Genomic DNA, 104,869 nt, shown 5'->3' on the forward strand with positions numbered 1-104,869 from the left:
TCAGGAAGCGTTCGCCACGATGCTCTCCGGCGAAAGCGGCAAGGTGATTCTCGACTGGACGGCCGCATGAGTTAACACGCGCCGACGCGCGACCACGCTTGCAGTCTCAGCGTGCAGCAAAAAAACGCTTGGACCAACGCCCGCACCGCGCTCACCCGCCTGCGGGCGTTTTAACGAACTCGGCCTGAATGCGCACATGAATATCGTCGCCGACGGCCGGATACCACGTCGCCAGGCCGAACTTCGCACGACTGAAATGACCCTCGGCAGAAAAGCCGAGCGTGTCTTTCTTCGTGAGCGGATCGGGGGCAAAACCATTGAAGGTGACGTCGAGCGAGACCGGTTGTGTGACACCATGAATCGTCAGATCGCCGGTCAACGTGCCGCGCGATTCGCCCGTGCGCTCAAAACGCGTGCTGACGAAGCGAATCTCCGGATAGCGCTCCACGTCGAGCATGTTGGCGCTCTTCACCATTTTGTCGAGCAAAGGCACATTCGTATCGATGCTCGCGGCGTCGATCGTCACCGACGTCGTGCTCTTGTCCAGACCGCCTTCGTTCCAGTCGAGTTCGCCCTTCTTGCGATCGAAGCGCGCCGTGAAGCGCGAATACTTGAAATGATCGATGTCGAAGGTAATGCTGCAATGATCCGGATCGATTTCGTAGCGGCCGGGCGGCACGCGTGTTTCGTTCTGGCTGACCGTATGCGTGAGCACTTGCACGGGCGTGCAGGCCACCGCCGTCAGTAGTGTTGCGCTGAGCAGGGCGCGCATGAAGGTGGCGCGGAGAGTCAGTGTACTCATGAAGTTCGTTCCCGTTGACCGATCGTGCTCAAGATAACAGTTCGCGCACCCAACCTGCAAAAACGCAAAAGACTTGACGAGGGAGAATGATCGTTCTACCCTTCGTCCATGGCTACCGAAACTCACACTGAATCAGTCGCACCCGGCAGCGCGCGCGAGCGGCTGCTGGACGCGGCTGAAGCGTTGATCTACGCCGGCGGCATTCACGCAACCGGCGTGGACGCGATCGTCAAGCAGTCCGGCGCGGCGCGCAAAAGCTTTTACACGCATTTCGAATCGAAAGATGCGCTCGTGGCCGCCGCGCTCGACCGGCGCGACGAACGCTGGATGAACTGGTTTATCGCGGGCACGCAACGGCATGGCAAGACGGCGCGCAAACGCCTGCTCGGCATGTTCGAGGTGCTGCGCGAATGGTTTGCATCGGAGGATTTTCACGGTTGCGCATTTCTGAACGCATCCGGTGAAATTGCCTCCGCGGACGACCCGATCCGGATCGTCGCGCGCCATCACAAGGAACGCCTGCTGGCGTTCGTGCAAACCGAATGTGATGCATTCGCGGCGGAGTCGGACATCGACGCCCGTCGCACGGCGCGCTTGTCGCGTCAATGGCTGATCTTGCTCGACGGCGCCATTGCCGTGGCACTGGTGAGCGGCGAGCCCGATGCCGCCCTCGACGCGCAAGCTGCAGCCCAAGTCCTGCTCGACGCGGAGTGCGCGGGCGAGCCAGGCATCCCGCCAAGCAAACGACCGCCATCCCGGCGAACCGCAACCTGACTGAGGAATTACCATGGCCGACTCGATTGAAACCCGCCCGCCGCTGCCGCCCTTCACACGCGAAACCGCAATCCAGAAAGTGCGCGCCGCGGAAGACGGCTGGAATACCCGCGACCCCGAGCGCGTGTCGCTCGCCTACACGGTGGATAGCGTGTGGCGCAACCGCGCCGAGTTCACGCATGGTCGCGCGGAGATCGTCGGCCTGTTGCGCCGCAAATGGGCGAGAGAACTCGACTACCGTTTGATCAAGGAACTGTGGGCGTTTACGGATAACCGCATCGCCGTGCGCTTTGCCTATGAATGGCACGACGATTCGAACAACTGGTTCCGCTCGTACGGCAACGAGAACTGGGAATTCGACGAGCACGGACTGATGGCGCACCGTCACGCCAGCATCAACGATATGCCGATTCGCGAAGCGGACCGTCTTTACCACTGGCCGCTCGGCCGCCGCCCCGACGACCATCCCAGTCTGTCCGATCTCGGTCTCTGACCTTGCGCGGGTGAACGCGCGATGCGCGTTCACCGCTCTGCCATCGGTTCTCCGTTACTGTTATGTCTGCGCGTCCGGGCACGTGTTGTGCCCACGCGTCCGAGCGTGTCCTCAACATCGCCTGTGCGGCTTGAGGTACAGTGCGCGACGGACGGCATGCAAGCATACCCGGAACATAGATGACGCCGGCGCTCGACCGGTGGCGGAGAGGACATGCATTTTCGGCAGATCAACAAGAATATCCGACGTACCGCAGTGGCGCTCGTTGCCAGCCTCGCCGCTGCGTCGGCCGCCCATGCGGGCAATTGGTGCGAGGGCGGCGTATGGGTCGACGCCATGCTGGGTTCGTATCACATCAACCCTGATCCGAACACGCATTTCGAGCAGTTCAATCCGGGTCTCGGCGTCGAATGCTGGCTCAATAACCAATGGGCGTTGACTGCCGGTGGCTTTCGCAACTCGCTGCGCCGGCCTTCCTACTATGGCGGCGGGGTGTGGGCGCCGGAGTTCGCGCACTGGGGCATCGTGCGGATCGCGGCGATCGGCGGGATCATCTCGGGCTATAACTACGGCAACTGGGGCTTGGGCCGCGACCATACGATCGGGCCGGTGGTCGCGCCGATCGTCATGGTCGAATACAAGCGTGTGGGCGCGAACTTCATCGTGATTCCGCCGATCCCTTCCGATAATCTTCCGTTCACCATTGGGTTTCAATTCAAGGTGAAGTTCTAAGCAAACTATCGATGTCCAGATAGCTTCCCAATCATCCGAAGGCACCGGGCAACCAGCAGCCCGAATTACATTTTCGGTCGATTACTGCTTGCAGCAATACGTGCAACTATCGGCACCAAACGAGGGTTGAACGCCGGGATCGAGCTACCACGACATTCAGCTCGAGCGACGATTGCATCAATGGTGACCCGTGCCACTGCGCGGTGTGCTCGCTTCGCGAAGTGCTTCAGACGGCGATCGCTCACGGGATGCCGCGCCCAGATCAGCGCTGCAAACCAACCGATCACCGTCCATCCGAGCAAGACGTTCACCATGGTCACCGCAAAGGCGTCTTTGCGTTCTCTGGCGTCCGCAATCATTGCGGGCGCCAGATACAGCATCAGCGCACCCAGAACCACCGCACCTTCGATAATCTTCAACATTTCAACACCTCGCTACAGCCTCGGTACGCGCACGACTTTCAGATTAGTGACCGGAGTACAAGCGACCAAGAGACTGGTCAGGTTGACGGCTGCCGGATTCCGAAGACGACCCAACTACGCCACCGTACGAATCATTGACCGAACCGACCGCATTGCTGCGTTCGACTGCGACCGTTTGTGCGCTCTGGCCGCGCTGCGACGCCGGGGCGCCAACCGACGGGCGATACGAAGGTGCCGGACCATACCCACTGGCAAATGCGGGAGCAGCGAAAGCGGTAGTAGCTGCGACGAGCAAGGCTGCAAGAAGTTTGCTTTTCATGATGAATCTCCAATGCGATTTTTTAGAAGCACCGCGAGTCGAGTGAGACCCGCGCCGTTGACAAGTTGTACTTTAGACGGCGCCTATCTTTTTTCTATGCCAATAGCGTGAAATCACAGTTGCTGCAAACCAAACAATGAAGCGGAGTGCGGCCCATGGCGGGTTTCCGGGCATCACCGTGCTGAGAAAGGCCGATTACGAACAGCCTGCGGATGAAAAAAACTTGCGTTCAGGTCGAACCAAAGGGCGAAAACATGGATTCGCCCGCGGTGCTAGCATCGTTGACGGACAAGTTGTGACAACCGCGCAGTGCAGGCCCGACCTGCGAGTGGAGATCCGAAATGTCATCACGTATCGACAAGTCTTCGCTGGTGTTCGACAGCATCGAAAACGATGAGCACAACCGATGCGTGGACCTGTTCCTACGTTCGGACGGCACGTACGGATTCGAAGAATTTCGTCGCGATGTCGAAGACGGCGGAGCCTGGACGCCGGTCCAATACTATTCGGGCGCTGTGTTTCCTTCGAAGGAGGAAGCGCTCGGCGCGGCAATCAAAGCAGTCGTCTGGCTTGCCGATAGGGTGGCTCGTTGAGGTGAGCCGTTCCAGGATGGTGAGGAATTCCAGGAGATAGCGCCGCACCGATAAATGGTGAGGAATTCCAGGAGATGACGCGCATCACGATCAACGGTGAAGCTTTCCAGGAGACAGACAGGTCAAACTTGCCGAGAGGTGAGCCGTCCCAGGAGCCGGAACAGCACCTTAACCACAAACAAGAGACGCAAGGTGAGCCGTTCCAGGAGATCGCCCGGCAAAGGTGAGCGATTCCAGGAGGTGAGTCAACGCCGCGCTGAATCCGCACCTGAGATAAGGTGAGGATTTCCAGGGAGTTCTATTCGTAGCGCCAACGGTGAAGCATCGAGCGCTCAAACACCTCACCTTGAAGCGTATCGGCGTAGCGCCGATGCTGCCCATCTGCTTACATCCTCTTCCATATGCAAACAAAGCGTGAACGCGCCAGCTTGCCCGCGCAACGCTGCGAAAAACCACGTGACCCACGCTATAAGGCGTCACACACACTCACGCGTTTCGCGGCAACGGCCATTCATCGCCGAGCTTGTAACCGCTTCGTAAAACATGATCTTTCGCCGGTTGATAAGTTGCGCATGACACGCAACGTCGCCACTCCAAACACGAGCGACGACGTGGCGTGACCATAGACTCATCGAAGGAGAAAGCATGAAGAAGTTATTGGCAATCGCGGCACTGGCCGCCTTGAGCGCAACCTTGAGCGGATGCTGGTGGGGACCGCCTCCGGGTTGGGGCGGCGGCGGTCCGGGTCACGGTGGCCCCGGCGGCGGCCAAGATGGCGGCGGTCCCGGTGGAGGCGATGGGCCTCATGGTGCGATCTTCGTTCCTGGCAACGCGGCCCAAGCTTGATCGATACACACTGGCCACGCTCAAAGGTGAGGGAATTCGGGAGCAAAAGTCCGAGTTCTTATCGAGCGCGTCTCTGCATGAATTTGACATCGATTTCTTGGGAAACTAGCATTCGCTCAACGCATTTTGATGCCTCCCGCGAATAGACGTCCAACCTTGCTAGAAATCACCATGCACGCCAAGCTCGATAAAGCCGGCCGTCGCGCTGCCGAAGACCGCGCGCAGTGCTCGCACAACGGCACGATCGACTTCGGCTCCGCGGTGCGCGCGCTCGGTGAGGTCGGCATCGAATCGTACTTCACCGATTACCGACGCGGCGAAGTTCATGTCGAGCGCTTACCTCAATGACACCCAACGCCTTCGCCAAGGAAATCAAGGCGGCGCTCGCCCCGCACGCCGACGCAGACCGCGCGCTCGCCATGCGCGCCTATATGCGTCACCAGTTCGACTTCATCGGTGTGCCGACGCCGCTGCGGCGGCAAGCGGTAACGCCGGTTTTCAAGCGGCTGCCGGTGGAGAACGCCGATCACTTGCTGGCGTGCGCCAATCGCTTATGGACGATGCCGGCGCGCGAATACCAGTACGTCGCGACAGATCTGCTGGCGCGCAACTGGAAGACGCTTGCGACCACCGACATCGCGCATTTGCTGGCCATCGCGCAGCATGCTTCGTGGTGGGATTCGATCGATCCGCTCGCGGCCGTGGTCGGCGACGTGCTGAGAGCGGCGCGAGTCGGGACGCCGCAGGCGCAGGCGGTAATGGATGCCGCGCTTCAGCACGAATCGCTGTGGGTGCGACGTATCGCGATGATTCATCAACTCGGCTGGCGCGGGCATACCGACGAAGATCGCCTCTTCGGCTACGCACGGGCGCTCGCCGCGGAAAATGACTTCTTTATCCGTAAGGCGATCGGCTGGGCGTTGCGCGACTACGCGCGGCACGCGCCCGACGTGGTGAGCGGTTTTCTATCGGCCTCGCGAGACCTTATCTCGCCGCTCACCTTGCGCGAGGCGTCGAAGCATCTTCCGCCGATTCGCTGACGCTTCGATCGCGTAACGTTCGCCCGCGTGCGGTCTAATCACCGCCGTGCGCGAGCGCAACACGCGCTTTGTCTTCCGGACTGTCCGCAACGAAATACTTCTTCGCCCACGAGCCATCCGGCGCCAGCATCAAACGCTCATGCGTGCCGTCGTTCTTTTGCCGTATCGCCAACGCACGCGCCCGATAGTGCTCGTAGAGCCGCAGAAATTCCGCGAGATACGTGCCGGCGATGCGGCGGTCGCGAATCTCCAGCAGGTTCTCGTCGTTGAAATGTTCCGAGTTGTTGCTCATATTCGCCGAGCCCGTGTAGACAATCGGATTGGCGCCCTCTGCGTCGATCACCAGGAACTTGTGGTGAATGATGACTGGCGCGTAGCTCGGCGCGCGTTCGCCTGGAAAAAGGCGCAACTCGGGTTCGAAGCCTGCCGGCACGGTCGCCGGTGAAAAATACTCCGCGTCGATCACGTCGTGCTTGTCCCGGCCGCGGTGATATAGCTCCATGTTGGCGAGCGCGGTCGTCGAGACGATCTGCCCGTTTTTCTCCGCCTCCTCTGCTGCCTCCGCCGACTTCGGGCTGATGTGGTTGACGAGGCCGAACATCATCCGGCCTTTGTCGCCAGCCGCGAAACAGGCATCGCGCAGTGGCGCGTCGGTCGGCATGAAGAGGCAGAACACCACGGAGTGCTTCGCCTTGTTGATCGCGTCGACGATCGTGTCGATCTGCAAACGCGAGTCCTTCGCTTCCGGCGAAAAACAGACCCGCACTTTCGCGCTGCCGATCTGAATCGACTCGGACCAACCCGGCGTGAGCTTCGCCGTCGCCGCAATGCTCGGATTGCCGGCGAGCGCCTTGGCGCGTTCGCTGTACAGCGTGGCCAGTTCCGGCGAATCGAACAGATGGAGCACGTTCGCCTGCTCGGTGATGCCTTCGGTGGTGAAGTTGGCCGAGCCCGTCAGTACGCGCGCCGGTGACGCCTCGCCATTGCCGTTGTCCACCACGATGAACTTGTCGTGCATGATGTGCGTCTTGTCGCGCGGCGCGAACGTGGCGACATCGGCGAGCTCGTCGACGGCGGGTTGGTTCGGCGACGGTGCCGGTGGCTTGCCCTTCTGCGACACCTTGTGCGAGTCGTAAACGATGGCAAGCGATGCTTTGCCCTGCTTCTTGCCGAAAGCCTCGAAGGCAGGAATCGCCCAGAGCGGATCGGTCAGGTGGTACACCGCCGATGCCGCGCGATGCGCATGATCGAGCGTCAGCGTGAAGACTTCCTGCAAGTCGTTTGCAAGCCATTTGCGCAGGCGCAATGCCTGTTCCGCCGAAGGCGCTGCGTTCGGCGCGAGATGCAGCGCCTTGACTTTACGCGCGAACGCCTGCGAACTGACCACGGCGCGGTTGAACCACGAGCCGATGTTCGCCTCCATATGCGCGGGCAAAGTCAGCTTGCATTCGCCTTTTTGCGCGTCGAGCAATTGCGGCGCTGCCGGCGTGCCGACCACTGGATAGACGAGATAGGTGAACGACTTTTCCCGATCCGCCTCATCGATCCGCGCATCCCACCACATGAATTTCTGAATGGGCGCCTCATTCGTCGGCGCGTCTTTCTGCGTATCCGGCACCACGCCTTTGAACGTCAACCGGTTGGGCAGCCAGCTGCTGGCTTCGCGTTCGTGGCCATCGGCGGCGAGAAAACCCGGCGTCCGTTTGATGGCGAAACCGAGGAAGTCTTCGCGCTTGCCGCCTTCGGGCCAATCGAAAGCGAGTAGGACGAGTGTCGGGGACAGATAGCTGCGCACGCTTACATTCATCATTTGGCTCCATGATGTCGAATGGAGCTTTAGTCTGGATGCGCAGTTTGTTGAAATGGTGACAAGACGCGAAATCAAAAAAAGGTATTAATTAACGGCGTTTTATTCGGAAACTTTAGCAATATATTTAACGCGTTGAATGCGCTCTAAAAGTCTGCGGTCATCGCTTAGTAACATGCGTGCGCAATACTCCGCAGCGCTGCAAGTCAGACCAAATTTCGCATAAAACGCGCTGCTCCCAACGAGGGCTGACGCGAAGGCCAGACCCCGGGGGGTTCACATGACTATTCGTCATCGCATCACGCTATTGGTTGTTTTGATGTTCGTCGCCTTATCGGCGATCGGCGGCTACGCCGTCTACCAGACGCGCGGCAGCGCCGCCGAGGTGCGCAAGGTCACGGAAGGCGTCGTGCCCAGCGCGCTCGCTTCCGCCGACCTCGTGTCGCAAGTCAAGGATGTGCAGCTCGCCACCATGACGCTGGTCTACGCGCCCGACGCCAACATGGTTGCCCAGGCGCAGGACGACCTGACGAAGAAGCGGGCCTCGTTGCAACAGGCGCTCGCCTTGCAAGCGAAAGATGCCGCGAGCCACGCCCAGAAGGGTCTCGTCTCGCAGGCCAACGACAGCCTCGAAAACTATTTCTCCGCGATCGCCGAGACGGCCAAAATGAAGGCCGACGGTAAGAACGAACTCGCGCAGGCGTATCTGTTCGCTAATGTCGCGCAGTATCGCGACGAACTCGAAGGGATCGTCGAGACCTTGCGCGTCGAGAAGAATCGCGAGAAAGACGAGGCGATCAGCACGCTGAACACCACGCTCTCGACCACGACCACGGCAATCGCTGTTGTCACGGGCATCGCGATCATTCTGCTGACCTCCATCGGCTCGCTGCTCTACCGTCAGATCACGCGCCCGCTCAGCCGGATGCAAGCGATGATGAGCGAGATCGCCTCGAGCCAGGACTTTACGCGGCGTGTGCCGGTGGGCCGCCTGGATGAGATCGGCCATTCGATCGTCGCCTTCAACGGCATGATCGAGAAGATTCAGGAAAGCTCGGCGCAACTCAAGCAGAAAACCGCCGACATTCAGGCGATGTTGCAGAACATGCAGCAAGGCATTCTGACCGTGATCGACGGCGCGGTGATTCACACGGAGTACTCGGCGTATCTGGAAGACATCTTCGAAACGAAGGATATTGCCGGGCGCGGTTTGATGGATCTGGTGTTCGCGGATACCGATCTCGGTTCGGACGCGCTCTCGCAAGTGGATGCGGCCGCGCATGCGTGTCTTGGCGAAGACTGCATCAACTTCGTGTTCAATCAGCATCTGTTGGTCGGCGAGATTTCCAAACGCATGCCCGACGGCCGTGTGAAGATTCTCGATCTGAGCTGGTCAGCGATTACCGATGAAAACGACGTGATCGTGCGCCTGATGCTCTGCGTGCGTGACGTGACCGAATTGCGCAAGCTCGCGGCGGAAGCCAGCGAACAACGCCGCCGCCTCGACATGATCGGCGAAATTCTCGCGGTCAGCGAGGAGAAGTTCCACCACTTCATCGAAAGCTCGGCGGGCTTCATCAGCGAGAACGAGCGGATCATCCGCAAGCATTCGGAGGCGGATCACGCGGCGATTGCCGAACTGTTCCGCAACATGCACACCATCAAGGGCAATGCGCGGACCTACAACCTGCAGCATCTGACCAACGTCGTGCACGAAACCGAGCAGAGCTATCACGAGCTGCGCCAACCGGACGCGGATCGTTCGTGGGATCAGGAGCATTTGATGCGCGAACTGACGCGCGTGCGCGAAGCTATCGACAGCTACGCGAAGATCAATGAACAGAGCCTCGGCCGCAAGAACAAGAATCAGCCGAACGACGCCGGCAACTCCGGCCACTACGTGATGGTCGCGAAGGAACATATCCAGCACACACTGAGCATGCTGGACCAGACCAACGCCGGCGAACTGCATGAACTCCAGTCGATGCGCGATGCGCTGCGGCGCACGCTGAGCGCGCTGGGCAGCGAAAGCGTGCGCGACGCGCTCTCCGGCGTGCTGGACTCGCTGCCGTCGCTCGCGAGCGAATTGGGCAAGCCCGCGCCGACCGTGCGTATCGACGACAACGGCTACCGTCTGCGTGGCCAGGCGAGCGGCACGCTGAACAACGTGTTCATGCATCTGCTGCGCAATTCGATGGACCACGGCATTGAAACCGCCGAGGCGCGCAGCGCCCACGGCAAAGCACCAGCCGGCACGATCACTGTCGAAGTCGGCGTGGACAATGGCGCGCTGCAGATCACGCTCAGCGACGACGGCCGCGGCCTCGCGCTCGAACGCATTCGCGGCATCGCGATGGAGCGCGGCTGGATCGGCCGCGACGACACGCTGAGCGACGAAGCCATCGCCGATTTCATTTTCCGGCCAGGCTTCTCGACCGCGGAAACGGTCACGGAGTTGTCGGGCCGCGGTGTCGGTATGGACGCCGTGCGCGACTTCCTCAAGCGCGCGAACGGCAGCATCGAACTGCGCTTCACCGACGATCACAAGGGCGCGGCGTTCCGTCAGTTCCAGACCATCGTCTGTCTGCCGGATAGCCTCGCCGTCGATACGCTCGGCTTGGAAGCGCGCGGCGAAGCCGCGGCACTGCAACTCGACGCGATGGCGGACTGAGCGCCGCATCGGCGTACGTCGCGACGGAATTCGAAGGGAACGGTTGTGATTCAACAGTATGTATTGGCGATGGCTGCAGGCAGCGCGGTGACCGCGCTGCTGGCATTTGCCGCGCACAAGCTGCACAGCGCGAAGCTGACGGCACGGCTGCGCGCCGAAGCGCAAGCCAGCATTTCCAGGCTCGAGGCTGAGCGGGCCGATCATGGCACAGCCATTCGCGCGCGAGAGCAGGTCGAGCAGGAACTCCTCGCTTTGACCACGCAGTTGCGCGAGGACCTGATGCAGCAATCGGCAAGCGCCGACGAACTGCGCGCCTCATTGAAAGCGGCCGCCGAGGACAAAGATCAATTGGCGCATCAGGCGCGGCAGATCGCTGGCGAAGCCGAGCGTCTGAAGAGTCTCGGTGCGACGTTCGAGCGCTGGCACGAACAGATGATTTCGCTGATGACGCAAAACCACGACATGCACGCGAAGAATCAGGAGCTGTCGTCGATTGTGCGGCACGTGGTGATCGTGTCGCTGAACGCGTCGATCGAAGCTGCACGCGCGGGGCCTGCCGGACGCGGCTTCGCGGTGGTGGCGAGCGAAGTGCGCGCGCTCGCCGCGCGTTCCGAGGAATTGTCGAAGAGCTATCGCGACAGTTTGCACCGCAACGACCTGACCACGACGTCCACGTTTCAGGACATTCAGGCGGGCGGCAAGATGATCGCGGCATCGCTCGCGAGCGTCGAGTCGCTGGCCCATCAGTTTCATTCGAAGCTGCACGAGGTGGCGGTGTGATCTCGGCCCACGCCAAGGACAGCTTCGACCGCATTTTCCGCAAGGCTGCGCAGGCGCGTTTGCCGCTGGATTCAGGCGAGCTGTGCGAGATCGCGCCGATAGCGGACGCCAGCGTCGGCGTATCCAAAGATACGCAAGTGGTCGTGCTGACCATTTCGTCGATCGTATTCAGGCTGCTGCTGATTCTTCATTTCGACGAAGACGACACCACACGCGGCTACTACCTGAAAGACACGGCGGACGAGCGCCCCTTCCAGGAAGTCTTTCTGGAAATCTGCAACCTGTGTTGCGGGGCGATGAATCAGGAATTGCTGCGCTACTTCCCCGACCTCGGCATGTCGACGCCTTATGTGCTGAACGCGCGTTGCCTGCCGCATCTGCATGAATTGAAGCCGGCTCTGTTGTCGTCGTATGCGATCACGCTCGACGGCAGCGTGCGGCTTGCCGCGACGGTGTGCGTGTGCGCGCATGCGTCGCTCGACTTCGTCGCCGATACGAGCGTTGTCGAAGAAACCAGCGGCGAGCTGGAGTTGTTCTGATCGTGAAATGGATAGCCGCTGTGAGCAGGAACGCGACATGAACATGAACAAGCCCGTCAGCAAAGTGCTGGTGCTGGACGACTGCCCGGCGCACAAAGAGGCGCTGAAGCGCTTTTGCGACGAGAACAATCTGGTCGGCGTGAAAGTCGGCAAGAACCGCTTGCAGTCGGTGCTGCGCTCGAATATCGATCTGGGCGCGGTGCTGTTCGCCGAGAGTTACGGCGGCTCGCCGGAAGCGAGCGCCGAGATCGCGATCAGGATCAACGCGGTGCGCCCCGAGTTGCCGATCATCATGCGCCGGGATAACGACCCAGGCATGGACGGCTTGCCGGAGAGCCTGCGGCGCGTAGTCTGCGCCGCGTACGTCGCGCACGATATGGCGCCGCTGCGCCAGGTGATCGACGACTACATCTTCAGCCTGGATTATCCGAACGCACTAGTGCGCGGCATCGCCGACATGACGCAGGCCATTCTCGGCGACGTGTTCAAGGACCTGACCATCACGTGCGACACGCCGTATATCGTGCGCGACCGCATCATCTTCGGCGAGGTGTTCAGCCTGATTCCGCTGGAAAGCGCCTGGTGCCGCGGCTACATGATGATGCAGGCCGAAGAGACGCCGATCCTCGAACTGCTCGATCGTTATCAGATGATCGACAACGCGCGGCACGGCGAAGCGGATTTCCGCGACCTGAACAGCGTGCTCGGCGAAGTGACGAATCTGATCTGGGGTTCCTTCAAGAACCGCTATGTCGGCGATGCGGACGCCTGGGCGCGCAGCCAGGTGCAGGTGCCGCTGCTGGTGAATCACAAGCACAAGTACATCTCGTTCGGCAGCGGCAATCCGCAACTGTGCTTCACGTACTGGCTGAAGGATCCGCAGTCGAGCCGTGCGGTCAAGTTGCATCAACGTTTTGTGTTCAGCCTGAGCTGGTCGCCGGAAGACTTCAAGGAAGTCACGGACGACGTCGGCGCAATGGTCGAGGCAGGCGAACTGGATCTGTTCTGAGTGTTGTCATAGGAAAAAACATGTCGAAAATTCTGGTGGTGGATGACTCGAGCACGGTGCGCGACGAAGTGGCCGGCTTTCTGAAGAAGAACGGTCTGGACGTCGACACGGCCGTGGACGGCAAGGACGGCCTCGCCAAGCTGAAGGCCAGCCCCGGTATCAAGCTGGTGATCAGCGACGTCAACATGCCGAATATGGACGGTCTGACGATGGTCGAGAAGATTCGCGGCGAGCTCGCCAACAAGACCGTCAACGTCATCATGCTCACAACCGAGAGCAGCCCGGCAATGAAGGAGCGCGGCAAGGCGGCCGGCGTGAAAGGCTGGATCGTCAAGCCGTTCAAGGGCGACGCGGTGCTGGAAACGTTCCGCAAACTGGCAAGCTAAGCGCTTGTTTCGCTGCAAGCGAGCGCAAAGGTGAGGTTTTTCGGGAGCTTCGCGCAGGCCGGTGTTTGAGTCTGTTTCGCAGTCGCGGCGACTGTCGAAATACGGGAAAAACGCTAGTAAACCGGCTGGCGCAGTGATCGAGGCGATGCTTCCGGATGCCTCCGCTTGATCAAAGGTGAGACTATTCGGGACCATCCGGGTATTCGCACAAGGCTCGCCACAAAGCCTGGTTTATTGCGACATGCGCTGACCATGCCGCTTTTTCTGCTCATAAAGCCTCATCGCGCCTCGGATCGAAAACGGTGAGCGGCAAATTCGATCGGCACTCACCACGATGCTTTGTTTCAGCACGATGGTGTTGCTGGCCAGCATATATCGATCACAGCACCCATCCCCCGCGCGAATCGCGCATCTCCATCACGTGCGAAGCCCTGCACGTACACGGCTGCTTACCTGGGTATGCAAATTACTCCATCGGCTTTAAAGGTGAGAGTTTGCGGGAGTGGCCTGTTCTGGAGTAGTCGAACCACGCCCAGCATGCCTTTGCGGCCTGCCCCCAAGCTCGAAAGGTGAGGGTTTTCGGGAGCAATTCGACGCCTGCCTTGCCCCGAACCCCAAGCGCTCCGTGTCAAAGGTGAGGTTTTTCGGGAGCCCACCCGCAAATCGTACGGTGCGCCACACGCGCGGACTCATATCACGTTTCGCGTTGAAAGAGTTGGGAAGAAATTGGCAACCTAGGGGGCTGTTCCGCGTTTTGAGAACAGCCGCATGCGGGGAAGATGGCGACGCGGACGACAGGGTGCGCGGATCGGCTATATCCGCATGCCAGATGCCTGTCTCTGAAAAACGATCGTCTCCTGGAATCAGTTGGATGAGTCAGCATATTCTTTTCGTGGGTGCCGACGCCGGCTTGACTGCCGTGGTGGGCGAATCATTGCGCGGTCAGGGCTGCGGCGTGTCAGCACGTCCGCCTGCTGCCGGGCTCAAGCATGTGGTCGAGATGGAGCGGCCTTCGTTGCTGGTGCTCGACATCTCGGCGCCGCACGGCGACGGCCTCGCCGTGTTGCGTGACTTGCGCATGAGCGGCAACGACGTGCCCGTGATTCTGCTATCGGCAAGCAGTAAAGCGATTGATCGCGTGATCGGTCTCGAACTCGGCGCCGACGACTTCATGAGCAAGCCCGCCGACCCGGCCGAACTGCTCGCGCGCATTCGCGTCTTGCTGCGACGGCGCGGCTCACTCGCGCCTGGCGCGCCGGAGACTCGACCGCCGTATCGCTTCGGCCGCTGCGAGCTGAACTTCTCCGCGCGCGAATTGCGCCGCGACAACGAGCACTTCGCGTTGCGCAGTTCGGAGTTCGCGTTGCTCAAGATCTTCGTCAATCACGCGATGACCGTGCTCACGCGCGTGCAACTCAACGAGAAACTGCGCGGCAATAGCGTGTTGCATCAAGGGCGCAGCCTGGACGTGTCGATCTGGCGGCTGCGTCGGCTGATCGAAATCGATCCCTCGGAGCCGCGCTATGTGCAAACGGTGTGGGGACGCGGCTATGTGTTCGTGCCGCACGGCGAACTCGGTGCGGCCGAGCGCGATGTGATGGTCGCGCCCGGCGTGTAAATCGGCGGGGAGTCAGGCGAAAGGTGAGGGTTTTCGGGAGCGCTCGATGCGCCCCGTTATCAGCGCATTAAGCCGGCTTCGCGATCTCGCGAATATCCGCGACCGGCGTTTGGCCAAATGCATCGCTCAATGCGTAATCGAGCAACTGGGTGGCGCATTGCTCGGGCGTCGACAGTTGGCCGTTGCGCTTGAGGTCTTCGAATCTTTCGCGCATGGGGAACTGTTCGACGCCGCTGCCGCGAATCTCCGCCTGCATATTCGTATCGATCACACCGGGCGCCAGACTGCAGATACGCAACGCACGATTCACGTCGAGTGCGACAGCGCGAGCGTGATGATCGAGCGCGGCCTTCGTCGCGCAGTAGATGCTCCAGCCGGGATACGCATTGCGCGCCGCGCCGCTGGAAATGTGCACGATGCGCCGGTCGGTTGCGTCGACGGCGGCCGCGGCGAGCGCGCTGGCCAGCATCAACGGCGTGGCGACGTTGAGGCTCACGGCGGTCGCGATGGATGTCGCGTCTTGTCCTTCAATCGGGCCGATGGGCTGCACCATCCCCGCGTTGTTGATCAGCAGAACCGTTTGCGCGCCGCTGACGAAGCCACGCAGCGCATCGCTCGCGATCCATTGCGCGACGCGTGCGGTGTCGGCCAGTTCCAGTTCGATTTCTTCGAGCAGCGTCGGGAAGCGCGCTTTGAGCGCGGCATGACGCGAGCGGGACAAGCCCAGCACCGCGATCCCGCGAGCCAGAAGTTGTTCGGCGAGCGCCTCGCCCAGACCGCGCGTGTGGCCGGTGACGATCGCACGGATCGGGGAAGAAGTGGTCATGTCGGTCCTTGGGATCGTTGGCTTGGAAAGGCCGCTATTTTCTCACGCGACATTTTTCCGCGTGCGGCGGCCCTCACTGCGAGCGCGTGCGTTTCACGTCAAGCCGAGCGAAAACGCTCGCGATACTGCATCGGCGTCGCGCCGATTCGCTTGGCGAAGACAATGCGCATGCGGTCCGCCGTGCCGAAGCCGCAGTCGTACGCAATCGCCTTGAGCGCCGCGCCGCTGCTTTCGAGCAGCTTGCGCGCCGCATCCACGCGGGCGCGCTCGACGAATTCATGCGGCGTCACGCCGGTCTCCTGCACGAACACGCGCGCGAAGTTGCGCGCGCTCATGCCCGCGACGTCCGCCAGTTGCTTCACCGTGAAGCTCTCGCGAATCCGTTCCATGACGTGCGCCTGGACTTTGGCGACTGGCGAGGTGTCGTCGGCGGGCGCGGTCAGGTAGGGGCTGAATTGCGACTGGCCGCCTTGCCGCTGCGCGAATACCACCAGACGTTTGGCGACGGCGAGCGCCGTGTGCGGACCGTGATCCTCGGCGACTAAAGCGAGCGACAGATCGATGCCCGCAGTCACGCCGGCCGATGTGACGAGTTGCCCATCGCGCAGATAGATGCGGTCGAAGTCGACGCGCGCCTTTGGAAATTGTGCCGCCAGTTGCGCTGCGTGCTGCCAATGCGTCGTGACGTTGCGGTCGTCGAGCAGGCCCGCGTGACCGAGCGCGAACGCGCCGGTGCAGATCGAACCGTAGCGGCCGCACTGGGGGGCGACGTTCGCCAGCCAGTCCAGCAGGGGCGCATCAGGCGTGGTGTCCGGCAGTTCGGGGCCGCCCGCGACCAACGCAAGATCGAACGGACCGCGTGCCTTGTCGAAGGTAGCGTCGGCGACCAGCATCATGCCGTTGGATGCTCGCAGCGGTGCGGCTTGGGCGCTGAGCAACCTCACCTCGTAAGCATCCGCGGACGCGACGAACCGGTTGGCTTCGGAAAACACGTCGACCGGGCCGGCGACGTCGAGCGCCTGCACGCCGGGAAAGATCGCGATCGCGACGGTGGGCATCGGAAGACTTCCTTTGACGAGGGACGGGATCCGCGAGGCACGGCACCTATTTTCTGCATCTGGCGTCAGAATAGGCGGATCGCACAACAACGCGGCGTCTCGCCATGGTAATCAAAAACCTTCTCCGAAGGCTCGACCTCACCACGCTGCAACTCTTCCTCGCGGTTTACGAAGAAGGCACCCTCACGCGTGCCGCCGAGCGCGAGGCGATCGCCGTCTCCGCCGCGAGCAAGCGTCTGCTCGAACTCGAACAGGCGGTCGGCGCCACGCTGTTCCAGCGCAACGCGCGCGGCATGACGCTCACGCCGGCAGGCGAAACGCTGCTGCATCACGCGCGCCGCGTGATGCGCGACATCGAGAATATCGGCATCGAACTGGCCGGTCATGCGAGCGGCGTGCGCGGCTATGTGCGCATGATGGCGAACCTGTCGGCGATCGTCGAATTCCTGCCGGAAGATTTGCGCGCGTTCCAGTTGCAGCATGAGCGCGTCAAGCTCGATCTGGAAGAGCGGCCGAGCGGCGGCGTGGTCGAAGCCGTCGACGACAGCCTCGTCGACGTCGGCATCTGTTCCGGCGACGCCGACACGCGCGACCTGCACGTCGAACACTACCGGCGCGATTCACTGGTCCTCGTGATGCGCGACGATCATCCGTTGGCGGCGCGCGAAAGCGTCGCCTTCGTCGAAACGCTGGACGGCGATCACGTTGGCCTGCACGCCGCGAGTTCCATCAATGCCCGCACGCATCTCGCCGCGCGTCAGGCGGGCAAGCCGCTGCGACTGCGCATCCACGTGCCCGGCTTTGACGCGGTCTGCCGGATGGTGCAGGCCGGCATGGGCGTCGGCGTGTTGCCGCTGAAGGTGTATCAACTCATGGGCCGTCCGCTGGGTCTGGTCGGCGCACCGCTCGAAGACGACTGGTCGGAACGCAGCCTCGTGCTGGTGGTGCGCGACGTCGACGCATTGTCGCCGGTGAGCCGCCTGCTGTTCGACCATCTACGCTCGATCGAAGCCTCGGAAGCCCCGCCCACCACTGCTTGACGAAGAGCGTTCGCCGTTCGCGAACGGTCGTTGGCGAATTGCGGTTGGACGCCGCAGCCGCGCCGCTCATAAGCTGTCTCTCAACACGAAACCAGCTTCGGAGACAGCATTATGGGTGGACCCCTTCAGGGTATCCGCGTCATCGAGATCGGAACCCTCATCGCCGCGCCGTTTGCCGCGCGCCTCATGGCCGAGTTCGGCGCCGACGTCATCAAGATCGAAGCGCCCGAGACCGGCGATCCCCTTCGCAAATGGCGCAAGCTGCATGAGGGCACCTCGCTCTGGTGGTATCTGCAGTCGCGCAACAAGAAGTCCATCTGCGTGAATCTGAAGTCGGCGGACGGTGTCGAGATCGTCAAACGGCTCGCGGCCGATGCCGATGTCGTGATCGAAAACCTTCGCCCCGGCGCGCTGGAAAAGCTCGGCCTCGGCTGGGACGTGCTGCACGCAATCAATCCGAAACTGACGATGGTCCGCATCTCCGGCTATGGCCAGAGCGGCCCATACCGCGATCGGCCGGGCTTCGGCGCGATCGGCGAAGCAATGGGCGGCATCCGTTACACGACCGGTGATGTGGACGGCGCGCCGGCGCGCGTCGGCGTGAGTCTCGGCGATTCGCTCGCGTCGCTGCATGGCGTGATCGGCGCGTTGATGTCGCTGCTGCGCGTGAAGACGGGGCAGGGCGAAGGCCAGGTGGTCGATGTCTCGCTGGTCGAGAGCGTGTTCAACCTGATGGAAAGCCTCGTGCCCGAATACGATCTGCTTGGCCATGTGCGCGAGCGCAGCGGCGGCGCGCTGCCGGGCATCGCGCCGTCGAACACGTATCGCACCGAAGACGAGGGCTTCGTCGTGATCGCCGGCAACAGCGATCCGATTTTCAAGCGCCTGATGCAGGTGATCGGCCGTCCCGATCTCGCCGACGATCCCGCCTTGGCGCGTAACGACGGCCGCGTTCAACACTGCGCAATGCTCGATCAGGCGATCACCGAATGGACCTCGCACCACTCCACCAACGACGTGCTGGCGGCGCTCGAACGCGCTGAAGTGCCGTCTGGGCGCATCTATTCGGTGGCCGACATCGTCGCCGATCCGCACTACCAGGCGCGCGACATGTTATTGCAGGCGCAACTGCCGGGCGGCGCGTCGGTGAAGATGCCGGGCATCGTGCCGAAGCTCTCGGACACGCCTGGCGAAGTGCGCTGGCAAGGGCCGACGCTCGGCGAGCATACCGGCAGCGTGCTCAGCGAACTCGGATTCGCCAACGAAGATATCGAGCGGCTCCGCCGCGAAGGAGCCGTGCAATGAATCGCGTTTTGAACACCCCGCACTACGACAAACTGATCGTGCAGGAAGTGGCGCCGCGCGACGGCTTGCAGATCGAACCCACCTGGGTCGACACGCCGGACAAGATCGCGCTGATCAACGCGCTATCCACTGCGGGCTTCACGCGCATCGAGGCCGGCTCGTTCGTTTCACCGAAAGCGATTCCCGCGCTGCGTGACGGCGAGGCCGTGTTCCAGCAGATCGAGCGGCAACCGGGCGTGATTTACGTCGCGCTGATTCCGAATCTGAAGGGCGCCGAACGCGCGCTGGCTTCGCGAGCGGATGAACTGAACCTGGTGATGTCCGCGAGTCAGACGCACAACCGCGCCAACATGCGGATGAGCTGCGAGTCGTCGCTGGTGGCGTTCGGCGATATCGTGCAGCACGTGAAGGGCTCGGGCGTGCCGTTGAACGCGTCGGTGGCGACCACGTTCGGCTGTCCGTTCGAAGGCAAGATCGACGAAGACCGCGTGATCAGCATTGTCGATACGTATCGCGAGATGGGGATCGAGGGCATCACGCTCGCCGACACGACCGGCATGGCGAACCCGCGGCAGGTGACGCGACTGGTCACGCGCGTGCTCGAACGACTGCCGGCCGCCGCACTCACGCTGCACTTTCACAACACGCGCGGGCTGGGTCTTGCGAATGTGCTGGCGGCATACGAAGCCGGCGCGCGCCGCTTCGACGCCGCGTTGGGCGGCCTCGGCGGCTGCCCGTTCGCACCGGGCGCGTCCGGCAACATCTGCACAGAAGACCTCGTGAACATGTGCGACGAAATGGGCATTCCCACCGGGATCGATCTGGAAAAGCTGATCGCGCTGTCGCGCGGCTTGCCCGCGTTGCTCGGCCACGACGTGCCGGGGCAACTGGCAAAGGCGGGTCGTAACTGCGACCTGCATCCCGTACCCGAATACGTTCTACAAATCTAACCCTCCCCTAATCGATTAAACGACCGGACGGCTTCGCCGAATCCGGCATTGGAGACGAACATGAGTGAACTGGGCGCAGTCGCAACCGGCAACCGCGAGCACAGCGCGAACGATGCTTCGGCCATCATCCGCAAAGTGGCGTGGCGGTTGATGCCGCTGATCATGATCTGCTATCTGTTTGCATTTTTTGACCGCATCAACATCAGCTTCGCGAAGTTCCAGTTGCAGAGCGACCTCGGCTTGTCCGATACCGCATACGGTCTCGGTGCGAGCCTGTTCGTGATCGGTTACGTGCTGTTCGAAGTCCCGAGCAATCTGTTTCTGTACAAGGTCGGCGCGCGGCGCTGGATCGCGCGGATCATGATCTCGTGGGGACTGGCGACGGCCGCAATGGTGTTCGTCAACAACGAGTGGCAGTTCTACGGGTTGCGTTTCGTGATCGGCGCAATGGAAGCGGGCTTCGCGCCGGGCGTGCTGTACTACCTGACGCTGTGGTTTCCGCCGAGCTATCGCGGGCGTATCACGTCGATGCTGTTTCTCGCGTCCGCGTTTTCCGGCCTGGTCGGCGCGCCGCTCGCGGGGCTCGTGATCGGACACATGAACGGCGTGCTGGGCATGCCTGGCTGGCACTGGCTGTTTCTGCTCGGCGGGTTGCCGTGCATCGTGCTCGGCTATCTGGTGCTGAAGCTGCTGAAGGATCGTATCGAAGACGCGGGTTGGCTGTCGCCGGCAGAAAAGTCCTTTCTGTCCGGGCAGATTGCGCAGCAGAGCCGTCATCCGGACACCGGGCATTCGTTGATGGGTGCCATCAGAACGCCGGGCTTTCTCACGCTTGGGCTGGTGTATTTCCTGATTCAGGTGGCGTCGTACGGCTTGAATTTCTGGGCGCCGCATCTGATCCACGTGGCGGGCACGAACAACCCGACGGTGATCGGTTTGTTGACGGCGGTGCCTTATATTGCCGGCGCAATCTGCATGGTAGTGGTCGGGCGCTTGTCCGATGCGAGCGGCGAACGGCGCAAGTTCGTGTTCGGCTTGCTGGTGATGTCGGCGATCGGCTTCTTTGCAGCGGGGTTCTTCGACAAGCAGACGGCGTTGCTGGTCGTCGCGCTGGCTGTGATGGGCGCGGGCGTGGTCGCTTCGATTCCGGCGTTCTGGGCGTTGCCGCCGAAGCTCGTCACGGGCGCCGGCGCCGCCGGTGGGATCGCCTTGATCAATACGCTCGGGCAGCTCGGCGGCATTGTGAGCCCGATCATGGTGGGGCGCGTGCGAGACCTGACCGGTAGTACGACGCCGGCCTTGTACGTGATCGGCGCGATGAGCCTGGTGTGCGCGCTGATCGTGTTGTACGGATTGCCTGACTCATTGCGACGCAAGGAAGCCGCGCGGTAAAGGCTGACCTGACGCGATCGGTCAGCCCCTGCCATGCAACGCGGCGATTTCCTGCAGGTCCAGATCGTGTTCGAGAACGGTCAGCAGTTCATCGTGAAGCAAGCCCGTTCGATGCAGCTGCAATAGCTCGACGCGTGCCGCCGAAACGGCGGCCAGCACCACGTCGTAGTGCGCGGCGCGTTCTTTCGCAGGAAAGGTGGCTTCGTCCTGATGGGCCTCGGTAATGCGCGCACGATAGCTGTACTGTTCCAGCAAGCGTGGATGAATCACGCTGCCATCCGCCCCATGCACGAGCGGCTGAATGGCGGCGAGCTGCGCGGCTTCGAGCCGTGCCCACGCCTGCGGCTCGGTCAGATGCTGTTCGTTTCGTTCTGCTGCGTGGTCCGGATTAATCCAGCGAATCAGCGCTCCGATCGTCGTGCCTTGACCGAGCACCGTCACCAGAATCACGGCAAATGAGGCGACCAGGATCAGATCGCGGCCGGGCATCTCCTCAGGCAAGGAGAGCGCGATAGCCAGCGTGACCACGCCTCGCATGCCGGCCCAGCTCGTGACGGTGGCCGAGCGCCAGTCGGGTGTGCCGCCCGTGCGGCGCGCCAATTTGCACACCAGCGCCTTCAACCATTCCACCGCGAAGACCCACACGAATCGCGACAGCACGACCACCGCGAGCACCGCGCCGACGGCGGGGGCGAACGCGGCCAACACGTCGCCGACGCCGCCTAGCCGCACGATCACGCCGCGCAGCGACAGTCCGATCAGAATGAACACCAGCGCTTCCATCAGGAAGATCACGACCTGCCAGAAGGCCGTGCCGCGCATGCGTACCGCCGCCGAAAAGACTTCGTGCTGATGCCAGCCGAGCACCATCCCGCAACTCACGGTCGCGATCACGCCCGACACATCCAGCGTGTCGCCGACGATGTAGCTGGTCCACGCGGACAGGGTCGATGCGGTGATGATGAGGTATGCGTCGTCGAGATAACGCAGAAGCTTGACGACCACGAAACCGATCGCCACGCCCACCGCTATGCCGCCCAGTGCGAGCACGGCGAAGCGTCCGATCGCATGCTGCGCGCTGAAGGTGCCGGTTAGCGCGGCTGCGACGGCGAAGCGGAACAGCACGAGGCCGGCGGCGTCGTTGAGGAGGCTCTCGCCTTCGAGCAGCACCATCAGGCGGCGCGGCAGCGCGACGCGTTCGAGCACCGCCTTCGCGGCGACGGCGTCGGGCGGCGAGACGATCGCACCTAGGGCGAAGCACGCGCCCCACGGCAGAGCGGGCACGACCCAATGCACGACCAGACCGACCGTGAGCGTGGTGAACGCGACGGCGCCGATCGCGAGCAGCAGGATGCCGCCAAGATTGCCCTTGAACTCGTCCCACACGGAGAAGTACGCGCCGTCCATGAGGAGCGGCGGCAGGAACACGATCAGGACCAGTTCGGGATCGAGATTGAAGCGTGGCAGTCCGGGCACGAAGGCCATTGCGGCGCCGCCGACCAGCAGCGCGGCGGCTGGCGGCAGACGCAGCCGCTTGGCAAGTAGTTCGAGACCGATGATCGCGACGAGCGACAGCAGGACGACTTTGAAGCCCATGACGGACGACATGTTCGGCCTCGGCAAATGGCTGGGGAACTACTTTTTATCACACCGCGGGTGGGGTGCCTTTGGAGACTTTCATGAACGTGCAGAAACTGATGGCGATGGGAATCGCCCTGGGGCGACAGGACGCCCCCTACCGAAAGCGATGACGAAACGCCTGTCCCCCCAGCAGCTCAGACAGCTCGTGAACCTGATCGTGCTGCTGCGCCAGCAGCGCCAGTTCAACCGGTCAGGTCAGGTGCCCGTGACGCCGGAGCTGCAGCAGCAGGCGAAAACGCTGGCCGCGTTCGGTGGAGCTGCCCGCAGCCACGCAGCTTACTCGGTAGCCGCTAGTTTCGGCGGCCTAAGCCTGTATCGAACACCCTTTCCGCTGTGCGAATGATAAAGGACGATGTAGAGATAACCGTCGGTCATCATTTTCACTGAATCTTCGTCCTGGTCGCACATGCCAATCCATTGCGCACCGGGCTCGAAGGGTAGGATCAGGAGGCAATCATGAACCAGTGGACTTCGGGGTGCGGTCGTATCGTGCTGTCCATGTCGCTGGAGCAGGCTTGCGGTGCGTACCATCCTGGGCGCTGCGATGACGAAGTGCGCGCACTGTCAGAAGTTGACGAGGTCAGTCGCCAGCTCACGGCGCTCGACCCGGCGCTTGTACGTGAGGAACTGAAGCAGTACGGCGCCTGGGACGAGGCCGAACTTGCCGACCATGAGCAGAATCTCCAGCGCCTGCTATGGCTGGCAGCGGGCAGCGTGACCGAGGGAGATCCTGATGCATAACTGTCATCCATTCCGTCGCGCCGTGCGCAGGCACGGTCGCCGCAAGGACGACACCGACCGGTGTCTGAAGGAGAGAGCCATGTACACGATGACGCTACGCGAGCAGGCGGACGTGCTCGCACGTATTTCGGCTACCGCGCCGCATGACACGGCGCGCAGTGCTGCCATCACGGCCGTGCGCGAGGACCGTGCAACCGCATTGCAGGTGCTGGAAATTCACCATTGCCTGCAACGCTGGGCCGAACTCGGCAAGGGCATTGCCCGCGACGAGGCACGGCGTGCGCTCGCCCAGGTGGAGGGCGACACGCCGGGAGTGCGGTGGTACGAGACGGGAGGTGGAAGCAGGGGATAGCACAACAAGTGACTTGCAGACGCGAAGTGCATGAGTTTATCGGGACAACACATCGCACTACTATTCGAATGCGGCACTTCCCCAGTGTCGTAACTCTCGACACAGGGGCGTCCTTAGTTGCGCTTCGTTTGGGGTGGCCACCACGGCACCCCGTTTTTTTGGGAGGTCCTGTCGCTTGATCTCCGCAAGCGATCTCCCTTGGTCCACCTGTTTCCTTTTCTCATTCATGTTCCGATGGATCCTGACAGGGGCACGTGTAGTTTCCCAAGCATTTCGTCAGCGCCGATAAAGCGATGTTTGTGCCGGCACAAAAAGGCCGCAATTTTAGGAGTTGTCGGATATGTGCACGCTCCGATCTCATGAAGAGTTGTGACGCTCTTGGCCAAACGAAAAAAACGAAGGAGAAAAATGAAACCATGGAAATTCACTAGTAGCGTGTCGGGCGGGATCGTTCGCCTGATTGTTGCAACCGGGCTGCTGATGTCTGTTGCTCACGCTAACGCGGCGACAGAGGACGAATGCTTTAGTCTGTACAGAAAGTCATTGGGGGTCCCGGGTACGCCGATGTGCACGCTGCAGGTGCCGGGCACTATGCCGGCGACGAACGGACCGGAGGATCCCCACAACGCAATGTATTACTACAATTGCGGGACTGCTTCCTATGTATCGGACTACTGCGGAGGCGCTGGTGGCGGTACGCCTGACGATAGCTGCCCGGTGGCGGACCCGGTGTTTCCGGCAAATGGGATTGTCACGCTCTCTGAAACTGACTTTGCAAGCGGCGACACCTTGCCATTTGTGTTTAGCCGTAGCTATGTTTCGAAGCCGTTCGACAAAGCGCAGACAGCGATGGGTGGGTTCTGGATCAGTAACTGGCAGCGAAGGCTTGACCTGAGCGCAGTCAATGCGAGCACGCCGAAAATCACAGCGTTTCGAGGTAACGGACAGCCCCTGATATTCAGATCGATTGGCGGAGCGTGGGCCGTACCTGGAACTTCAGGCCTTTCCCTGTCAAAAGCTGGCGACGGATACTTCTACCTGAAAGACGAACGGCTTGGTACGACGGAAACATACGCCGACAGCACGGGCCTGTTTCACTCGGAGACAAACCGCACGGGTATGTACCGTGAGGTTGGGTACGTTGGGCAACGGCTTGATTCAATTGCGCAGTGGCCCGTCGATCGGATTGGGCAGCCGGCATCGCGGCTGACACTTAGCCTGACATACGACAGTAATGGTCGCATCCTGAGCGTGGTGCCCCCTTCGGGCAATGCCACGCACTATGCGTACGACGCGAACGGTAATCTAGCTTCGGCAACCGCTCCAATTGGAAACGTTCGTCAGTATCTATATGAGGATGCTCGCTTCCCCAATGCGTTGACAGGGATAAAGGACGAATCCGGTTCACGGATTGCAACATGGGCCTACGATTCCAGCGGACGTGCGATCTCCGTCACCCATCCCGACACGACACATAATGTGTCGCTAAGTTACGGCTCCGGCACGACTACCCTCAGCGACATGTCCGGCAGCAGCACGTACTCCTTTAATACTGGAGACACTTCGCGCCCTGGCTCAATTGCCACGCCTGGCGGCACGGTATCACGCACGTGGGATACGTCAGGAAACTTGAAGCAAAGAGTCACCCCAGATGGGAATACGCAGTACACGTGGGACGGCGCCAACCGGCCGACGAAAGCAATTGCGACAGTCGCGGGCAACAAGACAGTATCGACGATTGAGTACAGTGACAGCAATTCATTGCGCCCATACCTGGTCTCTACACCGGGCAAAATCCGGGCGTTTGTATACGACACAGTCGGCAACGTTACGGGCTACGCAGAGAGGGAAACGACCGATCTTACCGGCGAACAGGGGATGCAGGCGATTGGGACGGGCAACCAGATGACAGTCGGTGCGCGCTACGACCAGGCTGCCCGTCTTCTGTCCGCCACCGTTGTCAAGAATGGCACGAAGACTGAAGATTGGACCTACACGTATGACGCGCGTGGCAATATCGCGACGACGCAGGATGCCGTATCGGGTTGGACAATGCGAACCCTCGGTCGTGATGCCGAGAACCGCGCGACACAGATTGCGGGTAACAGTGGCCAGGCAGGCATCGCTTACGACGAGCGTGGTCGCGTAAAGTCTTTTCAGTATAACGAACCGGCAAGTTCGGTAAATGGCGGACTCGCCCGTGTACTGGCAGTCGATTACCAGTACGCTGCGAATGGCACGGTTTCGTCACATTCAGCGAAGGTCTCAACTAACGGCGCGTGGTGGCAGCCAATCAGCGACGCTGAGCTAGGAGTGTGGCTAACCAACTGGGAAGTGGGGAATGATCCGGTTGCACCGTCCGCAAGCCTCACGGGACTGCAGTCAGATACTCAGGCATTCGTACCAGACATCTGCGTCGAGTGCTACATGCGTTGGAAAGCTACGCTGACGGGGAAACTTTTCGGAAGGGAATTGAGCGCTGCACTTCCAACATGGGGTGAGACAACGGAACTGATGCTGAGCGATCAGGCGCAGGTCCCTTATCCCGTGCTCGTGCCGGATTTGACCAGTTCGGCGAAGCGGTCGACGCTTTATAGCGCGCTTTTCGGAAGCGGGGGTGGGGGCGGTGGGATGGTGAAGTGTGGCGGCCGTGAGGATCACGAGTCACAATGTCATGACAAGTACGAGGCGGACCTGGATTTTTGTATTCTGGTGGCCAAACCTAGGGGCATCCGAGCATATGCGCTGTGTAAACAGAATTCCTTTGACAGGTATCAACAATGCAGGGGGTATTAATGGTTAGTCATCCGCCGTATACCGTGGTTCTAACGTACACCGATGAACCGAGACAATTGATAATGCAAGCCGTGGATTCGGCCCTGATGGCTCCGCTCGTTGCGGGAAAGATGGCCGTGCCGTTTTTTCTTGACGAAGAGGAATTCGGGTTTGACGACGAATTGGCACGACAGCTTGGAGTTGCAATGCTTAATCTGATTGCAGCAGGCCGACCAGACGTCAAAAAGCATCTGAATCTGACGCAACATCCAATCGATGAGCCGCCAGAAGACTGATTGGTCATAGGTCCCGTGACTTGACCGAACGACGTTCAGTCATCGCAACGGTATGTTCTGGCGGTTGCGGTGATGACAACAACTGCGTGTGAAGTTTGTTGCAGCGGGAGGGGCCGCCTTGGCGTCGCCCGCTGGCTCGCGATTTAAACTCTTGTCGATCCTTGAAGGGAGCAGGCCAGCGTGCTGGGGCGCGCACGTACGGATAGCGAAGTACGGTGGTGTGCGCTTATTTGTAAAGTGTTAATTTACAGTTTATAGTGTTGTTCAGATCGGGGTTGTAACTGTCGCGACGGGTTGGCGTGGCGTTGAAGCTATGACAAATGATCAAATCTTTCAAGCACAAGGGTGTGGAGCGCTTTTTCTCGACCGGTACCAAAGCGGGTATCCAGGCGTGGCACGCATCGAAGCTGGGTCGTTTACTGACTGCACTGAACAGGGCGAAATCGCCGGACGATATGAACCAACCCGGCTGGGGGTTGCACGAACTAGAGGGAAAACGAAAAGCGTGCTGGTCTGCTCAGGTCAATGGTAACTGGAGACTGACATTCGAGTTTGACGGCGAGGACGCAATCCTTGTCGATTACGAAGATTACCATTAGCAATTTCCATACTCCGGCGCTGAAGCATGGCGTCGATCGGGTTCGCATAGTGAAGAAAGCTATGACTGGTATGTTTAATCCGCCGCATCCTGCGGCAATTCTGCGCGAGGACGTTCTGCCCGCGCTGAATCTGAGTGTCACTGAGGCGGCGAGCCAGCTTGGTGTGTCGCGGGTTATGCTTTCGCGGCTTCTGAATGAGCATGCAGCGATCACCCCTGAAATGGCGCTGCGCATTGAGCAATGGCTTGGTGTGGAGCGTGGAGGGCGAGCTGATCTGTGGCTGGGGATGCAGCTTGACTACGATCTGTGGCAGGCGCGCAAGCACGCGCCCAAGGCGGTCAGGCGCGCACCGGCAGAAGCGACGGCCTGAGCCCGCGGAAATCATGGGGTGTGATTCATGACCTTGAGTTTCCGGCCAGGCATGAGCGCCTGTGCCTTCATCGTGGACGGCTTTACCACTATCTGAAAGAGCATGAAGGGGAGGAACCTGCGGAGCTGGTTCTTCACCCTGAACATAAGCGCGCGTTGAGCGACGAGCTGGGGTATGGCGTGCTGGCGTCACGTACGGCACGTGCAGCTTCAATAACATACCTGTGCTAGGGGAAGATACCTGCTGCCGCGTACTCTGGCTGGTCACAACCGACAGCCAGCGCTGGGACCTGTAGCCCCTATCACCATTCACCGCGGGGAACGCGCGTATCGTTACCCACACCGCGTGCACCGCAGCATCGGCAGTTCCACCTGTTCGAACTTTAAACAAGGCAAGCGCCTTGTAAGTCCCCGCGAGGGACCGCTGTTAGCTTGAATCTCAAACGAGACACATGTCTAATATGTAGGGCAGTCCCCCGGTGGGGGGGCGAAGGTTTCCCCGCACCGCAGCGTATGGGGAAACGTGGGGGAATGGATGTTTGAGGGTGCGCGGGGGACGGAATTTTCCCCGTGCCCCGCCCGCAAAGCCTTATGCGGCGGGCTGTTTATCACATGGTGTGATTTGTCCACAGCTTTGCGAACATTTGTGGGGATAACTGGCAGTTCGCGTCGAACCGCATGTCGACGGAACGCGTTTCCAGCGGATCCGCCCGCAAAGTGCCGACCGGTGCTCACGCATGAACCGCAGGTCGATACCTCCATCGCATCAACCACTTGGCTGGGATGTAAGAAGGTTGTGCACAGGCTTGCCAACATTTTAGGTGGACAAGTTTTGCCTTCGGCGCGGACATGCAGACCACGCCGACGCCGAAAGCAAATGTCACTTAGATCCCTTAACTCAACTCAAGTCTTCAACGGCGACGCAGCCACCGCTTCCCGCGACTGCACCTGCAAAACCGCATCGCGCTTATCAAGCAGATGCTGCCGAAGAATCGCACTCAGCTTCTTACCATCCCGCGCTTCAAGTGCCTTCAGCATCTCGTCGTGATCATGAATCGCGCTATCCCACTTCGGAATCTGGAAATTCGACCGAAACCTGAGCGCCTGCAAGCGCCGATTCACCGCGACATAAGTCTGCCGCAGAGCCGAGTTCCTGGCCGCCTCATTGATCTTGTCGTGAATCGCCTGATTGCGGCTGTAGTACCCGGCCAGATCGTTCTGCGTACGGCACGCGAGCATCGCGTAATGCAGCGCCTTGATCTCGGCGAGTTCAGCAGCCGTCATCCGCTCGGCCGCCAGTTCGCCGGAAAAAGCTTCGAGACCACTCATCAATTCGAAGGTCTCGCGCAATTCGGCCTCCGACATCTTCGACACCGACGCGCCACGATTCGGCGAAATCTCGATCAACCCTTCCGCGGCCAACACCTTCAGCGCCTCGCGCAGCGGCGTGCGTGAAATACCGAGCGTTTCGCACAACTCGCGCTCGTTCAATTTCTTGCCCGGCTCGAGCACGCCTTCGACGATGAAGCGCCGAATGTGCTCCACCACCGTGTCGTGCAAGCGCTGCCGCTCGACCTTCGGCATCAGCGGGGAAGTGGCGACGCCGGCCTCGAAATCCGAATTTTGCATACAAAAGCCCTCAACATCTCATTAGCTCGGATTTTATAGGAAGCTGAAAGATTAGTTAATAGCGCGGGTAAACACCGGTGCCAGTGGGCACTTTTCGCCTTGGGATCGTCAGGGTTCGTCTGATATAGTTTTTTGAATGCAAAATTCAATCGGAGGAGCCCAATGCTCAAGCTAGACTTTCACCCCGCTGGCCGTCACTTTTTGCAGATTCCGGGTCCGAGCCCGGTGCCCGACCGTATCCTCCGGGCGATGAGCTACCCGACCATCGACCACCGCGGTCCGGAGTTCGGCGAACTCGGTCTGAAGGTGCTCGACGGCATCAAGAAAATCTTCAAGACGCAGCAACCCGTGGTGATTTACCCGGCCTCGGGCACGGGCGCCTGGGAAGCGGCGCTCTCGAACACGTTGAGCCCCGGCGACCACGTGCTGATGTTCGAAACCGGCCACTTCGCCACGCTGTGGAAAAAGATGGCGGAAAGCCTCGGTCTCAAGCCGGAGTTTCTCGGCCTGCCGGGTATTGAAGGCTGGCGTCGCGGCGTGCAGCCGCAAATGATCGAGGAGCGTCTGCGCGCCGACACGCAGCACGCGATCAAGGCGGTGTGCGTGGTGCACAACGAAACGTCCACGGGCGTGACCTCCGATATCGCCGCCGTGCGTCGCGCAATCGACGCAGCGGGTCATCCGGCCTTGCTGCTGGTCGACACGATCTCAGGCCTCGCGTGCGCCGACTATCGTCACGACGAATGGGGCGTCGACGTCACCGTCTCGGGCTCGCAAAAAGGTTTGATGCTGCCGCCTGGCATCAGCTTCAACGCGATCTCGCCGAAAGCCGTGGCCGCCAGCAAGCAGGCAAAACTGCCGCGTAGCTTCTGGGACTGGACTGACATCGTCGAGATGAACAAGACCGGTTACTGGCCGTACACGCCGAACACGAACCTGCTTTACGGACTCAATGAAGCGCTCGAGATGATTCTCGGCGAAGGGCTCGACAACGTGTTCGCCCGTCACGAACGTCTCGCCGAAGCGACCCGTCGCGCGGTGCGTGCGTGGGGCCTGGAGATTCAGTGCGCCGATCCGTCGGTGTACAGCCCGGTGCTCACGGGCGTGATGATGCCCGACGGCATTGATGCCGATGCGGTGCGCAAGCTCATCTACGAACGCTTCGACATGTCGCTTGGCACGGGCCTCGGCAAGATGAAAGGCCGCATGTTCCGCATCGGCCATCTCGGCGACTGCAACGACCTGATGCTGCTGGCCACGCTGGCCGGCTGCGAAATGGGTCTGCGGCTCGCGGGCGTGCCGCTCAAGGAAAGCGGCATGCCTGCCGCTATGGAATGGTTGAGCCAGCCGACCCAAGCCTCGGGCCTGAAAGCCGCGGCCTGAGGACACGAGGCGCAACCAACGGCTCGCAAAAAAGGGACTTCCCTGACGAAGGAAGCCGCGCACAGAACGCGGCCCGAACTAATGCGATGGTCCCGCGGCGCAAGCCGCTGCCGGGCAACGACGCAGCGCGCCATATCAGGCCCGCCGTCGACACATGCAATGGAGAGAGACGATGAAGCGGTTTCGTGTGACCAGTGCGACCAGTATCGTTCTAGTGATGCTATGCATCATGTACTTCATCACCTACCTCGACCGCGTCAACGTCAGCACGGCGGCGGCGGGTTTCGGCAAGGAATTCCATCTCTCGCATACGGAAGTGGGCCTGGTGTTTTCGGCCTTCGCGTACCCGTATCTGATCTTCCAGATCATCGGCGGGTGGGTCAGTGATCGCTTCGGCGCCAAACGCACGTTGATATTTTGCGGCGCCATCTGGGGCGTCGCGACTCTGCTGACGGGTTTTGCGGGCGGCCTGGTTTCGCTGCTGGCCGCGCGCGTGCTGCTCGGCTTCGGCGAGGGCGCGACGTTTCCCGCCGCTACTTCCGCGATGGCGCGCTGGGTCGCCAAGGAAAAACGCGGCTTCGCGCAGGGCATCACGCATGCGGCCTCGCGGATCGGCAATGCGGTGGCGCCCGGCCTGATCGTGCTCGTCATGGCGACCTGGGGCTGGCGCGAGTCGTTCTATATCTGCGGCGTGTTCAGCTTGTTGTGGGTCGCCGTGTGGGCGATCACCTTCACCGAACATCCGAAAGATCATCCGCGTATCACGAACGACGAGCTCACCGCGCTGCCCGCGCCGAAGCCGAAAGTCGCCGGCGTGCCGTGGGGCAAACTGTTTCGCCGCATGTGGCCGGTCACGATCGTGTACTTCTGCTACGGCTGGACGTTGTGGCTGTTCCTGAGCTGGATTCCGCAATACTTCCTGCACAGCTATCACCTGCAACTTCAGAAGTCGGCGATCTTCGCTTCGGTGGTGTTCTTCGCCGGCGTGATCGGCGACACGCTCGGCGGCATCGTGACCGATTCGATCTTCACGCGCACCGGCAGCCTGAAACGCGCACGTAGCTGGATGGTGTCGGTCTGCATGTTCTTCTGCCTGCTCTCGCTGATTCCGCTGATGTTCACGCACAGCCTGTATCTGTCGATGGCGTGTCTCGCGTCCGGCTTCTTCTTTGCCGAAATGACGATCGGTCCGATGTGGGCGATTCCGATGGACATCGCACCGGAATACTCGGGCACCGCAAGCGGCATGATGAACACCGGCTCGGCACTGGCGGCGATCATCTCGCCGGTGGTCGGCGGTTTCCTGATCGACTACTTCGGTAGCTGGGAATTGCCGTTCGTCGGCAGCATGCTGTTGATGGCGATCGGCGTGGTGCTCGCGTTCCGCATGCAGCCGGAAAGCAAGTTCGCGCTCAACGCAGCCGATAAAACGCATGTTCCTACCGGCATGGGCGTTTGAGCGCGCTACACCGTTCCATCTTTCCGCCTCACGACACGACACTATGACGACAGCACTCAGCCGGCTTCTCGCCGATGCACGCCGCAATCGCGCCACGCTCGACACGTTGCCGCCGGAGCACACACCCGCCGACGCCGCCGCGGCTTATGCGATCCAGCATGAAATCCTAGACGCATGCGGCGCGCGGATCGCCGGCTGGAAGATCGGCGCGAAGTCCGAAAGCGGTCCGATCCAGGGCGCGCCGTTGCCCGACCTCGACTTGCATGCCGACGGTGCGCGTTTGCCGCGCGAAGTCTTCGCGCCGTTGGGCCTTGAACTGGAAATCGCGTTTCGCTTCGGACGGCGTTTCGATGCTTCCACCACGCCGTATAGCGAGGCTGAAGTGCTGGCGAGCATCGGTTCGATCGGCGCGACCATCGAAATCGTGGCGAGCCGCTACGCCGAATGGCCCGCTGTCGACAAGCTCGCTCAACTCGCGGATTTGCAGAACCACGGCGCGCTGATCGTGGGCGAATTCACGCCGTATCGCGAGGATTTTCCGTTCGTGGCGCCGTCGCTGCATTTCAATTTCGACGGAAACGATGTGGTTAAAGCCACGCCCGCCAATCCGGCCGGCGATCCGCGACGCCTGCTGACGTGGCTCGTCAATCACGCCACATCGCGCGGCATTGCGGTGACGCCGGAGATGGTCGTCACAGCCGGCTCCTACACCGGCATGTTCTTTCCGCAGACGGCGGGCACGGCGAGCGGGCGCATTGAAGGACTCGCGCCGGTCAGCCTCACGCTGTACTAGCCGCTTCCCTGTTTTTGCCATAGGCCGACGATATGACGAACCCCACTTCCGCTTTACTCGTCAAGCCGATCCATCTGGTTCCATCCGCCGCGCGCCTGACAAGTCCGCTCGCGCAGCATCTGCGCAAATCACTGCGCGGTGACGTGCTGTTCGATACGGCGAGCCGCGGCCGTTACGCGACCGACGCGTCGATCTACCAGATCACGCCGATCGGCGTGGTGGTGCCGCGCGACCAGGACGATCTGCGCATTGCACTGGAAATCGCGCGCAGCGAGAAAGTGCCGCTGCTCGCGCGCGGCGCGGGCACGAGCCAATGCGGCCAGACGGTCGGCGAAGCACTGGTGATCGACACGAGCAAGTGGTTGAACAACATCGTCGCCTTCGATGCCGAAGCGCGCACGGTGACGGTCGAACCGGGCGTCGTGCTGGATCATCTGAACGCGTGGCTCAAACCGCACGGTCTCTGGTTTCCGGTGGACGTTTCGACAGCCGCTCAATGCACGATCGGCGGCATGGCCGGCAATAATTCGTGCGGCTCGCGCTCGATCGAATACGGCAACATGGTGCACAACGTCGACGCGATCGACGCGATTCTCGCCGACGGCAGCGAAGCGCGTTTCGCCTCGTTACGCGAGGCGCCGCAAGGCGCGCGCTTGCAGCAGATACTCGCGGACGTGAAGCAGATCGCCGAACGCGAGCGCGACGAGATCGTGGCGCGCGTGCCGAAGGTTCTGCGCCGCGTGGCGGGCTACAACATCGACGTGTTCGATTGCCAGAACCCGCGCGCATATACCGACGACGGCGTCGCGAATCTCGCGCATCTGCTGGTCGGCTCGGAAGGCACGCTTGCGTTCAGCCGGCAATTGACGCTCAGGCTCGCGCCACTGCCCGCGTATAAAACGCTCGGCGTGGTCAACTTCCCGACCTTCTGGCAGTCGATGGAGCTGACGCAGCACATCGTCAAGTTGAAGCCAGTTGCGGTGGAGCTGGTCGATCGCACGATGATCGATCTCGCGATGAGCAATCCGGCGTTTCGTCCGGTGATCGGCAAGGCGCTGGTCGGTGAGCCACAAGCGATTCTGCTGGTGGAGTTCGCGGGCGAGGACCGCGACGCGCAACTCGCGTCGCTCAAGCAACTCACGGAACTGATGGCCGACCTCGGCTTGCCCGACTCGGTCGTCGAGATGCCGGACGTGAACGAACAGAAAGCGCTTTGGGAAGTGCGCAAGGCCGGGCTCAATATCATGATGAGCATGAAGGGCGACGGCAAACCGGTGTCCTTCATTGAAGATTGTGCGGTGCCGCTCGAACATCTGGCCGAATACACGAGCCGCCTGACCGAAGTGTTCCATCGAAACGGCACGGAAGGCACGTGGTATGCGCATGCGAGCGTCGGCACACTGCACGTGCGGCCGATTCTCGACATGCGGCGCGACGGCGCGCTGAAGATGCGCGCGATCGCCGAGGAAGCCGCTGCACTCGTGCGCGAATACAAGGGCGCCTATTCGGGCGAACACGGCGACGGACTGTGCCGCGGCGAATGGGTCGCGTGGCAATATGGCCCGCGCCTGAATCAGGCGTTCAGTGAGATCAAGGCGCTGTTTGATCCTGACAACCGCTTCAATCCCGACAAAATCGTGCGTCCGCCGAAGATGGACGACGCGCACAATTTCCGCTTCGCACCGGGCTACAAGGAACATCGCATCGACACGGCACTCGACTGGTCTGCATGGAATGTCGAACGCGATCCGCTGACAGGACAGGAGACCTTGCCGGGCAGTGGCAACGATCTGTCCGGCGGTCTCGCGAAGGCCGTCGAGATGTGCAATAACAACGGCCACTGCCGCAAGTTCGACGCGGGCACCATGTGCCCGAGCTACCGCGTGACGAAGGATGAACAGCACGTCACACGCGGACGCGCGAATACATTGCGCCTCGCGATTTCCGGTCAACTCGGCGAAGCGGGTCTCGCGAGCGACGACGTGAAGGAGACGCTCGATCTGTGCGTCTCCTGCAAGGGCTGCAAGCGCGATTGCCCGACAGGCGTCGATATGGCGAAGTTCAAGATCGAGGCGCGGGCGGCGCGCGTCAAGCGTCACGGACTGCGTCTGCGTGACAAGCTGGTGGCTTTTATGCCGCGCTATGCGTCGACAGCGAGCCGCATGCCGGGCTTGATGGCGCTCGCCGATAACGTGCCGGTGCTGTCCGCGTGGTTCAAGCGGTCCGTGGGCTTCGCGCCCGAGCGGAGCTTGCCGCGCTTCAAGAAGTCGTTCCTGGTTGATGCGGTGGCGGGCAGGGCGACACAAGGTGCCGCGCTGAAAGAGGTGCTGCTGTTCGTCGACACGTTCAACAACAACATGGAGCCGGAAAACGCGCGCGCTGCGCAGCGGGTGCTGGAGGCAGCGGGTTACACAGTGCACTTCAATACGCGCCAGGGTGAGCGGCCCGTGTGCTGCGGCCGCACGTTCCTCGCGGCGGGTCTCGTCGATGAAGCGAAGCAGGAAGCGCGGCGCATGCTCGATCTGTTCAAGCCATTCGTGGAGCGCGGCGTGCCGATCGTCGGGTTGGAGCCGTCGTGCTTGCTGTCGTTGCGCGATGAGTTCCTGCACTACGGCTTTGGCGATGAAGCGCAGCGGCTGGCGAAGCAGGCGCTCCTATTCGAAGAGTTTCTGGTGCGCGAGGAAAAGGCCGGACGTTTGCAGCTCGCATTGAAGCCGTTGGCCAAACAACAGGCGTTGGTGCATGGCCATTGCCATCAAAAGGCCTTCGACGCCTTCACGCCCGTGCAAACCGTATTGAAATGGATTCCTGAATTGAAGGTATCCACGGTGGAGTCGTCGTGCTGCGGGATGGCGGGCAGTTTCGGCTATGAGGCCGAGCATTACGCGACGTCGCGGGCGATGGCGGAACTGTCGCTGCTGCCGGCGGTGCGCAAGATGGATGGCAACACGCTCATGGTCGCGGACGGCACGAGTTGCCGGCATCAGATTCACGACGGCGCCGGCGTCGACGCGATCCATGTGGCGCGCGTGCTGGCGATGGCGTTGCAGTAAATGCAGTAGCAGCAGTAGCGCAGAACGCGCCGGCTCGCGCTCAGGCGGCGATAGCCTGCCGATACGCGGTCGGCGCCACGCCGACGCTCTCGCGGAAACGGTGGCTGAAATGGCTGGCGTTGGCATAGCCGCATTGCTCGGCGACCTGCGCGAGCGGCAGCGCCGTGGAGCGCAATAGCGTGCGGGCGCGTTCGAGCCGCTGCTGCGCGATCCACGCGGCGGGCGGCAGTCCGAACGAGGTGCGGAACATGCGCGCAAGATGAAATTCCGACAACGCCGCTACGCCGGCCAGCTCGCCGAGTGTGAGCGTCTGCGAAAGATGGCTTTCGATATAGTCGTGCAGCCGCCGGCGAGTCGCGACCGACAATCCGCCTTTGAGCGACGCATCCGTGCGGCGCACGCCTTGCGCGCGCAACAGCAGACTCAGCACTTGATGCGCGGTCTCATTGGTGCGCAGCAAACCGTCGGGACCCTGCCAGTCTTCGTTCGCAAGCGACTGACACAACGTGGCGATGCGGGCGTCTTCGAAATACGTGCGATCGGCGAGCGTCAGTTCGCGCGGCTCGAGGTCGAGTTCCTGAACCGCACGCTGCGTGAAGTGCTCCGGAAGGAAGTACAGGTGCATGAAATGCATGTGGCCGCGCACCCACCAGCGTGATTCGTGGTCGCCGGGCAGCGCACAGAGCCGCGACGGCGCGCCGTAATGCCCCGGCATTTTCTGACGCTCGGTGCGATAGCCGCCGTCCAGATAACACGACAACGTGTGATGGCCGGGCCGATCGTAGACGGTCTCGGCTTCTTCCGTGTCGCGAGTCCAGACGGCGATGGCCAGCCGATCGCCGAGCCACGCGAAGCGGTCCAGATTCGCGTTGGCGCTGCTCAGCGTGTGACACACCGACTGAAGGCCGAACGGCGATTCGGTGGGATGCGTCACGGCGGCGGGCGGTCTGTCGTTCACGAAGCGGGCGAAATACTTGTCATGACTGAATAAGCGTCAGTATACGGCCGCCCACGCGCGGCGGCTTGCCACTCCGAAAAAGTGCGCAATCCTGGACAAGTGCGGCCGGTCTGGCTGGGTCATAGTGGGCTTCCGTATTTGCTGCTGCAGGCCTGACCATGAATTTGTCCCTCTATGCCGCCACCGTTTTGATTTGGGGCACCACATGGATCGCGATCAAATGGCAACTGGGGGCGGTGCCGCCGCCGGTGTCCATTGCATGGCGTTTCTGGATCGCGGCGCTGGTGCTGTTCGCGTTGCTGCGTATCATGCGCCGGCCGATCTGGCCGCCGCGCGCCGCATGGCGATTCCTGGTCGCGCAAGGATTGGCGCTCTTCTGTCTGAACTTTCTGTGCTTCTACTACGCGGAACAGGTGGTGCCGAGCGGCCTGGTGGCGGTGGTGTTTTCGACCGCGCCGCTGCTGAATTCGATCAACGGCCGTCTCTTCATGGGCCGGCCGTTGCAACCCACGGCGATTGCCGGTGCGGCGTTAGGGCTCGTCGGTATCGTGTGTCTGTTCGTGCAGCAGATGACGGGACACCTCGGCGATCACGCCGCGTGGTTCGGGCTTGGGATCGCGTTTCTTGGAACCCTGTGCTTTTCGGCCGGCAACCTGTTGTCGAGCCGCATGCAATCGATGGGTCTGCACCCGTTCGCCACGAATAGCTGGGCGATGCTGATCGGCGCCGGCGTCTTGACGGTGGGAAGCGTATTGGCCGGCTTTTCGTTCGCCGTCGAGCCGTCCGCGCGTTATCTTGGCGCGCTCGCTTATCTCGCGATTTTCGGCTCGGTGATCGGCTTTACGGCTTATCTGATGCTGGTCGGGCGCATTGGACCCGAGCGGGCTGCTTACTGCACGGTATTGTTTCCGATCGTGGCGCTGGCGGTGTCGACGGTGTTCGAAGGCTATCAGTGGTCCGCGCTGGCCGTGGTCGGACTGTTGCTGGTGGTGGCCGGCAATCTGGTGGCGTTCGATCTCACGCGGCGTATCTTCGTGCGGCGAGTGCGGACTTCCTGAGGGACGTTTTCCCGGCGAGGCGGCGCGCTAATCGGCCGCCGTGCCGAGAGTGCTGGAGAGTCACCGTCTGCCAACGCGTCTCTTTATCAACGGTGATGATTCAGATTGGCACGGCCGCACCTGCGGGCGTTTGAGGTGAATATTTTCGGGAGCCTGGAAGGCGGTTGAGAAAAGCTCCGGTGAGCTTTTCCGGGAGTGCGGAAATCAAGCAAAAATCAAAGCCGGCACCCTCTCCATCACCTCCGCATTAACCACATGGGTAGACGAACCCACCCATCACCCGTATAATCTCAGCACCCTAACCGCGAAATCGCAGCTAGATAGGCCCAGTTAGAAGGGGTTCGATGCAAACTAGCAGCACTTTGCATCCGCTCTGACGCCGGTTGAAACCCGGTATGCAAGAGGGGCCTCAAACCCCGTCGGACAAGCAGCCCAGCGCTGTTGCCCAATATCATCGATGGATCTGGCACCAGTTTTGCTCACTGGTCCGCCACCGAAGGCGAAATCACACTGCCTTCGCGCCGGGCAAAAACAAACCCCCGGCGCCACTCGGTTCACCTCGCGGCATCTGCCGCGTCCCGAACTTCCCATTCGCAGCGTCATCACGACGCCTGTGCGGCGCGGCTATTTCCGCGCGTCGCTCGAACAAGGAGGCGCATCTTCATGATTCAACGTCCTGCCAGACTGATCGGCAGTCTTGTAGCCATCGGTGTCGTCGTCGCGTTGCTGTGCCGCGCGGTCGACCCCAGCGCGCTGCATCAGTACGCGCCCGATCTCGTCTACTACACCAAACGGCACCTGCTGCTCGTCGGGTACTCCATGGCGCTCGCGCTGCTGGTCGGCATTCCCGCCGGCGTATTGCTGAGCCGCCCGTCGCTCGCGCGTCACGCCGAACGCTTCATGCAGATCTTCAACATCGGCAACACGATTCCCTCGCTGGCCGTGCTGGCGATCGCGCTCGGCATCTTCGGCATCGGCGATATTCCGGCGCTCGTCGCGCTGTTTCTCGCGTCGTTGCTGCCCATCACGCGCAATGCCTACGAAGGCATGAAGAACGTCTCGCCCGCGCTGCGCGAAGCGGCTCGCGGTCTCGGCATGACGGGCTGGCAGTCGTTGTTGCGCGTGGAGTTGCCTAATGCCATGCCGATTATCATCGGCGGCGTGCGCACGGCGCTCGCGATCAACGTGGGCAGCGCGCCGCTCGCCTATCTGATCGGCGCGGACAGTCTCGGCACGCTGATTTTTCCGGGCATCTATCTGAACAACCAGCAGCAGCTTTTGCTCGGCGCGGCGGCCACCGCGATCCTCGCGCTCGTGCTGGACGGCATCGTCTCGGGCGGCAGCCGCTACCTGCTCGCGCGACGCGGGGTGACGGCATGACGAATCTGTTCAAACGCAGCCGCTGGCTCGCCGCCGGCGCATTGCTCTTCACGAGTCTTCAAGCGAGCGCGGCGACGCTCGTACTCGGCGGCAAAAATTTCACCGAGCAATACGTTCTTACCGAGATCACGTCGCAATACCTGCACGCGAAGGGCTACACGATCGACGCCCGCACCGGCCTCGGCAGCACGCTGTTGCGCAGCGCGCAGGAGAATGGCCAGGTCGATATCACGTGGGAATACACGGGCACCGCCGCGATCGTCTACAACAAGATCACTGAAAAGCTCGATCCGAAGACGATGTACGAACGCGTGAAAGCGCTCGATGCGAAACGTGGCCTCGTGTGGCTCGATTGCTCGCCGCTGAACAACACGTACGCACTCGGTCTGCCGCAACAAGTGGCGCAGCAAACCGGCATCCGCACGATTTCGCAACTCGCCGCGAAGATGGCGGCGGAGCCGAAAAAGAAACACGTGTTTGCGATGGATGCGGAGTTCGCCAATCGCCCGGACGGCCTGAAGCCGCTCGAAGCCGCGTACGGCATGCAGTTCAGCCGCGCGGAAACGCGGCAGATGGATCCGGGCCTCGTCTACACGGCGCTGCATAACAACCAGGTGCCGATCGGGTTGATCTACACGACGGACGGCCGCGTGAAGGGCTTCAACATCGTGCCGCTCGAAGACGACCGCCACTACTTCCCCGCATACAACGCCACGCCGGTGGTGCGCAAGACGACGCTCGACCAGAACCCGCAACTCGCGCCGCAATTGAACGCGTTGTCCGACGCGCTGAACAACGACACGATGCTGGAAATGAACAAGCAGGTCGACATCGACGGCAAGCCGGTGCGCGAAGTCGCGGCGGAATTCCTGCGCACGCACAAGCTGCCCTGAGCGGAGATCTTCTTTATGACTGTATTCGACTATCTATCGGCCAACTGGCCTGAATTGCTGCAACTCACCGCGCAACACGTGTGGCTGGTGGGAATCGCGGTGGGTTGCGCGATTGCCGTCGGCGTACCCTTGGGTATCCTTATCAATCGGCACGAGTGGCTCGCCGCGCCGCTGCTGAGCATTGCAACGGTGGTGCTGACCTTGCCGTCCATCGCACTGTTCGGCTTGATGATTCCGGTGTTCTCGCGCTTCGGCCAAGGCATCGGCGCAGTGCCGGCGATCACCGCCGTGTTCCTCTATTCGCTGCTGCCGATCATGCGCAACACCTACCTCGCGCTGCGCAATGTCGACGCCGGCATCAAGGAAGCGGGCATCGGTATCGGCATGACGGTGTGGCAACGGCTGCGGCTCGTCGATTTGCCGCTCGCCGTGCCGGTGATTCTCGGCGGCGTGCGCACGGCCGTGGTGATGAACATCGGCGTGATGACGATCGCCGCGGTGATCGGCGCGGGCGGTCTCGGCACGCTGATCATCCGCGCGATCGGCCAGAGCAACATGATGAAACTGTTGGTGGGCGCCGTGCTCGTGAGCTTGCTCGCGATCGTCGCCGACCTGCTGCTGCAAGCGCTGCAACGCTTGCTGACCCCGAAGGGAGTACAAAAGACATGATCGAACTCGACAAACTGACCAAGACGTTTACGCAGAAGGACGGCCAGCAGGTGAAGGCAGTCGACTCGGTGAGCCTGACTGTCGGCGAAGGCGAAATCTGCGTGTTTCTCGGCCCGTCGGGCTGCGGCAAGACCACCACGTTGAAGATGATCAACCGTCTGATCGCGCCGACTTCGGGCCGCGTGCTGATCAACGGCGAGGACACTTCAGGTCTGAACGAAGTCGAATTGCGCCGTCACATCGGCTATGTGATCCAGCAGATCGGCCTGTTTCCGAACATGACGATCGAGGAGAACATCACGGTCGTGCCGCGCCTGCTCGGCTGGGACAAGAAGCGTTGCCGCGAACGGGCCACGGAGTTGATGTCGATGGTCGCGCTCGATCCGAAGCAGTATCTGAAGCGCTATCCGCGTGAACTTTCGGGCGGCCAGCAACAGCGTATCGGCGTGATTCGCGCATTGGCCGCCGATCCGCCGGTGCTGCTGATGGACGAGCCGTTCGGCGCGGTCGACCCGATCAATCGCGAGTCGATTCAGAACGAGTTCTTCCAGATGCAGCGTCAGCTGAACAAGACGGTGATCATGGTGAGCCATGACATCGACGAGGCGATCAAGCTTGGCGACCGCGTCGCCGTATTCCGCCGGGGTCAACTGGTGCAATACGATCATCCGGATACGCTGCTGGCGCATCCGCGCGACGAGTTCGTCGGCGCGTTCGTCGGTCAGGACAGCACGTTGAAACGCCTCTTGCTAGTGAAGGCCGGCGACGCCGCCACCCAGCCGGAAACCGCGCATGCCGACATGCCGGTCGCGCGCGCGTTCCAGATGATGGACGACAGCGACAGCCGCTATCTGACCATCGTCGACGGCAAGCAGCAAGCGCTCGGCTATGTGACGCGCCGCTCGGCGCGCGCGGGCCAGGGTGTGTGCGGCGATCATCTGACTGCATTCAAGGCGACGGTCAGCGCGGACGAGCATCTGCGCATCGTGCTGTCGAAGATGTACCAGTTCAATTCGTCATGGATGCCGGTGCTGGATGGCGACGGCCGTTATGTCGGCGAAGTTACGCAGGATTCGATTGCGGACTATCTGAGCTCGGGCCGCTCACGTCGGCAGACGGGTCAGCCGGCGATCGTGTCGCCTGCTGTCGCCGCGGCGGAAGCGGCGGCCGCGCAAGCTGCAGCCGCTGAGCACGTGTGATATTGGGGTAGTCAACAAAACGGCGTGAGCGCGGCGTCGCGAGTCGAATCGAGCACCGGCCACGGCGATGAATCGGCCGGCGGCGCGGTGGCCGTTCTCACCATGCCGGGCGCGCTTTCGAATATCTCGACGAGCCAGTCGACGAAAGCGCGCACGCGTGGCGAAATCTGGCGGCTCTTCACATACGTCACCGAAACGGGCACCGGCGCGGGCCTGCACTTCGGCAACACTTCGAACAACTTTCCCGACGCAAGGTACGGCGCGGCAACCGCGCGCCCAGGCTGAATCAAGCCGAGGCCTTCGAGTCCGCAGGCGAGGTAAGTGTGTTCGTCGTTCACCTGGATGAAGCTGTCCAGCTTCACCTTGCTCGCTCGCGCCGCCACGCTGAAGTCGAAGTCCATGCGGCGGCCGGTTTGCGTCGACAGCCAGTGCACGGCGACGTGATCCGAGAGATCGTCGAGATGGCGCGGCTCGCCGAATCGTGCGAGATACGCAGGGCTCGCGCAGGTCACGCGTTCGATCGAACCGAGCCGGCGCGCGAGCAGGCGTGAGTCCGGCAACTCGCCTAACTCGATGCTGCAATCCACACTCTCCCCAACCAGATCGAGCGAGCGATGATGCACGCCGAGCGCCAGTTCCACATGCGGATGCTGCGCATGAAACGAGGCCAATGCAGGTACCACGATCGACGCCGCAATCATGCCCGGCATGGCCACGCGCAAGCGGCCGCGCAAATTTTCAGGCTGGTTGAAAAGACCCGATTCGACTTCTTCGATCGCCGCGAGAATCTGCGCGCAGCGTTCGTAATAAGCGGCGCCTTCGGCGGTCAGCGTGACTTTGCGCGTCGTGCGCACCAACAGTTGCACACCGAGCAGCGACTCGAGCGCCTGCACGGTGGTCGTCGCGGTGGCACGCGGCACTTCGAGCGATTCCGCGGCGCGCGTGAAGCTGCTCGTATCGACGATGCGTACGAAAATCCGCATGGCCTGCACGCGATCTATCACGATGCTTCTCCGGTTGAGCGCGGCTGCTGGCGTATCAATCCTGCCGCGAGCAACGGCGCGATCGCAAAGATCTCGAACAGCCATGCGGCGGTCTGTTGCGCGCCGCGCTGCGCGGGCAGCGTGGTGAGACCCGCGCCGTTCGCGACGAGGCCGGCGAGCGCCGACCCGAGCGCCATCGCGAAGAGTTGAATGGTGGTGATAGAGAGCGATGCGAGGTTCTCCTCGCCGGATTGCGCGGCGGTGAACACACGTGTCAGCAGATGCGGCCAGCCGATTCCGACACCCAGTCCGACGCTGACGAGCGCCGCGCACAGTGTCAGCGTTCCGCCTGCGCTGTCGAACAGGTCGGCTTGCGGCATCAGCCACGCGAGCGCGGCGAGACCGAGCGCTTCGACAATCGGCCCTGCGCGGCTCAAGCGTTGCGCGGCGACGGCGGAACGTCCGGCGCTGAACACCGATCCGCACGACCAGCCGGCCGCCATCAACGCGGTCAGATAGCCGGCCGCGAGCGGCGAGCGGCCATGAATCGTCTGCAAGAAATACGGCACGAAGATTTCACTGGTCACGCCGATGCCGAGCAGGCTCATGCACGCATAAATACCGCCGATGCGCGTGCGAATCGAATATGACCCGCTCGGCAACAAGCGCGTACGCGTGCTGTCGCGTTCGAGTCTTGCAAGCAGGCAGACGAAGCCGAGGCCAACTGCGACGCCGATGGCGTTCCATACAATGTTCTCGCTCAAGGCGGCAAGCGAAATCACCAGAACAGATGCGCTGAGCAGCACGACCTTGAGCAACGGAACGGGCGCCGCCGCGCCGGTCGCGTGCTTGCCGTCCACCTCGCGATGCACGATCACGGCGAGCAGCAAGATGGCCGGCAGCAAGACCCAGAACGCGAGCCGCCAGTCGCCGAGTTCCGCGAAGACGCCGCCGAGCGCGGGCCCGCACAACGTGGCGACGCCCCACATGCCCGACACCAGTCCCATCGCGCGAGGCCACAGGCGCTCTTCGAACACGACGCGAATCAGCGCATAGCTGAGTGCGAGCAGTATGCCGCCGCCGAGACCTTGCAGCGTGCGCCCGGCCAGCATCCACGGCATGGACGGTGCGCTCGCGCAGACGACAGTGCCCAATGCGAATACGGCGAGCGCGCTGAAGTACGCGGCGCGCGCGCCGAGCACCGCAAGCAGACGCACCGACAACACCGAACCCAGAATCGACGCGACCACGAATAGCGTGGTGTTCCATGCGTACAGTTCCAGTCCGCCGATCTCGTGCACGACCGAGGGCAGGATCGTTGTCGCGACATAGACGTTGGTGGCGTGCAGCGCGACGCCGCCGGCCAGCCCCAACGCCCGCCAGCCGTTGCTGCCACTGAGAAGATCGCTCCATGCGGGCGCATTCGATTGCAGATTTTTCATGTCGTGGACAGCCGTGCAAGGCTGGCTTATTATCCAAGTATTGGCTTGGATAATAATGGCGCTCAATGAGATATGCAAACGAAAGCTTGGAAAATTCACCGGGCGTCGCGTCCGCTGCGACGATAGCCGCGCCGGTGGATCGCATCCTGAATCTGTTGAAGGTGCAGGGGCCGTTGTCGACGGCGCCGATCGCGAGTGAACTCGGCATTACCGTCGAGGCGGCGCGCCAGCAGATCCAGAAACTGTTGAGCGGCGGATTGATAGAAGGACGTCAGGCTTCGCAAGCGGGACCTGGGCGGCCGAGTCAAAGCTGGGCTTTGACGGAAGCGGGCAACGCGCGTTTTCCCGACACACATCCGCAATTGACGGTGCAACTGCTCGGGTCGATACGTCAGCTATTCGGCGAAGCGGGACTCGACAAGTTGATCGACCAGCGCGCCGTTGAAACGCGCGCGAATTATCTGGCGGCGCTCAAGCCGGTCAAAGGCCTCAAGGCACGGCTCGCGAAGCTGGCGGAGATTCGCAGCGCCGAGGGTTACATGGCGGAGTTGCACAAAGACGGACGCGACTGGCTGCTGCTAGAAAACCATTGCCCGATTTGCGCGGCGGCGCGAACCTGCCAGGGATTTTGCCGCACCGAGTTGCAACTCTTCGCGGAGATTGTCGGCGAAGACGGTTCGATTGAACGCGAGGAGCATGTGCTGGCAGGCGCGCGTCGGTGCGCTTATCGCATCCGCGTAAATAGCAAATAGCACCGCATTTGTGCGCAGGCTTATGCGCTTCGGATTGTTTGGACAATTCAACATTTAATGCGAATTTTTTATCAATATATTTCTGATTTTTCTATGCGAGGATAAAACGCCAACATTTACGCGTGCGCGATTGCCCTTCGTCCGCACGCCCGCGGATGTGCGCCGGAAACGCCAGCTGTTCGCGCTTCGCACCTTGCAAGGAAATACCGTCGTGACATTGTTCTCTCGCCTAGGCGTGGCCGTTGTTATCTTACACAGTCTTATCCCGCTGAATGCGTCCGCGCAATCGCAACTCAATTACACCAATTCATGGATCGGTAATAGCTTTGGTTTCGGCGACGGCAAATGGATGCAGCAGGATATCCAGGCCATCAGCGTCGGCGCCGACGGCACCGTTTACACCAACGCGCCGTGGGACGAAAGCGGCAGTGAAATCGCCGCCTACCGCGCGGGCGACAAGATCGCCGTCGCCGGTTCGACGCATGGCTGGGGCGCGGCCGGTGGCGACGCGGTCGCGGTCAATCACACGTACCTGTATGCGGCGATGTCGATCGGCAACGAGAGCAACGCCCTGGTCGGCGCGGACTATCCGGCAGCCAACCTGACCTGGTACGGCATCACGCGCCGCACGCTCGCCAATCTGGCGACTGGCGCGCCGTTCAGCGGCGGTATTGGCAATAGCGCCAATGCGACGAAGAACAGTTTTCTGCCGCTCGATACGGTAGCGACCGGCAACGACGCGAGCATTCGCGGCATGGCCGCCACCGACAGCGAACTGTATGTGGCCGACACCTACGCCAACCGGATCGTCGTGTTCGACGCGAATTCGATGCAGCGCTTGCGCTCGTGGAACGTGACATCGCCGGGGCGCGTTGCGGTGGATACCGATTCGACGCTGTGGGTGATGAGCGGTGTCTCTTCTGGAAGCCTAACGATTCAGCACTATGCAGCTAACGGCACCGCGCTTGCCGGTACATTGACGCTACCGGCGGGCGCGGTGCCGGCTGATATCGCGGTCACGCCGGCGGGTCAAATCCTCGTCGCGGACAACGGTCCGTCGCAACAGATTCTTGTCTTCAACAAAGACGCTAACGGTCAACCGCAAGCCGCCGCGGCGATCGGCACGCGCAACGGCATCTTTCACGCGGTCAAGGGCGTGCCCGGCAATTGGCGTTTCAACGGCATGACGGGCATCGGCGTCGATCCCGCGGGCAATCTGTACGTCGCGCAGAACGGCGAAGGGCCGCGACCGGTCGGATCGGCATCGGTTGGACAAGGCGCGGTGCTCGAAAGCTATGTGTACAGTTCGCACGCCCTCAATTGGCGCTTGTACGGCCTCACGTTCGTCGATAGCGCCGCGTTCGATCCCGCCACGCCCAATTCGGTCTACACAGGCTCGAAGCGCTTCACGCTCGATTACAGCCAACCTGTCGGCCACGAATGGTCGTACGCGGGTTTCACGCTCGATCGTTTCGACTATCCGGACGACCCCACTTTTCACGAGCCGCGCGGCGTGCGTGGCGAGCCGATGGTGCGTCGAATCAACGGCCAGCCGTTTCTCTACACGCTCGATCCGGGCGCGCATTATCTGAACGTGTATCGCTTCGATGCCGCGCACGGTGAAATGGCGATTCCGTCGGGCCTGCTCGCGCAAAATCCGCTGCCGGGCACATGGCCCGCGGCGCAGCCCACGTATGGCGAATGGCTATGGCGCGACAGCAATGGCAACGGCAGCGTCGACGCCAGCGAGATCAGCAGCAATCCGTCCACCGGCAGCACCGTCGGCAACGGCTTCTGGTGGGTCGACACGCCGGGCAATGTCTGGCTCGCCACGCCGTTGAGCGGCATCCGCGAAATGCCGCTGCAAGGCCTCGATTCCGCGGGCAATCCGATCTACACGTACGCCAGCTCGAAGATGTTCGCGATGCCGCAGCCATTCACGCGGATAGCGCGGATCGTTTATATCGCGGCGACCGACACCATGTACATCTCCGGCTTCACCAGCGCGATTCCATGGGATGCGACGCATTGGAAAGAGGCCGGCCCGGTGCTCGCGCGCTATGACAATTGGAGTTCCGGCACGCCGACGCAGCAGTACACGATTTCGCTGCCCTGGAACACACAAAGCAATCCGCAAACGACGACCGTGGGCGTCGCGGTGGCGGGCAATTACATCTTCGTGGCCGAGCTGTACACGCAGAAGGTGGATGTGTACGACGCGCGCACCGGCCAGGCCGTCGGCTATATGACGCCGGGCGCGAGCGTCGGCAACACGAGCGGCTGGGTGGACGTGTATCTTGGCATCAGCGCGGCGCAACGCGACAATGGCGAGTACGTCGTCCTGCTCGAAGACGACGCCCGCGCAAAAATTCTGATGTATCGATGGACGCCTTAACGCGGATCGCGTTCGCCCCGTTCACGAATGGACGGCAACGCACGATCGGTATATAACAACATGAAAGGATGGCTTGTTCACCGCTGCATCAACAGGAGCGAAGTTTCATCATGACGCAAGACGTAACGCCTAAGCCACCCACGGGCGACCGGCCCGATCTGGAAAACCTCGACGCAGCGCTCAGTCACGTGGATCAGCAGGTATCGTCGGGCAGCATTGCATCCGGCGCCGCGAAGGGCATCCTGTATAGCCTGATCGAAACGCTCGGCACGTTTGTCGGCGATCCCGATCTGCCGGAGCATGCACGTTCGGGTTACGAAGGGCTGCTGGAAGCCGCTCGCGAGCTGCGCGCGAGGCTGGATCACTAAAGGCGATGGCGCGTTGCCGGTCGGCGGCGCGATTCGCATCGGCATGCATGCCGATGTCGAACGGCCGTTGCTCCTGTTCGGTGTGACGGCATAACGCGGCTGCGATTCATCATCGCATTCGGCCGCTGCATTTCGGCGCCGCCGCTGTCTATGATAAAAAGGCGCACTGTCTCCAACATTGCGCCTTTTTTATGCTCTCTGCGTCTGCTATCGCGCTGCTGGCCGTCGGCATTGTCGTCGTGCTGATCACGCCCGGCCCCACCAATACACTGCTTGCCGCGGCCGGCTTGCGCCAGGGTGTGCGGCGCTCACTGCCGCTGATCGCCGCCGAACTAGGCGGCTATCTCGTCTCGATCTCCGTGTGGGGGCATTTCCTCGTCCAGGCGGCGCATGCGCTGCCCTGGCTGCCCTCGGTGTTGCGCGTGGCGGCCGGCTTGTACATCGCCTATCTCGCCGTCGACATGTGGCGCGCGGCAGTCGCCTTGCCCGACTCGGTGCAGCGGGCGAGCGGCATGCGCACGTTGTTCGTGGCGACGCTGCTCAATCCAAAAGGCTTGCTGTTCGCCGGCACGATCTTTCCGGCTGTCGCTTTCGCGCACCTGCCGGCCTACGCCTTTTCGATGCTGATGTTCGCGTGCCTGCTGGTGCCGATCGCGCTCGCGTGGATCGCGTTCGGTGCGGCGCTCGGCAGCGGCAGGCTCACCTGGCTCAATCCGGTGAAGATGCAGCGCGGCGCTTCGATTGTGCTCGGTGTGTTTTCCTTGTCGCTTGCGTGGGCAGCGCTGCATTGAGTGCGGCGCTGATCGGGCGTTCAGGCGGCCACGCTGTCGCCCAAGGCGTCGTCGACCATTAACGCGTCGAGCCATTCCGGCGGCGCGGACGTGATTTGTAGTTGCGGCGTGCCGTGCCAATCCGCGCAGCGTTGCAACGCGCGGCGCAGATCGCCGGCGAGACGGGCGCTCAGACGCACGCCCGGTTCGATGTGCAGCGACTTCAGTTCGAACACGCCTTGGGTCCGGTGCGCTTTCGCATCCACGCGGCCGACCAGACGCCCACGGCTCAGCAGCGGCAATACGAAGTAACCATATTTGCGCTTCGCCGCTGGCGTATAGCATTCGATCGCGTAGTCGAAGTCGAACAGCGCCGCCGCGCGCTTGCGATCCCACACCACCGGATCGAACGGCGACAACACGGTAGTGACCGTCGACGAGAGCTTGCCGCTCGCGGCATCGTCGAGTATCGCGGCGAAGTCTCGATGCACGAACGTGTCCTGCTTCCAGCCTTCCACCTGCACCGGAATCAGTTCGCCCTGGTCGGCGAGCGCATGCAGTTCGTCGCGGTACGGGCGTCGTGGCAGCCGGTAGTAGTCGGCGACCCAATCGGCGCGCGCGACACCGAGCGCACGGCAGGTGCGGCGTAACACGGCTTCGGTCACGGTGTGCGCGGGCGGCAGATCGCGCGCGTCGTCCCAATCCGGCAGCACGCGCTCGGTCAGATCGTAGACGCGGTGAAAATTGCGCCGCTCGGCCACCATCAATTGACCGATCGCGAACAGCACTTCCAGATGGCGTTTCTCCGGCTTCCAGTCCCACCAGCCGTTTCCCTTGCCCGCCTCGCGGGCGAAATCCGCGGAGCGCACGGGACCACTCGCGCGAATGTGCGCGAGCAGCTTCTCAATGTCCTTGCGATATTTCTTGTGCCACTCGGCCGCGTATTTCCAGCCCATGCCGCTCGGATCGAGCATGCGATGGCGCAGCAGGCCGTAATCTTCGATCGGCACGAAACAGGCTTCATGCGACCAGTACTCGAACAGCTTGCCTTCGGCGAGATGCTCGTCGAGCCATTGCTGCGGATAGGCGCCGAGCCGGCTGAACAACACGAGATAGGGGCTGCGCGCGACGACGTGAATCGTGTCGATCTGCAATTGCGCCATGCGGCGGATCGTGTCGAGCACGTCGGCCTTGACGGCTTTGCGGCGCGGCGGCGTCAGCAAACCTTGCGCGGCCAGATGCAGGGTACGGGCGGCGGAAAGCGAAAGAGTCTTCACGCGGGCGTCGATCAGTGAGTGACTGCGATGGGGGCGGACACAAGGCCCGGCCTAGATTAGCAGCCGCTACTGTAGCGTGAAGCGCCCAAACTTGCCTTTACCACCCGCGGCCGTGATGCCGATCCCAGCCGCGATGACGGCCATGATCGTGGTGCCAGTGACGGTGGCCGCCGCGATAGTAGTCGTCCCGGTAGCCGTAACCGTAGACCGGTTGGGGCGCATACACGACGGGCGGTGGCGCATAGACCGGCGGCGCTGCGTACACCGGGCCTGGTGTGTTGACGAACACGCCGACGTCCACCCGCGCCGAGGCGGCAGTCGATGCGCAGGCGGCGGCAAGGCCGAAGGCGGCGAAAACGATCGCGCGTTGGAACATGCTTGCCTCCTGTCGAATGGCTGACGACAATATTACGAGACAGAAAGGCAAGCAGGTGCAACCAGTTGAAGGTGTGTGTAACAGCAGGTTACCCGCCGGCGGTTGCAAGGCCGGCGGGCATTTTCAAACCATCGAAATCATTCAGGCGCCCAGCGGGACCGCTTCTCCCGCCGATACCGCAAGCAATTGATGGATCTGCGCGACCACGGCGGCGCCTTCGCCGACGGCCGCCGCGACCCGTTTGGTCGAGCCGGCGCGGGCGTCGCCGATCGCGTACACACCCTCGACCGTGGTCGCGAGATCGCAGGCCGAGGCGCCGTCGGCACTGGTGCCGGTCAGCACGAAGCCTTTCTCGTCGAGTTCCACGCCGCAGGTACGCAGCCAGTCGGTATTCGGGTCCGCACCGGTGAAAAGGAACAGATGGCGCGTGTCGAAATGATCGGTGCCGTCGGGCAACGGTTTTTTCAGGGCGACCGACGACAAACCGCTTTCGTCCGCATCCAGCCGGCCGATCTCCGAGTTCGGATGCACGAACACATTCGGCAGCGAGCGGATCCGGTCGATCAGGTAGCGCGACATGGTGGCCTCAAAACCGCTGCGCCGGATCAGTACGTGGACCTTGGCCGCATGCGTCGCCAGATAGACGATCGCCTGGCCGGCCGAATTGCCACCGCCCACGAGTACGACTTCCTGGCGTTTGCACAGCTTGGCTTCGACCGGCGACGCCCAGTAGTAGACGCCGCGTCCCTCGAAGCGGTCGAGCCCTTCGAGCGCCGGGCGCCGGTAGACCGCACCGCTCGCGATCACAATGGCGCGCGCCGTGATATGCCCGCCGCACTTCAGTTCCAGCCGATGCGGCCGCTCCGCGCAATGCAGCGCCTTCACGTTGACCGGAATCGCGACGTGCGCGCCGAATTTCTGCGCCTGCACGAACGCGCGGCCCGCCAGCGCCTGACCGGAGATGCCGGTCGGAAAGCCGAGGTAGTTCTCGATCCGCGAACTCGCGCCGGCCTGGCCGCCTGGCGCGCGGCTGTCGAGCACGATCACCGACAGGCCTTCGGAGGCCGCGTACACCGCGGTGGCGAGCCCAGCCGGGCCGGCGCCGACAATCGCGACGTCGTACACATGCGCATCGTCGAGATCGGGCAGCAAGCCGAGGCACGTGGCGAGTTCCGGCATGCTCGGGTGACGCAGCACCGAGCCGTCCGGGCAGATCACCAGCGGCATGTCTTCTTTTTGCGCGGCGAATTGCTCGATCAGACGCAACGCGTCTTCGTCGCGTTCGTCGATCACGGAATGCGGATGGCCGTTGCGCGACAGGAAGCCTTGCAGCATGACGAGCCGGGCGTCGCTGCTGTTGCCGATCAGGATCGGCCCGCCCGCGCCCTTTTCGATCAGCGACACGCGCCGCAGAATCAGCGCGCGCATGATGCGCTCGCCGAGTTCCGCTTCCGCGACGATCAGCGCGCGCAGCCGGTCCGGCGGAATCAGCAAGGCTTCCACCGAACCGAGCGCCATGCCGTTGACCAGCGCGGGTCGTCCCGACAATTGACCGACTTCGGCCAGGAAATGCCCGGCGCCATGTTCGTTGATCAGCACTTCGCGTCCAATGCCGTCGCGTTGATAGACCTTCACGCGCCCTTCGAGCACTACGAACATGCCGGGACCGGTGAGACCGGTCTCGAACAACAGCTCACCGGCTTTCCAGTGGCCAATCTCGCCGAACTTGCGCAGACGACCGATTTCCGCGCAGGTGAGCGCGGGGAACATCTGATGCATGCGCGTCGAGAGTGACGAAAACGGCGCGTCGGCGACGACGTCCTGCTGTTGCCCTACTGTTTGTTGCACTTCAGCTTCTTGAGTCGAAAGCATTGAACCGCTCCTTCGGTGTTCATTGATGGATCGAACGAGAGGCGAAGCGGCGCGGCGCCCGAAGGCGCGAATCCAGGTGCGCTGCTTGCGCTATACGGCCTTCGGCGCGACGTCGTCGACCGCCACGTCGGGCGGCGGCATGTTGGGCAGCGAGTCCACCGGCTTGCCCGAGTCGCGCCAGGCTTCCATGCCGCCGCGCAGCGGCAGCACATCGGAGAAGCCGGCTTCGTTCAATTGCTTGGCCATCCATGCCGCGGAAATCTCATTCGGGCAGGAACAGTAGATCACCAACTTCTGATCGTGCGGATAGGTCGCGACGATCTCGTCGAGCTGCCGCTCGTCGGCGAATTGCGAGCCCGGAATGATGAACGGATCGAGCTTGCGCTTCTCATGCGAACGGATGTCGAACAGCACCGGCGTTTTGCCCGCCTTCACGAGCGAGGCCAGTTCGTCGACTTCGATGCGCGCGGACGCGAGCTTCGAAATCAGCTGGCGCCGGCGCACCCAGCGATACGCGGCATACGCCAGCAGCAGGCCGACGGCGACCAGCGCGGCCGTTCGGCCAAGGCGTCCGGCCATGGCGAACAGCATGTCGATCTGCCTCGCGAACAGCGCGCCGATGATCAGGCCGGTGCCGGACCACAATGCGGCGCCGATGCTGTCGTAGGTGAGGAACGTGCGGTAGCGCGTGCCCATGGCGCCCGCCATCGGGATCGATACGATCGACAGTCCCGGCACGAACTTGGCGACGGCCAGCACGCGCACGCCCCAGCGACCGAAAAAGCGTTCGGTCTTTTTTACGCAGGTGTCACGCGAGAGCGACAGGCGGCAAATCGTTTTCAGCGTATTGCCGCCGTACATACGGCCAGCGAAATACCACGCGCTGTCGCCGATCAGCGTGGCGAATATCGACAGGATGAGCACCGGCGCCAGCTGCGTGCCCACGGAACCGGGATGCATGGCCGCCATCGCCCCGAACAGCACGAGCGACGGCATCGCCGGAACCGGCAGCCCGATCGAGGCGGCGAGCACGTTCACGAAGACGAGCGCCGGCCCATATTGCTCGACGAGATCATGTAGCATCGGCTTACATCCGCAGCCCTTTCGGGCGCGGCGCAGGTAGGAAATGCAAAGGAGAATGCAAGGATTATGGACGCATTTTCAAGACGTGCAAACGCCCTGAAAAGAAGCCCTTTACTTGGGTGTGGAATGCGCAATCTCAAGCACACTCAACCACTTGAATGACGCATTAGCAGCGCGACTTGAACAAAACAAGAAAGGCGTGAATGTCGTGCGGTGTTGCTAAAGCGGAAATAATGCCCGATGGAAGCCCGTAGACGCCCGCTCAGCAAGCAATTAGAGAACGGTGATGCTAAAGCGTCACGCGGCATTCACACTGAAAGTGCAATGCCGCGTGACGGATTTCATTGACGATGATTGTGCTGTTCGCCGGGCAATTCCGCGCCGTGCGCGCGAATCGCGGCAATCAGTTCGGCTGGCGTGATTTCGTAGCGCACTTCGCGGTGAATGCCTGGCTTGCGCTCATCGACTTCGATCAAAAGAATGCCTTTGCCGTCTTCTGTCGATTCGAGGCGCAGCGAGCGAAGTTCGCGCGCCGTTGCGTCGTCGTATTCGGTGAGCAGGGCCATTGACCCGGAAGACCCGGTAGTGCGCATCGAAGTTGTCCTCGTTCCGTTGTTGATCGAACCATTGTACGGGCAGGATGGTGCGGCGTCTGTCTCGCCACCGTTACGCTTCACCTGGTTGCCGGCGCAGTTGCCTGCGTGCCGCACGCCGCCAAGCGCGTTGACTGGCGCGGCCCGCCGGGCAGCGCGTGTCGTCACGTCCCGCCGTGACAACCAGTTTAACGCGACTCTCGGCAACGACGGATGCATTTTTCGTGCCCCGTGACGGTGCGATTCTTCTCCCTGACTGTCACGCTGTTGACGCGCGCTCGGGTTAAGGGAAATGGGCCGGGCGCGGCGTACTTCGCGGCTAGCGCATTTTGTCCAGATCGCTGAGTTCGGCAACGCGCAGCGGTGCGTCGGCGGCGAGGAAAAACTCGTCGAGCTGCGGCGGGGCGGCCGCTGTGCCGCTCAACATCGCGTGAACTTGCCCGCGATGATGGATCTGATGGACGAACACATGCGGCAGCACGCTGCCGATCTTCTCGCGTTGCACCCCGACCGGCGGACCGCGGTCGATCTGGACTTCGCGTTGCAGATCATCGTCGGTAAGCGATTCGCAGAAGGCGAGCAGTTGCTGATCGCTCCGCGTTTGTGCATCCCACAGGTCGGCTGCGCGCGGATAGGGCAATTCGTTATCGAAAACGGTGAGGCCTGCGCCGCCGCCGATCAGCGCATCGAAGTAGTAGCGGTCCACCAGAAGGATGTGATTCAACGTGAGCTGTAACGATGGGAAGAAGCTCACCCTGCGCTCGGCGAACGCTTCGTCGGTCAAGGTGAGGCAGGCGCGGTAGAGACGCAGGTTCGACCACGCGTTGTTGCGCGCCATGGCGGTGAGGTGGGAAGACAGCGGATTGACGCGTGGCGAGTCGGAAGGGGTCACGTCGGCCTCCGGTAGCGGGAATCGGCATGAGGGTGCGCTTGCGCGTCGCCGTGATCGCACGCGTGGCGCGAGAATGGAAACGCTGCCCGTCTAGCGTAGCATCGCTTCGCGCGAGGCAATCGACGTGCGGCGCGTTCGTGAAGACGCGCTCCCGTATTCCCTCACCGTTCGCCTTGTCTGCTGGACGGGTGGCAACGAATGATCGAGGACAAAACCTCAACAATCCTCAATAGCGCAAGCACCGAAGCCAGTCCACAAAAAAATAGGCCCGTCCACGGAGAGGGCGGGCCGCTAAACGCCGTTGTTACTCGGGTCAGCCTGCCCTTGCAAACAACTGGGCGCTGACGCTGCCATCGTGCTGCGTCAATACTGGACTGTCGAGGTGGGGGTAACGCCGATCTATCAGATCAATTCGGCTTCTTCCTGCTCGACATCGTGTGCGGTGACTGGCGCACGGTGTCGGTTGATCTCGGGCGCCGACGTTTGCGCTGCATCAGCGGTGAACGCCCGACGCTTCGTGCCGGCGGCGCGTTGCGCCGGCGCTGCGTCGGCGACGGTGAACAGGCGCACCGCTTCATCCAGCACGTCCGCCTGTTCCGCCAGACGCTGCGCGGTGGCCGCCGCCTGCTCGACGAGCGCTGCGTTCTGCTGCGTGGCGCCGTCCAGATGCGAGACCGCCTGATTGACCTGGCGAATGCCTTCCGCCTGTTCGCTGCTCGCATTCGCCACGTCGACGATGATCGACGACACGCGCCCCACCGCCTCGTCGATCACGCGCATCTGCGACGTTGTCCGCGCAACTAGTTCGGTGCCGGCCGCGACTTCGGTGGCACTCGCTTCGACCACCGACTTGATTTCCTTCGACGACGCCGCGCAGCGTTGCGCCAGCATGCGCACTTCGCTCGCGACGACCGCGAACGAGCGGCCTGCTTCGCCCGCGCGCGCCGCTTCGACCGCGGCATTCAGCGCGAGGATGTTGGTCTGGAAGGCGATCCCGTCGATCACGCCGGTAATGTCGGCGATACGTCGCGATGCCGCTGTGATGCCCGCCATGGTCTGCTCGACCTGGCCGGCGATCTTGCCGCCGACCGTTGCCGCCGCCTGGGCGTCTTTCGCCAGATCGAGCGCGCGCACGGTGGCGTCGGCATTGGCTTGCACGGTGGTGGTCAGTTCTTCCATGGTGGCGGCGGTTTCTTCAAGCGACGCCGCTTGCAACTCAGTGCGTCTCGCGAGATCGACATTGCCGCTGGAAATTTCGCGCGCGTTGTCGAGCATGCCGGTGATCTGCGCGCGCACGTCGTAGACGATCGCCGCGAGATTTGCCTTCAACTGATTCAGCGCTTGCAGCACGTCGCCGAGGTCGTCGTGGCGCGCGATCTGCAGATCGGCGGTCAGATCGCCGGCGGCGAGACGCGTGGCGAATCCCGACATGTCGCGAATCGGCGCGGCGAGTTGGCGCGTCAGCACCTGCCATGACGCAATGCTGACTGCCGTGGTGACGCCCAACGCCATCCAGAACGGCACAGGCGGTGCGCCTTGCCACGCGACGAGGCCCGTCAGCAGAAGCGCCAGCGGCGTGATCGCGTAGCCGATTGCCGCACGCGTCGCAACAGGAAGGCGCATGAGCGCCTGCAAACGCCCCAGCACGCCGGTGCGCACCACCACGCCGCGGCGCAACCGCACGCCGCGCGACTCGCCGGTGCGCATGCGCGCGTACAGCGCTTCGGCGGTGCGCACCGCATTGCGTTCCGGTTTCACGCGCACGCTCAAATAGCCGACGACCGCGCCTTTCTCCACCACCGGCGTGACATTGGCATGCACCCAGTAGTGATCGCCGTTTTTGCGGCGGTTCTTCACGAGCGCGGTCCAAGGACGGCCGTCGCGGATCGTCGCCCACATGTCGGCGAAGGCTTCGCGCGGCATGTCCGGATGGCGGATCAGGTTGTGCGGCTGGCCGATCAGTTCGTCGCGCGTAAAGCCCGACACGGCGATGAAGGCCGGATTGCAATACTGGATGCGGCCGGTCAGATCGGTCGCGGATACAAGCATGTGTGACGACGGGAATTCGTACTCGTGCCCGGTGACAGGCTGGTTATTGCGCATGGCTTTCCTTGCTGGTGCTAGCCCGCGCGTGGGCGCGGCGCTTACATGGTTGCAAGGAATATCGGCAATTAACCCCGCGGGCTTGAGGGTTTCCCAGTAAACCACTCAGGTTTAGGCCGGCCTAAGCCGTTAATACAGGGTTGATTGACGCATCGTGGATGGCCGCGTGAAACAGCGCCGGATGCGTCGCGTGATACCTTCAAAAGGTCTACACTGCGCCCGTATAAGGACTGCAGACGCATCTCGTCCCTCGATTTCGCAGCGGTCTGCCTGCGCGAATCTGCCACTCACGCGAGCTGATGCAGAAGATCCTCGACCGTACTCAGGAGTCATTGGCGCAGGCTTTCGCCACGCTCGCGCAGAACGCGAAACGCCAGCAGCGCCTGTATCTGGCGACGATCGGTTCGCTGATGCTGATCGTGCTGATTTTCGCGCTGGTGCTGGCGGTAGCGGCCGGGCTCACGCACCTCGAATACCGCCGCACCCTCGAGTCGCAAAATGCCGCCGAGGTTTCCCTGCTCCTGCATCAGGAGGAGTCGTTCCTGCGGCGCGCTGAATTGACGCTCGATTATTACTACGGCGGCGCCGCGGCGCGGAGCGCGCCGGATGCGACACAGCAGGCGATCCTCAAGAGCGGCGTCGCGCGCGGCAAGGTAGACCGGGTGGATGCAGAATTCGACCTGGTGGTCGGCGAAACCACGCGCAACGCGTGGGGCCCGCAACTGGGCGAAAAACTCGGGCGCCTCTACGAATCGGCGCAATCGACGCTCGTGACCCAGCAGGCTTTTGAACTGCAGCAACGGGCGACGCTGATCGGCTTGAACGAAGACTTTGCTGTGATCCTGCCTTCGCTGGCGCAACCGCTCGTGGGCCAAGCTGGCAGCGCCGATCAGGCCGTCACGTCGACGCCGCAACCGGCGATCGTGAGCTTGCTGCGCGAGACGCTCGAACGGCACCTCGAGGCGCAAACCGGCAAGCGCGTGCCGGGGAAAGGCGAGCGCGTCTGGCTGGGACCGTACCGCGATCCGCTGCAGAACCGTCCGGTGATTTCCGCGGTGAGCGCCTACTATCACGGCGACACGCCCACCACGCTGATCAGCGCGAACATTCCGCTGGACGTGCTCGTATCGCGTATCGCGCCCGCCGACAGCGAGGGCGTGATCCTGCTGATGACGGCGGATCGCCGCATCGCCGTGTCGTCGACGCCGCTCGACATGCCAATCGCCAACCTGCTGCGGCAGGCGGTGGCTGCAACGCCAAGCCACGTCTTTCACTACAGCCCCGAGGGCACAATCTTTCACGAGCCGCTGGGGCCGGGCTTCGGCTTCCTGGTCGGCTACATACCGTGGAGTGCGCTGATCGTCGCACTTGGCTGGCAACTGGCGGTAATTGGCTGCCTGGCGGCGCTCACCCTGCTGGCGATTGCACTGATGGCACGCTATTTCGGGCTGCGGTTGTTACGTAATTCGTTTGCGGAAACGTCACGCGCGCTGGAGAGCGAAACGCTCAACCACATTCTCGTCAGTGCGACGCCGGTTGGGTTGTGCATCGTTCGACAGAGTGACTATTCAATCCTGACCGCCAACGCGCTTGCGGCCGAATTGCTCGGTATCGAGGCCGACGGCAGCCGGCTTCCGCCGCATGTCGTCGGCGAGTTTCTGGCTCAGGCGCCGGATCAGACGTCGGCCACGGCGATTGCGCGGGTGGCTGCATTCGTCGCGCCCGCGCACCCGGCGCATCAGCATCAGTTTCCGCAGCAGTCGCAAACGGAGCCGCAAACCGCATCGCCATCAGACAAAGGCGGCGGCGCGCCCTCGCGGTTTCTGCAATTCATATACGCGCCCGTGCGTTACGCTGGCGAGAACGTGCTGTTCTGCGCGATTCTCGACGTCACCGCCCAGACCATGCTCGAGCAGCAATTGCGGCATGCACAGCAGACATCCGAGGCGCTGATGCGCGCGCGTACGAATCTCTTCGCCGCGCTGAGTCACGAAATTCGTACACCGTTGAACGCGCTGCTCGGCAATGTCGAACTATTCGCCCGCACGCCCGGCCTCGAGGCGCATTCGCAACGGTTTGCGACATTGCGTGTTGCAACAGATGCTCTGCGCCGCGTCGTCAACGACATTCTCGACTTTTCGAAGATCGATGCCGGCGTGATGTGGCTGGTCAGAAAACCGTTTCGTCTCATCGACGAATTCGAAAGCATCGCCCTTTCCTACGCGTCGATGGACGGCGACAGCTCGATCCGTTTCTATGCGTTCCTCTCACCGACTCTCGATCAGACCTTGATCGGCGATCGAATGCGCATCGCGCAGATCGTCAACAACCTGCTTAGCAATGCGTTCAAGTTCACCTCGACCGGCAAGATCACGTTGCATGCCGAAGTGATAGACGATTCACCGGATTGCGCGATTTTGACCTGCCAGGTTTCGGATTCGGGCGCTGGCATGAACGAGGAAACGCTGGCGCGGCTTTTCAAACCGTTCGCACAAGGCGAACTGGGTGCATCGCGCGGTGCCGGCGGCACGGGCCTCGGTCTCGCGATCTGCAGACGCTTATGCGAGGTGATGGGCGGCCAGATTGCTGCGGACAGCGTGCCTGGTGTGGGCAGCGCATTTCGTGTATCGATCCCGCTCGCGAAAGCGCCCGTCGATTCGCTCGCGCCGGCGACGGTCCCCGAGCAACGCGGGACGGTGCTCGTCTTGTCCATGGAACGGGAAACAAGCGAGTTGCTGGACCGCTGGCTTCAGCACGCTGGTTGGATGGGACATCTGGTAACCTCGCTGGCCGCCGCGCAACTGTGGCTACGCATGAATGCTCCCCCCGATCTGTTGCTCGCCTCCGGCGAATACGATCTCGAGGTGATTGCCGCGCTGCGTACGTTGCAGCCGGTCGGCGCCGTGTGGATCACGCGTGGCGGCCCGCATTATCCCGAGCCGCGCGGCGACGGCGTGTTCGAAGTGAGTGAATTCAGCTGGACGGCGATTCTGTCGGCGATCGAACTGGCGCGCGGGGGCACATCCGCGGCGCCGACTCCTGCGCCCGCAATGGCCGATTCGGTGGGAATCCATCCGACGCTGCGAGGTCTCCCAGTCCTCGTCGCGGAAGACAATCCCTTGATCCAGAATCTAGTTGCCGAACAACTGGTCGAATTGGGGTGCGTGCCCACTATCGCCCCCGACGGCAAGCACGCGCTGAGGTTATTCGAACAGACAGGTTTCGAGGTGGTGCTAACCGACATCCACATGCCGGAGATGGATGGTTACGAACTGCTGGACGCGCTGCGCAAGCTGCGTGCGACCGTGCAGGTGCTCGCCTTCAGCGCCGTGGCCGAACATGAGGGGGCGCACAACTGGCGCGAGCGCGGCTTTAGCGGATATGTCGCCAAGCCGGCAACGTTGAGCGAGTTGCAAGCGGCGTTGCTGGAGGTGGCACCGGCTTCGACACCACCGCAGGTGGCTCCGGAGAACCTAGCGCCCGCCAGGGCGATGGCTCCCGCTCCCAACGCAGAGAGCACGCTCAGCGCGGACGACAAGGCGCGCTACTCGGCGATGCTCAAGGAGCACTTGCAAAAAGATCTGCCGAAGCTGCTCGCCATCGTCGAAGAGGAAGATGTGCAGGCGTTGGCCGGCTGGGCGCATAGCGCGAGCGGCGCGTTTGTCGTCGTGCAGGAGCCGCAGTTCGTCGACCAATGCCGGCGGTTGCAACGGCTATGCAATGACAGCGGACGCTGGACTACCGAGATGGACGAACTCGCGATCTCGCTGCACGACGCTTTATTGGATCACTACGGACTCGACGAGGAGTCGGCGCATTGACCCGCCATTCTGCTTTGCGGGCTCAACCCGGTCGTTTGGCAATGAAGTCGATTTCGACCAGCGCGTCGCGCGCCAATCCGGTGACGCCGATACAGGTTCGCGCCGGCAGCGCATCGGCGGGGAAGTAGGCGCGGTAGATCTCGTTCATCGGCGCGTAATCGCGCTTGAACTCGGTCAGAAAGATGCGTGCGGCCACCACGTTTTGCAGGCCGAGGCCCAGCCCTTGGAGCACCAGCACGAGATTGTCCATCACGCGCTTGGTTTGGGCGACGACACCTTCGGGAAGCGGTGCGGCGTCGTCGGTTGGGGAGGTCGGCATCTGGCCGGTCAGGAAGACCCAGCCGTCGGCCTCGGCAGCATGCGAGAACGGGCCGACCGGCGTGGGTGCTGAGGGAATCATCCAGAAAGAAGGTGCTGAACTCATGGCAGGGTGTGCTGGGCAAGATCGGATGTCGGGATGACAAGGTAACCGATCAAAAGTCAGGATGCCGGCGCGATGCCGGCATCGTGCCCAGTTCCCGCCCGCTCAGACCAAACCAGTCGCGTAATAAACCGCGATCACAAAGAACACCGCCATCGTCTTGATGACGGTAACCGCGAAGATGTCGCGATACGACTGCCGATGCGTCAAGCCCGTGACCGCCAGCAGCGTGATCACCGCGCCGTTGTGCGGCAGCGTGTCCATACCGCCGCTCGCCATGGCGACGACCCGGTGCAGCACTTCCATCGGAATGTGCGCCGCTTCCGCGCCCTTGATGAACGTGTCGGACATGGCCGCGAGCGCGATGCTCATGCCGCCCGACGCCGATCCCGTGATACCCGCCAGCGAGCTCACCGACACGGCTGCATTGACGAGCGGATTGGGAATGCTCTTCAACGCGTTGCTGACCACCAGAAAGCCCGGCAACGCTGCGATCACACCGCCAAAACCGTACTCCGACGCCGTATTCAACGAAGCCAGCAGCGCGCCCGCCACCGCAGCCTTGGTGCCGATCGCGAAGCGCTCGCGCACGCGGTTGAACGCCGTCACGACGACCATCACGATACCGAGGAGCAGTGCGCCTTCCACGGCCCAGATGGCGACCACGGCCTTGATCGTGGTCGTGACCGGCGCGTGGATGCCCGGCAGGATGTCCGGCGCCACGGTGTACGACGAGCCGTACCAGTTCGGAATCCAGCGGGTCAGCAGGAAGTTCGCGACGCCGACCAGAACCAGCGGCGCGACCGCCAGCAACGGATGCGGCAGTTGCTTCGATTCCACGCGATCCGGCTCGTTGACGAGTTCCGTGCCGTAACCTTCGCCGGTCGCCATCGCCGAGCGGCGGCGCCATTCCAGATACGTCAGGCCGACCACGATGATGAACAGCGAACCGATCACGCCGAGTGCGGGCGCGGCCCACGAAGTCGTCTTGAAGAAAGTGGTCGGGATGATGTTCTGGATCTGCGGCGTGCCGGGCAGCGAATCCATGGTGAACGAAAACGCGCCGAGCGCAATCGCGCCAGGCATCAGGCGTTTCGGAATATTGCTCTGGCGGTACAGCTCGGCCGCAAACGGATAGACGGCGAACACCACCACGAACAGCGAGACCCCGCCGTAGGTGAGCAGCGCGCACACCGCAACGATCACCGCATTGGCGCGCGAGCGGCCGATATAGCGGATCGCGGCGGCCACGATCGATTCCGAGAAGCCCGACAGTTCGATGACCTTACCGAACACGGCGCCCAACAGGAACACCGGGAAGTAGAGCTTCACGAAGCCGACCATCTTCTCCATGAAGATGCCGGTGAAAACCGGCGCGACGGCGGCCGGATCGGTCAGCAGAACGGCGCCGAGCGCGGCGATTGGCGCAAATAGAATGACGCTGTAGCCGCGATAAGCGGCAAACATCAGAAACGCCAGCGCGGCGAGGACGATGACAAAGGACATTGAGTCTCCAAAGCTTGGTTGTTCTACATGGTCGCCGTTCCGAGGGTGCGACGGCACGGCGCCGGGCAAACGCAGGTTCCGTGCCACGCATACGGCAACGGCCAGCCGCTTGATTTCGCGGACCGAAGGTCAAAACGTGATCGCGCCGATTGTACCCAAACGTCTCCAAAACGGGACGCAAATTGGCTGAAGTTAGACCAAAGCAAGGTTAAACCCTTATGTAACAAGCTTGCTGGCGATCTCTTCAATGAGATAAGCTTGTCTACGAAATGAGACAAGCATAATAAAACGATAGCCGGAGACAGCGACAGCATGATGAACGACTGGGCGGGCCTTCCCGCCACCTACGGCGACGTACTGCGCCGGGCGATGGATTCGCTCTTCCGCACATTCGAAAATTTCAGCGAAGGCACATTCATCGTGGATGCCGACGCGCGCGTGGTCTGGATCAACAAGCGCTATGCGGCGCGCTTCGGTTTTTCGGACCCGGAGCAGGCCATCGGCCGCGATTGCGAAGCGGTGATCCCGAACAGCTTGATGCGCGAGGTCGTCGTCACCGGCAAACCGATTCTGCTCGATATCCTGGAAACGGACCGCGAACCGCTCGTCGTGACGCGTTTGCCGCTCAAAGACGATGCGGGCGTCACGGTGGGCGCCGTGGGCTTCGCGCTCTTCGACGAACTGAAGGCGCTGACGCCGCTCTTTTCCCACTACTCGCGCGTGCAGGAAGAGTTGATCGCGACGCGCCAGTCGCTCGCGCAGGCGCGGCGGGCCAAATATACATTCGGCAGTTTCGTCGGCACGAGTGCGGCCAGCCTCGAAGTGAAGCGCCAGGCGCGCCGCGCGGCGCAGCTCGAGTCACCGGTGCTGCTGCTCGGCGAAACCGGCACCGGCAAGGAGTTGCTTGCACATGCCATCCACGGCGGGTCGGCGCGCGCGAATCAGCCGCTCGTGACGGTCAACGTCGCGGCGATTCCCGACACCTTGCTCGAAGTCGAATTCTTCGGCGCCGCGCCCGGCGCCTACACCGGTGCGGACCGCAAGGGGCGCGTCGGCAAGTTCGAGCTCGCGAACGGCGGCACGCTGTTTCTCGACGAAATCGGCGATATGCCGCTGCCTTTGCAGGGCAAGCTGCTGCGCGTGTTGCAGGACAAGGAGTTCGAACCGTTGGGCTCGAACCGGATCGTGCGCGCCGACGTCCGGATCATCGCGGCGACGTCGGCCGATTTGCCCGCGCTGGTCGCGGCGGGGCGCTTTCGCGCGGACTTGTTCTATCGGCTGAACGTGCTGACGATCCATGCGCCGCCATTGCGCGAGCGAGCCTCCGATATCGAGGCGCTGGCTTACGCCATGCTCGAGGATCTGTCGACGCAGGCGCGTGGCGCCAGTCACTTCGAATTGCAGGATGACGCGCTGCGGCTGCTATGTTCGTATAGCTGGCCTGGCAATGTGCGCGAATTGCGCAACACGCTGGAGCGCGCGGTGATGCTGTCCGACAGCGAGCGGATCGATGCCCGGGCGCTCGCGCCGTTTATCGGCTCGGCGCACGGCGGTGGGCATCGTCCGACTGCGTCCTTGCCCGAGGCGCTTTCGCCGCTGCCCGCTGCGGGCGCGCAGGCTGGCGCGCCTGAACCGGCCTCGTGGAGCGAGGCGATGGCGGCCTTTGAGAAGCGTTTCCTGAGCGACGCTTTGCGCGCCAACGGCGGCCGTGTGATCGAGACGGCGAACCAGATCGGCATGGGCCGCGCGACGCTCTATAAGAAGATTGCGGCATACGGCATCGACGTGTGACAACGTTCGTCGATGGCGATTGACGCAGCGTAATTGACGCGTGGCACAATCGCGTGATCGAAAAACAAGACGTGATCGGGGTTTCAATGAAACGCAGTCTCTCCTTCTTCGCGCGCCGGGCCTGCGCCACGCTGGCGGCCGGCGTTATCGGCGCGCTGAGCGGTTGCAGCAGCAGCGCGCCGCTGTTTCTGCCGGACGGCCGCGCGACCACGCTGGTGCAGTGCCCCGCGGGTTCCGACTCCTGCTCGCAGCAGGCCAGCGCGGGTTGCGGCGGCGCATTCGATGTCGTGCGCCAGTCCACTGAGAATGGCACGCTCAACCTGATTTACGCCTGCCGGGCGAAATAGCGGCTCGCCGGCGCGAAGACCGGCGCGACCAACGCCTCAAGCATCTTTCCTTCAGCCCGCGGTTCGACAACGAATGCGGGCGACTCGCTCGCCGCACCGATTTCAGCCGCGCGCGGCAAACTGGCTCACGCGAGGCTTCATGGTCGTCACGATAAGCGTATGGCCGTCATAAAGACCTGTATCTAATGCGGGTTCTCTCCGCATCTATGATGCGCAATGGGTAATTAATGCCACGCTTCACATTATTTTTCTTGTCGGCGGGCGCAATTAAAAACGCCGCAATTTTCACCGTTTAGCCAAGTCGGTGCGGCACCCAACGGAACGCGAAGTTTAGCCGCAGTACTCTCTTGCCAGTGGCTCAGGATTCAAGTGGCAAGCAGGTTTTGCCGGTTTGATCGCCAATGCGGGAAGTGCCGGGAAGGATTTTCCGTTCAGCCGAAAACCGGGAGTTTTTTGCGGCACGCTTTATGCTTCGATTTACGCATTGAAAATAGTTCAACGAGTAATCCGGGGAAAGCAATGAATCATCACCAACTCGAAAAAGATATTGAACATCTTGAACACGTAATCTCGCATATCTCCGCTGAAGACCGCATCCCGCTGTCTTATTGGCGAAACCGTATCGATTCCGTTTCCGGCGCGGCACTGGTGCCGTCGCAGGCGACCCGCGTCAAACGGCTCAACGCCGCGCTCTCGGCGCTGGAGCGACGGCAGAAAGCCTGAACGCCTGCGCAGTGGACGGCTGTGACGTACCCTTCGATCGGCTAACGTTTTCTGCAAAAATAAGGGAACGTAACGGCCACGCACCCTACGCGGCGTAGCGCGTTGTCTCGACACGGGGCAAGCCGCGTCTTTTGATGCGTACGCGCTAACGGCGTCCAGGCGGCGGATGTGCGCCGACCGCGGACGGAAGGCGCGCGTCAGGCAAGGGCGCGCAGGTCGCCACCTCCATCCACTGATTCAGGACAAACATGCAACCAGCAGGACTTTCCGCGTCTCGGCTGACGGCGCTGACCAACGCCATGCAAGGCTATGTGGAACGCGGCGAAGTGGCGGGCGTGGTGTCGATGGTCTGGCGGCGCGGCGAGATCGGTTATTTCGAGCCGCTCGGCTGGCGTGACGAAGCGGCGCAGTTGCCGATGGAGCGCGACACGCTGTTCCGCATTGCCTCCATGACCAAGCCGGTGACCAGCGCGGCGATCCTGATGCTGATCGAAGAAGATCGGCTCGCCCTCGACACGCCGATCTCACTCTGGTTGCCCGAGCTGTCCGCGCCGCGTGTGCTGCGCGACCCCGCCGGCCCGCTCGACGAAACCGACCCTGCCAGAGCGTCGCTCACCGTGCTGGATCTGCTGACGCACCGCGCCGGCTTCGCCTATCACTTCACTGCAACCGGACCACTGGCGGAAGCTTACGCCGACGCCTTCAACGGTTTCGAAGCGCGCATGGACGGCAACGCCTGGCTTGCCCGCATTGCGGGTTTGCCGCTGATGTTCCAGCCCGGCTCGCGCTGGCACTACGGCATCGCGACCGATGTCCTCGGCGTGCTGATCGAACGCGTGAGCGGAATGTCGCTCGGCGAGTTTTTCCGGACGCGAATTTTCGAGCCGCTCGGCATGCGCGATACCGCTTTCTGGGTGCCTGACGCGCAACTAGCCCGGCTGGCCACGGCTTATGGCGTCGAACAGGGCACGCGGCGGCGTATCGTCGAGGACCATCCGTCGTCGAGTCGGTGGGCGAACCCGGATCGCTTTCAGAGCGGCGGCGGCGGGCTGGTTTCGACGGCGCAGGACTATCTGCAATTCGCGCAACTGCTGCTTGGCCGCGGACGGGTCGGCACGACGCGTTTGCTGTCGCACCGCTCGGTCGATCTGATGCGCTCGAATTTTCTGACGCGCGACCAACGCCGCGTGTCGGCCTTCGGTCATGCGCTGTGGGCAGGCCAGGGGTTCGGCCTCGGCGTGTCCATCGTCGACGATCCGGCGCAGCAGTTGCCGCTCGGCTATCGCTCGATGGGCTCGTTCGGCTGGCCGGGTGCGTATGGCACCAGCTGGTTCGCCGATCCGGTGGAAGACCTGATCGGTCTGATGCTGATTCAAAGGCGCTCCGTCGAACCGTTTTCAATGACAGTGGACTTCGAACGCCGCGTGTACGATGCAATTGACGATTGAGCGAACCGGCCGTGTCCTGGCCAGCGTCTTTTAAGCGTGTTATCCGCTCGCGGTGTCGGGCTTCTCTATCCGGCAATTTATTCGTCTGATAGTGTCCGCACTTCAGTTCTCGTCAAAATGATCGGAGTACCCGTCATGGCCTCGTACAAGCAGTTGACTGCCCAGCTCGAAAAACTCCACAAGGAAGTCGCGGCGGCGCGCGAGAAGGAAGTTGCCCAGGCGATCGCCGAGATCAAGCAGAAGGTGGCCGAGTACGACCTGACTGCTGAAGAACTGGGTTTCACGAACAAGGGCACCGCAGCCCGCAAAACGCCTTCGGTCGCCAAGTATCGCAACCCGAAAACCGGCGAGACCTGGAGCGGCCGCGGCCGTTCGCCCGCCTGGCTCGTAGGCAAGAATCGCGAGCGCTTTCTGATCGAAGGTTGAAGTGCTTCGGCGCATGACGTGCGCGTGAGTCATGCACCGGATTGTCTAAAGTGATGTCGCGGGCGATTTTTCTCGCACCGCTGAGCAGGTCCCGAAAACGCTCACCTTTCGCGTGAACCTGTCGCGTGAGTCGTGAGCTCGGCCACGTGGCCAACTCAAAGCCTGGTTGCTTCGGTGAGCCTGGTTTTATCGAATCACGCACCTTGCGGCAAGCTTGCCGCCGCAGGCCGCCGTGACTGACCCACTTTCTCCGAAACCCACGCCGGCCTTTGCTGGCGGGCGTTCTCAGGCTCTGCGAAGAATCGCTGCAGCCGACCCTTAAGTCTCTCTCAGTTGCGTCTAACGCATTCGACGCTGTGCAGACTTCCGCTGCGCAGGTGCGCGACTAACGGTCGGCACGCTCACCGTTTGCTGCGATTCGAGGACGCACATGCTGTGGTCCCGAAAACCCTCACCTTTGCGCTTCCCGATACGCGCAGGCCACTGCGCTCGGGACTAACCCGGAGTTGAGTTCCTCTCATACCCCGCATCAAAACTCATCGATACATGGTCGCGGATGCCGAACGTCACAATCGGTCATCCACTCAACCTCGACGGAAAGACCATGAGCGCATCGACGGACAAACAACTCTTTATCGGCGAAGGATTCGAAGGCCCCGGCGTCAATCTCGCGCACATCAACGTGCTGGTCGGCCCGCGCAACGGTCCCGCCGGGCAGGCCTTTGCTACCGCATTGGCGACGCCTTCGGCGGGCCACGCGCCGTTCGTCGTGATTGCGCGTCCGGGCGTGCCGACCAAGCCGCTCACGCTGTATGTGAACAAGGCGCAGATCGGCAGCGACTTCCACGGCAACGCGACGTGGGGCGCCTCGCAAGCCGGCATCGCGAAGGCGGTGGCCGAGTCGCTGGAGAACGGCACGCTGCCGCCCGAAGCGGAAAACGACTGGGTGGTGGTGTCGGCGAACTGGGTCAACCCGTCAACCGACAATCTCGACGCCGTCTTCGAGAACAACTACCGCGCATGCAAGAACGCGATCCTCGCGGCGATGAAGGGCCTGCCGCATCGCGATGAAGTCTTCGCCGCCGCGCGCGACGTATCGAACCCGTTCTACACACCGAAGCAACGTTAATGGCACGCAGCGCGGCCAGTGAGTGCTCATGCGCAACTAACCGTCCGCGCTGCCGGATGCGATCAGGAAGGAGACACGCACTATGGAATACATTCGCCTCGGCCAATCCGGTCTGAAGGTTTCGCGTCTGTGCCTCGGCACGATGAACATGGGCACGCCGCAATGGAAGCCGTGGATTTTCGACGAAGCGCAAAGCGAGCCGATTGTTCGTCATGCGCTCGAAGCAGGCGTCAATTTCATCGACCTCGCCGATTTCTATTCGACCGGCGTGGGCGAAGAAGTGGTCGGCCGAATTCTGAAGCGTCTCGCGCGACGCGAGGAAATGGTCGTGGCCACCAAGGTCGGTTATGACATGGGCGCGTATCAGAACGCCGGCGGCCATTCGCGCAAGCACATCATGGACGGCATCGACGGTTCGCTCAAGCGCCTCGGCATGGATTACGTCGACATCTACATGCTGCATTTTTTCGACGTGAATACGCCGGTCGAAGAAACCATGGGCGCGCTCAACGATATCGTGCGCGCCGGCAAGGCTCGCTATATCGGCGTCTCGACCATGTACACATGGCAGTTCGCCAAGATCATGCAGGTCTGCGAGCGCAACGGCTGGCACAAGCCGATCAATATGCAATTGCAGTTGAACCTGGCGTACCGCGAGGAAGAGCGCGAGATGATTCCGTATTGCCAGGATCAGGGCGTCGGCGTGTCCGTCTTCAGTCCGCTGGCGCGCGGGCTGCTCACGTGCGATCCGAATTCGACGCGCAATCAGACCGACTTCTTCACCGCGCAAATGTACGGCGATGCGGCTTCGCGCGAGATTGCAGCGTCGGTGGCGCGCGTGGCCTCGCGGCGTGGCGTTTCCGCCGCACAGATCGCGCAGGCGTGGGTGCTGAACCAGGGCGGCGTCGCAAGCATGCTGGTCGGTGCGGATACGCCGGCGCAGTTCGACAGCGCGCTCGCCGCGCTCGGCACGACGCTTTCGGCGGACGAACTGTTCGAGCTTGAACGCAACTACACGCCGTGCGATCTGATCAACGACTACACCGCAGGCAAACGCATTGCGCGCGAAGCGCGCTTTGCACAAGGCGTGTTCGTCGAAACCCTGGAGAAGGCCGCATGAACGAATTTCTTCGCACGGGGCATTACATTGGCGGCGAGTGGTACGAAGGCGCCGACACATATGCCGTGTTGAATCCCGCGACCGGCGAGGTGGTCGCCCAAGTGGCCAAAGGCGGCGCGGCGGAAACCGCGCAGGCCATCGCGGCTGCCGAGCGTGCGTTTCCCGCATGGCGTTCGCTGACTGCAAAGGAACGTAGCGCCCGCGTCAAACGTTGGGGCGAGTTGATGCTCGAGAATCGCGACGCGCTTGCCGAACTGCTGACGCTCGAGCAAGGCAAGCCACTTGCAGAAGCGCGCGGCGAAGTCGGCTATGCGGCCAGTTTCTTCGAATGGTTCGCGGAAGAAGCGAAGCGCGCGTACGGCGACGTGATCCCGAGTCCCAATCCGAATGCGAAGATCATTGTGACGCGCGAACCGGTCGGCGTGGTTGCGGCAATCACGCCGTGGAATTTCCCGCTCGCCATGATCACGCGCAAGGCCGGCCCCGCGCTCGCGGCCGGCTGCACGATGGTGCTCAAGCCATCGGAAGAAACGCCGTTGTCCGCGTTTGCTTTGGCGGTACTGGCCGGCGAGGCAGGCATTCCGCCCGGCGTATTCAACATCGTGTCCGGCGATGCCGTGGCGATCGGCGGCGCGCTCACGGAATCCGACGTGGTGCGCAAGCTGTCGTTCACCGGCTCGACGCGCGTCGGCAAACTGCTGGCAAAGCAGTCGGCGGACACGCTGAAGAAGTTGTCGCTCGAACTCGGCGGCAACGCGCCCTTCATCGTATTCGACGACGCGGATCTCGACGCCGCCGTGCAAGGCGCAATGGCTTCGAAATTCCGCAATACCGGGCAGACGTGTGTGTGCGTCAACCGCTTCTACGTACAGGACGGCATCTACGACGCGTTCACGTCCGCGTTGACGCAAGCGGTGCGCAAGATGCGCGTCGGCAACGCGCTGCAAGGCGAAGTCGAACAAGGTCCGTTGATCAATCAGGCCGCGCTGAGGAAGGTCGAAACGCACGTGGCCGATGCATTGGAGAAGGGCGCGAAGATCTTGACCGGCGGCAAGCCGCACATGCTCGGCGGCACCTTCTACGAGCCGACCGTTCTGGTCGACGCCAACAATTCAATGCTGATCGCCGAGGAAGAAACCTTCGGACCGGTAGCCGCGTGTTTCCGTTTCAAGACCGAAGCGGAAGCCATCGCCGCGGCTAACGACACACCATTCGGCTTGTCCGCATATTTCTACACACGCGACCTGGCTCGCGCATGGCGCGTCGGCGAAGCGCTGGAAAGCGGCATGGTCGGCATCAACGAAGGGATTCTGTCCACCGAAGTCGCGCCGTTCGGCGGCGTCAAGCAATCGGGTCTCGGTCGCGAAGGCTCGAAGTACGGGCTCGATGAATACACCGAACTGAAGTACATGATGATGGGCGGCCTCGGACGCTGATCTTCACACCGCGCGTCCGCCGTACGTCATGCACACGCATGACTCACCGGCGGACGACGCAATCGGGCGCGCGGCGACACGCCGGCCACGCCCGGTGATCCATACTAACGAAGGAGACAGCGTGAGCAATCAGGATATGCAGGCGGCCACTCTCGGCCTCGCCCCCACTTTGCCGGCGGCAGCGGCATCCGCGCACGGCCCCATTCCTCTCGACGACGTTCCGCTGAACGCCTTTCACGTCAAGATCGCCGGGCTGACGTTCGGCGCGCACTTCACTGAAGGTTTCGCGCTCGGCACGATCGGCTATGCGCTCGCATCGCTGAATCGCCAGATGCCGCTCGACGCGTTCTGGATGGGCATGATCGGCAGTTCCGCGTTGATGGGCATTTTTATCGGTAGTCTGGTGTTCGGCTGGCTGTCGGACCGCATGGGACGCCAGAAGATTTTCTTGCTGAGCTTTCTGATCATCACAGCGGCCGCATTCGCGCAGTTCTATGTGCGCTCGCCGCTCGAACTGTGTTTGCTGCGTGTGTTGATCGGCTTCGGCATGGGAGGCGATTTTGCGGTGGGCCATGCGATTCTCGCGGAATTCTCGCCACGCAAACATCGCGGGACCTTGCTTGGCTCGTTCAGCGTGGTGTGGACGATCGGCTACGTGGTGGCGAATGTGCTCGGCATGCACTACGCCGATGCCTCGCCGGATGCATGGCGCTGGTTGCTGGCATCGGCGGGTGTGCCGGCGTTGATCGTTCTCGTGTTGCGCATGGGCACGCCGGAGTCGCCGCGCTGGCTGCATGGCAAAGGCCGCACGGCGGAAGCGAAGTCGATCGTGCTGAAGCACTTCGGCGCGAACGTCATTCTGGATGGCGGTCACGATGAGCACGCGCAATCGGCGGGCGGTTTCATGCGTCTGTTCAAGGCGGATCTGATCCGCCGCACGATTTTCAATTGTGCTTTCTTCGTGTGTCTCGTCATTCCTTACTTCGCCGTTTATACGTTTTTGCCGACCATTCTGAAGGCGATTCATTTGAACAACGATTCGAGCGCGGATTTTCTGTTGAACGGGTTTCTCGTGCTCGGCGCGTTGATCGGCATCTGGCTGACGATCAAACTTCCGCGGCGCGTGTTCCTGATCGGCTCGTTTGCGGTGACGTGCGTTTCGCTGATCGCGTTGAGTTTGCTGCCGGAGTCGGCGACGCTCGGCATGATCGTCGCGTTTGGGATTTTCACGCTCACCATGTCGGCGTTCTCGAATCTCGTCGGCGTGTTTCCGCCCGAGTGTTTTCCCACCGAGGTGCGCGCGTGCGGCGTCGGGTTGGCGATTGCGTGCAGTCGTCTCGGCTCGGCGATCGGAACGTTTCTGCTGCCGCTCGGCATCGTGCATCTGGGCTTCCATATCACGATGATGGCCCTCGCGGCGGTGCTGTTGATCGGCATGGTGGTGTCGATTGCGTGGGCGCCGGAAACGAAGCATCTGACGTTGAACGAAGCTAGCGGCGCTTAACGCGCGCTAACGCTGTAAAGAACCCGCCGCATCGGCAACGATGCGGCGGGTTCTTTTTGTTTTGGACCGCCTGAAAGTCAAGGCGAGCCAACGGAAAAACCTGCTTTTCATTCAACTCGACGGACTACCCACTGAAATCTGGGATTTTTCTTAATCTATCGTCTCGGATTCAACTGCCGTTGGCGATGCGATTCCCGGTACGGTTCAGAGATTCACCATCATTGGAAAGTGTTCCCTGAGTACGCTTTTCAACAAACCGATAGTTGCTTGCCCAGGGAGCGGGACAGCGGTGTCCGGCATGACGGGTGTTTATCCAACGAACGTCGCGGGGGTTGGCATGAGGATGCGCGATGCTAACGGCAAACCGATGGTCGGAACGGGCGCATGCTCTACCGATTTCCAACTCGGAACTACCGGCAGCGACGGCAGCTTTAATGTTTCAGGAACGTTTGAACTCGTCAAAACGGGTCCTGTCACTGGCGGATCAATCACGGGCGCAAGCTACAACACCGGCGTCCTGAACACCGGATATACGCTCAACAACGGCGCTAACACTATGACCGTCGCAAACACACCCGTGCGAGGTGTCACCTGCTCGGTGACTGCCGCGAGCGCGAACCAGACAATTCCTCTCGCGACGATCAACCCGGCGATGTTTCCGACTGCCGGCTCAGTCGCCGCAAAGACACCGTTTTCTCTGGGCCTCAACTGCCAGTCCGGCGTGAAGGTCTCGGTGACCTTCAGTTCGACGTCGGGCAATTCTGGCGTCGCCTCAGTCCTGGCGAACGCGGGTTCGGCAGCGGGCATCGGTATTCAATTGCTGGATGCGTCGCAGTCGCCGATTACACTGGATGTGGCACTTCCGCTTACGTCGAGCACGACAGGCAATATGTCGTTTCAGTTTTTCTCGCAGTACTACCGGCTGGGTGTTGCGCCCGTGGTTGCCGGAACGGTTCGGGCGACAGCTATCTTTACGATGAGTTATCAATAGCCAGGCCGCGCGCCTAAGCCGTTTTCACTGCGAGATTCCATCTGTCCCCGCGCAGACGTGTATCATTCGTCCCGGCGCTGTTCCAACCCGGCATCCCCGCACTATTTACCGCTAACGCGCGGCGTCTGCCGCCGCGTGGCCCGGATCCGCCGCGCGAGCCGCGTCTACCCGTCCGTTTCCCCGCCCGGCGTGCTTTGCCAGGTGGAGCGGAAACGCAAACCGCCGCCCGCCGTGGCCGGCAGTGCCCGAACCCTATTTGTCGCCAGACCCGATGTCAGTCTCCGAACTCAAACGCCGCCGCACGTTCGCGGTCATTTCCCACCCGGACGCGGGTAAGACCACGCTCACCGAAAAGCTGCTGCTGTTCTCGGGCGCGATCCAGATCGCCGGCACCGTGAAGGGCCGCAAGAGCAACCGCTACGCGACGTCCGACTGGATGGAGATCGAAAAGCAGCGGGGCATTTCGGTGGCGAGCTCGGTGATGCAGTTCGAGTACGGCGACGCCGTCATCAATCTGCTCGACACGCCGGGCCACGAGGACTTCTCTGAAGACACGTACCGCGTGCTGACCGCGGTCGACGCCGCCGTCATGGTGATCGACGGCGCGAACGGCGTCGAAGCGCAAACGCTCAAGCTGCTCGAAGTCTGCCGCAGCCGCAAGACACCGATCGTCACCTTCATCAACAAGCTCGACCGCGAAGTGCGCGAGCCGCTCGAACTTCTCGACGAAATCGAACAGCATCTGGGCGTGGCCGCCGTGCCGTTCACGTGGCCGATCGGCATGGGCAAGGAGTTTCAGGGCGTCTACGACATCCAGCGCGACCAGGTGCGCCTGTTCCGCGCCGGGCAGGACAAAGCGGGCGGCGAAGTCGAAACGCTGCAGGCGCTGAGCGACGAGGAAGGCGAACGCCGCTTCGGCCATAGCTGGGTCAAGGCGAAAGAAGAGATCGATCTGATCACCGGCGCGACGCCCGATTTCGATCGTGAGCAGTTCCTGGCCGGCCAGCAGTCGCCGGTGCTGTTCGGCTCGGCGATCAACAACTTCGGCGTGAAGGAAATTCTCGACGCGCTGGTCGATCTGGCGCCGCCGCCGTCCATGCGTATGACGGTGCAGCGTCCGGTTATGCCGGACGAGCCGAAATTCACCGGCGTCGTGTTCAAGGTGCAGGCGAACATGGACCTGGCGCACCGCGACCGCGTGGCGTTCATCCGCGTGTGTTCGGGACGTTTCGAGCGTGGCATGGCCGTCAAGGTGACGCGTTCGAACAAGACCTTCCGCGCCAACAACGTGGTGACGTTCCTGTCGCAGCGTCGTGAGACGGTGAGCGAAGCGTATCCAGGCGACATCATCGGTATTCCGAATCATGGCACGCTGAGTCTCGGCGATACGCTGACCGAAGGCGAGCAGTTGCAATTCGTCGGCCTGCCGTTCTTCGCGCCGGAAATTTTCCAGACCGTGGAAGTGGTCGATCCGATGCGCGCCAAGCAGCTCGGCGAGGCGCTCAAGCAACTCGGCGAAGAAGGCGCGATTCAGGTGTTCCGTCCGGAAGTGGGCGGCCTGATGATTCTCGGCGCGGTCGGGCAACTGCAGTTCGAAGTGGTGTCGCACCGTTTGTCGACGGAATACAAGGTCGACGTGCGCATGGCGCCGGCGCGTTATCGCATGTCGCGCTGGGTAACCTGCGACGATGCAGCCGAGCTGCGTCGCTTCACCGATTCGTACGCGGCACGGATCGCGCTCGACGCGTCCGACGCGCCGACGTATCTGGCCTCGCACGTGTCGGAAATCGAAGTCGCGCAGAAGGCGTGGCCGAAGATCGTGTTCAACGAATTGCGCGAGCACTCGGGCGCGCCGTTCAAGAAGGCGATGTAAATCCGCTGCGCTGGTCCCGAGCGCAAAGCAAGGCAACGCAAATCAGAAGGCCTCGTCGAAAACGAGGCCTTTTGTATTGACGCCCGTACGGCTGCCGACAAAATCATCAACGCTCACCCCAGCTTCAACACTTCTTCCCGCATCCACCCCGCCAGAGCCTGCACATGTTCGAGCCCCACATGCCGCTGGGGAATATCGAGCCAGTACCCGAACGGCCCGCTCACTTCGACATCGGAAAACTGCGCGAGACTGCCGTCCGCCAGTTCCTGGACGATCATATTCCGGTCGACGACCGCCAGCCCCGCGCCTTTACTTGCCGCGCGAATCGCCTGCTCCAGCGTCGAGAACTCGATGCCGTTGTCCGCGTAACGCGCGGGCATGCCCGCCTTGGCCAGCCAGTTAGGCCACAATTCCAGCCGGGCGTCGTTGTGCAGCACGTGCAGCGCCGGCATGCGTTGGAGTAGCGCGTCGAGCGGTTGACCGAGCAGGCGGGGCGCGCCCACGAGTACGTGGCGCTCCATCATCAGCAATTCGGAGTGCGCATCCGGCAGCGCCTGGCGGCCGAAGCGAATCTGGCAGTGAAAGTCGCCGTGCGCCTCGGTGCGAACGGATAGTTCGACGTCGGGCAATTCCACCGCGAGCGAACCCAGCCGCGGCGAAAACCATTGCGTGGCGAAAGTGGGCGGCAGAGCGAGCACGAGACGCCGCCGCCCCTTGGCGGCCGTGATTTGGCGATAGCCACGCTCGATCGTGTCGAAGGCTTCGGACAGGCATGGCAGCAATTGCAGGCCCGCCTGCGTCAGACGGATGCCTTTGTGGTCGCGCTCGAACAGTTTCGCGCCGAGCGATTCTTCGAGCAGCTTGATTTGCCGGCTCACCGCGCCTTGGGTCACGCACAGCGCAATGGCCGCGCGATTAAAGCTCATGTGACGAGCAGTTTCTTCGAAGAAGCGCAACGCGATCAGCGATGGCAAGCGCCGCATAAATCACCTTCTGTTACTTTTAATCGTGCGCGATTCGGCCGGAAGATGGTCGGACTGCGGACTCTGGTTGTGGTGCGTCGCCAGCCGCGCGTTTGTCTCCTGCACGCGCGATCCGAACCGCCATCGGCCGGCGATTTTTCAACCGGAAACGGCCATCGTGGCGGCCGGAAGATTGTCGCATTGGCGCCCGTCGTTTTGCTTGATCTCGATAAGAAATACCCGTGGCGGGCCCTGAGCCGTCGACCGCGACCGGGATGCCTGCCCGGCGTTCGAGGAGAAGCGCCGCGCGAGCGCTCAACTTCGCCTATGCTGACGAGACGCGCGCCCGGCCGCCGAGCCGGCTCGCCTTCCCCCGTCTTCGGAGCGCCCGTGACCGTTCGCAATCTCGACGCCTTGTTTCGACCCAAATCCGTCGCCGTGATCGGCGCTTCCGAGCGGCCCGGCAGCACTGGCGCGATGGTGTGGGCGCGCGTGCTGGAAGGGGGCTTCGAAGGCCCGCTGTGGCCGGTCAATCCGAAATACGAAACGCTCGGCGACCATGCCGTGATCGGCGACCCCGGCGACCTGCCGGAAGCGCCCACGGTCGCGCTGATCTGCACGCCGCCGGCGACGTGGCCGGGGATCATCCACAAGCTCGGCGGATTGGGCACGCGCGCGGCGATTATCGTCGGCGAGGTGCGCTGCGATGAAGACCGGCTCGCGCTGCGGCACGCGCTCTCGGCCGCGCGCCCGAATCTGCTGCGGATCGTCGGGCCTGGCAGTCTCGGCGTGGTGTCGCCGGCATTGCGCGCGCATCTGGGCGCGCCGTCGTGCACGGTGAAGGCGGGCGGCGTCGCGTGGGTGTCGCAGTCGAACGCGCTGACCAATGCCGTGCTCGGCTGGGCGCATGCGCGCGGCCTCGGTTTCTCGCACGCCGTGGCGCTCGGCGGCGAAGCGGACGTGGACGCGGGCGACGTGCTCGATTATCTGGCTAGCGACCCCGGCACGCGCGCCATCCTGCTCGAACTGGATACCGTGCGAGCGGCGCGCAAGTTCATGTCGGCGGCCCGCGCGGCGGCGCGCAACAAACCGGTGCTGGCGCTACGCTCCGGCCGCGCCGATCCTGCGGACGGCCTCTATACCGCAGCGTTCCGCCGCGCCGGCATGGTGCGGGTCGATGCGCTCGACGATCTGCTCGACGAGATCGAGACGCTCGGCGTGGGCCGCGTGGCGGCGGGCGCGACGGCCACGCTGATTACGAGCGACAGCGGCTTGGCCACGCTCGCCTGCGACGCCTTTGCCGCGGCCGGCGACACGCTCGCGCCGTGGCCCGATGAAGCATCGGATGCCTTGAAGCAGACTTTGCCGTACGCGGTCGGCGGCAATCCGCTGCAACTTGGCGACGATGCGCGTCCAGAGCATTTCGGCGCGGCGCTCAAACTGCTCGCGGATCATCGCAGCACCGGCACGGCCTTCGTGGTTCACGCGTCGACGCATGGCGCGCCAGTCGGCGAAGTGGCGCAGGCCTTGATCGCGAATCAGCGTTTCGCTTATCGCGGCTTGCTCGCGTGCTTCTTCGGCGGCGTGGATGCCGCCACGCGCGACGCGCTGCACGCACAGGGCATCCCGGTTCATACGACGCCGCAGCGCCTCGCGCGCGCCTTCGCGCGGCTGGTCGATTACCGGATGGGGCGTGAACTGCTGATGCAGACGCCGGAAGGCTTGCCGGCGCAAATTCCAGAATGCATCGACGCGGCGCAAGCTCAGGCGCGCGCGGTGCTCGGCGCAGGTGAGCACCAACTAACCGGCGAGGCGGCGGCGCGGTTTCTGGGGCGTTTCGGGTTGCGGGTGGAAGCGGGAGGCGGAAGTGCGAGCGAGGGCGGGGCGGGGGACGCTGCGCAAGACGTCGCACGGGGATCGGCGCAGGGTGCCGCGACAGATTCCGCGCAAGGACAGCGGCAGGAACCAGCGTTGGGCGCTACGGCTGGTTTCGCGCAAGGACAGGGGCAGGGCCAGGAGGAGGCGCCGAGCGCTACCGCTGGTTCGGCGCAAGGGCGAAGTCAACGGCAAGCGAGCGCGCAGCGCGCGGTGAAAGCCACAACGGCAGCGTCGTCGGCTGCACCGAAGTCGCCGGACTGCCCGGAAGGAAGCGCCGACTCGTCTACCAGGCCCGTCGTCGATATCGCTGTCGAACTCCACGATGACGACAACTTCGGCCCTGTCTTCAGCTTCACGGCGCCATCGGCTGACGGTGTGTCCGAACCGCTGCGAGTCTACGGCCTGCCGCCGCTCAATCCGATGCTCGCGCGCGACATCGTCACGCGTTCGCCGTACGCGCGGTTGGTTGCGCCGGAGCCGGCGCTGGCCGCACTGACGGCGCTCTCGCAAGCCGTATGCGACGTCAAGGAACTCGTCGGTCTTGCGCTGACGCTTAGGGTGTACCGCGATCACGTGATAGTCGTCGATCCCACGCTAACCGTCGCGCCGACGCGCAGCCGCCTTGCGATCGTGCCGTACCCGCGCCGCTTCGAAGAGACGCTGGACTGGCAGGGTGCGCGGGTGACGGTGCGGCCGATCCGTCCGGAAGACGAGGCCGCGCACCATGACTTCGTCGAAGCGATGACCCCGGAAGATTTGCGTCTGCGGTTTTTCGGCGCGGTGGGCAGCTTCGACCACTCGCAGCTCGCGCGCATGACGCAGATCGACTACGACCGCGAAATGGCGCTGATCGCCACCGTGCAAAGCGAAGAAGGCTTCACCCGGACGCTGGGCGTGGTGCGCGCGGTCGCCGATCCCGACAACGAAACCGCTGAGTTCGCGGTGGCGGTGCGCTCGGATCAGAAAGGCCGGCGCCTCGGCCAATTGCTGATGGACCGGATCATCAAATATGCGCGGGTGCGCGGCATCCACTGGCTGGTCGGCGAGGCGCTGCGTGAAAATACCCCGATGATCGGACTCGCCAAAGCCTGCGGTTTCACGACTACGCGGACGGAGGATCCGGGTGTGGTCGGCTTCAGAATGGCGCTCGATGAGCCAGCGGCTAACTGACCGAGCGACGGCGGCGATAAGAACGGTCGCGGAGGAAATTTCGGGAGATCGCGTCAGCGCGTGTCGATGTTGCGGCGGCCTTTTGAGTCGGCCGTAGTGGGTGCCACACGCACTCCGCAAAACGACAAAACTATCCAACCTTCAGACGTTTCTCAAGCCTTGTAAACGGGAGCTTACATAGACTCTTACGGCCGGGTTACTTTCTGGCTCCGAGTATCCGCATAGGTGTATCCAGCGAACTGTTGCTCGGGTGGGATTTTATTTAGCTCTCGTAACAGGTAAACAAATGAATCACAAGAAACGTACCCGCGAGACTCACCAGGGCACGGGGAAACTAGACTACCGGCTGGCGCTCATGCCGGCAATGTTGATGGCGGCGTTGGGTTGCGCGAATACCGCTTGGGCCGTCGACGCGGTGTTGTGGCGGCGGGTGCCGGCGCCATCAAAACGCAGGGCAACAAGACGACCATTTCGCAGTCCGATACCGGGCGCCTTCGTGCGGTTGCAAGGGTATGGCATCGGCGCAAGCTATAGCGGCAAGCGTGTGGCCGCGCAATTGAGTTACGCGATGCGCGCGGGGCATCCCTTGGCGCAAACGGCTCGCCAACAGACGTGGGTTACCGTATCAACGATCTTCTAGCGGGATCGAATCGCGGCGACAACGCCCACCCACCACACCCGCGCTCAAAAGAAAAAGGCGGCACGCAGCCGCCTTTCTTGTCGTACGCGTATGGAGTGCCACCCGCGATAACAGGGTTCTCAGACTTACGCCGCGAGTTTCTCCGCAGCGGCGTCGACCTGATCACGCGTCACCGCCAACTCCTCCAACCACGCATCCCCATAAACCGCCCCCGTCTCACGCTCCAACCGCGCAATCGTCGCCGCGCAACGGCTCGCATCCTTCGGCGTCGCAATAAACGACTTCACCGATTCACCCGCCTTGAAGGCATCGAACAACGGCACGCGAATATCGTCCGGCAGCGCGCGCGTCGTCCACTGATACGGCTTGCCGTTGAACGTGAATTGCGGCGGCAGCACCCGCTCTTTCTTCGCGGCCGGAATCAGGCCGTACGTGCGCGCGGCTTCGCCGATCTGCTCCGGCGAAAACAGCTCGTCCGGGCTGATGTCGAATTGCTGAATGAACGTCTCGATGCTTTGCATCGCCGCCGCGCGGTCGTCGCGGCGCTTTTGCGCATGAGCGACGATGTCGCGCAGTTCGTCGGCTTCTTCAGGCGTGATCGTGAAGCTCGACTGCTTCTGCTGGAGCTCGGAAAAACGCTGGAATTCGGAATCGGTCAGAAGTTTCGCCATTGCTTATCGATGAGCGCGCATGAGCGAACCCATGCGGCGTGATTTTTGAGAGGGTCGCCATTCTAAACCATGTGCGCGAGCCATCGAATTTCGACGAGCCGCCGCGCGGGTTCGCTTGCCTGCATGACGCGCTAGGCGGCGTTCTCGTGAAACATCGACAGCGCCTGGACGGTCTCGCGCAAGAGCGCGGTGGCGGCTTCAAGCGTCGGCGCGACGTATTCGTCGATACGCCGCAAATACGGACACGTGAGGACCGCGATCGCCTGACCGGACGGACCCTGGATCGGAAACGTGACGTCGGTCACGCCGAACGTCTGCTGGCTGTCCTTCTGCGAAAAACCCGCCGTGCGAATCCGCTCGCAGGCCTGCTCGAGCGCGGCGCGATCGATGGTGACCTCGCCCTTCACCTTGGTGTGTTCGGCCAGCATCTGTTCGCGCTGCTCGATGCTTTGAAACGCCAGCATCACGCGGCCCGAACCCGTATCGATCAGGCCGACGCGCGAACCGAGCCGCACCGAGATGCCCCACGTACCGGGACCATCCACCTGCGCGATCACCAGCAGATTGCCGCGGTCGTACACCACGAGGTGACACGACTGTTCGGCAGCGTCGGCAAAGCGCTGCATGAGCGGCAGCGCTTCGGAGATCAGACGGTTCATCGGCGGATGACGGTGGGCGAGCGCGTACAGCTTGAGGCTGAGCGAATACCGGTCGCCCGCCGCCGAGCGCACCACGTACTGACGCGCGACCAGCCGTTCGAGCATGCGATACATCTCGCTCGCATTGCGTCCGAGCAGCTTGGTGATTTCGGCGCGCGTCAGTCCTTCCTTCTGCTCGGCGAGCAGTTCGAGGATGTCGAGGCCTTTGTCGAGCGCCGGGGCGCGGTAGCGGTCGGCGTCGTCTTTGTCGTCTGCGTCCATCGTGAGCGAGGTTCCTTGGGCTGTTCTCATTATGTGGCGCGTGAGTGTAAGTGCGTGACGAATCTCGTAGAGGTGGCGTTCGTCCAGGGAAAACACGGACGGTTAATGCAGTGTACATGCCTTGACTTAAAAAAGTCCGTATATGAATAATACGTTCATTGGTGAATGAGCGCACGCCAATACTCACACGAATCGATTAGAAAGCGCTGGACGAAGTGCCGGGCCCCGCAGCCGGGTTCACGCAGTTCCCACAACAACCATCGTGTATGGGATGGGAGTCAGTGCTAAAGCGCTGATCCCCATCGACACAGGAGACAACCATGTCGTTCACGAAAGGGCCGCTCACGGCCCGCCGTTTGTTCCGCAGTTCGTTGTCCGCGGTTGCAGCCGCTGCGTGCCTCGCCGGACTCGGTGTGACGGGCGCCGCGCAAGCCGCCGACACCGGCAAGATCGGCCTCGGTCTGCCGCTGCTGACGTCGCCGTTCTGGCAGTCGTACAACAACTATTTGCCCAAATATGCGAAGGAGAGCGGCCTCGACATCCTCGCACCGGTCAATTCGAATGGCGATCCCGTCCAGCAGATCACGGACATGAACAACCTGCTGAACCTCGGTGCGAAGGGCATCGTGGTCGGCCCGCTGGATTCGGCCGCGATCAGCCGTGCGCTCGACGCCGCCGCGGCGCGGAATGTGCCGGTCGTCGCCGTGGACGTCGCGCCCACGCAAGGCAAGGTCGCGATGGTGGTGCGCGCCGACAATCACGCGTACGGCGAGAAGGCGTGCAAGTACATCGGCGAGCACGTGAAGTCCGGCAAGGTCGTGCAGATCATGGGCGACCTGGCATCGGTCAACGGGCGCGACCGGTCTGAAGCATTCCGCTCTTGCATGAAGGGCTATCCTGGCGTGTCGGTGCTGGAAATTCCCGCAGCCTGGAAAGGCGACGTCGCGGCCACCGCGCTCGACAGCCTGCTGACCGCCAATCCCGACGTGAAGGGCATTTACATGCAGGCAGGCGGCGTCTATCTGTCGCCGACGCTGCAAACCTTGCGGCGCAAGCAGATGCTGTTTCCCGCCGGCGATGCGAAACACGTCGTGATCGTCAGCAACGACGGCATTCCTCAGGAATTCGAGGCGATCCGCCGCGGCGATATCGACGCGACCGTGTCGCAGCCCGCCGACTCGTACGCGAAATACGGCCTGTTCTATATCAAGGCGGCGTTGGCAGGTCAGACCTTCAAGCCGGGCCCGACCGATCACGGCAGCAACATCATCCAGTTGGCGCCCGGCATTCTGGAAGACCAATTGCCCGCACCGCTCGTGACGAAATCGAACGTCGACGACAAAGCCTTGTGGGGTAACACGGTCAAATGAGCGAGCTCACGCCCTCCGTGCCCGTGGTCGAAGCGCTTGAGGTCACCAAACGCTTCGGCTCGACGGCCGCGCTGAACGACGTGAGCATCCGCGTGATGCCCGGCGAGTCGCATGCGCTCGTCGGGCGCAACGGCGCGGGTAAATCGACGCTGGTGTCGATCCTCACCGGCCTGCGCAAGCCCGACACCGGCGAGGTGCGTTTCAGCGGCGCGGCCGCGCCGTCGATCGCGAATCGCGACGCGTGGCGCGAGCGCGTGGCGTGCGTCTATCAGCATTCGACCATCATCCGCGATCTGAGCGTCGCGGAGAATCTGTTCATCAACCGGCAGCCGTTGCGCGGTGGCGTGATCGATTGGCAAGCCATGCGGTGCGACGCGCGCGCGTTGCTCGATCACTGGAAGATCGACGTGCGCGAAGATGCCCGCGCCGGCGATCTGTCAGTGGAAGCGCGGCAACTGGTGGAGATTGCGCGCGCGCTGTCGTACGGCGCGCGCTTCATCATTCTCGACGAACCGACCGCGCAGCTCGACGGCGACGAGATCAAGCGTCTGTTCCGGCGCATCAGCGAGTTGCAGCGCGAGGGCGTGACATTCCTCTTCATCTCGCATCATCTTCAGGAAGTCTATGAAATCTGCCAGGCGGTGACGGTGCTGCGCGACGCGCGGCATATCGTCAGCGCGCCGGTTTCCGCGTTGCCGCGCGAGCAGTTGATCGAAGCGATGACCGGCGAACGCGGCGGTCTCGCCGTCGCCGATGCGGCGGCGCGCGCCGCGTTGCCCGCAGACACGGCGGTCACGCTGGAAATTAAAGAATTGGCCGGCGCCGATTACGAAGGCGTGTCGTTCACCGTCAAGCGCGGCGAAGTCGTCGGCTTGACCGGCGCGACGAGCAGCGGCCGCACGAGCGTAGCTGAAGCGATTGCGGGTCTGCGTGCCGCCAAGCGCGGCACGATCAGCGTGGACGGCGCAACCTTGCCGCCTGGCGATGTGCCCGCGGCGCTCGCGCACGGCATCGGCTGTGTGCCGAAGGATCGGCATCACGAAGGCTTGGTGCTCACGCAATCGGTTGCGGAAAATGCATCGATGACGATCGCGCGCGTGCTCGGCAAGTTCGGCATCGCGCCGCCCGCGAAGAAGAACGCCTTCGGCCAGAAGATGATCGACGCGCTCGGCATCGTCGCGCAAGGTCCGGAGCATGTCGTGTCGGGTCTGTCCGGCGGCAATCAGCAAAAGGTGGTGATGGCGCGCGCGCTGGCCACCAATCCCAACGTGCTCGTGCTCATCGATCCCACCGCGGGCGTCGACGTGAAATCGAAAGAAGCGTTGCTCTCCGTCGTGGATCGCGTGCGCGAAGAGGGCAAGGCCGTGCTGGTCGTGTCCGGCGAACTCGACGATCTGCGCACCTGTGACCGCGTGCTGGTCATGTTCCGTGGCCGTGTCGCGGCCGAATTTCCCGCGGGTTGGCAGGACCACGACCTGATCGCATCCGTTGAAGGAGTCAGTCTCCATGAAGAATAGTGTGCCCAGTCCTGCATTCGGCACCGCGCAAGCTGCGGCTCAGCCGCCGTTGGCCGCGCAGGCGTCACGCGGCAAACGCGCGCGCTCTGAACTCGCGCGTCTGCGCGAGTTGGCCTTGCTGCCCGCGCTCGCTTTGCTGATCGTGATCGGCGCATTTGTCAGCCCGAGCTTTCTGACCAAGGCCAATCTCATCAGCGTGTTGGGAGCGTCGGCGGCGTTGGCGCTCGTCGTGCTCGCCGAGTCGCTGATCGTGCTGACCGGCAAGTTCGACTTGTCGCTTGAATCGACGGTCGGCATCGCGCCCGCAGTGGGCGCGATGCTGGTGATGCCGGCGGCGTCGGCGGGCTTCGGCATGCAATGGCCGGCGGCGGCCGGCTTGCTCGCCATCGTGGTGGTGGGCGCGGTGATCGGTTTGATCAACGGCTTCCTCGTAGTGCGCTTGCGGCTCAATGCGTTCATCGTCACGCTGGCCATGCTGATCGTGTTGCGCGGCATGCTGGTCGGCGCGACCAAGGGCGGCACGCTGTTCGATATGCCGCCGTCGTTCTTCGCGCTCGCCACCACTATCGTGCTCGGCTTGCCTTTGTCCGTGTGGCTCGCGGCGGTGGCGTTCGCGATTGCGGCCTTCATGCTGCGCTATCACCGGTTGGGGCGCGCGTTGTACGCGATCGGCGGCAACCCGGAAGCGGCGCGCGCGGCGGGGATTCGCGTGGAACGCATCACGTGGGGCGTATTCGTGCTCGGGAGCATACTTGCCTCGGTGGGCGGTCTGATCGTGACCGGCTATGTCGGCGCGATCAACGCAAACCAGGGCAACGGCATGATCTTCACGGTGTTCGCGGCAGCGGTAATCGGCGGCATTTCACTCGACGGCGGCAAGGGCACCATGTTCGGCGCGCTCACCGGCGTGCTGCTGCTCGGCGTCGTGCAGAACCTGCTGACGCTTGCCCAAGTGCCGTCTTTCTGGATTCAGGCGATTTACGGCGCGATCATCCTGGGCTCGCTGATGGTGGCGCGCCTCGCCAGCGGCGAAGGTCAAAACTAATGCGCACGCACCTCGGAGAACTCATTTGACCAGCCGCCCATTGCAAACGGACTCACGCCTGATCCTGCTCAGCCCCGCCGACAACTGCCTGATCGCGGCGGCGCGTCTGGACTGCGGCACGCAAGTCGAGATCGAAGGCGAGCGCGTGACGCTCACCAAGACCATCGAACTCGGCCACAAGGTGGCGCGCCATGAACTTGCGAAAGACGACAAGGTGCTGCGCTACGGCGCAGTGATCGGTCACGTGACAGAAGCCGTGGCGCGCGGTGCGCATCTGCATACGCACAATCTCGAAAGCGATTACCTGCCGACGTACACACACGACGCGGGCCACGAATTCGTCCATCACTGATGTGGGCACAATGACGTGGCCTCGCGCCGCGCTGGAACGATCATGACTGACATTTCCGTAGCATCTCCATCTGCCGAATCGCAGCAGCCCGCGTTGCAAGGCTATCTGCGCCGCGACGGCCGCAAGGGCATCCGCAATGTGGTTGCGGTGGCGTATCTGGTCGAGTGCGCGCATCACGTCGCGCGCGAGATCGTCACGCAGTTTCGCGAACCGCTCGACGCGTTCGACGATCCTTCCGCCGAACGCGAACCGCCCGTGCATCTGATCGGCTTCCCCGGCTGCTATCCGAACGGCTACGCCGAGAAAATGCTCGAGCGGCTCACCACGCATCCCAACGTGGGCGCGGTGCTGTTCGTATCACTCGGTTGCGAGAGCATGAACAAGCACTACTTGGTGGACGTGGTGCGCGCGAGCGGCCGTCCCGTCGAAGTGCTGACGATTCAGGAAAAGGGCGGCACGCGCAGCACGATTCAATACGGCGTCGACTGGATTCGCGGTGCGCGCGAGCAACTCGCTGCCCAACAGAAAGTGCCCATGGCGCTGAGCGAATTGGTGATCGGCACGATCTGCGGCGGCTCGGACGGCACCAGCGGCATCACCGCGAACCCGGCGGTGGGCCGCGCGTTCGATCATCTGATCGACGCGGGCGCGACGTGCATCTTCGAAGAAACCGGCGAGCTGGTCGGCTGCGAATTCCATATGAAGACGCGCGCGGCGCGCCCGGCGCTCGGCGATGAGATCGTGGCCTGCGTCGCGAAGGCGGCGCGTTATTACTCGATTCTCGGCCACGGCAGTTTTGCGGTCGGCAACGCGGATGGCGGACTCACCACGCAGGAAGAAAAATCGCTGGGCGCGTATGCGAAGAGCGGGGCGTCGCCGATTATCGGCATCATCAAACCCGGCGACATTCCACCGACCGGCGGCCTGTATCTGCTCGACGTGGTGCCGGACGGCGAGCCGCGCTTCGGCTTTCCCAACATCAGCGACAACGCGGAGATCGGCGAACTGATCGCCTGCGGCGCGCATGTGATTCTGTTCACGACCGGACGCGGCTCGGTGGTCGGCTCGGCGATCTCGCCGGTGATCAAGGTGTGCGCGAATCCCGCGACGTATCGCAATCTCGCCGGCGACATGGATGTCGATGCAGGCCGCATTCTCGAAGGCCGCGGCACGCTCGACGAGGTGGGCCGCGAAGTGTTCGAGCAAACGGTGGCGGTGTCGCGCGGCGCGGCTTCGAAGTCGGAGACGCTCGGTCATCAGGAGTTCATCCTGACGTACAAGACGTTCGAACCGGTTGGGCCGGCTTGCTTGCCGTCGAGCGCCGCAGCGCAGCATCGGGTCGTTGCGATCGAGCCGCACTGAGCGGCAGGTCCGCGGGCCTGGCAGCAAGCCGTCTGTATACACCGTGGGCAAACCTCGCCCATGCATGGTAAAACACGAATGGGATCGGACTAAGTGCTTTGCATGGGACCAGAGTAGGCGTTGAACCGCCGACTCTGGTCGACAGCGAAAGCGCCAACTCCGATCGACACTGGAGACGCGCTCAATGACCGCAACGATCGGATCGAAGATCGGGCAACGGCGCCGCATCGGCCGCGGGCCTTTGCAGGTGACCGGATTGGGACTCGGAACGGCGCCGCTCGGCGGCCTCTACCGCGATCTGACTGATGAAGAAGCACACGCCACCATTGCCGCCGCGTGGAACGCAGGCGTGCGCTATTTCGACACCGCGCCGCATTACGGCAACACGAAGGCCGAGCATCGTCTGGGCGACGCGCTCCGGCGCTATCCGCGCGGCGACTATCTTCTGTCCACCAAAGTGGGCCGCCGTTTCGTGCCGCGCACCACGCCTTTCGACGACAAGGAAGGCTGGCAAAACCCGCTTCCTTTCGAAGCGATTTACGACTACACGCACGACGGCATTCTGCGTTCGTTCGAGGACAGCCAGCAGCGCCTGGGCATCGTCGAAATCGACATTCTGCTGGTGCACGATATTGGCCGTGTCACGCACGGCGACAACCATCCCCATCACTGGCGGCAGCTAACCGAAGGCGGCGGTTTTCGCGCGCTGGACACATTGCGCTCGTCTGGCGCGATCAAGGCAGTCGGACTCGGTGTCAACGAAGGCGCGGTCATACTCGATGCGATGGCCGAGTTCGATATCGATTGCGCGTTGCTCGCGGGCCGTTATACGCTCCTCGAACAGACCACGCTCGACGACCTGTTGCCGGCCTGTGAAAAACGCGGCGTCAGCATCCTGTTAGGCGGCGCGTTCAACTCGGGCATTCTGGCGCGCGGCGTTGAAGGCGATCTGAAATTCAATTACGGCAAAGCGCCGCCCGAAGTGATCGAGCGCGTCGCGCGGCTGGAAGCGGTCTGCCGTACGCACGGCGTGCCGCTCGCGGCCGCCGCCTTGCAGTTTCCGTATGCGCATCCGGCGGTCGCCACCGTGTTGACCGGCGCGCGCAGTGCCGACGAATTACGCGAGAACGCCGCGTCGTTCGAGAAGCCGATCCCCGCGGCCTTGTGGTCCGCGTTGCGCGACGAAGGCTTGCTCGACAGCCGCGCCCCCGCGCCAGAGGATTGAGTTGACGATGCATATCGATGCCCACCAGCACTACTGGGATCCCGCTCGTGGCGATTACGAGTGGCTCACGCCGGAACTGAAAATCCTGTACCGGACGTTCGGCCCGGAGGATCTCAAGCCGTTGCGCGAACGCGCGGGCATCGAACGGACGGTGGTGGTGCAGGCGGCACCGACCATCGACGAAACGCGTTATTTGCTGGACATAGCGCGCCATGAGCCGTCGATTGCGGGCGTGGTCGGCTGGGTGCCGCTGTTGCTGCCCACGGCGCCGGAGGTGATCGAAGCGTTGGCGCATGAGCCGAAGTTCAAGGGCGTGCGGCCGATGCTGCAGGATTTGCCGGACGACACATGGATCGCGAACCCCGATCTCGCGCCGGCGATCGAAGCGCTGATCGCGCACGACCTCGCGTTCGACGCGCTGATTTACGCGCGCCATGTCGAGCCTTTCGAGACCTTCGCGACGCGCTTTCCGGCGCTGCGCATCGTCGTCGATCATGGGGCGAAGCCGCCCATCCGCTATGGACGCGCGGGCTATCCAAGCTGGGCCGATGCGATCACGCGGCTCGCGCAACTGCCGCACGTGCATTGCAAGCTGTCGGGCCTCGTCACCGAGGCATCCCCCGGCTGGAGCGAGGAAACGCTGCACCCGTACGTCGATCATCTGCTGAAGTCATTCGGTCCGGCGCGCTTGATGTGGGGCAGCGACTGGCCGGTGCTCGATCTGAACGGCGACTATCTGCTTTGGCATTCGGTGGCGAACACCTTGCTCACGTCGTTGAGCGAGGGCGAGCGCGAAGCGGTTTTCGGCGGCAATGCCGCCGCGTTTTATCGACTGTGATTTCTGGCAGAGACCTGAAGCAGAAGCAAATGCAAAGCCCATTCAACTGGAGTCGTAGATGACACAAAGACTGGCCGGCAAGACGGCCCTGATCACAGCGGCAGGACAAGGCATCGGACTCGCCACCGCCGAACTCTTCGCACGCGAAGGCGCGCGTGTGATCGCCACGGATATCCGTATCGACGGACTCGCCGGCAAGCCGGTCGACGCGCGCAAGCTCGACGTGCGCGACGACGCGGCGATCAAGGCGCTGGCCGCCGAACTCGGCGCGATCGACGTGCTATTCAACTGCGCGGGCTTCGTGCACGCGGGCAATATTCTCGAATGCAGCGAAGAGGATTGGGACTTTGCGTTCGACCTGAACGCGAAGGCGATGTACCGCATGATCCGCGCGTTCCTGCCCGCCATGCTGGAGCACGGCGGCGGCTCGATCATCAATATGTCGTCGGCGGCATCGAGCGTGAAGGGCGTGCCGAACCGCTTCGCGTATAGCGCCTCGAAGGCCGCGGTGATCGGGCTGACCAAGTCCGTTGCTGCGGACTTCATCACGCGTGGTGTACGCTGTAACGCGATCTGCCCGGGCACGGTGGCTTCGCCGTCGCTCGAACAACGGATCGTCGCGCAGGCTCAGGCGCAAGGCGCGACGCTGGACGCCGTGCAGGCCGCCTTTGTGGCGCGTCAGCCGATGGGCCGCATCGGCAAGCCGGAAGAGATCGCCGCGTTGGCGCTGTATCTCGGGTCCGACGAATCGTCGTTTACCACGGGCCATGCGCATGTGATCGACGGCGGCTGGTCGAACTGACGCACGCCGACCCACGCCGACTCAAGCTGAACCACGAACCGAACACCACTGAAAGGAAGTGCAAGGATGAAACTGCTTCGTTATGGGCCGAAAGGCCAGGAAAAGCCGGGCCTGCTCGACGCGCAAGGCAAGCTTCGTGATCTGTCGAAAGTGGTCGCCGATATCGACGGCGCCGCGCTGACCGACGAAGGTCTCGCCAAACTGCGCGCGCTCGATCCGGCCTCGCTGCCGCTGGTCGAAGGCAATCCGCGCATGGGTCCGTGCGTCGGCAAGATCGGCAAGTTCATCTGCATCGGCTTGAATTACGCGGATCACGCGGCCGAATCGAATCTGCCGGTGCCCTCCGAGCCGGTCATCTTCAACAAGTGGACGAGCGCGATCAGCGGCCCGAACGACGACGTCGAGATTCCGCGCGGCTCGAAGAAAACCGATTGGGAAGTCGAACTCGGCGTGGTGATCGGCAAGCCGGCGAAATATATCGACGAAGCCAACGCACTCGATTACGTCGCCGGATATTGCGTGATCAACGACGTGTCGGAACGCGAATGGCAGATCGAACGCGGCGGCACCTGGGACAAGGGCAAGGGCTTCGACACGTTCGGCCCGATCGGCCCGTGGATGGTCACGCGCGACGAAGTCGCGGATCCGCAGAACCTGAGCCTGTGGCTCGAAGTGGACGGCCACCGCTATCAGAACGGCAGCACGAAGACGATGGTGTTCGGCGTCGCGAAACTGGTCTCGTACGTGTCGCAGTGCATGAGCCTACAACCGGGCGACGTGATTTCGACCGGCACGCCGCCGGGCGTCGGCATGGGCGTGAAGCCGAATCCGGTGTTCCTGAAGCCGGGCCAGACGATACGTCTGGGTATCGAAGGTCTGGGCGAGCAAACGCAGAAGACGTACGCGGCGGAGTAATTCGCGCTCGCAAGCTTGACTGCATGAAGAAAGGCGGTTTCTGCATCGACAAGCAGGAACCGCCTTTTTAGTTGGCGTCGTTACCGCTCAGTTGCGCCGTTCCATGAGCAGTCGCGTGAGCGGCGCCGCTAAACGATCAACTTGCGTGTCTTCGGCGGCGCCGCTCAGGCGCGTTGTTCCGCAAGCAATCGCGCGAGCAGCGCCACCAACTGATCGACGTGCGTGTCCTCGGTGCGCCACGACGACACGCTGATGCGAAACGCCGGCCGGCCTTGCCAGACAGTCTGGCCGAACCACGTTTCGCCCGACGCCTGCGCCGCTTCGCGAATCGCCACCGTCTGCGCGTCGGTCTTCGCGCGCACCAGCACCTGGTTCAACACGACGCGATTCAGCACCTCGAACCCGGCGGCGCGCAGACCTTCAGCGATTCGCGCAGCCTGCGCGCAATGCCGGTCGACCATCTCCTGCACGCCGCTGCGCCCGAGCGAACGCAGCGCCGCCCAGATCGGAATGCCGCGCGCGCGGCGCGAGAACTCGAGATTCACGTTCTTCTGCGCGTCATGCGCGCCTGTCAGATAGACCGCGTCGCTGTTCATCGCCGATGAAAGCGCCTGCGCGTCGCGGCAGATCGCCATGGCGCCGTCGTAGGGCGTGTTGAGCCACTTGTGGCCGTCGGTGGTCCAACTGTCGGCGCCGTCGATGCCATCGGTCAGCGCCCGTTTCGACGACGCCCGCGCCCACAGACCGAACGCCCCATCCACATGAGTCCATGCGCCGGCCGCCTTGGCGCGGGGAATCAACTCCGCGAACGGATCGAATTCGCCGGTATTCACTTCGCCGGCTTGTACGCAGAAGATCGTCATGTCGTCGAGCGGCGGCAATTGCGCGGGGTCGATGCGGCCATGCTCATCCACGGGCGCGCTGATCACGCGCTTCATGCCGAAGCCGAGCACGCGCAACGCCTTCTTCACGGTGATGTGGGCCATCTCGGAGATCACGACGCGCACCGGCGGCGCGCCGTCCAAACCGTCGTTGTCGAAATCCCAACCCTTGCGCGCGAGCAGCGCGCGTCGTGCCGCCGCGACGCAAACGAGCGTGCACGCCGTCGCGCTGGTGCCGAAGCCGATCGCCGCTTCGCGCGGCAGATCGAGCGCGTCGAGCACCCAGCGCGCCGCGATTTTCTCCAGCGTGGCCGCGACCGGCGAGTTGTCGAAGGTCGACGCGCACTGGTCCCACGCGCCCATCAGACGCTCGGCCCCCGCGGCGGCCGGCAACACCGCGCCGATCACAAAGCCGTAATAGCGCGGATCGTTCGACGCTACCGTGCCGGGCGTTCCGCTTTCGTCGAGCAGACGCAGCACGTCGGCGGGCGCGTGGCCACGTTGCGGGAAGGCTTCGTCGAAGGCGGCGAGTTGCGCGAGCGCGGCCGCATCCGGAAACACCCGGCGCTTGCCGATGCCGGCAAGGTAAGCGTGCGCGCGCCGGTCGGCGTCCGCGAGAATTGCGAGTTCGTCCATGTGGCTCCCTTGATGATTGAAAAATTGACGGCGCGGTCCCTTGAAGACCACGCGCCTAAAGATTGGCGAGGTCGCGGCCGAGCTTCTGCAACTCGGCGTCGATGCGCTTGTAGTACGTGAATTTGCCGATCCGCTGCGCGCGCACGAGTCCGGCATCGGCGAGGATGCGCATGTGACGCGTGGTGGTGGCGGGCGCTATGCCGAGCTTGTCGGTGATGAACGTGCAGCACACGCCGACTGTTTCGATATCCGCATGGTCCTGATACGGGAAATGCCGCGTCGGCTCTTTCAGCCAGCGCATGACGGCGAGCCGGCTGGCGTTGGCGAGCGCGTTGATGCGGGTGAGTTCGTCTGTCATGAGGCGGCGCGCCGAACGGAGTCAAAGATCGATAACGTTTCGTATATTAGCTAAATGACGAAACGTGAACAAGCGCGGTGATGACGGCGCGATGTGCTTCAGCCACGCGGGTGAAGCCGCGTCAGCCCGAGTGTTCGTGCTCGCCGTTCTCGCTGATCCGGTTGACCGTGCCTTGTGCGACGGCAATCAGCTTTTCGCGGTTGCCTTCCATCACATACACGTTGCATTGGCAGGTCGCCTGATGCTGGCCCGCGTAGACGACCTTCGCGCGCGCGATCAGCGTGCCGTTGATGGCCGGCCGCAGGTAGTTGATCTTGTATTCCCCGGTCACGACCTTCGGCCCGAGCAGAAGCGCGCCCGCGAAGGTCAGCGCGTTGTCGGCGAGATAGCTGATGACGCCGCCATGCACGAAGCCGTGCTGCTGCCGCAGTTCGTCGCGGATCGGCAGACTCAGCGTGAGTTCGCTGGTGCTTGTCTGCATCAACTCTGCGCCCAACAGCATGCTGAACGGCTGGGCATGCAGTGCGCCGCGCGCCCGGTCGAGGAGGTCGGTCATTGTGATTCCTTCGGGCGTCGCCCGCGGTGGCAATCTGCACTGGCCTGCGTCGTGCAGTCCCTACCCACTCTAGGAAGCGCGCACGCACCGCGTCAAGGTGAATCGGTAATTTGCGCCGTGCATTGTTGCGCGAATTGATTGCAATAGTGAAGTTGGCCGATGAAAAGGGGGCGTAAGACGATCTTTGATGGAATTGGGCTCAAGCACGGCGCGCTTATGCCGTTAACCCTGACGTAGCTCCCGTCATTCTTTGTCTTCAGGTATTCACGATGTTCAGCAAGATCAAGGTCGCATCCGGCCTGTTGTGTGTTCTGGCCGCGTTCTGCGTTTTCCAGCTTGTCACGGTGGGTTTGGGGTTCTGGTCGCTCACGCGTACTCATGACGACGTGGGCGATCTGTCGAACATCGCCTTGAAGCAGGTGGACGCGGTCAACGAAACGACCCAGCATTTGATGGACGCGCGCATCAACCTCTCGCGCGCCGGGACGCGCATGGTGCGCGGCGGCTCCGAGCCGACCGATATCGTGCAGCACGCCCGCGAACAGTTGACGGCCGCCGACCAGTCGTTCGCGGCGTTCATGAGCGCGCCGAAGACCGGCGACGAAAACGGCGCCCGCGCCGCCGCGCTCGCCGAGCGCTACAAGAAGCTGCACGACGCGCTCGCGGAACTGGTGCAGTTTCTCGATTCGAACAACATCCAGGCTTTCCTCGATCAGCCGACGCAGTCGTTCCAGGACGCCTACCTCGGCGAGTCGCATAACTTCGTGCAATTCGGCAACGCCGCGAGCCGTGCGTCGCTCGATTCGATCGATACGCGTATGGCGACTTTCCGCGCCGTCAGCATCGTGATCCTGCTGGTGCTGGTGGCCGGCACGTTCGCCGTGTACGCGGCGCTGCGCCGTGGCGTGGTGGCCCCGCTGGAAGAAGCGGGCCGTCACTTCGACCGTATCGCGCAAGGCCGCCTCGATCAGCCGATCGCCGGGCGCGGCACCAATGAAATCGGCCGCCTGTTCTCGGGTCTCGCGAAAATGCAGGCGAGCGTGGCGCGCACCGTGCAGACCGTGCGCGAATCCGCCGATTCGATCCACTTGGGCGCCGACGAAATCGCGACCGGCAACGCCGATCTGTCGGCGCGCACTGAAAACCAGGCGGCGTCGCTCGAAGAAACCGCGTCGAGCATGGAGGAGCTGACGGCTACCGTCCGTCAGAACGCCGAGCACGCCCGTGAGGCCAATGCGCTCGCCGAGACCGCGCTCGAAGCGACCTCGCGCGGCAGCGAAGTGGTCAACGAAGTGGTCGACAAGATGCGCGGCATTGCGCAGAGCTCGGACAAGATTGCCGAGATCATTTCGGTGATCGACGGCATTGCGTTCCAGACTAACATCCTTGCGCTGAACGCGGCTGTGGAAGCGGCGCGCGCGGGCGAGCAGGGGCGTGGCTTCGCGGTGGTGGCGGGCGAGGTGCGCGGCCTCGCGCAGCGCAGCGCGCAATCGGCGAAGGAAATCAAAACGCTGATCAGCGAATCGGTCGCCGAGATTCAGGGTGGTTCGACTTTGGTCGAGCATGCGGGCGAGGCGATGAGCAACGTGTCCGCCTCGATCTCGCGCGTCACGCAGATGATGGCGGAGATCAGCGCATCGTCGCTCGAGCAGAGCACGGGCATCGAGCAGGTCAATCAGGCGGTGGTGCAAATGGATGAGATGACGCAGCAGAACGCGGCGCTCGTCGAAGAAGCTGCGGCGGCGGCGGCTTCGCTGCATCAGCAGACGCAGCAATTGAAGCAGGCCGTGTCCGTGTTCGAAATTTCTGAATCTGTGTTGCGCACGCAACAAATCGACGAAGCACGCGGGCCATCGGCAGATTTTTCGTTGTCCGGTATGCGCGCAATTTAAACCGCGCAAGCGCTCAAAAAGAAAACGTCAGACAAAGAAAATGGCCCGCCGAAGCGGGCCATTTTGCATTAGACGCAAGCGCCTAAGGGTGCCTCAACGTACCTGACGGTACTTAGGCCGGCTGGATGTTCGCAGCTTGCTTGCCCTTCGGGCCTTGCTTAACTTCAAACGTCACCTTCTGGTTTTCCTGCAGGGACTTGAAGCCGCTGCCTTGAACTTCCGAAAAGTGCGCGAACAGGTCTTCGCCGCCGTCGTCCGGCGTGATGAAGCCAAAGCCCTTTGCATCGTTAAACCACTTCACAGTACCTGTTGCCATTTTTAATCCAGTAAATGTTGTGTGTTGCATTCGCGACCGCTATTTCTCAACACGAGATCGAGCGCGAAGTAGGAGTTGTATCACGTCTTTATGACGGACGCCAATCAACCAGTATTCGGGTATTCCCCGGCTTCGACCTTTTTGAGGCCTGGCAAGCAATTGGAAGGCTGTTCCCGCGGGTAGGGTAAACTGCTTGTATTACTCTTCCAGGAAAAACATTGACACATTATTTGCAAGAAGAACTTACCTCGTTCTGGAGTCGTTTGACCCCCTATCTGGCGATATTGGAGTCTAAATCACCTCAAGAGGGCGCCCCGGACCCGGTCGGCCGTATCACCGTTGATACCGAAGACCGCCAGGCTTTCGCCCTTCACACAACCGATCAGAAGCCGCACGGCGACACATCGGACACCCCCACCGGCAACAGCGCAACTTATATGCGTTTTAAATCTGCCGACAGCGGCTGGAGCCCTTGGCAGCGCGAAGAGTATTGATCGACCGGGCGGTCGGTTTGTGTTTCCGCGCCCCGTCGTGAGATCGCGGCCGGCGTTCAGCCGGCTTTGCGATCGGTCAGGCCCCTGGCCGTTCTTCGGCCTTAGCCTTTGCGCCCGCTGCGGCGCGTGCGCTCGTAAAAATCATTCGGCTTGGTGCGGATCCAGCGAACGAAGGTGCGTACCGCCTCGTCGTTGAGCAGCGCCTCGACCGTTGAATAGCGCTGCGCCAGTTCGGTTTCCGAGAACAGCGCGTGGAGCTGGCGATGGCAAATGCGGTGCAACGCGGCGACTTCCTTGCCGCCTTTCGTTTTCGGCACCCAATGATGCAAGTCGCGTTGGCTCGCCGGGATCGGTCGGCCGCAGAGTGGACAGACTTCGTCAGCCGGCGGCGGTCGATACCAAGGTTCGGCGAGTTTCTTGGCCATGGCCAGGATGGCTAGCGAAGTTGAGGCGTTCGCACGTCGCGTGGTTTTTGTCGGCCGCGTTCAGGTCGGCAACGCGTCGTAGGCGGTCGCGAGGTGATAAGGCGTGGTCGACGGCATGTCGGCGCGCGCCACTTCACCCGCCGGCGTCTTGCATTCGAACCAGCCGTGCGGACGCAGAAAGCGCTGCTGGAACAGTTCGATTTGCCGCGGCAGCGCGGCGCGCGCCGCTGGTTCCCCGTGGCTCGCCAGCGCGCGCAGATATTCGGTTTGGGCCCAGATCCGCTGGGTCGCGTCCTTGACCCGGCCGGTTTCGTCGAGCGAGGCGTACACGCCGCCGGTTTCCCGGTCCACTCCATGTTGCTGCGCGAAGCTGAACGCACGCGGCATGGCTTCGACGAGACCCGAGCCTTCGAACACCGCGCCCGCCTGCTTGACCAGCCAGAACCATTCGAACTGGTGCCCGGGTTCCAGACGGTTATCGTCCGCGCCGATCGGCAGTTCGGCGATGCAGCCCGTGGGCGCATGCACGAAGCGCCGCGCGAGCGCACCGGCTAGACGTCGCAGCGCGGCGTCGAAAGCGTTGTCGTGCGTGGCTTCGCGAGCGGCCAGCCAGGCTTCGGTGAGGTGCATCAAGGGATTCTGGATCGGCGTGCCCGTCACGCCCGCGAAATCCGAGGTCAGCGCGGCGTTGAACAGATCGTCTTCAGCGGCGAAGTTCGACTGGATCAGCGCCGACGTGCGATGCACGACTTCCAGCGCGTCGCGTTTTCCCGAGCGCCGGGCGTACTCCGCGCACGCAAACACCACGAACGCGTGCGTGTACAGGTCCTTGGTGGTGTCGAGCGGTGCGCCTTGCGCATCCACGCTATAGAACCATCCACCGTTGCGCGTGTCCTGAAAGGTATGCATCAGCGAATCGAACAGCACCTGCGCATGGGCCGCGTCGCCCGCTTGCGAGAACACGAACAATTGCCGCGCGCAGGCCATGGCCCGGTAGCGCTCGGCAGGCAGCGCCTGATGATCCTCGGCGCTGACCGCTTCGTAGGGCAGCTTCAGTGCAGCGTTGAAACCCGGGCCGCGCCAGATCGGCAGCACCACGCCAGTGAAGTGATCGCGCAGACTGGCAACGAGTGCGACGGTGGAAGCGGCGGGTGGGTTCATGCTCTGCATAGTCAAATGGGTCAAACAGGGTATGTCGAAGCGAAGCGGCCGCGGAGTGGGTCCGTAGCCTGAGTGTCAGTGCGGCGCCGTTGCCGGCAAACCTGCCGGTGAGCGTGGATGCTACCTGCTTTGCAAATCGGCAACCGCAAAATCGAGACAGCGATTGGGCGCGCGGTCCGCGTGGCGCGTGCGGCTTAGCATAAAGCAAACGGGTCCCACTGGCACTGCGGCGCCGGTGCGGAAAATACTCCAAATAATTTCCGATAAGGAGGCAAAACAATGCTGGGGAATCTCGAACTCATCGCCCGTCTGGTAGTGGCCGCGGCGCTCGGCAGCGTCATTGGCTTCGAGCGGGAGCGGCTTTCGTGGGCCGCGGGCCTGCGTACGCACATGCTGGTGTGCGTCGGTTCGGCGCTCATCATGATCGTCTCGGCCTACGGTTTCGCCGAAGTGCTGACCGGCGACCACATCGTGCTCGACCCTTCGCGGATGGCTGCGCAGGTGGTGTCGGGCATCGGCTTCCTCGGCGCGGGCTCGATCCTGCTGCGTGGCGAAATCGTGCGCGGACTGACGACGGCGGCGAGCCTCTGGTCGGTCGCCGCGATCGGTCTTGCGGTCGGCGGCGGGCTGTACACGGCGTCGATCGCGGCGACCATCATCATTCTGATTATTCTCGCGGGCATCAAGCCGCTCGAGCGCCGCTTCATCACGGTCAAGCAACGGCGCCAGCTGACGATGATCGTCGAGCGCGGCGCCATGACGTTCCACTCGCTGCACGACGAACTCGGCGCCGCGAGTCCGCGCGTCAAGCAGTTCGTGATGCAGCAAAGCGAGGACGCGCCCGAGTGCGATGAAGTGGTGATCACCTTGCATCGCGTGTCGAATACGGAATATGAGGCGATCTGCGGCCGCTTGCGTCAACTGCACGGCGTCAAGCAGTTCCGGCAGGACGACACGACTTCCTAAAAACGGAAAATCCTCGCCGAATGGCTTCGGTGGGCGCGGGCGGCCATGCGACAATGCGGTCTCGAAAAATTCCAACGGCATTGACGAGCGGTGCTCGGCGCCCGCATTCCGGCGACGACCGCTTTTTTCTCTATGGCAGATTCCGTAGCATCCACGCAGTCCCGGCCTCAGCGCGCCGCTTCGAAGAAGCGGCGCCAGGCCACCGTCTCGACCGAAACTGAAAACAAGCTGGCGCGCGCCGCGCGCTCGGCACAACGCCTCGCGCAACTGAGCGAGGCGTCCCGCGACGACAGCACGCTCGATCTGTTCCCCGACGATCCCACCCGCGCCACGCTGGAAGCGATGAATATCGACATCCGGCAAGGCACGCTGCACGGTTTCGAATTACCCGATGTGGTGTTGGCCGCGGTCGGCGCGATCGATGCCGGCGACAACGTGCCGGTGGACGCGCGGGCTGCGCGCCGCACGCCTCGTGCTGCGAAGTCCGATGATCAGCCGGAGCCGGTCAACGCGCTATTGAGCGGGCTCGAAATCGAGCCGTTGGTGGCGACGGGTTCGGCGGCCGGCGACGTGGGTTCGGGTGACGCGAAAGCGGCGGACTCGGCCACTGCCGCTGAAGAGAAATCGGCGGCACCGGCGCGTGACGCATCGGCGCCGCTGTCGCCCTCGATGGCGGCAGCCACCGTGGCGCGCAGCGTGACCGCGCTGCGCCAGACGTCCGAGCCGGGCGCAGCAACTGACACTGCGACGGTGCCGGCTTCAGGCGGCGGCAAGGCGCCGCAACGCTTTGCGGCGACTTTTGCCAAGGCGGCTTCGGCTTCGCAAGAACCGGCTGCAGTCGCGGCCGGCGTGGCGAACACAACGACGAGCGAACCCGCGTCCGCACAGTCGGACGCTGCTACTGAAGGTTCGAAGGTTGGCTTGGATGCGTCGACGAATTCATCGGCGTCCGCACAGGCTAACGCCGCGTTCGCCACGCCGTGGCGCGAAGCCCGCCGCGCCGAGGCGGCCGCGGCGGCGCTGCGGGCCGCGCCGGAACTCGATCGCGCGCGGGCAACCGCCTTCGCCGACACCGTCGACGCGCTCTACGGCGTGATCGCCGATCAGCGCCGCGCCGCGACCGATCATTCGCGCCGCATGAAATGGATGCTGTCGATCGTAGTGGGCGCGTTGCTGGTGACGGTCGCGATCGGCATTACGCAAACGTTGCTGCTGATGCGCCTCACGCGCGAGACGACGGCCCAGCAGCATCGCATCGAACAGATGATGCAGAACCAGCAGGCGGCGATGGCCAGTTTGCTCGACACGCACATGGCGATGGCGAACGCAGCCGCCGCCAATGCCGCTTCCGACGCGGCCGCGGCCGCGGCTGCGGCAGCGCCCGCCGCGCCTCAACAAGCCGCCGCTGCGCCGGCGCATGCGAGGCGCGCCGCGCGAGCGCAGCATGCGCATAAGCCGAAAGCCGTTACCCCGCATTGACAGTCAGTGAGCGCCGTGGCCGGCGATGAGCCGGCCGCGGTGATCCACTCGGCACTCGCCGGTCGCCGCTCCCCGCTCCCCGCTCCCCGCTTACCAACGTTCGCGCGGTACTCGCCGACCGCCAAGCTCGCCATTTCACCGGATAGACGCCGTAAGGCGCCGCGCGTTTCCGCCACGCCGCAACGCAAACCCCACGTTCTACACTTTCAATGCTGTTGCGAAGCCGGACCGGATACGCCAGCGCATCTTCTGACGGGAGCCACCATGCCGACTAGCGAACACAAATATTCCATCGAGGAACTGTTGGGCGCACTTCTGCGCGATCAGGGCATCCACGAGGGCCACTGGGCGCTGAATGTCGAGTTTTCAGCGACGGGCGCCGCCGTCAAGCCGCAGGACAATCCGGCACGGACGCTGCCGGGGCTGATCGTGTCGGTGAATAGCGCGACGCTGATGCGCTCGGACAGCACGGCGGCGGGCGCGGTCGACGCCGCAGTAGTCAACCCGCGCAAGGCCGCGGCGAGCCCGAAGCCAATGCGCAGCAGGAAGCCGGTATCGACCACGTTGCAGTAGACCAGCCCTTTGCCCCTGAATTGAAAAAACAGGGACGTTGTCATGATGCAACGCAACATATGAAAAATACCCTGCGACAACGCACCACACCGAAAAATTGCTGCATTGCACTAGCTTTTGCCTAGGGAAAACCCTATACTTCTTCTTAAGGGAAAACCCTAGCAAATGCAGTAACTAACCGGGAGTCGCTATGAGCTTCATTTTTGCATTGTTCCAAAAGGTCAGCGACCTCTTTGCGTCGCCCCATCTGCCGCTGGATGCGGACTACTCGTACGAAGCGCGTAGCCGCGAAGCAGAACGCGTTCGCAGAGCACAAGCTACGTTGTTCGGCGTCAAGCTGAGCGACTAAAAGCAAAGTCGTACCGGCCCAAGCGCGGAGCAACCGCGTACGGGCGCGCATGTCTGATGCGCATCGCATCACCATTGAAGCCACAGTTCGCGAAACGCGTACCGTGGCTTTTTGTTTTTTTCGGACGCTTTTCCGCCGCTCAGGGCTTGTCTCCGAATATTTCCGGGCCGAAATGAATGTAACGGAGCCTGAAAGATGGCCGTAGAGCCGGCGTGGCCCGGTCACGGCGCATGGCTTTGTAGACAGGGCGCGACAGGCAAAAAGCGCTTTGGCCATCCGTCCCTTTCTATGAAATGTGCGCTTACAAGTGCTCACGTCTTCATGCGGTTTGCGCCGCTAAAGTTGGTCTCAAGCGTACGGCGTCTGGTTCGAGCCTGAAATTGCAGGTTTAGGTCGATCTCGAGCACGGACGCTGGCTTGATACAAAACTTTGATGGGAGGTCACTATGAAAACCTTGAACAAGACATCGCGTTCGATCATTGCAACCTTGCTGGCTGGCGGCGCGCTGCTCGCAGCTGGCAGCGCATTTGCCCAAGAACGCGTGGTCGTGGAAAACGGACCGGCGGTCTACGGTCAGCCGCACATGATGCCGGTGGGCGTGTCGATCAATATCGGCTGGCACGGAGATCGTTACTATGACGGCCACCGCTATTGGGCCCATGACGACTGGATGCGCCATCATCCGCACGACTACGATCCGCATCACCACGACGACCATCGTCCGCAGCAGCGCTATTAATCCGCGCGTGACGACGCCGCACGACGCGCACGACGCGGCGTCGGCGGGAAGTCCACAAAGCCGGTCCTTCCTTGCGGAAGACCGGCTTTGTCACGTTCGGGCTTGCGAGTCGGCGCTCGACGAATTGATCGACGCCGACTGCATCGGCCGCGCAGCCGTCATGCCCGCGTCGGGATCGGCCGTCGAGGATATCGGCCCGCGCCAACCAGCCGCGACAATGTGAATGTCTCGTCCTCTAATCGCGGTTCAGGCGTAGGCCCCCAGTCGCTGTGCAAAGCGCCGCGCGCATTCGAGTCCGAATGCCGTTGGCGCGATGCCGCGATCGTGGTGCACATCAAATCCCATTCTCCACGCCGCGATCCGTTTACCGTAGCAGGTCAATGAGTCTAGCGACTGCATCACAAACACAATGGACGGCAGTACTTCTGCATACAGCGCCTCAGCACGCGCCTCGTCTCCAGCAACAAAAGCTCGCTGAATAGCGACCTGCCTGTCGAAGGTATCCGGTGCAACGATCAGGCCGGCGCAACCTGCGCGCAGATTGTCGATGATCTCCTGACCGCCGCGTCCGTTGAATACGGGCAGAGGTGTTCCGAGCGCGCGTAACTGGTCGATGGTCTGACGGACCACAATCGCGGGTCCTTCGCCTTTGAGCCATCGAAAATTGTCGCGTTGACGCGCGAGTTCAACGATCGACTCTGCGGACAGTCCAACGCCGAGATACTCGGGCGCGTTTTGTATGCCAACCGGAGCATGCACGCGCTCCATCACGTCAGCGAAAAAATCGAAATAGAACGATTCGGGCTGATTACGCGCGGAAGGCGGCTGCAGGATCAGCCATGACGCACCACGCGTCACGGCGTAATCGGCAAGCGCGGCCTGGGCGTCAACGGTGTCGCCCGTGATCGTGACGGCGAGCGGCACGCGCGCGTCGATGTCAGTGCTGGCCCAGTCGATTACATGATGCTTCTCTTCGAGCGACATGCGATGCACTTCGGTCGCGAGCCCGAGGATCACAATGCCCGGCGCGCCTGCGCGAATCGTGGCATCGACCTGCGCGCGCATAGCGTTTCGATCGAGCAGATTGTGCGGGTCGAAATACGCGTACAGAACGGGCCAGATTCCGCCGGGAGGAAGTGCATCGTTCGCCCTCATTGGACTGTTCCCTTGTCAATGGGCATTAGTGTGAGTCGCGCGGCACAGGCGCGCCGCTCGATCCGACGAGGAAGTCGAGATCCGCGCCCTGATCCGCTTGCAGCACATGGTCGACGTAGAGCTTGTAGTAGCCGCGTTTGGGCGCCTCGGGCGCCTGCCATGCGGCGCGCCGGCGCGCGAGTTCCTCGTCGGTGACGTCGAGATGCAGGCGGCGCGCTTCGACATCGAGTTCGATCATGTCGCCGGTCTGCACGAACGCGAGCGGCCCGCCCGCAGCCGCTTCCGGTGACACGTGCAACACGACCGCGCCGTACGCCGTCCCGCTCATGCGGCCGTCCGAGATGCGGACCATGTCGGTGATGCCTTTTTCAAGCACCTTCTTTGGCAGCGGCATATTGCCGACTTCCGCAAAACCGGGATAACCCTTCGGCCCCGCGCCTTTTAGCACCATGATGCAGTGCTCGTCGATATCGAGCGAATCGTCATCGACTTTGGCGTGTAGTTCTTCGACGTTCTCGAACACTACCGCTCGACCGCGATGCTTGAGCAACGCCGCAGTGGCCGCCGACGGCTTGATCACTGCGCCATTCGGCGCCAGGTTGCCCTTGAGCACCGCGATGCCGGCCTTCGGCTTGAACGGCTCGGCGAACGTCGTGATGACTTTCTCATCGTGATTCGGTGCGTTGCGCACGTTGTCCCAGATCGTCTTGCCGTTCACGGTCAGCGCTTCTTTATGCAAGAGCCCTTGTTCGCCGAGTTGCTTCAACACGGCCGGCAAACCACCCGCGTAGTAAAAGTCCTCCATCAGATATTCGCCCGACGGTTGCAGGTTCACGAGACACGGCACGTTTGAACCCAGTTCCCAATCTTCAAGCGATAACTCCACGCCAATCCGCTTTGCCAGCGCGATCAGATGAACGACCGCATTGGTCGACCCACCGATCGCCGCATTCGTGCGAATCGCGTTTTCAAAGGCCTGCCGCGTCAGGATCTTGTCCATCGTCAGATCCTCGCGAACCATGTCGACGATGCGCCGGCCCGCGAGATGCGCGAGCACCTGACGGCGCGCATCGACCGCGGGAATCGCCGCGTTATGCGGCAAGCCCATGCCGAGCGATTCGACCATCGAG

The 104,869-nt window shown here is 62.6% G+C and carries 100 protein-coding genes (1 of these 100 cut by a window edge); 67 read left to right on the forward strand and 33 right to left on the reverse strand.

What is annotated here, in order from left to right:
* Positions 1-70 carry the final stretch of an L-threonine 3-dehydrogenase gene (gene tdh, locus P0D73_RS10195; protein WP_408177595.1) on the forward strand. The gene continues 962 nt to the left of window position 1, outside the view, so only the last 70 of its 1,032 coding nucleotides appear in the window; the start codon falls outside the window, past its left edge; it ends in the stop codon at positions 68-70.
* A gap of 81 nt (positions 71-151) precedes the next feature.
* On the opposite strand, the gene P0D73_RS10200 is transcribed toward tdh, so the two are convergent.
* Positions 152-802 (reverse strand): YceI family protein, encoded by a 651-nt coding sequence (locus P0D73_RS10200; RefSeq protein ID WP_408177596.1) that lies wholly within the window; start codon positions 800-802, stop codon positions 152-154.
* A gap of 108 nt (positions 803-910) precedes the next feature.
* Here P0D73_RS10200 and P0D73_RS10205 point away from each other — a divergent pair, with 108 nt between their 5' ends.
* From P0D73_RS10205 to P0D73_RS10215, 3 genes are all read left to right on the forward strand, one after another.
* A complete protein-coding gene (locus tag P0D73_RS10205; protein ID WP_408177597.1) occupies positions 911-1,576 on the forward strand; it encodes a TetR/AcrR family transcriptional regulator in 666 nt (221 codons plus the stop codon).
* Between the two features lie 13 nt (positions 1,577-1,589).
* A complete protein-coding gene (locus P0D73_RS10210; protein WP_132383417.1) occupies positions 1,590-2,069 on the forward strand; it encodes a nuclear transport factor 2 family protein in 480 nt (159 codons plus the stop codon).
* Positions 2,070-2,282: 213 nt separating this feature from the next.
* Positions 2,283-2,801, forward strand: coding sequence for a hypothetical protein (locus P0D73_RS10215; RefSeq protein ID WP_408177598.1), 519 nt, complete (start codon positions 2,283-2,285; stop codon positions 2,799-2,801).
* A gap of 65 nt (positions 2,802-2,866) precedes the next feature.
* On the opposite strand, the gene P0D73_RS10220 is transcribed toward P0D73_RS10215, so the two are convergent.
* Positions 2,867-3,223, reverse strand: coding sequence for a superinfection immunity protein (locus P0D73_RS10220; protein WP_408177599.1), 357 nt, complete (start codon positions 3,221-3,223; stop codon positions 2,867-2,869).
* A 43-nt stretch (positions 3,224-3,266) separates the two neighbouring features.
* Positions 3,267-3,542 carry a hypothetical protein gene (locus tag P0D73_RS10225; protein ID WP_132383422.1) on the reverse strand — a complete coding sequence of 92 codons (276 nt, stop codon included), beginning with the start codon at positions 3,540-3,542 and terminating at the stop codon, positions 3,267-3,269.
* 341 nt (positions 3,543-3,883) lie between these two features.
* On the opposite strand from P0D73_RS10225, the gene P0D73_RS10230 reads away from it, so the two are divergent.
* Together P0D73_RS10230 and P0D73_RS10235 are read left to right on the forward strand one after the other, a co-directional pair.
* Complete coding sequence (locus P0D73_RS10230) at positions 3,884-4,135, forward strand: hypothetical protein (protein WP_132383423.1); 252 nt, start codon at positions 3,884-3,886, stop codon at positions 4,133-4,135.
* Between the two features lie 645 nt (positions 4,136-4,780).
* Positions 4,781-4,981 carry a hypothetical protein gene (locus P0D73_RS10235; RefSeq protein ID WP_408177600.1) on the forward strand — a complete coding sequence of 67 codons (201 nt, stop codon included), beginning with the start codon at positions 4,781-4,783 and terminating at the stop codon, positions 4,979-4,981.
* Positions 4,982-5,140: 159 nt separating this feature from the next.
* Here the strand turns inward: P0D73_RS10235 and P0D73_RS10240 are convergent, their stop codons facing one another.
* The gene (locus P0D73_RS10240; RefSeq protein ID WP_408177601.1) at positions 5,141-5,308 is read right to left on the reverse strand and encodes a hypothetical protein; all 168 of its coding nucleotides are present in this window, start codon (positions 5,306-5,308) and stop codon (positions 5,141-5,143) included.
* A 17-nt stretch (positions 5,309-5,325) separates the two neighbouring features.
* On the opposite strand from P0D73_RS10240, the gene P0D73_RS10245 reads away from it, so the two are divergent.
* Complete coding sequence (locus P0D73_RS10245) at positions 5,326-6,021, forward strand: DNA alkylation repair protein (protein ID WP_408177602.1); 696 nt, start codon at positions 5,326-5,328, stop codon at positions 6,019-6,021.
* Positions 6,022-6,055: 34 nt separating this feature from the next.
* Here P0D73_RS10245 and P0D73_RS10250 read toward each other — a convergent pair whose 3' ends face one another.
* Positions 6,056-7,828: a phospholipase D-like domain-containing protein gene (locus tag P0D73_RS10250; RefSeq protein WP_408177689.1), complete on the reverse strand. Its 1,773-nt coding sequence runs from the start codon at positions 7,826-7,828 to the stop codon at positions 6,056-6,058.
* 280 nt (positions 7,829-8,108) lie between these two features.
* Here P0D73_RS10250 and P0D73_RS10255 point away from each other — a divergent pair, with 280 nt between their 5' ends.
* Genes P0D73_RS10255 through P0D73_RS10275 form a run of 5 tightly spaced genes read left to right on the forward strand, consistent with a single transcriptional unit; the run spans position 8,109 to position 13,213 of the window.
* Positions 8,109-10,499 (forward strand): ATP-binding protein, encoded by a 2,391-nt coding sequence (locus P0D73_RS10255; RefSeq protein WP_408431240.1) that lies wholly within the window; start codon positions 8,109-8,111, stop codon positions 10,497-10,499.
* Between the two features lie 45 nt (positions 10,500-10,544).
* A complete protein-coding gene (locus P0D73_RS10260) occupies positions 10,545-11,279 on the forward strand; it encodes a methyl-accepting chemotaxis protein (protein WP_408177604.1) in 735 nt (244 codons plus the stop codon).
* Positions 11,276-11,818, forward strand: a complete 543-nt coding sequence (locus P0D73_RS10265; RefSeq protein WP_408177605.1) for a hypothetical protein — start codon at positions 11,276-11,278, stop codon at positions 11,816-11,818. Before P0D73_RS10260 ends, P0D73_RS10265 begins: the two co-directional genes overlap by 4 nt.
* A gap of 37 nt (positions 11,819-11,855) precedes the next feature.
* Positions 11,856-12,827 carry a chemotaxis protein CheX gene (locus P0D73_RS10270; RefSeq protein ID WP_408177606.1) on the forward strand — a complete coding sequence of 324 codons (972 nt, stop codon included), beginning with the start codon at positions 11,856-11,858 and terminating at the stop codon, positions 12,825-12,827.
* Between the two features lie 20 nt (positions 12,828-12,847).
* On the forward strand, positions 12,848-13,213 hold the full coding sequence (locus P0D73_RS10275; RefSeq protein WP_007178665.1) for a response regulator: 366 nt from the start codon (positions 12,848-12,850) through the stop codon (positions 13,211-13,213).
* Between the two features lie 231 nt (positions 13,214-13,444).
* On the opposite strand, the gene P0D73_RS10280 is transcribed toward P0D73_RS10275, so the two are convergent.
* Positions 13,445-13,585 carry a hypothetical protein gene (locus P0D73_RS10280; RefSeq protein ID WP_408177607.1) on the reverse strand — a complete coding sequence of 47 codons (141 nt, stop codon included), beginning with the start codon at positions 13,583-13,585 and terminating at the stop codon, positions 13,445-13,447.
* Between the two features lie 499 nt (positions 13,586-14,084).
* On the opposite strand from P0D73_RS10280, the gene P0D73_RS10285 reads away from it, so the two are divergent.
* Entirely contained in the window at positions 14,085-14,831 is a 747-nt protein-coding gene (locus P0D73_RS10285; RefSeq protein WP_132383435.1) for a winged helix-turn-helix domain-containing protein, read from the forward strand.
* Positions 14,832-14,898: 67 nt separating this feature from the next.
* Here P0D73_RS10285 and P0D73_RS10290 read toward each other — a convergent pair whose 3' ends face one another.
* Together P0D73_RS10290 and P0D73_RS10295 are read right to left on the reverse strand one after the other, a co-directional pair.
* On the reverse strand, positions 14,899-15,657 hold the full coding sequence (locus P0D73_RS10290) for an SDR family oxidoreductase (RefSeq protein WP_408177608.1): 759 nt from the start codon (positions 15,655-15,657) through the stop codon (positions 14,899-14,901).
* 98 nt (positions 15,658-15,755) lie between these two features.
* Complete coding sequence (locus P0D73_RS10295; protein WP_408177609.1) at positions 15,756-16,715, reverse strand: GlxA family transcriptional regulator; 960 nt, start codon at positions 16,713-16,715, stop codon at positions 15,756-15,758.
* A 104-nt stretch (positions 16,716-16,819) separates the two neighbouring features.
* Between P0D73_RS10295 and P0D73_RS10300 the strand changes: the two genes are divergently transcribed.
* From P0D73_RS10300 to P0D73_RS10315, 4 genes are all read left to right on the forward strand, one after another.
* Positions 16,820-17,755, forward strand: coding sequence for a LysR family transcriptional regulator (locus P0D73_RS10300; RefSeq protein WP_132383440.1), 936 nt, complete (start codon positions 16,820-16,822; stop codon positions 17,753-17,755).
* Positions 17,756-17,866: 111 nt separating this feature from the next.
* Positions 17,867-19,060 (forward strand): CaiB/BaiF CoA transferase family protein, encoded by a 1,194-nt coding sequence (locus P0D73_RS10305; protein ID WP_408177610.1) that lies wholly within the window; start codon positions 17,867-17,869, stop codon positions 19,058-19,060.
* Positions 19,057-20,010: a hydroxymethylglutaryl-CoA lyase gene (locus P0D73_RS10310; protein WP_408431245.1), complete on the forward strand. Its 954-nt coding sequence runs from the start codon at positions 19,057-19,059 to the stop codon at positions 20,008-20,010. Before P0D73_RS10305 ends, P0D73_RS10310 begins: the two co-directional genes overlap by 4 nt.
* A 60-nt stretch (positions 20,011-20,070) precedes the next feature.
* A complete protein-coding gene (locus tag P0D73_RS10315; RefSeq protein ID WP_408431247.1) occupies positions 20,071-21,402 on the forward strand; it encodes an MFS transporter in 1,332 nt (443 codons plus the stop codon).
* A 21-nt stretch (positions 21,403-21,423) separates the two neighbouring features.
* Here P0D73_RS10315 and P0D73_RS10320 read toward each other — a convergent pair whose 3' ends face one another.
* Complete coding sequence (locus tag P0D73_RS10320; protein ID WP_408177612.1) at positions 21,424-23,010, reverse strand: Na+/H+ antiporter; 1,587 nt, start codon at positions 23,008-23,010, stop codon at positions 21,424-21,426.
* Between P0D73_RS10320 and P0D73_RS10325 the strand changes: the two genes are divergently transcribed.
* The 7 genes from P0D73_RS10325 (at position 22,997) to P0D73_RS10355 (ending at position 28,176) form a co-directional block, all read left to right on the forward strand.
* Complete coding sequence (locus P0D73_RS10325) at positions 22,997-23,386, forward strand: hypothetical protein (RefSeq protein WP_408177613.1); 390 nt, start codon at positions 22,997-22,999, stop codon at positions 23,384-23,386. The two genes, P0D73_RS10320 and P0D73_RS10325, sit on opposite strands and share 14 nt — an antisense overlap.
* 113 nt (positions 23,387-23,499) lie before the next feature.
* Positions 23,500-23,784, forward strand: a complete 285-nt coding sequence (locus tag P0D73_RS10330; RefSeq protein ID WP_408177614.1) for a hypothetical protein — start codon at positions 23,500-23,502, stop codon at positions 23,782-23,784.
* A gap of 79 nt (positions 23,785-23,863) precedes the next feature.
* Complete coding sequence (locus tag P0D73_RS10335) at positions 23,864-24,136, forward strand: hypothetical protein (protein ID WP_408177615.1); 273 nt, start codon at positions 23,864-23,866, stop codon at positions 24,134-24,136.
* Between the two features lie 378 nt (positions 24,137-24,514).
* Complete coding sequence (locus tag P0D73_RS10340; RefSeq protein WP_408177616.1) at positions 24,515-26,932, forward strand: DUF6531 domain-containing protein; 2,418 nt, start codon at positions 24,515-24,517, stop codon at positions 26,930-26,932.
* Positions 26,933-26,994: 62 nt separating this feature from the next.
* On the forward strand, positions 26,995-27,207 hold the full coding sequence (locus P0D73_RS10345) for a hypothetical protein (RefSeq protein ID WP_408177617.1): 213 nt from the start codon (positions 26,995-26,997) through the stop codon (positions 27,205-27,207).
* 320 nt (positions 27,208-27,527) lie between these two features.
* Positions 27,528-27,806 carry a type II toxin-antitoxin system RelE/ParE family toxin gene (locus P0D73_RS10350; protein ID WP_408177618.1) on the forward strand — a complete coding sequence of 93 codons (279 nt, stop codon included), beginning with the start codon at positions 27,528-27,530 and terminating at the stop codon, positions 27,804-27,806.
* A 61-nt stretch (positions 27,807-27,867) separates the two neighbouring features.
* On the forward strand, positions 27,868-28,176 hold the full coding sequence (locus tag P0D73_RS10355; RefSeq protein WP_408177690.1) for a HigA family addiction module antitoxin: 309 nt from the start codon (positions 27,868-27,870) through the stop codon (positions 28,174-28,176).
* Between the two features lie 902 nt (positions 28,177-29,078).
* Here the strand turns inward: P0D73_RS10355 and P0D73_RS10360 are convergent.
* Positions 29,079-29,804 carry a GntR family transcriptional regulator gene (locus tag P0D73_RS10360; RefSeq protein WP_408177619.1) on the reverse strand — a complete coding sequence of 242 codons (726 nt, stop codon included), beginning with the start codon at positions 29,802-29,804 and terminating at the stop codon, positions 29,079-29,081.
* A gap of 162 nt (positions 29,805-29,966) precedes the next feature.
* On the opposite strand from P0D73_RS10360, the gene P0D73_RS10365 reads away from it, so the two are divergent.
* From P0D73_RS10365 to P0D73_RS10380, 4 genes are all read left to right on the forward strand, one after another.
* The gene (locus P0D73_RS10365; RefSeq protein WP_132383450.1) at positions 29,967-31,187 is read left to right on the forward strand and encodes a pyridoxal-phosphate-dependent aminotransferase family protein; all 1,221 of its coding nucleotides are present in this window, start codon (positions 29,967-29,969) and stop codon (positions 31,185-31,187) included.
* Positions 31,188-31,359: 172 nt separating this feature from the next.
* The gene (locus P0D73_RS10370) at positions 31,360-32,646 is read left to right on the forward strand and encodes an MFS transporter (RefSeq protein ID WP_408177621.1); all 1,287 of its coding nucleotides are present in this window, start codon (positions 31,360-31,362) and stop codon (positions 32,644-32,646) included.
* Between the two features lie 43 nt (positions 32,647-32,689).
* Entirely contained in the window at positions 32,690-33,439 is a 750-nt protein-coding gene (locus P0D73_RS10375) for a 2-keto-4-pentenoate hydratase (protein WP_408284801.1), read from the forward strand.
* A gap of 32 nt (positions 33,440-33,471) precedes the next feature.
* Positions 33,472-36,492, forward strand: coding sequence for an FAD-binding and (Fe-S)-binding domain-containing protein (locus P0D73_RS10380; protein WP_408284804.1), 3,021 nt, complete (start codon positions 33,472-33,474; stop codon positions 36,490-36,492).
* A gap of 40 nt (positions 36,493-36,532) precedes the next feature.
* On the opposite strand, the gene P0D73_RS10385 is transcribed toward P0D73_RS10380, so the two are convergent.
* Positions 36,533-37,450 carry a helix-turn-helix domain-containing protein gene (locus tag P0D73_RS10385; protein WP_408431249.1) on the reverse strand — a complete coding sequence of 306 codons (918 nt, stop codon included), beginning with the start codon at positions 37,448-37,450 and terminating at the stop codon, positions 36,533-36,535.
* A gap of 158 nt (positions 37,451-37,608) precedes the next feature.
* Between P0D73_RS10385 and P0D73_RS10390 the strand changes: the two genes are divergently transcribed.
* From P0D73_RS10390 to P0D73_RS10410, 5 genes are all read left to right on the forward strand, one after another.
* Complete coding sequence (locus P0D73_RS10390) at positions 37,609-38,508, forward strand: DMT family transporter (protein ID WP_408177625.1); 900 nt, start codon at positions 37,609-37,611, stop codon at positions 38,506-38,508.
* A gap of 663 nt (positions 38,509-39,171) precedes the next feature.
* The gene (locus P0D73_RS10395; RefSeq protein WP_408284816.1) at positions 39,172-39,888 is read left to right on the forward strand and encodes an ABC transporter permease; all 717 of its coding nucleotides are present in this window, start codon (positions 39,172-39,174) and stop codon (positions 39,886-39,888) included.
* Complete coding sequence (locus P0D73_RS10400; protein WP_408177627.1) at positions 39,885-40,781, forward strand: glycine betaine ABC transporter substrate-binding protein; 897 nt, start codon at positions 39,885-39,887, stop codon at positions 40,779-40,781. Before P0D73_RS10395 ends, P0D73_RS10400 begins: the two co-directional genes overlap by 4 nt.
* A 15-nt stretch (positions 40,782-40,796) precedes the next feature.
* Positions 40,797-41,450 (forward strand): ABC transporter permease, encoded by a 654-nt coding sequence (locus P0D73_RS10405; protein ID WP_408177628.1) that lies wholly within the window; start codon positions 40,797-40,799, stop codon positions 41,448-41,450.
* Positions 41,447-42,649, forward strand: a complete 1,203-nt coding sequence (locus P0D73_RS10410) for an osmoprotectant ABC transporter ATP-binding protein OsmV (RefSeq protein WP_132383468.1) — start codon at positions 41,447-41,449, stop codon at positions 42,647-42,649. Before P0D73_RS10405 ends, P0D73_RS10410 begins: the two co-directional genes overlap by 4 nt.
* A gap of 11 nt (positions 42,650-42,660) precedes the next feature.
* On the opposite strand, the gene P0D73_RS10415 is transcribed toward P0D73_RS10410, so the two are convergent.
* Together P0D73_RS10415 and P0D73_RS10420 are read right to left on the reverse strand one after the other, a co-directional pair.
* The gene (locus P0D73_RS10415) at positions 42,661-43,653 is read right to left on the reverse strand and encodes a LysR family transcriptional regulator (protein WP_408431252.1); all 993 of its coding nucleotides are present in this window, start codon (positions 43,651-43,653) and stop codon (positions 42,661-42,663) included.
* Positions 43,650-45,074, reverse strand: coding sequence for an MFS transporter (locus P0D73_RS10420; protein WP_408431254.1), 1,425 nt, complete (start codon positions 45,072-45,074; stop codon positions 43,650-43,652). Before P0D73_RS10420 ends, P0D73_RS10415 begins: the two co-directional genes overlap by 4 nt.
* A gap of 65 nt (positions 45,075-45,139) precedes the next feature.
* Between P0D73_RS10420 and P0D73_RS10425 the strand changes: the two genes are divergently transcribed.
* From P0D73_RS10425 to P0D73_RS10440, 4 genes are all read left to right on the forward strand, one after another.
* Complete coding sequence (locus P0D73_RS10425; protein ID WP_408431256.1) at positions 45,140-45,826, forward strand: helix-turn-helix transcriptional regulator; 687 nt, start codon at positions 45,140-45,142, stop codon at positions 45,824-45,826.
* 211 nt (positions 45,827-46,037) lie between these two features.
* Positions 46,038-48,221 carry an NHL repeat-containing protein gene (locus P0D73_RS10430; protein WP_408431258.1) on the forward strand — a complete coding sequence of 728 codons (2,184 nt, stop codon included), beginning with the start codon at positions 46,038-46,040 and terminating at the stop codon, positions 48,219-48,221.
* Between the two features lie 110 nt (positions 48,222-48,331).
* The gene (locus P0D73_RS10435; protein ID WP_132383474.1) at positions 48,332-48,589 is read left to right on the forward strand and encodes a hypothetical protein; all 258 of its coding nucleotides are present in this window, start codon (positions 48,332-48,334) and stop codon (positions 48,587-48,589) included.
* Between the two features lie 191 nt (positions 48,590-48,780).
* Positions 48,781-49,380: a LysE family translocator gene (locus tag P0D73_RS10440; protein WP_408431260.1), complete on the forward strand. Its 600-nt coding sequence runs from the start codon at positions 48,781-48,783 to the stop codon at positions 49,378-49,380.
* Positions 49,381-49,400: 20 nt separating this feature from the next.
* On the opposite strand, the gene P0D73_RS10445 is transcribed toward P0D73_RS10440, so the two are convergent.
* The 7 genes from P0D73_RS10445 to P0D73_RS10475 form a co-directional block, all read right to left on the reverse strand.
* Positions 49,401-50,636 carry a winged helix-turn-helix domain-containing protein gene (locus P0D73_RS10445; RefSeq protein WP_408431262.1) on the reverse strand — a complete coding sequence of 412 codons (1,236 nt, stop codon included), beginning with the start codon at positions 50,634-50,636 and terminating at the stop codon, positions 49,401-49,403.
* 97 nt (positions 50,637-50,733) lie between these two features.
* On the reverse strand, positions 50,734-51,012 hold the full coding sequence (locus P0D73_RS10450; RefSeq protein WP_132383480.1) for a hypothetical protein: 279 nt from the start codon (positions 51,010-51,012) through the stop codon (positions 50,734-50,736).
* A 141-nt stretch (positions 51,013-51,153) separates the two neighbouring features.
* Positions 51,154-52,884, reverse strand: coding sequence for an FAD-dependent oxidoreductase (locus P0D73_RS10455; protein ID WP_408431264.1), 1,731 nt, complete (start codon positions 52,882-52,884; stop codon positions 51,154-51,156).
* Positions 52,885-52,974: 90 nt separating this feature from the next.
* Positions 52,975-53,967 carry a DedA family protein/thiosulfate sulfurtransferase GlpE gene (locus P0D73_RS10460; protein ID WP_408431266.1) on the reverse strand — a complete coding sequence of 331 codons (993 nt, stop codon included), beginning with the start codon at positions 53,965-53,967 and terminating at the stop codon, positions 52,975-52,977.
* 341 nt (positions 53,968-54,308) lie between these two features.
* Positions 54,309-54,560, reverse strand: a complete 252-nt coding sequence (locus P0D73_RS10465; RefSeq protein WP_007178686.1) for a hypothetical protein — start codon at positions 54,558-54,560, stop codon at positions 54,309-54,311.
* A gap of 319 nt (positions 54,561-54,879) precedes the next feature.
* Positions 54,880-55,452 (reverse strand): DinB family protein, encoded by a 573-nt coding sequence (locus tag P0D73_RS10470; protein ID WP_408431268.1) that lies wholly within the window; start codon positions 55,450-55,452, stop codon positions 54,880-54,882.
* A 402-nt stretch (positions 55,453-55,854) separates the two neighbouring features.
* Positions 55,855-57,555 carry a methyl-accepting chemotaxis protein gene (locus P0D73_RS10475; protein ID WP_408177638.1) on the reverse strand — a complete coding sequence of 567 codons (1,701 nt, stop codon included), beginning with the start codon at positions 57,553-57,555 and terminating at the stop codon, positions 55,855-55,857.
* A 299-nt stretch (positions 57,556-57,854) separates the two neighbouring features.
* Here P0D73_RS10475 and P0D73_RS10480 point away from each other — a divergent pair, with 299 nt between their 5' ends.
* Positions 57,855-61,376 (forward strand): ATP-binding protein, encoded by a 3,522-nt coding sequence (locus P0D73_RS10480; protein WP_408431270.1) that lies wholly within the window; start codon positions 57,855-57,857, stop codon positions 61,374-61,376.
* A gap of 22 nt (positions 61,377-61,398) precedes the next feature.
* Here P0D73_RS10480 and P0D73_RS10485 read toward each other — a convergent pair whose 3' ends face one another.
* Positions 61,399-61,800 carry a RidA family protein gene (locus tag P0D73_RS10485; protein ID WP_408177640.1) on the reverse strand — a complete coding sequence of 134 codons (402 nt, stop codon included), beginning with the start codon at positions 61,798-61,800 and terminating at the stop codon, positions 61,399-61,401.
* Between the two features lie 102 nt (positions 61,801-61,902).
* A complete protein-coding gene (locus P0D73_RS10490) occupies positions 61,903-63,303 on the reverse strand; it encodes a GntP family permease (protein WP_408431272.1) in 1,401 nt (466 codons plus the stop codon).
* A 312-nt stretch (positions 63,304-63,615) separates the two neighbouring features.
* On the opposite strand from P0D73_RS10490, the gene P0D73_RS10495 reads away from it, so the two are divergent.
* The 11 genes from P0D73_RS10495 to P0D73_RS10545 all read left to right on the forward strand — a co-directional run bounded on the left by P0D73_RS10495 (position 63,616) and on the right by P0D73_RS10545 (position 76,091).
* Positions 63,616-65,094, forward strand: coding sequence for a sigma-54 interaction domain-containing protein (locus P0D73_RS10495; RefSeq protein WP_408284847.1), 1,479 nt, complete (start codon positions 63,616-63,618; stop codon positions 65,092-65,094).
* Between the two features lie 86 nt (positions 65,095-65,180).
* On the forward strand, positions 65,181-65,441 hold the full coding sequence (locus P0D73_RS10500) for a hypothetical protein (protein WP_408431274.1): 261 nt from the start codon (positions 65,181-65,183) through the stop codon (positions 65,439-65,441).
* Positions 65,442-65,960: 519 nt separating this feature from the next.
* The gene (locus P0D73_RS10505) at positions 65,961-66,164 is read left to right on the forward strand and encodes a hypothetical protein (protein WP_408219583.1); all 204 of its coding nucleotides are present in this window, start codon (positions 65,961-65,963) and stop codon (positions 66,162-66,164) included.
* A 248-nt stretch (positions 66,165-66,412) separates the two neighbouring features.
* On the forward strand, positions 66,413-67,612 hold the full coding sequence (locus tag P0D73_RS10510; RefSeq protein ID WP_408177644.1) for a serine hydrolase domain-containing protein: 1,200 nt from the start codon (positions 66,413-66,415) through the stop codon (positions 67,610-67,612).
* A 135-nt stretch (positions 67,613-67,747) separates the two neighbouring features.
* On the forward strand, positions 67,748-68,038 hold the full coding sequence (locus P0D73_RS10515; protein WP_408284850.1) for an H-NS histone family protein: 291 nt from the start codon (positions 67,748-67,750) through the stop codon (positions 68,036-68,038).
* A 604-nt stretch (positions 68,039-68,642) separates the two neighbouring features.
* Positions 68,643-69,167, forward strand: coding sequence for a formaldehyde-activating enzyme (fae, locus tag P0D73_RS10520; protein ID WP_132383506.1), 525 nt, complete (start codon positions 68,643-68,645; stop codon positions 69,165-69,167).
* A gap of 82 nt (positions 69,168-69,249) precedes the next feature.
* Entirely contained in the window at positions 69,250-70,287 is a 1,038-nt protein-coding gene (locus tag P0D73_RS10525; protein ID WP_408284852.1) for an aldo/keto reductase, read from the forward strand.
* On the forward strand, positions 70,284-71,723 hold the full coding sequence (locus P0D73_RS10530; RefSeq protein WP_408284855.1) for an NAD-dependent succinate-semialdehyde dehydrogenase: 1,440 nt from the start codon (positions 70,284-70,286) through the stop codon (positions 71,721-71,723). Before P0D73_RS10525 ends, P0D73_RS10530 begins: the two co-directional genes overlap by 4 nt.
* Before the next feature lie 121 nt (positions 71,724-71,844).
* Positions 71,845-73,227: an MFS transporter gene (locus tag P0D73_RS10535; RefSeq protein WP_408284857.1), complete on the forward strand. Its 1,383-nt coding sequence runs from the start codon at positions 71,845-71,847 to the stop codon at positions 73,225-73,227.
* Between the two features lie 298 nt (positions 73,228-73,525).
* Positions 73,526-74,218, forward strand: a complete 693-nt coding sequence (locus tag P0D73_RS10540; RefSeq protein ID WP_408431276.1) for a fimbrial protein — start codon at positions 73,526-73,528, stop codon at positions 74,216-74,218.
* A 271-nt stretch (positions 74,219-74,489) separates the two neighbouring features.
* The gene (locus P0D73_RS10545) at positions 74,490-76,091 is read left to right on the forward strand and encodes a peptide chain release factor 3 (RefSeq protein ID WP_132383516.1); all 1,602 of its coding nucleotides are present in this window, start codon (positions 74,490-74,492) and stop codon (positions 76,089-76,091) included.
* Between the two features lie 113 nt (positions 76,092-76,204).
* Here the strand turns inward: P0D73_RS10545 and P0D73_RS10550 are convergent, their stop codons facing one another.
* Positions 76,205-77,074, reverse strand: a complete 870-nt coding sequence (locus P0D73_RS10550) for a LysR family transcriptional regulator (protein ID WP_408431279.1) — start codon at positions 77,072-77,074, stop codon at positions 76,205-76,207.
* Positions 77,075-77,443: 369 nt separating this feature from the next.
* On the opposite strand from P0D73_RS10550, the gene P0D73_RS10555 reads away from it, so the two are divergent.
* Positions 77,444-80,101, forward strand: a complete 2,658-nt coding sequence (locus P0D73_RS10555; protein WP_408431281.1) for a GNAT family N-acetyltransferase — start codon at positions 77,444-77,446, stop codon at positions 80,099-80,101.
* A gap of 286 nt (positions 80,102-80,387) precedes the next feature.
* Positions 80,388-80,741 carry a hypothetical protein gene (locus P0D73_RS10560; RefSeq protein WP_408431283.1) on the forward strand — a complete coding sequence of 118 codons (354 nt, stop codon included), beginning with the start codon at positions 80,388-80,390 and terminating at the stop codon, positions 80,739-80,741.
* Positions 80,742-80,866: 125 nt separating this feature from the next.
* On the opposite strand, the gene P0D73_RS10565 is transcribed toward P0D73_RS10560, so the two are convergent.
* Positions 80,867-81,412: a hypothetical protein gene (locus P0D73_RS10565; protein ID WP_132383520.1), complete on the reverse strand. Its 546-nt coding sequence runs from the start codon at positions 81,410-81,412 to the stop codon at positions 80,867-80,869.
* A 131-nt stretch (positions 81,413-81,543) separates the two neighbouring features.
* Positions 81,544-82,332 carry an IclR family transcriptional regulator gene (locus P0D73_RS10570; protein WP_132383522.1) on the reverse strand — a complete coding sequence of 263 codons (789 nt, stop codon included), beginning with the start codon at positions 82,330-82,332 and terminating at the stop codon, positions 81,544-81,546.
* A 320-nt stretch (positions 82,333-82,652) separates the two neighbouring features.
* Between P0D73_RS10570 and P0D73_RS10575 the strand changes: the two genes are divergently transcribed.
* The 9 genes from P0D73_RS10575 (at position 82,653) to P0D73_RS10615 (ending at position 91,758) form a co-directional block, all read left to right on the forward strand.
* Positions 82,653-83,702 carry a sugar ABC transporter substrate-binding protein gene (locus P0D73_RS10575; protein ID WP_132383524.1) on the forward strand — a complete coding sequence of 350 codons (1,050 nt, stop codon included), beginning with the start codon at positions 82,653-82,655 and terminating at the stop codon, positions 83,700-83,702.
* Positions 83,699-85,219 carry a sugar ABC transporter ATP-binding protein gene (locus P0D73_RS10580; RefSeq protein ID WP_408313676.1) on the forward strand — a complete coding sequence of 507 codons (1,521 nt, stop codon included), beginning with the start codon at positions 83,699-83,701 and terminating at the stop codon, positions 85,217-85,219. The genes P0D73_RS10575 and P0D73_RS10580 overlap by 4 nt, the downstream gene beginning before the upstream one ends.
* Entirely contained in the window at positions 85,209-86,264 is a 1,056-nt protein-coding gene (locus P0D73_RS10585; RefSeq protein WP_408284879.1) for an ABC transporter permease, read from the forward strand. Before P0D73_RS10580 ends, P0D73_RS10585 begins: the two co-directional genes overlap by 11 nt.
* Before the next feature lie 25 nt (positions 86,265-86,289).
* On the forward strand, positions 86,290-86,616 hold the full coding sequence (locus P0D73_RS10590) for a UxaA family hydrolase (RefSeq protein ID WP_408284882.1): 327 nt from the start codon (positions 86,290-86,292) through the stop codon (positions 86,614-86,616).
* Positions 86,617-86,658: 42 nt separating this feature from the next.
* Positions 86,659-87,978 carry a UxaA family hydrolase gene (locus tag P0D73_RS10595; protein WP_408431285.1) on the forward strand — a complete coding sequence of 440 codons (1,320 nt, stop codon included), beginning with the start codon at positions 86,659-86,661 and terminating at the stop codon, positions 87,976-87,978.
* Positions 87,979-88,162: 184 nt separating this feature from the next.
* Complete coding sequence (locus P0D73_RS10600; RefSeq protein WP_408431287.1) at positions 88,163-89,203, forward strand: aldo/keto reductase; 1,041 nt, start codon at positions 88,163-88,165, stop codon at positions 89,201-89,203.
* A gap of 7 nt (positions 89,204-89,210) precedes the next feature.
* Entirely contained in the window at positions 89,211-90,041 is an 831-nt protein-coding gene (locus P0D73_RS10605; protein WP_408177657.1) for an amidohydrolase family protein, read from the forward strand.
* Between the two features lie 58 nt (positions 90,042-90,099).
* Complete coding sequence (locus P0D73_RS10610; protein ID WP_132383538.1) at positions 90,100-90,843, forward strand: SDR family oxidoreductase; 744 nt, start codon at positions 90,100-90,102, stop codon at positions 90,841-90,843.
* 66 nt (positions 90,844-90,909) lie between these two features.
* Positions 90,910-91,758, forward strand: coding sequence for an ureidoglycolate lyase (locus P0D73_RS10615; RefSeq protein ID WP_132383540.1), 849 nt, complete (start codon positions 90,910-90,912; stop codon positions 91,756-91,758).
* Between the two features lie 164 nt (positions 91,759-91,922).
* On the opposite strand, the gene P0D73_RS10620 is transcribed toward P0D73_RS10615, so the two are convergent.
* The 3 genes from P0D73_RS10620 to P0D73_RS10630 all read right to left on the reverse strand — a co-directional run bounded on the left by P0D73_RS10620 (position 91,923) and on the right by P0D73_RS10630 (position 94,189).
* Positions 91,923-93,275 carry a pyridoxal phosphate-dependent decarboxylase family protein gene (locus tag P0D73_RS10620; RefSeq protein WP_408177658.1) on the reverse strand — a complete coding sequence of 451 codons (1,353 nt, stop codon included), beginning with the start codon at positions 93,273-93,275 and terminating at the stop codon, positions 91,923-91,925.
* Between the two features lie 55 nt (positions 93,276-93,330).
* Positions 93,331-93,633 (reverse strand): ArsR/SmtB family transcription factor, encoded by a 303-nt coding sequence (locus tag P0D73_RS10625; protein ID WP_106281679.1) that lies wholly within the window; start codon positions 93,631-93,633, stop codon positions 93,331-93,333.
* Positions 93,634-93,754: 121 nt separating this feature from the next.
* Positions 93,755-94,189 carry a PaaI family thioesterase gene (locus tag P0D73_RS10630; RefSeq protein ID WP_132383544.1) on the reverse strand — a complete coding sequence of 145 codons (435 nt, stop codon included), beginning with the start codon at positions 94,187-94,189 and terminating at the stop codon, positions 93,755-93,757.
* A gap of 269 nt (positions 94,190-94,458) precedes the next feature.
* On the opposite strand from P0D73_RS10630, the gene P0D73_RS10635 reads away from it, so the two are divergent.
* On the forward strand, positions 94,459-96,081 hold the full coding sequence (locus tag P0D73_RS10635; RefSeq protein ID WP_408284894.1) for a methyl-accepting chemotaxis protein: 1,623 nt from the start codon (positions 94,459-94,461) through the stop codon (positions 96,079-96,081).
* A gap of 112 nt (positions 96,082-96,193) precedes the next feature.
* Here the strand turns inward: P0D73_RS10635 and P0D73_RS10640 are convergent, their stop codons facing one another.
* Positions 96,194-96,397 (reverse strand): cold-shock protein, encoded by a 204-nt coding sequence (locus tag P0D73_RS10640; protein WP_007178724.1) that lies wholly within the window; start codon positions 96,395-96,397, stop codon positions 96,194-96,196.
* A 218-nt stretch (positions 96,398-96,615) separates the two neighbouring features.
* On the opposite strand from P0D73_RS10640, the gene P0D73_RS10645 reads away from it, so the two are divergent.
* Positions 96,616-96,891 (forward strand): hypothetical protein, encoded by a 276-nt coding sequence (locus P0D73_RS10645; RefSeq protein ID WP_132383548.1) that lies wholly within the window; start codon positions 96,616-96,618, stop codon positions 96,889-96,891.
* A 101-nt stretch (positions 96,892-96,992) separates the two neighbouring features.
* On the opposite strand, the gene P0D73_RS10650 is transcribed toward P0D73_RS10645, so the two are convergent.
* Positions 96,993-97,208, reverse strand: a complete 216-nt coding sequence (locus tag P0D73_RS10650; protein ID WP_408284899.1) for a hypothetical protein — start codon at positions 97,206-97,208, stop codon at positions 96,993-96,995.
* A 168-nt stretch (positions 97,209-97,376) separates the two neighbouring features.
* Complete coding sequence (locus P0D73_RS10655; RefSeq protein ID WP_408431315.1) at positions 97,377-98,486, reverse strand: AGE family epimerase/isomerase; 1,110 nt, start codon at positions 98,484-98,486, stop codon at positions 97,377-97,379.
* A 270-nt stretch (positions 98,487-98,756) separates the two neighbouring features.
* Here P0D73_RS10655 and P0D73_RS10660 point away from each other — a divergent pair, with 270 nt between their 5' ends.
* The 5 genes from P0D73_RS10660 (at position 98,757) to P0D73_RS10680 (ending at position 102,584) form a co-directional block, all read left to right on the forward strand.
* Positions 98,757-99,443: an MgtC/SapB family protein gene (locus P0D73_RS10660; protein WP_132383552.1), complete on the forward strand. Its 687-nt coding sequence runs from the start codon at positions 98,757-98,759 to the stop codon at positions 99,441-99,443.
* A gap of 132 nt (positions 99,444-99,575) precedes the next feature.
* On the forward strand, positions 99,576-100,922 hold the full coding sequence (locus P0D73_RS10665) for a hypothetical protein (RefSeq protein WP_408431290.1): 1,347 nt from the start codon (positions 99,576-99,578) through the stop codon (positions 100,920-100,922).
* 264 nt (positions 100,923-101,186) lie between these two features.
* Entirely contained in the window at positions 101,187-101,495 is a 309-nt protein-coding gene (locus tag P0D73_RS10670) for a hypothetical protein (RefSeq protein WP_408313690.1), read from the forward strand.
* A gap of 190 nt (positions 101,496-101,685) precedes the next feature.
* Positions 101,686-101,844 carry a hypothetical protein gene (locus P0D73_RS10675; RefSeq protein ID WP_165924046.1) on the forward strand — a complete coding sequence of 53 codons (159 nt, stop codon included), beginning with the start codon at positions 101,686-101,688 and terminating at the stop codon, positions 101,842-101,844.
* A gap of 446 nt (positions 101,845-102,290) precedes the next feature.
* Positions 102,291-102,584, forward strand: a complete 294-nt coding sequence (locus P0D73_RS10680; protein WP_132383558.1) for a hypothetical protein — start codon at positions 102,291-102,293, stop codon at positions 102,582-102,584.
* Between the two features lie 246 nt (positions 102,585-102,830).
* Here the strand turns inward: P0D73_RS10680 and P0D73_RS10685 are convergent, their stop codons facing one another.
* Together P0D73_RS10685 and P0D73_RS10690 are read right to left on the reverse strand one after the other, a co-directional pair.
* Complete coding sequence (locus P0D73_RS10685) at positions 102,831-103,739, reverse strand: dihydrodipicolinate synthase family protein (RefSeq protein WP_408431292.1); 909 nt, start codon at positions 103,737-103,739, stop codon at positions 102,831-102,833.
* A gap of 25 nt (positions 103,740-103,764) precedes the next feature.
* Positions 103,765-104,869: dihydroxy-acid dehydratase (locus P0D73_RS10690; protein ID WP_408431294.1), on the reverse strand; the 1,105-nt coding region annotated here is incomplete at its 5' end.

The sequence above is a fragment of the Paraburkholderia sp. RL18-101-BIB-B genome (assembly GCF_046026985.1).
Lineage (GTDB): Bacteria > Pseudomonadota > Gammaproteobacteria > Burkholderiales > Burkholderiaceae > Paraburkholderia.

Bases quoted from the DNA above. Each gene is read 5' to 3' on its own strand.
- P0D73_RS10200 (WP_408177596.1), bottom strand. From the start codon at position 802: ATGAGTACACTGACTCTCCGCGCCACCTTCATGCGCGCCCTGCTCAGC.
- P0D73_RS10205 (WP_408177597.1), top strand. From the start codon at position 911: ATGGCTACCGAAACTCACACTGAATCAGTCGCACCCGGCAGCGCGCGC.
- P0D73_RS10210 (WP_132383417.1), top strand. From the start codon at position 1,590: ATGGCCGACTCGATTGAAACCCGCCCGCCGCTGCCGCCCTTCACACGC.
- P0D73_RS10215 (WP_408177598.1), top strand. From the start codon at position 2,283: ATGCATTTTCGGCAGATCAACAAGAATATCCGACGTACCGCAGTGGCG.
- P0D73_RS10220 (WP_408177599.1), bottom strand. From the start codon at position 3,223: ATGTTGAAGATTATCGAAGGTGCGGTGGTTCTGGGTGCGCTGATGCTG.
- P0D73_RS10225 (WP_132383422.1), bottom strand. From the start codon at position 3,542: ATGAAAAGCAAACTTCTTGCAGCCTTGCTCGTCGCAGCTACTACCGCT.
- P0D73_RS10230 (WP_132383423.1), top strand. From the start codon at position 3,884: ATGTCATCACGTATCGACAAGTCTTCGCTGGTGTTCGACAGCATCGAA.
- P0D73_RS10235 (WP_408177600.1), top strand. From the start codon at position 4,781: ATGAAGAAGTTATTGGCAATCGCGGCACTGGCCGCCTTGAGCGCAACC.
- P0D73_RS10240 (WP_408177601.1), bottom strand. From the start codon at position 5,308: ATGAACTTCGCCGCGTCGGTAATCGGTGAAGTACGATTCGATGCCGAC.
- P0D73_RS10245 (WP_408177602.1), top strand. From the start codon at position 5,326: ATGACACCCAACGCCTTCGCCAAGGAAATCAAGGCGGCGCTCGCCCCG.
- P0D73_RS10250 (WP_408177689.1), bottom strand. From the start codon at position 7,828: ATGAATGTAAGCGTGCGCAGCTATCTGTCCCCGACACTCGTCCTACTC.
- P0D73_RS10255 (WP_408431240.1), top strand. From the start codon at position 8,109: ATGACTATTCGTCATCGCATCACGCTATTGGTTGTTTTGATGTTCGTC.
- P0D73_RS10270 (WP_408177606.1), top strand. From the start codon at position 11,856: ATGAACATGAACAAGCCCGTCAGCAAAGTGCTGGTGCTGGACGACTGC.
- P0D73_RS10275 (WP_007178665.1), top strand. From the start codon at position 12,848: ATGTCGAAAATTCTGGTGGTGGATGACTCGAGCACGGTGCGCGACGAA.
- P0D73_RS10280 (WP_408177607.1), bottom strand. From the start codon at position 13,585: ATGCTGGCCAGCAACACCATCGTGCTGAAACAAAGCATCGTGGTGAGT.
- P0D73_RS10285 (WP_132383435.1), top strand. From the start codon at position 14,085: ATGAGTCAGCATATTCTTTTCGTGGGTGCCGACGCCGGCTTGACTGCC.
- P0D73_RS10290 (WP_408177608.1), bottom strand. From the start codon at position 15,657: ATGACCACTTCTTCCCCGATCCGTGCGATCGTCACCGGCCACACGCGC.
- P0D73_RS10295 (WP_408177609.1), bottom strand. From the start codon at position 16,715: ATGCCCACCGTCGCGATCGCGATCTTTCCCGGCGTGCAGGCGCTCGAC.
- P0D73_RS10300 (WP_132383440.1), top strand. From the start codon at position 16,820: ATGGTAATCAAAAACCTTCTCCGAAGGCTCGACCTCACCACGCTGCAA.
- P0D73_RS10305 (WP_408177610.1), top strand. From the start codon at position 17,867: ATGGGTGGACCCCTTCAGGGTATCCGCGTCATCGAGATCGGAACCCTC.
- P0D73_RS10310 (WP_408431245.1), top strand. From the start codon at position 19,057: ATGAATCGCGTTTTGAACACCCCGCACTACGACAAACTGATCGTGCAG.
- P0D73_RS10315 (WP_408431247.1), top strand. From the start codon at position 20,071: ATGAGTGAACTGGGCGCAGTCGCAACCGGCAACCGCGAGCACAGCGCG.
- P0D73_RS10325 (WP_408177613.1), top strand. From the start codon at position 22,997: ATGACGGACGACATGTTCGGCCTCGGCAAATGGCTGGGGAACTACTTT.
- P0D73_RS10320 (WP_408177612.1), bottom strand. From the start codon at position 23,010: ATGTCGTCCGTCATGGGCTTCAAAGTCGTCCTGCTGTCGCTCGTCGCG.
- P0D73_RS10330 (WP_408177614.1), top strand. From the start codon at position 23,500: ATGAACCAGTGGACTTCGGGGTGCGGTCGTATCGTGCTGTCCATGTCG.
- P0D73_RS10335 (WP_408177615.1), top strand. From the start codon at position 23,864: ATGTACACGATGACGCTACGCGAGCAGGCGGACGTGCTCGCACGTATT.
- P0D73_RS10345 (WP_408177617.1), top strand. From the start codon at position 26,995: ATGCAAGCCGTGGATTCGGCCCTGATGGCTCCGCTCGTTGCGGGAAAG.
- P0D73_RS10350 (WP_408177618.1), top strand. From the start codon at position 27,528: ATGATCAAATCTTTCAAGCACAAGGGTGTGGAGCGCTTTTTCTCGACC.
- P0D73_RS10355 (WP_408177690.1), top strand. From the start codon at position 27,868: ATGACTGGTATGTTTAATCCGCCGCATCCTGCGGCAATTCTGCGCGAG.
- P0D73_RS10360 (WP_408177619.1), bottom strand. From the start codon at position 29,804: ATGCAAAATTCGGATTTCGAGGCCGGCGTCGCCACTTCCCCGCTGATG.
- P0D73_RS10365 (WP_132383450.1), top strand. From the start codon at position 29,967: ATGCTCAAGCTAGACTTTCACCCCGCTGGCCGTCACTTTTTGCAGATT.
- P0D73_RS10370 (WP_408177621.1), top strand. From the start codon at position 31,360: ATGAAGCGGTTTCGTGTGACCAGTGCGACCAGTATCGTTCTAGTGATG.
- P0D73_RS10375 (WP_408284801.1), top strand. From the start codon at position 32,690: ATGACGACAGCACTCAGCCGGCTTCTCGCCGATGCACGCCGCAATCGC.
- P0D73_RS10380 (WP_408284804.1), top strand. From the start codon at position 33,472: ATGACGAACCCCACTTCCGCTTTACTCGTCAAGCCGATCCATCTGGTT.
- P0D73_RS10390 (WP_408177625.1), top strand. From the start codon at position 37,609: ATGAATTTGTCCCTCTATGCCGCCACCGTTTTGATTTGGGGCACCACA.
- P0D73_RS10395 (WP_408284816.1), top strand. From the start codon at position 39,172: ATGATTCAACGTCCTGCCAGACTGATCGGCAGTCTTGTAGCCATCGGT.
- P0D73_RS10400 (WP_408177627.1), top strand. From the start codon at position 39,885: ATGACGAATCTGTTCAAACGCAGCCGCTGGCTCGCCGCCGGCGCATTG.
- P0D73_RS10405 (WP_408177628.1), top strand. From the start codon at position 40,797: ATGACTGTATTCGACTATCTATCGGCCAACTGGCCTGAATTGCTGCAA.
- P0D73_RS10410 (WP_132383468.1), top strand. From the start codon at position 41,447: ATGATCGAACTCGACAAACTGACCAAGACGTTTACGCAGAAGGACGGC.
- P0D73_RS10420 (WP_408431254.1), bottom strand. From the start codon at position 45,074: ATGAAAAATCTGCAATCGAATGCGCCCGCATGGAGCGATCTTCTCAGT.
- P0D73_RS10425 (WP_408431256.1), top strand. From the start codon at position 45,140: ATGAGATATGCAAACGAAAGCTTGGAAAATTCACCGGGCGTCGCGTCC.
- P0D73_RS10435 (WP_132383474.1), top strand. From the start codon at position 48,332: ATGACGCAAGACGTAACGCCTAAGCCACCCACGGGCGACCGGCCCGAT.
- P0D73_RS10440 (WP_408431260.1), top strand. From the start codon at position 48,781: ATGCTCTCTGCGTCTGCTATCGCGCTGCTGGCCGTCGGCATTGTCGTC.
- P0D73_RS10450 (WP_132383480.1), bottom strand. From the start codon at position 51,012: ATGTTCCAACGCGCGATCGTTTTCGCCGCCTTCGGCCTTGCCGCCGCC.
- P0D73_RS10455 (WP_408431264.1), bottom strand. From the start codon at position 52,884: ATGCTTTCGACTCAAGAAGCTGAAGTGCAACAAACAGTAGGGCAACAG.
- P0D73_RS10460 (WP_408431266.1), bottom strand. From the start codon at position 53,967: ATGCTACATGATCTCGTCGAGCAATATGGGCCGGCGCTCGTCTTCGTG.
- P0D73_RS10465 (WP_007178686.1), bottom strand. From the start codon at position 54,560: ATGCGCACTACCGGGTCTTCCGGGTCAATGGCCCTGCTCACCGAATAC.
- P0D73_RS10475 (WP_408177638.1), bottom strand. From the start codon at position 57,555: ATGCGCAATAACCAGCCTGTCACCGGGCACGAGTACGAATTCCCGTCG.
- P0D73_RS10480 (WP_408431270.1), top strand. From the start codon at position 57,855: ATGCAGAAGATCCTCGACCGTACTCAGGAGTCATTGGCGCAGGCTTTC.
- P0D73_RS10485 (WP_408177640.1), bottom strand. From the start codon at position 61,800: ATGAGTTCAGCACCTTCTTTCTGGATGATTCCCTCAGCACCCACGCCG.
- P0D73_RS10490 (WP_408431272.1), bottom strand. From the start codon at position 63,303: ATGTCCTTTGTCATCGTCCTCGCCGCGCTGGCGTTTCTGATGTTTGCC.
- P0D73_RS10495 (WP_408284847.1), top strand. From the start codon at position 63,616: ATGATGAACGACTGGGCGGGCCTTCCCGCCACCTACGGCGACGTACTG.
- P0D73_RS10500 (WP_408431274.1), top strand. From the start codon at position 65,181: ATGAAACGCAGTCTCTCCTTCTTCGCGCGCCGGGCCTGCGCCACGCTG.
- P0D73_RS10505 (WP_408219583.1), top strand. From the start codon at position 65,961: ATGAATCATCACCAACTCGAAAAAGATATTGAACATCTTGAACACGTA.
- P0D73_RS10510 (WP_408177644.1), top strand. From the start codon at position 66,413: ATGCAACCAGCAGGACTTTCCGCGTCTCGGCTGACGGCGCTGACCAAC.
- P0D73_RS10515 (WP_408284850.1), top strand. From the start codon at position 67,748: ATGGCCTCGTACAAGCAGTTGACTGCCCAGCTCGAAAAACTCCACAAG.
- fae (WP_132383506.1), top strand. From the start codon at position 68,643: ATGAGCGCATCGACGGACAAACAACTCTTTATCGGCGAAGGATTCGAA.
- P0D73_RS10525 (WP_408284852.1), top strand. From the start codon at position 69,250: ATGGAATACATTCGCCTCGGCCAATCCGGTCTGAAGGTTTCGCGTCTG.
- P0D73_RS10530 (WP_408284855.1), top strand. From the start codon at position 70,284: ATGAACGAATTTCTTCGCACGGGGCATTACATTGGCGGCGAGTGGTAC.
- P0D73_RS10540 (WP_408431276.1), top strand. From the start codon at position 73,526: ATGACGGGTGTTTATCCAACGAACGTCGCGGGGGTTGGCATGAGGATG.
- P0D73_RS10545 (WP_132383516.1), top strand. From the start codon at position 74,490: ATGTCAGTCTCCGAACTCAAACGCCGCCGCACGTTCGCGGTCATTTCC.
- P0D73_RS10550 (WP_408431279.1), bottom strand. From the start codon at position 77,074: ATGCGGCGCTTGCCATCGCTGATCGCGTTGCGCTTCTTCGAAGAAACT.
- P0D73_RS10560 (WP_408431283.1), top strand. From the start codon at position 80,388: ATGAATCACAAGAAACGTACCCGCGAGACTCACCAGGGCACGGGGAAA.
- P0D73_RS10565 (WP_132383520.1), bottom strand. From the start codon at position 81,412: ATGGCGAAACTTCTGACCGATTCCGAATTCCAGCGTTTTTCCGAGCTC.
- P0D73_RS10570 (WP_132383522.1), bottom strand. From the start codon at position 82,332: ATGGACGCAGACGACAAAGACGACGCCGACCGCTACCGCGCCCCGGCG.
- P0D73_RS10575 (WP_132383524.1), top strand. From the start codon at position 82,653: ATGTCGTTCACGAAAGGGCCGCTCACGGCCCGCCGTTTGTTCCGCAGT.
- P0D73_RS10580 (WP_408313676.1), top strand. From the start codon at position 83,699: ATGAGCGAGCTCACGCCCTCCGTGCCCGTGGTCGAAGCGCTTGAGGTC.
- P0D73_RS10585 (WP_408284879.1), top strand. From the start codon at position 85,209: ATGAAGAATAGTGTGCCCAGTCCTGCATTCGGCACCGCGCAAGCTGCG.
- P0D73_RS10595 (WP_408431285.1), top strand. From the start codon at position 86,659: ATGACTGACATTTCCGTAGCATCTCCATCTGCCGAATCGCAGCAGCCC.
- P0D73_RS10600 (WP_408431287.1), top strand. From the start codon at position 88,163: ATGACCGCAACGATCGGATCGAAGATCGGGCAACGGCGCCGCATCGGC.
- P0D73_RS10605 (WP_408177657.1), top strand. From the start codon at position 89,211: ATGCATATCGATGCCCACCAGCACTACTGGGATCCCGCTCGTGGCGAT.
- P0D73_RS10610 (WP_132383538.1), top strand. From the start codon at position 90,100: ATGACACAAAGACTGGCCGGCAAGACGGCCCTGATCACAGCGGCAGGA.
- P0D73_RS10615 (WP_132383540.1), top strand. From the start codon at position 90,910: ATGAAACTGCTTCGTTATGGGCCGAAAGGCCAGGAAAAGCCGGGCCTG.
- P0D73_RS10620 (WP_408177658.1), bottom strand. From the start codon at position 93,275: ATGGACGAACTCGCAATTCTCGCGGACGCCGACCGGCGCGCGCACGCT.
- P0D73_RS10625 (WP_106281679.1), bottom strand. From the start codon at position 93,633: ATGACAGACGAACTCACCCGCATCAACGCGCTCGCCAACGCCAGCCGG.
- P0D73_RS10630 (WP_132383544.1), bottom strand. From the start codon at position 94,189: ATGACCGACCTCCTCGACCGGGCGCGCGGCGCACTGCATGCCCAGCCG.
- P0D73_RS10635 (WP_408284894.1), top strand. From the start codon at position 94,459: ATGTTCAGCAAGATCAAGGTCGCATCCGGCCTGTTGTGTGTTCTGGCC.
- P0D73_RS10640 (WP_007178724.1), bottom strand. From the start codon at position 96,397: ATGGCAACAGGTACTGTGAAGTGGTTTAACGATGCAAAGGGCTTTGGC.
- P0D73_RS10655 (WP_408431315.1), bottom strand. From the start codon at position 98,486: ATGCAGAGCATGAACCCACCCGCCGCTTCCACCGTCGCACTCGTTGCC.
- P0D73_RS10660 (WP_132383552.1), top strand. From the start codon at position 98,757: ATGCTGGGGAATCTCGAACTCATCGCCCGTCTGGTAGTGGCCGCGGCG.
- P0D73_RS10665 (WP_408431290.1), top strand. From the start codon at position 99,576: ATGGCAGATTCCGTAGCATCCACGCAGTCCCGGCCTCAGCGCGCCGCT.
- P0D73_RS10670 (WP_408313690.1), top strand. From the start codon at position 101,187: ATGCCGACTAGCGAACACAAATATTCCATCGAGGAACTGTTGGGCGCA.
- P0D73_RS10675 (WP_165924046.1), top strand. From the start codon at position 101,686: ATGAGCTTCATTTTTGCATTGTTCCAAAAGGTCAGCGACCTCTTTGCG.
- P0D73_RS10680 (WP_132383558.1), top strand. From the start codon at position 102,291: ATGAAAACCTTGAACAAGACATCGCGTTCGATCATTGCAACCTTGCTG.
- P0D73_RS10685 (WP_408431292.1), bottom strand. From the start codon at position 103,739: ATGAGGGCGAACGATGCACTTCCTCCCGGCGGAATCTGGCCCGTTCTG.